Genomic DNA, 112,827 nt, shown 5'->3' with positions numbered 1-112,827 from the left:
CATGTTTATCGATAATGTGGTATTTGCCGGAGTGCTGACCGTTAGCCTCATGGTGCTGTTTTTTGCAGGGTTTGGATTTTTTATCTGGAAAGACGCAAACAAGCGTAAAAAACCCTAGGTTTTTCCGGATTACAGGGCACGCAAGGCATTTTGGGCGACTTCGGTCGCCCTTTTTTTTGCTGATCGTTTTCCCACGCTCTGCATGGGAATGCCGCCTTGGACGCTCCGCGTCCCGCTGTTGAGGCCCGGCATGGGTGACGCGGAGCGTCACGGGATGCATTCCCACGCAGAGCGTGGGAGCGATCATCAGGGCCATAAAAAAAGGTGCGATTCTGGCGAATCGCACCTTTTTTATTGCAGGCGACTAATCAGCTGCCCAGCGCCCAGGACGCCAGCCAGAACAACCCGGCCGAGAGGCCCACGGTGGCCGGCAAGGTCAACACCCAAGCCATCAGGATGGTCTTGACCGTGCCGCCTTGCAGGCCGCTTTTGTTCGCGACCATGGTACCGGCCACGCCGGAAGACAACACGTGGGTGGTGGACACCGGCAGGGCGAAGATATTGGCAAAGCCGATCATGGTGGCGGTGGTGATCTGGGCCGACATGCCTTGGGCATAGGTCATGCCCTGCTTGCCGATCTTCTCACCGATGGTCAGCACCACACGTTTCCAGCCGACCATGGTGCCCAGGCCCAGGGCCAGTGCAACCGCGAGAATCACCCAGAACGGCGCGTACTCGGTCGTGGCGGTCAGGTCCTTGCGCAGCTTGTCGAGGTCGGATTTTTCACGCGCATCCAGGCCAGGCAGCTTGCCGACCTTCTTCGCGGTATCGTCCAGGCAGAGCAGGTAACGACGGACTTCAATACGCTGGTCGGCGCTCAAGGCGTGGTAGTCGGAAACGCCTTTGAGCGTGTCGACCAGCGCGTTGATCGTCGGCTCGGTCTGTTGCGGGTTGCATTGGAACTTGCCCGGCAGATCGTCTTTCACGCTTTTGCCCAGGGCCAGGAACTCGCCGAGGGTGGCATTGTTGCGCTGGTAGAACTGGCTCAAATGCACGGTGGCGTCGCGGGTACGTTCGATCTGGTAGGTAGTGCTGCCCAGGTCGAGTACAAATTGCGCCGGCACGATACCGATCAGCACGAGCATGATCAGGCCGATACCTTTTTGCCCATCGTTGGAGCCGTGCACGAAGCTTACGGCCATGGCCGAAATCACCAGCACCAGGCGGTTCCAGAACGGCGGGTGCTTCTTGTCGTCAAGCTTGCGGCGCTGGTCCGGGGTCTTGTGCATCTTCGACAGCGGACGCCACCACTTCAGGCCGATCAGCACCAGGGCTGCGACCAGGAAACCGGCCATCGGCGAGAACACCAGAGACGCACCGATATCAATCGCTTTCTGCCAGTTCACACCGTCAGCCAGGGGAATATCGTTGATCAGCGCGTTGGCCAGGCCCACGCCGAGGATCGAGCCGATCAGCGTGTGGGAACTGGAGGCGGGGATACCGAAGTACCAGGTGCCCAGATTCCAGGTGATCGCCGCCGCCAGCAATGAGAAGACCATCGCCAGACCATGGCCGGTGTTCACATTGATCAGCAACTCCACCGGCAACAGATGCACGATGGCGTAGGCGACACCCACACCGCCGAGCAACACGCCGAGGAAGTTGAACACCCCGGAGAAGAACACGGCCAGGTGCGGCGGCATGGCTTTGGTATAGATGACTGTGGCCACCGCGTTAGCGGTGTCATGAAAGCCATTGATGAACTCGAAGGCGAGGACAAAGGCCAGGGCGAGCAACAGGCTCACTAGAACCCACGCATCCAGTCCGCTGAATAAATCGATCATGAAGGTTTTCTGACCCGGTCGTAAGGGGGCGCGATTATGCCAGAAAACCTCGGTAATCGATGCATTAGCTGCTCATCGGTAACAATCTAGCTTGAAAAAAACCGGGCTGCCCAGGCGCATCCCAGGGTTTTCGGGGCTTTGGCAAGTCTTTGATTTGTAAAGCCAGGGTGCGAAAAGACGCGGTTTCGACACGAAAATGTCATGTGTGAAACATTTGTATGAAATTTCGTGAGCAGCAGTAGGGCGCCGACCAGTGGCTTGAAAGGCGCCGCCCTCCGCCGGTGATGACCGGCAGGGACCGTAAAGCTTGGAGTCTCACTCGCAGCCCTAGGGTTCTTCGGCTTTGAGTTCTTGCTCGATCTTCTGGATTTCTTGGGCGAATGCCTGATCCAGCAGGCTGGCGCGCTTGCGCCATGGCTTACGTTCCGGCTCAGGCTGGGCGGCGTAGGTGGTGACTTCCCCGCCGTAAACGTCCTTGTAACGTTGCTCCTGGCGCTCAAGTTCCGCGCGCAGTTCATCTTTCGTCACAGTGTTACCTAATTGAGTTGGGTTTAATAAAAGGTACAACTTCATGCCAAAAGGCGGCTCGGGTGTACACACTTGAACAGACGCCCTGTCCAAGTTTAAGTGGGGACCCGAGATCGCTTTTTCAATCCACTACTTTAATCGACCCTGCGCACGGAATACGGCGCCGGGCGAGCTCTGATCCCAATAGGTAAATTGGGCTGACCTCTGCACAGGCTGCATTATAGCGACGCATTTGAAGAACGCTATCGGCATAAAGTTAAAAAGTCTCAACTTCATGTGCGAGTTTTGTTACATCACCACGTAAGTGTTGGCTGAATATATACCCTGGGCAGCGTGTCTTTCCCGAGCCAGCGATGCGGCAGGCCCGGCCTCCCTGAAAATTGCGATAATCGAATGATCGTCCGATAATCGCCCAATGTTGCCGCCCCTGCCTTGTACATCTCCAGCGGCGCGGCTAGTAATAGCAGCCAGCCCTTCTGTGGTTGAAAACAAGAAAAGGATCCATGACATGAACGATCAATTGCGCAATGCCTTCGCGTCAGTGGCGCCGCCGATCGTGGCATCACCCGCCAAGCGCATCCAGGCCTTCACGGGCGATCCGGACTTCATGACCTCCCTGGCCCGTGGCCTGGCGGTGGTGCAAGCGTTCCAGGAGCGCAAGCGCCACCTGACCATTGCCCAGATCAGCCATCGCACCGAAATCCCGCGCGCCGCCGTGCGCCGCTGCCTGCATACCTTGATCAAGCTCGGTTACGCCACCACCGATGGGCGTACCTACTCGTTGCTGCCCAAGGTACTGACCCTTGGCCACGCCTATTTATCGTCGACCCCCTTGGCCGTGTCGGCCCAGCCTTATCTGGACCGCATGAGCGAACAGCTTCACGAAGCCTGCAACATGGCGACCCTCGAAGGCGACGACATTCTTTACATTGCTCGTTCGGCCACCACTCAGCGCCTGATTTCCGTCGATCTTTCCGTGGGCGGACGCTTGCCGGCGTACTGCACCTCCATGGGCCGCATCCTGCTGGCCGCGCTGGATGACGCCTCGTTGCAGGATTACCTCGATCACGCCGACCTGCAAACCAAGACCAGTCGCACCTTGACCACACCCGAAGCCTTGTTCGAGTGCCTGCAACAAGTGCGTCAGCAGGGCTGGTGCATTGTCGATCAGGAACTGGAGCAGGGCCTGCGTTCAATCGCCGTGCCGGTATATGACGCGTCCGGCCAAGTATTGGCCGCACTCAATGTCAGCACCCATGCCGGGCGGGTCAGCCGCAGCGAATTGGAGCAGCGTTTCCTGCCAAGCATGCTCAGCGCCAGTCGCGAGCTGAGTATGCAACTGTTTGCCTGAGTGTTCGGTGATCGCACAGAACCCGGCGTGATCAATTGACGCTGTTTCCCTTGGCTTATTACTGTGCGGCAGCGCTTCAGGGCGCGCTCCAATAATAATGGCGACCCCAGGTCGCTCGCCCGCCATCGGTGTGGAATAAAAATAATGAATCAGCCCTCTGTCGGTACTACCCTGGACGTGCAGTCCTTCATCAATGCCCAGCCCTTGTCACGCTATCAATGGCGTGTGGTGATCCTGTGTTTCCTGATTGTCTTCCTTGATGGCCTCGACACCGCCGCCATGGGCTTTATCGCGCCCGCACTGTCCCAGGACTGGGGCATCGACCGCGCCAGCCTCGGCCCGGTGATGAGCGCCGCGTTGATCGGCATGGTGTTCGGCGCGCTGGGTTCCGGCCCGCTGGCCGACCGCTTCGGGCGCAAAGGGGTGCTGGTGGGCGCGGTGCTGGTGTTCGGTGCCTTCAGCCTGGCTTCGGCCTACAGCAGTAACGTCGATCAACTGCTGGTACTGCGTTTCCTCACGGGCCTGGGCCTGGGTGCCGGCATGCCCAACGCCACCACGCTGCTGTCGGAGTACACCCCCGAGCGGCACAAGTCGCTGTTGGTGACCAGCATGTTCTGTGGCTTCAACCTGGGCATGGCCGGTGGCGGGTTTATCTCGGCCAAGTTGATCCCAGCGTTCGGCTGGCACAGCCTGTTGCTGATTGGTGGCATCTTGCCGTTGATCCTGGCCGCGGTGCTGCTGGTGTGGTTGCCGGAGTCGGCGCGCTACCTGGTGGTGCGCAACCGTGGCACTGACAAGGTACGCAAGACCCTGTCACCGATTGAGCCCGCCATTGTCGCTCAGGCCACCGGCTTCAGCGTGCCGGAGCAAAAAACCGTCAAGGCGCGCAACGTGTTCGCGGTGATTTTTTCCGGCACTTACAGTGCCGGCACGCTGTTGCTGTGGCTTACCTATTTCATGGGCCTGGTGATTGTTTACCTGCTCACCAGCTGGTTGCCGACTCTGATGCGCGACAGTGGCGCCAGCATGGAGCAGGCCGCCTTTATCGGCGCCTTGTTCCAGTTTGGCGGCGTATTGAGCGCCGTCGGCGTGGGCTGGGCGATGGACCGGTTCAACCCGCACAAGGTGATTGGCACCTTCTACCTGCTGGCGGGGGTGTTTGCCTACGCGGTCGGGCAGAGCCTGGGCAATATCACCCTGTTGGCGACCCTGGTGCTGATTGCCGGGATGTGCGTCAACGGTGCGCAGTCGGCGATGCCCTCCCTGGCTGCACGCTTCTACCCGACCCAGGGTCGCGCGACCGGCGTGTCGTGGATGCTCGGCATTGGCCGTTTCGGCGCAATTCTTGGTGCGTGGATGGGCGCTACCTTGCTGGGTCTGGGCTGGGACTTCGAGCAGGTGCTGACGGCGCTGGTGATTCCGGCGGCGTTGGCTACGGCAGCGGTGGTCATCAAAGGCATGGTCAGCCACGCTGATGCAACCTGACCTCTGGCGAGGTTAAAAGTGTGGGAGGTGGGCACGCCCTGATGCCAGTCTGTAGGAGCGAGCTTGCTCGCGAAGAACATCAACGATAACGCGTGATTTCTGAATGAACGCGGTGCCTGTGAGCTTTTCGCGAGCAAGCTCGCTCCTACAGACTGGCATTAGGGCTCGCCCCTCCCACCGTTGATAGCGTCGTTTCAAGAACAATCAGCCAGGCAACAATGCGTTCGATAACCGAACACTGAGTCGATTATCGGATTGTTCGACCCATTCCCCCGGCTTAATCTTCAAGCACTTCGGCGCCGCCTCAGCGCCTTTTTCGATCAACACCGGGAGCCCAACCCCATGGCTGACATTCTCACCCTGCGTGATGCGGTCAAGCGCTTCGTGAACGACGGCGATACCGTCGCGCTCGAAGGCTTCACTCACCTGATCCCCACGGCCGCAGGTCATGAAATCATTCGTCAGGGCAAGAAAGACCTGACGCTGGTGCGTATGACGCCTGACCTGATCTACGATCAGTTGATCGGTGCCGGCTGTGCGCGCAAGTTGATTTTCTCCTGGGGCGGCAACCCTGGCGTGGGCTCCCTGCATCGTCTGCGCGACGCCGTGGAAAAGCAGTGGCCGCAGCCGCTGGAGATCGAAGAACACAGCCATGCCGACCTGGCCAATGCCTACGTCGCCGGCGCCTCCGGCCTGCCGTTTGCGGTGCTGCGGGCCTACGCCGGTTCCGACTTGCCCAAGGTCAACCCGCTGATCAAGACCGTCACGTGTCCGTTCACGGGCGAAGTGCTGGCGGCTGTGCCTTCGGTACGCCCGGATGTGACGGTGATCCACGCGCAGAAGGCCGATCGCAAGGGCAATGTGCTGCTCTGGGGCATTCTCGGGGTGCAGAAGGAAGCGGCCCTGGCGGCCAAGCGCTGCATCGTGACCGTCGAGGAAATCGTCGATGACCTGAACGCACCGATGAACAGCTGCGTGCTACCGACCTGGGCCCTGACCGCCGTGTGCCATGTGCCCGGCGGCGCGCACCCGTCCTACGCCCACGGCTACAACGAGCGGGACAACCGTTTCTACCAGGCGTGGGACCCGATTGCCCGCGACCGTGGCACCTTTACCGCCTGGATCGACGAATACATCCACGGCACCGCCGACTTCAGTGAATTCCAGGCCAGGCTGGCCACCGCGCAGGAGGCCAAGTAATGACTTACTCCACCAATGAAATGATGACCGTCGCCGCCGCGCGCCGCCTCAAGAATGGTTCGGTGTGTTTCGTCGGCATCGGCCTGCCGTCCAAGGCGGCCAACCTGGCGCGCCTGACCTCCTCGCCCGATGTGGTGCTGATCTACGAGTCCGGCCCGATTGGCGCCAAGCCATCGGTGCTGCCGCTGTCCATCGGTGACGGTGAGCTGGCGGAAACCGCCGATACCGTGGTGCCCACCGGTGAAATCTTCCGCTACTGGCTGCAAGGCGGGCGCATCGACGTCGGCTTTCTTGGCGCGGCTCAGGTTGACCGTTTCGGTAACATCAACACCACCGTGGTCGGTGATTATCACCAGCCCAAGGTGCGTTTGCCGGGTGCCGGCGGCGCGCCGGAAATTGCCGGTTCCGCCAAAAGCGTGTTGATCATCCTCAAACAGTCGTCCCGCTCGTTTGTCGACAAGCTGGATTTCATCACCTCGGTCGGCCACGGCGAAGGCGGGGATTCACGCAAGCGCCTGGGCCTGCCGGGCGCCGGTCCGGTCGGCATCATTACCGACCTGTGCATCATGGAGCCGGAAGCGGGCAGCCATGAGTTCGTGGTCACCGCGTTGCACCCTGGGGTGACCCGCGAGCAAGTGGTGGCGGCGACCGGCTGGGCCATTCGGTTTGCCGACCAGGTCGAGGCGACCGCCGAACCGACCGAGGTTGAGCTGAACGCCCTGCGTGACCTCGAAGCACGTACCGCGGCCGCCCATGGCCAAGCGCCGGGAGAAGCCTGATGCGCGATGTCTTTATCTGTGACGCCATTCGCACCCCCATCGGCCGCTTCGGCGGTGGCTTGTCCACGGTGCGCGCCGATGACCTGGCGGCCTTGCCGATCAAGGCGCTGATCGAACGCAACCCAACGGTAGACTGGAGCGCCGTGGATGAAGTGTTCCTCGGCTGCGCCAACCAGGCCGGCGAAGACAACCGCAACGTGGCACGCATGGCGCTGCTGCTGGCCGGCCTGCCGGAGAGTATTCCCGGCGTGACCCTCAACCGCCTGTGCGCCTCGGGCATGGACGCGATCGGCACTGCCTTTCGCGCGATTGCCAGCGGTGAAATGGAGCTGGCAATTGCCGGCGGCGTCGAGTCGATGTCCCGTGCGCCGTTCGTGATGGGCAAGGCCGAGGCCGCGTTTTCACGCAACATGAAACTGGAGGACACCACCATCGGCTGGCGCTTTATCAACCCGTTGATGAAGGCCCAATACGGCGTCGATGCGATGCCGCAGACCGCCGATAACGTCGCCGACGACTACAACGTTTCGCGCGCCGACCAGGACGCGTTCGCTCTGCGCAGCCAGCAACGCAGCGCCGCCGCGCAGGCCGCCGGCTTCTTTGCCGAAGAGATTGTGCCGGTACGGGTCGCCCATAAGAAAGGCGACACCCTGGTGGAGCACGATGAGCACCCACGGGACACCACCCTCGAAGCCCTGGCCAGACTCAAGCCGGTCAACGGCCCGGACAAGACCGTCACCGCCGGCAACGCGTCGGGTGTGAATGATGGCGCCGCCGCGCTGATTCTGGCCTCGGCCGACGCGGTGAAAAAACACGGACTCACGGCCCGCGCCCGGGTATTGGGCATGGCCAGTGCCGGCGTCGCCCCGCGCGTCATGGGGATCGGCCCGGTGCCGGCGGTGCGCAAGCTGGTGGAGCGCCTCGGTCTGGCGGTCACCGACTTCGACGTCATCGAACTCAACGAAGCCTTCGCCAGCCAAGGCCTGGCCGTGCTGCGCGAACTGGGGATCGCCGACGATGCGCCGCAGGTCAACCCCAACGGCGGCGCTATCGCCCTGGGCCATCCCCTGGGCATGAGCGGTGCGCGGCTGGTACTGACAGCCCTGCACCAGTTGGAAAAAACCGGCGGCCGCAAAGGCCTGGCGACCATGTGCGTGGGCGTCGGCCAAGGCCTGGCCCTGGCGATTGAACGCGTCTGATAAGAGAGGATTGCTGCATGAATGACAAGCCCGGTTACCGGCGCCCGCACGCGGGCACGCAACCTGATTACCTGCACCCGGCCTACCAGTCGACGAACTTGCGTTCGCCCTCCCAGCCGTTGGTGTTCCTGCCCCATTCGTTGTCGGAAATCACCGGCCCGACCATCGGCGCCGAGCGCATCAGCGAGAAAGACAACGACCTCACCGCCCAGCACGAAGGCGAGCCCCAGGGCGAACGCATCATCATTCACGGGCGTGTGCTGGACGAGAACGGCCTGCCGCTGCCGGGCATTCTTGTGGAGATCTGGCAGGCCAACGCCGCCGGTCGCTACAACCACAAGCGCGATGTGCACGATGCGCCGCTGGACCCGAACTTCACCGGCACCGGGCGCACCGTCACCGACGCCGAGGGCTGGTACCAGTTCCAGACCATCAAGCCCGGCGCCTACCCGTGGGGCAACCACCACAACGCGTGGCGCCCGGCGCATATCCACTTTTCGCTGTTCGGGCCGAGTGTGCTGACGCGGCTGGTGACGCAAATGTATTTCCCCGGCGACCCGCTGCTCGAATACGACCCGATCTACAACTGCGTGCCGGACACCCGCGCCAAGCAACGCCTGATCGCCAGTTTCGACCTGGAAAAAACCATTCCTTCCTATGCCCTCGGCTACCGCTGGGACATCGTCCTGCGCGGCCGCGACGCCACGCCGATGGAGAAATGAGATGAGCCTTTACGCAACCACGTCCCACACCGTCGGGCCGTATTACCACATCGGCCTGACCTGGCTGAACCGCGAAGACCTGACCGTCGCCGCCACCCTGGGCGAACGCGTGGCGATCAGCGGGCAGGTGCTGGACGGCAACGGTGATGTGGTCAACGACGCCATGCTTGAAGTCTGGCAGGCCAACGCCGCCGGCAAATACGACCATCCCGAAGACGAGCAAGACAAAGCGCTGGATCCCAACTTCGAAGGCTTTGGCCGCGTGCCGGTGGATGCCGAAGGGCGCTTTCGCTTTACGACGATCAAGCCGGGCAGTGTGCCGGGGCTTCAGGGTACGACCCAGGCGCCGCACCTGGTGGTGCTGGTGTTTGCCCGGGGTCTGGTGAAGCATTTGCTGACGCGGATTTATTTTGACGGTGAAGCGCTGAATGGGGATGACGCGTTGCTGGCGTGTGTGCCGGCGCAGCGCCGGGGGACGTTGATTGCCAGGCAGGATGCTGCGGGGGTTTATCAGTGGAATGTGGTTTTGCAGGGGACAGATGGGGAAACGGTGTTTTTCGATTATTGAGTTGGCTTCAGGGCCTCATCGGGGGCAAGCCCCCTCCCACATTGGATCTATGTGAACCCGATCAAGTGTGGTAGGGGGCTTGCCCCCGATGAGGCCCTTCCAAGCACTCCATATCCAAAAGTCTGCTTGCATGAAACGGTTGTTGCAAAGTATGTCTAGGCTATAACCGTTCCCACTGAGTAAACACCATGACAACAAAAACCAGTCACTACACCGGAGAAGAACGCAGCAAGCGGATTTTTGCGATTGTCGGTGCGTCCTCCGGCAACCTGGTCGAATGGTTCGACTTCTACGTCTATGCTTTCTGTGCCATTTACTTTGCCCCGGCGTTTTTCCCCTCGGACGACCCTACGGTGCAACTGCTCAACACCGCCGGCGTGTTCGCCGCCGGATTCCTGATGCGTCCGATCGGCGGCTGGCTGTTTGGCCGGGTGGCCGACAAACATGGCCGCAAGAATTCCATGATGATCTCGGTGCTGATGATGTGCGCCGGTTCCCTGGTCATCGCCTTCCTGCCGACCTACAAGGATATCGGCGCCTGGGCTCCGGCGCTGCTGCTGGTGGCGCGGCTGTTCCAGGGCTTGTCGGTGGGTGGCGAATACGGCACCACGGCCACCTACATGAGCGAAGTGGCGCTCAAGGGCCAGCGTGGTTTCTTCGCCTCGTTCCAGTACGTGACCCTGATCGGCGGGCAACTGCTGGCGGTGCTGGTGGTGGTGATCCTGCAACAGATCCTCAGCGAAGAAGAGCTGCGTGCCTGGGGCTGGCGCATTCCGTTCGTGATCGGCGCCATTGCGGCGCTGATCTCCCTGTTGCTGCGCCGCACGCTCAAGGAAACCACCAGCAAGGAAATGCGCGAAGACAAGGACGCCGGCAGTATCGTCGCGCTGTTCCGTGACCACGGCAAAGCCTTCATCACCGTGCTGGGCTACACCGCCGGCGGCTCGCTGATTTTCTACACCTTCACCACCTACATGCAGAAATACCTGGTGAACACCGTCGGCATGCACGCCAAGACCGCCAGCTACATCATGACCGGCGCGCTGTTTCTGTACATGTGCATGCAGCCGCTGTTCGGCATGCTCGCCGACAAGATCGGCCGGCGCAACTCCATGCTCTGGTTCGCCGGCCTGGGCACGCTGTTCACGGTGCCGATCCTGCTCACCCTGAAAACCGTGACCAGCCCGTTCCTGGCCTTTGTCCTGATCACGCTGGCCCTGGCGATCGTCAGCTTCTATACCTCCATCAGCGGCCTGGTCAAAGCCGAGATGTTCCCGCCCCAGGTGCGGGCGTTGGGCGTGGGCCTGGCGTATGCCGTGGCGAATGCGGTGTTCGGCGGTTCGGCGGAAGTGGTCGCGTTGAGCCTGAAGTCCATCGGCATGGAAAACACCTTCTACTGGTACGTCACCGCGATGATGGCGGTGGCGTTCCTGTTCAGCTTGCGCCTGCCGAAACAGGCGGCGTACCTGCATCACGATCTGTAAGGATGAGTTATGACACTGCGCACGAGCAACCAACTGTTCGACGCCTACTTCACCGCTGACAGCATGGCCGAGGTGTTCTGTGACCAGGGCCGCTTGCAGGGCATGCTGGATTTCGAGGCCGCGCTGGCCCGGGCCGAGGCCCAGGTCGGGTTGATCCCGCAGGCTGCCGTGGCGCCGATTGCCCAGGCCTGCCTGGCGTCGCTGTATGACTTGGATGCCCTCAGCGTGGCGATTGCCACGGCGGGCAACTCGGCGATTCCCTTGGTCAAAGCGCTGGGCAAGCTGATTGCCGCCGAGGATGCCGGGGCCGAGCGCTATGTGCACCTGGGCGCAACCAGCCAGGATGTGATGGACACCGGCCTGGTGGTGCAATTGCGCCGCGCGCTGGAGCTGATCGAAGCGGATCTGGCGCGCCTGGGCGACGTATTGGCCTCCCAGGCGCAGCGGCACGCATCGACGCCTCTGGCCGGACGCACCTGGCTGCAACACGCCACGCCTGTCACCCTGGGCATGAAGATCGCCGGTTGGCTGGGCGCGGTGACGCGCAGTCGCCAGCGCCTGGTGGAATTGAAACCGCGTTTGCTGGTGCTGCAGTTTGGCGGTGCGTCGGGCACCCTGGCCGCGCTCGGCGAGCAGGCCATGCCCGTGGCGCAGGCCTTGGCCGCCGAGCTGCAACTGGGCTTGCCCGAACAGCCATGGCATACGCAGCGTGATCGTCTGGTGGAGTTCGCCAGTGTGCTGGGGCTGATCGCCGGCAGCCTTGGCAAGCTGGGCCGCGACATCAGCCTGTTGATGCAAACCGAAGCGGCGGAAGTGTTCGAGCCCTCGGCGCCGGGCAAGGGCGGCTCTTCGACCATGCCGCACAAACGCAATCCGGTCGGCGCCGCCGTGCTGATCAGCGCTGCGACCCGCGTGCCCGGTCTGGTGGCGACGATGTTCAGTGCCATGCCCCAGGAGCACGAACGCAGCCTGGGACTGTGGCATGCCGAATGGGAAACGTTGCCGCAGATCTGCCGATTGGTCTCGGGGGCACTGGAACAGGCGCTGCTGGTCAGCGAAGGGTTGGAGGTGGATGCCGAGCGCATGGCCCGTAATCTCGACCTGACCCAGGGCCTGGTACTGGCCGAAGCCGTCAGCAGCGTGCTGGCCCAACGCCTGGGTCGTGAAACCGCGCACCACCTGCTCGAGCAGTGCTGCAAACGCGCGGTCGCCGAGCAGCGCCATTTGCGTGCCGTGCTGGCGGACCAGCCGCAGATCACCGCCGAGTTGTCGTCGGCCGAACTGGACCGCCTGCTCGACCCGGCCAACTACCTGGGCCAAGCTCATATCTGGGTCAGCCGCGCCGTGACCGAACACTTTGGATTGACCGCGTAAGGAGACCGCTGTGGCTTTCGTTCAACTCGCCGAGGGCGAACTGCATTATCAACTCGATGGGCCCGCCGATGCACCGGTGCTGATGCTGTCCAATTCCCTGGGCACCGACCTGCATATGTGGGACATCCAGATCCCGGCCTTCATCAAGCATTTCCGTGTACTGCGCTTCGATACCCGCGGCCATGGCAAATCTCTGGTCACCGAGGGGCCCTACCGCATCGAACAACTGGGCCACGATGTGATTGCGCTGCTGGATGCGCTGAATATTCAGCGCGCGCATTTTTGCGGGCTGTCCATGGGCGGGCTGATCGGCCAATGGTTGGGCATCCACGCCGGCACGCGGCTGAACCGCCTGGTGCTCTGCAACACCGCCGCCAAAATCGGCACGCCTGAGGTGTGGAACCCGCGTATCGAAACAGTATTGCGTGATGGCGCGGCGGCGATGGCCGCGTTGCGCGATGCCTCGATTGCGCGCTGGTTCACCGCCGATTTTGCCGCGGCCAACCCCCACCAGGCCGAGCAGATCACCGACATGCTCGCGGCCACCTCGCCCCAAGGATATGCCGCCAACTGTGCGGCGGTGCGCGATGCGGATTTCCGTCAGCAGTTGGCGTCGATCAAAGTGCCAACGCTGGTGGTTGCCGGCACCGAAGACGCGGTGACACCGCCGGCCGGCGGTCACGTTATCCAGAACCAAGTAAAGGGCGCCGAATACGCCGAGTTCTATGCGGCGCACCTGTCCAATGTGCAAGCCGGCGCTGCGTTCAGCGACCGCGTGATTGAATTTCTGCTGGGCCGCTGAGGAGCTTTTCGTGGACGAGAAACAACGTTATGCCGAAGGTCTGAAAGTGCGCCGCGAAGTGCTGGGCGACGCCCATGTGGAGCGCAGCCTCAATGCCCTGACCGAATTCAACAGCGAGTTCCAAGAGATGATCACCCGGCATGCCTGGGGCGATATCTGGACCCGCCCTGGTTTGCCACGGCACACCCGCAGCCTGATCACCATCGCCATGCTGATCGGCATGAACCGCACCGAAGAGTTGAAGCTGCATTTACGGGCCGCCGCCAGCAACGGCGTGACCCGTGCCGAGATCAAGGAAGTGCTGATGCAGAGCGCGATTTACTGCGGGATACCGGCGGCGAATGCGACGTTTCATCTGGCCGAATCGGTGTGGGATGAGTTGGGTATCGAATCGCGCCAGGCCTGAATTGAAATGCGCTCAAAATGTGGGAGGGGGCTTGCCCTGATGCCGTCTGTAGGAGCGAGCTTGCTCGCGAAAAAACTCACAGGCACCGCGTTCATTCAGAAAGTACGCGTTATCGTTGACGTTTTTCGCGAGCAAGCTCGCTCCTACAGGGGATCTTCATTGACTGTAGAGATCAGTTGGAATCGGCATCCCACAGCCAATTCCACACCCCTGGCAGATGTACCGGCTCGTCTACATCCTTGACCGTGCGTGCCAGCGCCGCGCGTTGCAGGGTGGCGGTGTCGGTGTAGTAGGGCTCGGCGGCGGTCTTCAGGCCGTTGATACGGGCGCTGTCCATCAGGATCTGCAGGTACTCCTGCATATGCCGCGCGGTGTAGCGGTTGATGTCATGGAACGTCACCACCACCGGTATCACGCCGTCCACCGTCGGCAACTCACCCAGTGCGATGCGCTCACGCACCACTGACAGCTGGCGGTACAGGTTGGCGCGGCGGCGTGGGCTGGCGTTGAAGCCCCAGATCTTGCCGTCATTGGCACTCAGGTCGGTCAACAGTACTTGCATGCCGTGGCGCTGGTAGGCGGCGAAGGTGCGGTGGTCATAGTTCCAGAACGGTGGCCGCACCAGCAGGGGCGGCGTGCCGGTGATGGCGGCAATGTCCGCGGCGCCCTGGGTCAGGGTGCGTTCCAACTCGGCGTCATTGAGCCAGCGATGGTTGGTATGAAACGCCGTCGCCGTGTGGAAGGCCAGCACATGGCCGGCGGCATGCTCACGCACCAGGGTCTTGTGGCCCCGCGCGCTGCCACCTGAACGGGCGGCTTCGGTCTGCACAAAGAACACCGCCTTGATCCCCGGCAATATCGGGTTATGAGCCAGATCGGCCACCACCGAACGGCTCGGGTTGTTGTAGCCCGAGGCGCTGGGGCCGTCATCGAAGGTCAGCAGGAAGCGGATCGGTGCCTGGGCTTGCAGGCGTTGCTCGGTCTGCGGCGTCAGGGCGATGGGCGAACCGATACAGCCGCCCAGGCCCAGGGCCAGGGCGAGCACTGCGATTGCTGAGGCGAAGATTTTCATGCTGTGCGCGGGCCCGAATGAGAGGCCGCTGCTGGGGCGATCAGCAGCGGCAGGCGCGCACCATACCGTAACTGCGGCGCCGGTTTACAGCAGACTTATCGGGTAGCTGACGATCAACCGGTTTTCATCGAACTCATTGTTGCTGTAGTCGCGGCGCATGCTCGAATTTCGCCAGCGCAAGTTCAGGTTTTTCAGGCTGCCGCTTTGCACGGTGTAGCCCAATTCGCTTTCGCGGCCCCATTCCTTGCCGTCGGTCACCGTGCCGGTGTGCACGTTGCTGCCGCTGATATAGCGGTTCATCAGGGTAAGTCCGGGTACGCCAAGGGCCGCGAAGTTGTAGTCGTGGCGAACCTGCCAGGATTTTTCCTCGGCGTTGTCGTAGCTCGAGTTATAGCTGTCGTTGGCCAGGGTGCCGCCGCTGGTGCCGTTGACACGCATCCAGGCGCTGTCGCCGGTGAGCTTTTGCAGGCCGACGTAGAAGGTGTTGCCGCCGTGGCGGGCGGACAGCAAGCCGGACCAGGTTTTGTTGTCCAGGTTGCCGGCGCGGGCGCTGCCGTCGTCCTTGCCGTAGAAGAACCCCAGGTTGGCGCCCAGGGTCCAGTCGCCCACGGGCTGGCTGTGGATCAGATTGACGAACTGCTGGCGGTAGATGTCCTTGAGCTGGGCATTCCACACCCCGACCTGGGTGCGTTTGTCATTGAAGGCGTATTCGGCGCCCTGGAAGTTGAAGCGATCGGACGTGAACGCGGTTTTGCCGGTCATCGACAGGTCGCGCATGCTGCTGTCGTCCCGCGGGCTGTTGGCACGGAACTGGCCTCCGTAGAGGGTCAGTCCGTCGATTTCCCTGGAAGTGATCTGCCCGCCACGCAGGGTTTGCGGCAGGGAGCGGCCGTCGTCCGAGCGCAAAATCGGCAGCACCGGCATCCATTCGCCGACCTTGACTTCGGTCTCGGAGATCCGCGCCTTGAACGCGACCCCAAGACGCCCGAAGTTGTCCGCCGGGCGGCCGTCGCGGTCCAGCGGCAACAGCTGGGTGCCGCCGGTGCCACGCCCGCCATCGAGCTTTTGTGAGTACATGCCCAGCACATCCACCCCGAAACCCACCGTGCCTTGAGTGAACCCGGACTTGGCGTCGAGGATGAAACTTTGCGTCCACTCCTGCGCGCCGCCCTGGGTTTTGGTCGGGTTGGTGTAGTTGCGGTTGAAGAAAAAATTACGCAGGTTGAGGTTGGCGCTGGCGTCCTCGAGAAAGCCGTGTTCTTCGGCCAAAGCGGGCAGGGCAAGACTGCTGACAACGCTGGCCAGCAGGAGCTGGCGCGGATGGAAAGTGCTCATGGTGTCGGACCTGTTGTTATTGGGGTTATGCAGGTGGCCGCCATGGTGCTGGGTGCCGCGGGGGCGGTGAAAGTGGGGCAGAGCGGGTTGTGGGCGGTGATCGAACGTAAGTTGGCGGTTGAACAACGGGCATAAAAAAACCGCTTCCGGTGAGGGAAGCGGTTTGATTACACAGGCGCTATCAGAACAACTTCAACGGCGGCGCTTGCTCTTTCACCGGCTCGTTCTTCGCGGTCTGCTCGTTCCAGCCGCCGCCGAGGGCCTTGTACAGATTGACCTCGCTGGTCAACTGCGCCAGGCGATCGGTGATCAGCGACTGCTGGGCACTGAACAGTTGGCGCTGGGCATCAAGGAAGGTCAGGTTGCTGTCCACACCGATGCGGTAGCGACGCTCGGCCAGGCGGTAGTAATCCTGGTTGGCGGCGACGAAACCACGTTGGGCATCCAGTTGCTGCTTGTAGGTCGCCCGCGCGGCGAGGCCGTCGGAAACTTCCTGGAAGCCGGTCTGGATGGCCTTCTCGTAGTTGGCCACGTTGATCTCTTTCTGGATCTTCGAGTAGTCCAGGCTTGCGCGCAGGCTACCGGCGTTGAAGATCGGGATATTGATCTGCGGTGCGAACGACCAGGTGCCCGAGCCGCCCTTGAACAGGCCGCCCAGGTTCGGGCTGGCGGTACCGGCGCTGGCGGTCAGGCTGATGCTCGGGAAGAACGCCGCGCGGGCCGCACCGATGTTGGCGTTGGCGGCCTTGAGGTTGTACTCGGCCTGCACGATGTCCGGACGCCGCTGCAGCAGGTCCGACGGCAAGCCGGCCGGTACTTCGCTGAGCAGGTCATCGGACAGTGGCTTGCTGGCGATATTCGCCGGCAGGCCGGTGCCCAGCAGCAGGGTCAGGCTGTTTTCGTCCTGGGCCACCTGGCGCGTATACCGGGCAAGCTGCACCCGGGCGTTTTCCACCGAGGTGCGAGCCTGGCTGAGGTCCAGGGCCGAGGCCACGCCGACTTCGTTGCTGCGCGAGGTCAGCTTGAAGCTCTGCTCGAACGCGCCGAGGGTGTCCTGGGTCAGCTTGAGCAGTTCCTTGTCGGCCTGCCAGGTCAGGTAGGCATTGGCCACACTGGCCACCAGGCTGATCTGGGTGCTGCGCCGCGCCTCTTCAGTGGCGAAGTACTTCTGCAGCGCTTCTTCACTGAGGCTGCGTACGCGGCCGAACAGGTCCAGCTCATAAGAGCTGATCCCCAGGCCTGCCGAGTATTGGCTGGAAATGTTCGATTCGCCGGTCTGCGACAGCCGCGCCGGGGTACGCGAGCGGGTGCCGTTGCCGGTGGCCGAGACGGCCGGGAACAGATCGGCACGCTGGATCTGGTACTGCGCTGCATAGGCGTCGATGTTCAGGGCCGCGACGCGCAGGTCACGGTTGTTCACCAGCGCGGTCTGGATCAACTGCTGCAGGGCAGGGTCATGGAAAAACTGCTTCCAGCCTTGCTCGGCGGCAGCCTGGCCCGGCGCCTGGGCCGACGAGTACGCCGGCCCCTGCGGGAACTGCGCCGCTACCGGCGCTTCGGGGCGCTGGTAGTCAGGGATCAGCGAGCAGCCACTGAGCACGAAGGCGGTGACGGCTAAGGAAAGTAGCGACTTGCTCATTGGCCAGCCTCTTTAGGAGTTTCAGTGGTGTCTTTCTTTTTACGTTCGCCGGCGGAGGACACGGTTGCGTAGAACAACGGCACCCAGAAGATCGCCAGCACCGTTGCCGTGATCATACCGCCGATCACGCCGGTACCGATTGCATGCTGGCTGCCTGAGCCGGCGCCGGTGGAAATCGCCAGCGGCAATACGCCGAGCACGAACGCCATGGACGTCATGATGATCGGGCGCAGACGCATGCGGGACGCCTCGATGGCCGCCTCGACGATGCCCTTGCCTTGCTCATGCAGCTCCTTGGCGAACTCCACGATCAGGATGGCGTTTTTCGCCGCCAGGCCCACCGTGACCAGCAAGCCTACCTGGAAGAACACGTCGTTGGACAAGCCGCGCATGCTGGTGGCGATCAGCGCACCGATCACACCCAGCGGCACGACCAGAATCACCGCAATCGGGATCGACCAGCTTTCATACAAGGCCGCCAGGCACAGGAATACTACCAGCAACGACAGGGCATACAGCGCAGGCGCCTGGGAGCCGGACAGGCGTTCTTCGTACGACAGGCCCGTCCAGGCGTAGCCGATGCCGGCCGGCAGTTCCTTGGCAATGCGCTCGACTTCCGCCATCGCGTCACCGGTACTGTAGCCAGGCGCCGGCGTGCCGAGGATTTCCATGGCCGCTACACCGTTGTAACGCGAGAGCTTGGGCGAGCCGTAGATCCACTTGCCCGACGAGATGGCCGACAGCGGCACCATCTTCCCGGAGTCGGCGCGCACGTACCATTTGTCCAGGTCTTCCGGCGACATACGGCTGGCGGCATCACCTTGTACATACACCTTCTTCACCCGACCACGGTCGATGAAGTCGTTGATGTAGCTGCCGCCCAGCGCGATGGCCAGGGTCTGCTGGATGTCCGACAGGCTGATGCCCTGGGCGCTGGCTTTCTCGTCATCGACGGTCAGTTCGTACTGCGGCTCATCGTTCACGCCGTTGGGCCGCACGCCCGCCAGGATCTTGCTTTGGGCCGCCGCACCGAGGAACTGGTTACGCGCTGCCATCAGCTTGTCGTGGCCGACGCCACCCTGGTCTTGCAGGAACACGTCGAAGCCGGTGGCGTTACCCAGTTCCAGAACCGAAGGTGGCACGATGGCAAAAACCATGGCGTCCTTGAAGGCTCCGAAGAAGTAACCCTGGGCGCGCTTGGCCACTTCGAACACCGACTGGGATGAATCGCGCTCGTCCCACGGCTTGAGCATCACGAATGCCAGACCCGAGCTCTGGCCGCGACCGGCGAAGTTGAAACCGTTTACGGTAAATACCGATTTCACGGCCTTGCCTTCGCCCGGCTCGCCTTCCTTGTCATGCAGCAGGAAGGCGCGCATGTCGTCGATGACTTTTTGCGTACGCTCAGCCGAGGCGCCCACCGGTGTCTGCACCTGGGCAAAGATCACGCCCTGGTCTTCTTCAGGCAGGAACGCGCTCGGAATACGGGTGAACATCCAGATCATGCCGGCCAGGATCAGCGCATACACGATGAAGGCCGGGATCTTGTGCTTGATCATGCCGCCCACGCCGCGCTCGTACTTGAGTACGCCGCTGTCGAAGGTGCGGTTGAACCAGCCGAAGAAGCCGCGCTTGGGTTGGCCGTGCTTTTCCGGATCGATCGCCTTGAGCATGGTGGCGCACAGGGCCGGGGTAAAGATCAGGGCAACCAGTACCGACAATGCCATTGCCGACACAATGGTGATGGAGAACTGACGGTAGATCACGCCCGTGGAGCCACCGAAGAATGCCATCGGCAGCAATACCGCCGAGAGCACCAAAGCAATACCCACCAGGGCGCCCTGGATCTGGCCCATGGACTTGATGGTCGCTTCCTTGGGTGACAGGTGCTCCTCGGCCATCACCCGCTCAACGTTTTCCACCACCACGATGGCATCGTCCACCAGCAAGCCGATGGCCAGGATCATGCCGAACATGGTCAGGGTGTTGATGGTGAAGCCGAACGCCGCCAGGATCCCGAAGGTCCCCAGCAATACCACCGGTACGGTCATGGTGGTGATGATGGTGGCGCGGAAGTTCTGCAGGAACAGGAACATCACCAGGAACACCAGCACGATCGCTTCGACCAGGGTGTGCACCACACCGGAGATCGATTCGGTTACCACCGGGGTGGTGTCGTACGGCACCACGGCTTTCATGCCAGGCGGGAAGAACGGTTCCAGGGACGCCACGGTGGCGCGGATCGCTTTGCCGGTGTCCAGTGCGTTCGCCCCGGCGGCCAGCTTGATCGCCATACCGGACGCCGGCTTGCCGTTGAACTGCGCGCTGATGCTGTAGTTCTGGCCGCCCAGTTCAATACGCGCAACGTCGCCCAGGCGAACCTGCGAGCCGTCGGCGTTCACCTTCATCAGGATCTTGGCGAACTCTTCGGCGCTTTGCAGGCGCGTCTTGCCGATAATCGTGGCGTTCAGTTGGGTGCCGGGCAGGGCAGGCAGGCCGCCCAGTTGACCGGTGGCCACCTGCACGTTCTGGGCCTTGATGGCGTTGCTGACATCCACCGGCGTGAGCTGGAAGTTGTTCAGCTTGGCCGGGTCGAGCCAGATACGCATGGCGTACTGCGAACCGAAGACCTGGAAGTCACCCACACCCGAGGTACGGGAGATCGGGTCCTGGATGTTGGACACGATGTAGTTGGAGAGGTCGTCCTTGGTCATGCTGCCGTCTTCCGACACCAGACCGATCACCATCAGGAAGTTCTTCACCGACTTGGTCACGCGGATACCCTGCTGCTGCACTTCTTGCGGCAGCAGTGGGGTCGCCAGGTTCAGCTTGTTCTGTACCTGAACCTGGGCGATGTCCGGGTTGGTACCCTGGTTGAACGTCGCGGTGATGGTCATGCTGCCGTCGGAGTTACTGTCCGAGGCCACATAGCGCAGGTTGTCGATACCGTTGAGCTGTTGCTCGATGACCTGCACCACGGTGTCCTGCACGGTTTGTGCGGACGCGCCCGGGTAGGTCACCTGGATATCAATGGCGGTTGGCGCAATGGCCGGGTATTGGTTGATGGGCAGCTTCAGGATCGACAGTGCCCCGACCAGCATGATCACCAGGGCAATTACCCAGGCAAAAATGGGACGGTCGATAAAAAATTTCGACATGGATTACTCCCCTTTGCCGGCAGCGGCAGCAGGAGCGGCAGAACCGGCAGGCTTGGCGTTACCCGCTTCAGTGACCTTCACCTCGGCACCCGGTTTGACGTACTGCAAACCTTCGGTGATGACGCGATCGCCGGCGTTGAGGCCTTTCTCCACCAGCCAGTAGGCGCCGGCGGTACGGTTGGCCACCAGTTCACGCTGCTCGACCTTGTTGTCGGCATTGACGATCAGGGCCGTCGGAGTGCCCTTGAGGTCACGGGTCACGCCCTGTTGCGGTGCGAGAATGGCCTTGCTGTTCACACCGGCTTGCAACTGGGCGTGCACGAACATGCCCGGCAGCAGCACATGGTCAGGGTTGGGGAACACCGCGCGCAGTGTCACGGAACCGGTGGTCTGGTCGACCGACACTTCGGAGAATTCCAGTTTGCCTTGCTGGCCGTAGTCGCTGCCGTCTTCCAGGGTCAGCTTGACCATGGCGGCGTTGTCGCCGGCTTTCTGCAATTGGCCGCTTTCCAGATCGCGACGCAGTTTCAGCATTTCGGCCGAGGACTGGGTGACGTCGACGTAGATCGGGTCCAACTGCTGGATCACGGCCATGGCGTCGGTCTGGCCGTTGTTGACCAGTGCGCCTTCGGTGACTGCGGAACGACCGATACGCCCGGAGATCGGCGCGAACACCTTGGTGTAGCGCACATTGATCTGCGCGCTCTGCAGGTCGGCTTCGGCGGTCATGCGGTCGGCGACGGCGGTGTCGTATTCCTGACGGCTGACGGCTTGCTCATCGACCAGCTGCTTGTAGCGGTCGGTGATCGACTTGGTCTGCGTCAGCTTGGCCTGGGCGCTCTTGAGCGTGGCTTCATACACCGACGGATCGATCTGGTAGAGCTGCTGCCCTTCCTTCACGTCGGCGCCTTCCTTGAACAGGCGCTTGAGAATGATGCCGTTCACCTGAGGGCGCACTTCGGCAATGCGGTAGGCCGTGGTGCGGCCCGGCAGCTCGGTGGTCAGGGTAAAGGCTTGCGGTTGAATAGTGACCACGCCGACCTGAGGGGTTTGAGCGGGCGGAGCCGCTTCTTCCTTTTTACATCCGCTGAGCAGCGATGCCAGGGCGACGGCAGTGACCAGAGCGGTAACAGCTGGCTTAAGTTGCATGAAGATCCTCGGGTCAGGCGCGCAGAGTGCGCACAAGAAGTGTGGAAGGGTAAAAAACAAGCCGTGAGTGGATAAGTAGCTTGCTACGCAATATACTTACGTTCATGGTTGTTTGTAAACTCTTGACAGGTTTGGCGCAATGTTGACAAAGCAGCGCCCAAAGCCTCGATTTTAGTACGTTCGGCGCCCATGACGGTGTCGTCCCACAATTATTCAGATGATCGTTCACGTCTATTAACGTTGCGTTAACGATAGTCCCCTGTGTTCTGATTGAGGTTTTACTGCCATGGTTCGTCGCACCAAAGAGGAAGCTCAGGAAACGCGCAGCCAGATCCTCCAAGCCGCCGAGCAAGCCTTTTATGAGCGTGGCGTTGCACGGACCACGCTGGCGGACATTGCCGCCCTGGCCGGCGTGACGCGCGGTGCCATCTACTGGCATTTCAGTAACAAGTCCGATTTGCTGCAGGCGCTGCTCGACACGCTGCACGAACCCCTGGACGAATTGGCCCGGGCCAGTGAAAGCGAGGATGAAGTCGACCCGTTGGGGTGCATGCGCAAACTGTTGATTCATCTCTATCATCAAGTGGCCCTGGACCCGAAAACCCGGCGCATCAACGAGATCCTGTTTCATAAGTGCGAGTTCACCGATGAAATGTGTGACATGCGCCGCCAGCGCCAAGCCCATAGCCTGGAGTGCAACCTGCGCATCGGCCTGACGTTGCGTAACGCCGTGCATCGCGGGCAATTACCGGAAAGTCTCGATACCAACCGTGCTGCGGTGTGCATTCATGCCTATATCCACGGCCTTATCGGCCAGTGGCTGCTGGTGCCTGACAGCTTTCAACTGCATCAGGACGCCGAGCGCTGGGTGGACGCGGGGCTGGACATGCTGCGCCTGAGCCCCAGCCTGCGCAATTGAGACAAAATGCGTAATTGCGACCAGTTGTGTCAACAGTAAAGCCCAAGGACGGTCAATCGTCCTTCTGCCTGATTTGTGGGGTGACTTTATATACGGGCTGGCGGGCGGTTGATAGGTAGCCGCCTAAGTATTTTGTAGCGATATTGTTGCAAGGCTGTGAAGGAATGTTACCTGCGCCCTATAAAAGCCCCGGCTCCCGAAGGCCGGGGCTTTTTTATTTCAATTGGATGTCATGGCGGGATCGGCAGCACGAGGCAGCGCTGGGGGAGTGAAGGCGGCCAGGTGGGTAGGCGCGGCCTTCTAGCATAAAGTTTTTCCGATAACAACTGCTCGAGTAGACAGGTGTGTGGTTTTCCGTGGCTCGTTAGTGTCTGCATCCAGAGCGGACAGCCATAGTGGCGAAAAGCCTACGTCGATGAGGGAGCAGGTTATGGGTGCGGTAAAGGTGTTTGATGAGTTCACCGTAAAGTATGACGATATTCACCGAGCGTATTGGACCAATACGTTAAGTGAAGGCGATTTGAAGCAATGGCATGAAGCCCAGCTTAGAACAGTCTTGCGCCACGTCAAAAACAAGTCCGCTTTCTATGCGGGGCATTTGAAGGACATCGATGTCGACAGTGTCACGCTGGCGAGTCTTTGCTCGCTGCCTTTTACCACCAAGGACGATTTGCGCGAGTCCATGCTGGACATTCTTTCAGGCACATTGGAAGACAGTATCTATTACTACGAAACCACGGGTACCACCGGCCCGGCTACGCCTTGCCCGAGGGATAAGAAGGAAAGTTATGCCAGCAACAAACAACTGGCCATGTCTTATCAAGCGGTGTTGGAAAAGCATTTCCCTACAGAGAAAACGGTTGTAGGGGTCATGGGACCGACCGAGGTCCACTCCTTCGGCGATACCTTGGGCGACGTCTGTCACCAACTTGGGGTCTGTAACGCCAAAATCTGGCCACATTCCCCGGTTATCGGGTACCCCAAGACGCTCCAGTTGATGAAAGATTTGCGTATTGGCGTCGTCGCGTCGGCACCTGGGTTGCTGCTGGCGCTGGCCAAGGAAGCCGAGCGGCTGGGCTTCAACCCTCGTCAGGACTTTCACTTGCGGGCGTTCATGATGAGTGGCGAATTGTGCACGCCAGCGCTGAAGAACAACTTGTACAGCCTCTGGGGCTGTGAAGCCTACAACAGCCTGTACGGCTCCCAGGAAGCAATGATCATTGCCGCGGCCAACGCCAGCGATCAACTGATGCCTCACCGACTCAACTACATCATTGAGGTGCTGAATCCGCAGACCGGTGAAAGCCTGGGTGACAGTGGCGAAGGAGAGCTGTGCGTCACGATGTTGATCGATGGAGTGAAGCCGCTGATTCGCTACCGTACAGGCGACTTGGTTTGCATTCAAAAAAATCCGAAGAACCCGATCGCCCATGCGCACGTCATGAAAGTGGTCGGGCGCGTCAAGGATGCGATGACGCTCAACGGCAAAGCTTTCACCGCCGGCCATATTGAGCAGGCGCTGCTTGAAGGTGTGGAGCAATGCCTGGGTTATCAGATCGTCATTAACTGCGTGAACGGCAGAGATACGGTGATCGCCAAGATGGAAATGTCCAGATTCTACGAAGGCGACCGCAGCCAATTGACACTACTGATTCGTGAGCGTGTGCGCGAACGCCTGGGCGTCGAGGCAACGATCATGGTCGTCGATGACCTGGATGACCACGTGAACCTGGGCAGTTGGTTCAGTTGGAAAGAAGCGCGAATTGTCGATCAGCGCAATCGATAGGCGGGGGGGGGCTGCGCATGAGCATGTCCGTGCAAATCGTTTCGGCGAAAAGTGAACTGTTCCAGAAAGTCTGCGCATTAAGATCTCGCTATATCGGTGATAACCCGGCCAACGAGGAAAGTTTTTCCGACGCGGAGACATTACGCGATACCTGTTCGTACCACATGGCTTATTTCGATGGCGACGAGATAGTCGGTGCTATGCGGATAACGCCACTGGGGCATGGCATGAGCTTCGTCGAACGCGTGGTTGACGTGGGGCATTATTTTGCTCATCCCATGGATTCATTTGATGCCAATCGGTTGGTATTGGATGAGAAGTACCGAGGGGGGATGCACTTGAGGTCATTCCTTTTGCAAACCGCTATCTGGTTGAAGGCCAATACGCAGTTTCGGTACATCTCGGCTTTATGCCGTGGGCGTTTGGTTGCCCTGTATGTCGATATCGGCGGCCATGTTCTCGCTGACGATATTACCTGGACGAACTACCAGTCATCACGGGATTACAGTTTGGTTTATCTGGAACTGGAAACCGTCTTTAACACCATTAAAGGAAGAATAGCTCATGGATAATTTTTTCAAGGAATTGGACGCGATTGTTGACAGCGGCTGGGCCAAAATCAAGAAAGGTCGCTATTGGAATCACAGCCTTGAGCAGACGATGACGGCCGAGCTTTATCAGCAGGTGATGCTGCAGGTTTATCACTACACCCGTTTCAACTCGATTAATCAGGCGGCATGTGCGTTCAGCGCGGACCCGAGCCAGACCACGTTGCTGCGCTTCGTCTACAAGCATGCGCTTGAAGAGTTGGGGCACGAAAAAATGGTGATACGCGATCTGGAGTCCATCGGCGCCTTGCCTGCGACGCTACCTGCTCCGCTACCGCCTACTCAGGCGCTGATCGCTTATCTGAATGACGTCGCTATTCGTCTCGGGCCGGTCGCCCGCTTGGGTTACAGCTATTGGGCAGAGGAGGTTTATGAGCATATCCAGCCGATCCTGAACAAGTTTCGCACCGACCTGAGGCTCAAGGACGAGCAGATGACATTCTTCGTCGCCCATTCGACCATCGACGAAAAGCACTCCGAAGAAGTTCGTCTTGCGATGCAACGCTCGGTGACGACGGATGAAGAGCGCGCGCTGATCAAGGAAGTGGCCCGGGTGACCCTGTATCTCACCGGTCAGTTGCTGGAGGAGTCGTTGCTTGAATACGAGCGTATCGCCGGTGCACCGCTGGCCAAGGCGTCCTGAGTTTATGAAGCTGATAGTCATTGTCGGGTCAAACCGCTTGCACGGCGTCAGCAGTCAGGTGGTGTTGTTGATTCGACGCCACTTGGAGGGGCGCGCCTCGGTCCGGGACCTCTGGCTGCGCGATTATCGTATCGACTACTGCGACGCTGATAACGCGTGCTCACATAGCGATTGTTTGCTGCAGGACGATGTCGGCGCGATTGTCGATGAAATGGCCAAGGCCGACGCGATCCTGTATCTGCCCGTGATGCATGCCTATGGCACCAATAGTCGATTCCAGGCGTTTCTGGAGCGGGTGGGTTATGGCTTTTTGCGCCCCAGGGAGCGCCCGTTGCGCGACAAGCTTGCCGCAGTGGCGGTGGTGGGGCGCCGGTACGGACATACGGCCGTGTTCAGTCAGGTGGTGCTGAACGTTCTGCTGAACAAAATGGTGCTCGTTGGCTCCGGCTTTCCAGCCACATTCAACACCCAACTGGTTCAGGACACTGAGGCGGAACAGGCTCTGCGGGAGACGCTGGATCGCCTCCTTGAACACTTTCACAAATTGAATGAACACCCGCGCCAAGGCGTCGAGCGCCTGCGCCTGCTCAAGCAAGTCCAATTTCAAACGGGATGATGGATTAATGCCTATTCGAGATTCGTTGATAGCTGTACTGGTAGCTTTTTTATGGGGCGCCCAAGTGACGGCAGTTAAGATTGGGGGACAGGAACTCCCGCCAATTCTGATGGTTGCCATGCGCTTTGCCTTGATGGCGATTGTATTGGTGCCGTTTTGCGGCATCCCTAAACGCCGCGAACTACTCCCCGTATTCTGGATCGCCTCAATGGTGGGGACGCTGCATTTCGGGCTTTTGTACTGTGGCATCTCGCGGGTGGACGCCTCCACCTCTGCTGTCGCATACCAACTGGCCACCCCCTTCACATTGCTGTTGGCTTTCGCCGTCTTGAAGGAGCGAATTGGCCTGCAGGTGGTAGTCGGGATTGTCATCGCATTGATTGGGGTGCTGACGGTGTTGGGGGGGGTTGGCAGTGGCGGTGCGTTATCGGGTGTGTTGCTGGTGATTGCCGCGGCGTTTGTTTTCGCGGTGGGAACTGTCCTAACCAAGCGCTGGGGGCCTTTCAATCCTGTGGCGATCAGCGCGTGGACGGCATTGATTGCCGCGCCGGAGTTACTGATGGTTTCCGCCGCCGTGGAGGGGCCTGCATGGGGTTCGGTGCTGACTGCCAGCCCGAGGGCCTGGGCCGCCGTGCTGTATACCGCTGTCAGTGGTGGGCTGATCGGGTTTGGCCTGTGGTATTGGCTGTTGGGGCGGCACCCGGTCCAGCGCCTGACGCCGTTCCTGTTATTGGTACCGGTTTTTGCAGTGGCGGTCAGTCAGGTGCTTCTGCAAGAAGGTGTTTCGTTGAGCCTGGTCGTCGGTGGCATGGCGGTTTTGGCAGGGGTTGCATTGTGCCAGGTCCGTCTACCGCCACGGCAGGTCCGTGCCGTAAACACTCCCGCCGATTGATCGACTAACCCGTCGAGAGGTGATGTTTAATGAATTGGCCAGGTCGGTGGGCATTGCTCGCCATGCGTGAGCAAAACCGGTTTCGCTACAGGCTTAAGGTTCGGCGGTGGAAGGGGCCAGAGTATGAGGTCGCCTACTTGCAATCGAGCGGGATCAAGGCCGGCCCTACCTTGGTGTTTCTTCATGGCCTGGGAGCCAGCAAGGATCAGTGGGGCCCTAAGCTTTACTCGTTGGTCGAGACCTGCAACTGTATTTTCCTGGACCTACCTGGGGAAGGCGAGTCGTCGTTCGACGGTTTGCAAAGCTATGATCCTATGGCTCAGGTTGAACGGTTGAGGGCGTTTTTTGAAGCGCACGTCTTCCAGGAGCTCGTGTTGATAGGCAGCTCTATAGGTGGCTGTATTGCCTGTCTTTATGCGGCCACTTATCCGGTAGGCGTTTCCCGCGTGATCGCGATGGCCCCTGCGGGGTTACATGCGGCACGGCTCAGTCCGGCGATGAGTCAGTTTCTGGAATCGGGTAAACACCCTTTTGGCTACCGCTGCGTTGGCGAAATGCAGGCCCTGTGGGAGATGGTGTTCACCCGCCCGCCCCAGGTTCCAGCTTTTCTGACGAGGGCGCTGGCCAATAAGGGGGCACAACGTTATGGGAAAATCGAAAAAATACTCGGGGACTTCAAGGACGCCGGGCTGTACCCGCTTCAACCGCGATTGGCGGACGTTCAAGCCAAGCTATTGGTGGTGTGGGGAAGCAATGATCAGGTCTTTGATGTTTCGTGCCTGTACGAGGTCCGCCGACTTCTGCCACAGGCCAGCATTTGCATCATCGAGGATGCGGGGCACGTACCCTATCTGGAGTGTGCCGAGCAAACCCTGCAGGCTATCCAGCGGTTTCTTGCAAGGACTCAAGCGATGGCCGGCCCTGTATGAGAGCACCTGTAAACCGTAGGTAATTGAGGTTGACCCCTATTGAACCTATGAGTAGTATCCAACGGGTATTCAGGAATCACTCCTGCAATGCCCTCAAGACACAGGAAGTCTTAAATGTACTACCGACTATCAGTGCTGAAGAACTCCCTCGGATCTTCCTCCGAGTCCAACACTGCCCATCTTTCGGTTTTCAAAAGCAATATCTGGCGTAGCTAATCCAGCAACCGCCGGTGTCTTGCTGCCTGTTTCAGTCAAACACCCCTAATTGGTAATTCATTAATAGCCGAGCGCTGTTATTCGATATTTCGTGGCTGTTCTCATGAAAATCGTAATACGCGAATGGTACGCTGAAGTTCTGTCTCTTTTTTGAGTATGTGCTTTCGCGGACCCGAGTGGGCGCGTGGCTGATGAATTCTTCACTTCAATACTTAGCTGGTTGAATCGCCAGACAGCTTGAGGCATCGCTCTGCGCGCTTGATGCTCTGCTGTGTGAGCTGGTTATTAATAAAAAGGAGATATGTCATGCGTGGGATAACCACACCCGTGAGCATCCAACTACATACCGAACGTTTGAAATGCGATCCGCTTGTTGTGTATGAAGCGGCGACAAAAGTACTCGGTGCCGATAAAACCTTTATTCTCGAATCATTGTCGGGCCCTAGCCGGGATCGCAAGGCGACAATTATCGGAATGGAAACTTTATTGACGGTAAAAATTTATGAGGGGTATGCAACACTTGAAGCTGATGAGCAACTGCTCAGTTATTTAAGAAGTGCATTGTCGGCACAGGAAATAATTCTGGATGACAAAGGGCGTATAGGCATTCGTTCGAACGACGCGGTATGGGATTTGCTGCGTGCGTTACAAGCGCCATTTGAAGTTCCGCGTCAGACCAACCCCAGCCTCGCTTTTTTTGGCTATCTCTCCTATGACTGCGTTCGGTTTGTCGAGGATATTCCCGACCTGACCGAGCGAACCAATGATTATCCGATCATTGCCTTGACCGTGTTTCAGACGCTGGTGTACTTCCACGCCAATGGAACAGTGGATGTGATGGTCAACAACAGTTCGCTCTGGAAGCCCCGTAGTACCGATGACTACGTGGCGCTGCTGGCGGACGCTGCGGGTATCCCGGCTGTTGACTCGCCGATTATTTACCCATCGGTCACCGTCGTGCGCGATACGGTGCAAAAAGAGCAATTTCTTGGCTGGGTCGACAAGGCGCTGGAGCACATTCGCCAAGGTGATATTTATCAGATCCAATTGGGTCATGAAGTGCAGGTGGATACGCGGATCAAACCCTTTGATGTATATCGAGCGTTGCGCAAGAACAACCCGTCTCCCTATATGTATTTGGCCAACCTGGGTGGCGTTGACCTGATCGGCGCAAGCCCCGAGCTATTTGTTCGCATCAAGGACAATCTGATCGAGATGAGGCCCATCGCCGGAACCGTGGGCAAAACCCCTGGCATACCTTCCAGCGAGCTGATCCTAAGCATGACGCGCTCTGAAAAAGAGCGAGCTGAACACTTGATGCTGGTGGATTTATGCAGGAACGACATCGGTCGTGTCTGCCAGCCGGGCTCACTTGAAGTCGACGAATTGATGTTGGTTGAGGAGTACTCCCACCTGTATCACATGGTTTCCAACGTGCGTGGTTTATTGCGAAAAGGCTTCGATGCCTTTGACGTGATCAAGGCTTCTTTCCCTGCGGGAACCATGACCGGTGCGCCAAAAATACGTGCAATGCAGATTATCGAAAGCATGGAAAACAACCGTCGTGGGATATATGCCGGAGCCGTAGGCCTGATCGGATTCGACGGCAGCATCAATACGGCTTTATGCATTCGCTCAGCGGTTCATAAAGACGGTACTTATTACCTGCGTGCGTCGGCCGGCGTGGTGGCCGACTCGGTTCCGGATAAAGAGTGGACTGAAACGTTCTACAAAATGGGCTCTGTCTATCGTGCGGTTACCGGAAAGGAGATGCTGCAATGAAAGTTTTCCTGATTGATGCCTATGACAGTTTCGTATTCATTATCAGCCAGTATCTTGAACAGCTTGGACTGGAAACCCATGTGGAGCGCAATGATGTTCCAAATCTAATCGAACGTATCGAAGCGTATGCGCCAGATTTTTGCGTCCTGGGCCCGGGGCCAGGGCATCCACAGGACGCGGGGTACATTGAGGTTATCCAACATTTTAAAGGGTGTCTGCCGATATTGGGCGTCTGTTTGGGGCATCAAGCCATTGGTCTGGCGTTTGGCGGGTCGGTCATTCGAGCCTCCCATGTCATGCACGGCAAGATCAGCACCATTGATAATGATGGGCGAGGTGTCTACAACCATACCGAGGGTCGTTCGATCAAGGCGACTCGCTACCACTCGTTGATTATTGATAACCGCGGGCTGCCCGGTGAACTGGCAGTGACGTCCACCTCGACGGATGATGGGTACATCATGGGCGTGCGACATGCTGACTACCCTATAGAGGGAGTCCAGTTCCATCCCGAAAGTATTTTGACGGAGGACGGCCTTGGAATATTCAAAAGCTTCATAGAACAACACTGTCGCCAAGCAGGATTGTAAGTGGCGCATAGCGGGTCGCTTGTTCAGCGGCCCGTTTTTTAATTAAGTCGTTTCAAAAAGCTTCTATGTGTGGCAGGGATTCATCGTGGATGACTTATTTAGGTATAAAAAAGAAGACCTATTCCTGAGGATTAATTTCAAAGAGGTATTGGACGACTTCTCCATACTGACCACCGACTTGCACCGGCGAGATTGGGAAAGCCATCTGCGCAAGGTGCTGCGTCGTATTGGCTATGAACGCTATTTGCTGAGCCTTGGCCCTTCAACCACCAGTGATCCCTTTAACAGGATCATGACGACTTATCCTTCTGATTGGCTCAGGCGATACAAGGATGAAAATTTCATTCAGGTGGACCCGATAATCAGGCATTGCCGCCATCACTTTGCGCCCCTTTTCTTGGGCTTGGCGCGCAGACAGGCGCGAGGCCGGTCCAGTCAGTTCTGGACGGAGCGCGAGGGGTATGGGCTTCTGCAGGGTGTCAGCATTCCCCTGCGCTTTAACGAAATGGCCGGATCGCTCAACGTTGCTCAATGCGCGAGTTCTTCCGACGATCTTCGCGATGACCTGAATGGTCCGTTGGGCAAGCTATTCATGCTGATTCCCTTTCTTCTGGAGGGCTCACAAAAACACTTGAAAGCCGTGGGTGAACAACCTTGCAGCCTGACGTTAAGGGAGTCTGAGGTGCTGAAATGGTCCGGCGCAGGCAAAACGACCTGGGAAATGAGCTGCATCCTGGGATGTTCAGAGAGAACCATTAATTTTCACATTGCGAATGCGAGTCGAAAGTTGGGCTCTTTCAGCCGGCGGCAAGCCGTGGGCGTGGCGTTGGCGCAGGGATTGATCTCGTTGTAGAAAATGATTCAAGAGGAGGTCGGTCATTTCAAATCATGCCAGGTGCTTACCGTCGCCCATAAAAAAGCCCCGGCTCTCTAGCCGGGGCTTCTTCGTTTCAGTAGATCAGAGTGCCAGCGTCGGATAATCGATATAACCCACCGGGCCTTTGCCATAGAAGGTTTCCGGGTGCGGCTCGTTCAACGGCGCATCTGCCTTCAGGCGCGCCGGCAGGTCCGGGTTGGCAATGAACGGTATGCCGAACGCCACCGCGTCGGCCTTGCCGGCGGCCAGCCAGGCGTTGGCGCTGTCCTTGGTGAAGCGTTCGTTGGCGATGTACACGCCGCCGAAAGCTTTTTTCAGCTGTGGGCCGAGGCTGTCCGCCCCTTCTTTTTCACGGGAACAGATGAAGGCAATGCCACGCTTGCCCAGTTCGCTGGCGACGTAGGTGAAGGTTTCCGCCAGGTTGTCGTCGCCCATGTCGTGGGCGTCGGCACGCGGTGCCAGGTGTACGCCCACGCGGCCGGCGCCCCAGACTTCGATGGCGGCGTCAGTCACTTCCAGCAACAGGCGCGCACGGTTTTCCAGGGAGCCGCCGTACTGGTCGGTGCGCTGGTTGGTGCTGCTTTGCAGGAACTGGTCGAGCAGGTAGCCGTTGGCACCGTGGATTTCCACGCCGTCGAAACCGGCGGCCTTGGCGTTTTCGGCGCCGGTACGGTAGGCGTCGACGATGTCGGCGATTTCAGCGGTTTCCAGGGCGCGCGGGGTAGGGTAGTCGGCCAGCGGGCGCACCAGGCTGACGTGGCCTTTGGCCTGGATCGCGCTCGGCGCCACCGGGGCCTCGCCATTGAGGTACGACTCATGGGAGATGCGGCCGACGTGCCACAGTTGCAGGAAGATCTTGCCGCCCGCGCCGTGCACGGCCTTGGTGATGTTGGCCCAGCCGCGCACTTGGTCGTTGGACCAGATGCCCGGTGTGTCCGGGTAACCCACGCCCATGGGCGTCACGGAAGTGGCTTCGCTGAGGATCAGCCCGGCGGAGGCGCGCTGTACGTAATACTCGGCCATCAGCGCGTTGGGCACGCGGCCTTCATCGGCGCGGCAGCGGGTCAGCGGGGCCATGATGATGCGGTTCGACAGTTCGAGGTCGCCCAGTTTTATCGGATCAAAAATAGTCGTCATGGGAAAGCACCTTTCTCTTCAAGTTGATCAATGAGTCGCGGGGGCCAGGTCGGCATTGCCGTTCTGACGGAAAGTAATCAGGGTCACCAGCAGTGCGAGAATCATGAGCAATAGGAGCGGCACTTTCGGCTCCTTATTGCGGCGCAGGGGCGCTGAGTTCGGTCATGAGCGCTGCGAGGAAGGCCTGGATCGTTTCCTCGTTGCGTCTGAAAAAGTGCCACTGCCCGGCTTTCTGGCTGGTGATCAGGCCCGCCCGTTGCAACGTGGCCAGGTGGGCCGACACGGTCGACTGGGACAAGCCGCAGCGCTGGTCGATCTGCCCGGCGCAGATGCCGTATTCGTGGTTGTGCAATTGCTCGGGGAACTGCACTTTCGGGTCTTTCAGCCAGGTGAGGATGTCTCGTCGTACTGGGTGTGCCAGGGCTTTTATTATTTCGTCGAGGTCGATGGACATGGCAGGGTGCTCGGTGTCGTAAAACGTTATATCGCGATGAGGCGAACTTTAAATCGTTGTATTCCGATATACCAATATGATTTTGATCTGATATCAGCCCGAATCGGTATATCGGGTTATAACGATATGTGTGCGGCAGTGATAGACTGCGCGCCATGAATTATCTCGCACATCTGCACCTGGGCGGCCAACTTCCTGCGCAACTGCTGGGCAGCCTGTATGGCGACTTCGTCAAAGGCCGCCTGCAGGGCCAGTTCAACCCGCAAATCGAAGCGGCGATCCAGCTGCATCGCTCCATCGACCGTTTCACCGACAGCCACCCCTTGGTAGGGGCCGCGTTGTCGCGCTTCAGCCTGACCCGCAGGCGCTACGCCGGGATCGTGCTCGATGTGTTTTTCGACCATTGCCTGGCGCGGGATTGGGCGCTGTATGCCGACCAGCCCTTGGAGCGTTTTACCGCGCAGGTCTACCGCGTGCTCGCCGCAGAACCCGCATTGCCGGGGCGGCTGGCGCAGATTGCGCCGTATATGGCGGCGGATGACTGGCTGGGTTCGTATCGTGAGTTTGCGGTGATGGAGCAGGTATTGCGCGTGATTTCGCGGCGGTTGACGGACCCTGAAGCGTTAAGATTTGCGATGCGTGAGTTGCGCGAGCTCTATGAGCCTTTGAGTGAAGATTTCCGGGTTTTCTACCCCCAATTACAGAGCTTTGCACGTATCCAGCTGACCACTGAGATTTAAATGTGGGAGGGGGCTTGCCCCCGATGACGGTGTGTCAGTCACTGAATGTGTTGACTGAACCACCGCCATCGGGGGCAAGCCACCTCCCACATGTGGATTGTGTTCACAGCATTCAGGCGGCGAACGCTGGTCGCCCATGCGCCTGCTCACTCTCCGGCAACGGCCCGAACAACGCCTTCTGCACCGCCTGCTGCGCCTGATATGCCAATGCTGCGCGTTCCTGCCCGGCGCAGGCAATCGGCTTGAGCAGATGAATCTCCACATCGCCCTGGTCGTTGGAAAACAAGCGCATCAGGTGCGACAGCAAATCATCATCGCCAATGAACGGCGCCAATGAGTCCACCTCACCGTCGCGCAGATACCGTATGGCCACCGGTTGCAACGACACATCCGCATCGATCGCACTGGCCAGCAAGCGTCCGTGAAAGGTACGCAGGCTGCGCCCATCCGTGGTGGTGCCTTCGGGGAACATCAGCAGCGGGTGCCGTTGTTCCAGATGACGGGTCATCTGCTTGCGGATCAACTGGCTGTCACCCGCGCCGCGCCGAATGAACAGGCTGCCGGCCTTGGCCGCCAACCAGCCGGCCACCGGCCAGGTGCGCACTTCGGCCTTGGACAAAAAGGACATCGGTGCCACTGCGCCCAGCAACGGAATATCCGTCCAGGACACATGATTGCTCACCCACAGCATCGGCGTGTGCGGCACCTCGCCATGCACCGTCACGCGAAAGGGCAGGGCGTTGGTCAGCCGTGCCATGAAGAACCGCGACCAACGCTGGCGCCGCACCATCGAGTTGGCCACCCCCAGGCGTTCGAACAGGCCAAACACACTGGCCATGCTCAAGCCCAGCGCCACCACCACCAGCACCCGGGCGATGCGCCCGTACACGCGCAGGCGGTCCATTACATCGCCGCCTTGAAGTGGCGCGCATAGCGCGGGCACAGTTGATCGCGCTTGAGCAGGATGAACACGTCGGCCACCTGGAAATCTTCGTCCCAGCACGGTTCGCCGCAGATCTTCGCGCCCAGGCGCATATAAGCCTTGAGCAGCGGCGGCATTTCGGCGATGACGTTGGAGGGCAGGTCCAGGGCCGGCAGGGGTTTTTTCGGTTCGGCGCGCAGGTGCTCGTTGCACAGGTAGCGTTCGCGCAGACGCTGCATGATCGCGTGGGCCTGGATGCCGCCGTCGTGCATCGGGATGCTCGCGCAGCCCATCAGGTAGCTGTAGCCGCCCTGGTTGAGCACCTCGGCCAACTCACCCCACAACACCGCGATGGTGCCGCCGTTGCGGTAGGCCGGGTCGACGCAGGTGCGGCCGATTTCCAGGATCGGGCCCTGCAAGTGCAGCAAGCCATGCAGGCTGAATTCTTCTTCGCTGTAGAACCGGCCCAAGGTGCTGGCGGCCTGGTGGTCGAGCAAACGGGTGGTGGCGACGAGTCGACCGCTGTTCAAATCCCGCACGCCGATGTGGCTGCAGTGAACATCATAGTCATCCATGTCCAGGCCCAGTTCCGCGCCCTTCAGCTTGGCGTTGAACTCGCCGCTGAACACGTTGAACCGCAGGGCCTGGGCTTCCTGCAAGGCCTGTGCGCCGATCAGGCGTTCGGCTTGCAGGCGGCGTTCATTGCCTTTGTCGCTGATGCGGGCGATCTGAGTCATAGCGAGTCTCCGAGTGCCGGCCAGGTTGCGGCCAGTCGACTTTGTTGTCCAAAGTCAGGCTATGTAGCCTCGGTGTCATCTCCATGAAGTTACGGTGACGGTTGAGTGACAGGCCTTATGTAGCAAATCTGTCATGGGCCTGCGCTAGGCTCGCGGGCTTGAATGCCCCCTTGAGTTCGTGCCCATGGTCCGAGGCCTGTTGTGTGTTGTTGTGCTGTTAGTCAGCGTTACCGCCCGTGCTGAAACCTGGCCCGAAAAAGAATGGACCACCGGCAAGCCACTCCAGGGCACCGCTGTCGATGCCCTGAACGCCTATGCCTTCCCAGCCCGTGACGACGCCACCCGCCAAGGCATCCGCACCGACGCGCTGCTGGTGATTCGCGATGGCGAAATCATCTATGAACACTACGCTGCGCCGACCACCGCCAGCACACCGCACCTGACCTGGTCGGTGAGCAAAAGCCTGATGGCCACGGTGCTCGGTGTGGCCTACGGCGAAAACCGCTTTAAGCTGAGCGATCCTGTCGCACGCTTCTATCCGCCGATGAAACAGCACCCCAAGGTGACCATGGCCGACCTGTTGCACTGGGCTTCGGGCCTGGATTGGCAGGAGGACTATGAATACGCCCCGTTGAAGTCTTCTGTCGTGGCGATGCTCTACACCCGAGGGCGTGGCGATATGGCGCAATTTGCCGCCGATACCGAAGCCGCCGCCGAACCCGGCCAGGCGTTCCGCTATTCCAGCGGCGACAGCAACCTGCTGTCCGCTGCGCTCAAAGGCATGCTCGGCCACAAAGCCTATATGAGCTACCCGTGGGATGCGCTGTTCAAGCCGTTGGGCATTCGCAACGCGACATGGGAAACCGATGCCGACGAAACCTTCGTCGCCTCCTCCTACGCCTACCTCACCGCGCGCGATCTGGCGCGGGTCGGCTTGCTGATGGCGCGGGACGGGCGCTGGGGTGAACAACAGTTGTTGCCCAAAGAGTGGGTGGCCTTCAATCGGCAGCCATTCGACAACTACAAAGCGGGCCAGGATGAAGCTGTGCCCGGCGGGCAATGGTGGCTCAACAAGGGCGTCCCACAACCCTGGCCCGACGCACCCGCCGACACCTTCGCCGCACTGGGGCACTGGGGCCAGGCACTGTTTGTGCTGCCCGACGAACACCTGGTGATCGTGCGCTACGGCGATGACCGCGACGGCAGCTACCGGCATAACGAACTGCTCAAGCGCGTGCTGGCGGCGGTGCGGTCATGATTCGCCGTCATCCGTTTGTCAGCGTTTTGCTGGTGCTATTGCTCGCAGTGTCGGGCTGGGTGTGGCACGAACGCGTCAACCTGCAAGCCTTCCCCGACATCATCGCGGCGTACACGGCCAAGGAGTATTGCTCGTGCCGGTATGTGGAGAACAACCCGGCGCAGTATTGCCTGGGGTATGTGAAACAGTACGTGCCGACCAGTGCATTTACCGACACGCCGGAGCGCAGTGAAGTGACGGCGAGTGGGTTGGGGCGTACGCACACGGCGAGGTGGATGGGGGAGAGGCAGGGGTGTCGGTTGGTGCCATGAGGTATCAGGCGCCTGGTGCAATGCACCAGGCGCGTACTACTTACTGGGGATTTCGACTACCAGGCTGCATCGCCAGCAGTAAGTCATCAATGATGGCTTTGCCCATTTCGCCCAAGTAATGGGAGGCAAACGCAAACCTCTCGGCCCTTGGGTCCATGGCGGCTTCAAGGAAGAGCATTTTGGCGTAGTAGAGCACGTGAGAGGCGTGTTCTAGGGCTTCCATGAGGGGAACCCCGGCGTTGACGCGGAACAGTTTCAGGTGGCTTTTGTCTTCTCCGCAGTCTGCGAAGGTGGCGGCGCCGATGGTTTCGGCTGAGGGGATTTCGTACGGCATAAGCTTGCTCCTTTGGTACAACCAAAAAGAACTGCCATTCACGATTCCAAGCATGAGGGTGGCAACTATACGCAGGTTGGAATCCGAGAAGAAGCGACTCGGCAGGCACAAGGCCTCCCACGCACAGCCGCCATAAAACACAAACAGCGCGCACAAAAAAGCGCCGACTGATTGTATGACGACGCTGTAGCGTCTTCTTTCTCGGGATTCCACGCCCGGTCGCTGATGAGCAGCGACGGGGGAGAGGTTAACGTGATGCTCCCCGTACTGCAACTCGTTGAGTGGGTAGGAAAATTCCGATTTGCCAGTGAACAAAAAACAATATCTCAGTGATCGGTTTGGAGGTATGTAAGGTACGGCTACTCCTTAATTCAGTCAGGGTTGGTTGGCTTAGGCTCATTAGAAGTCGCACTGCATCTCTGAACGATGAAATTTATCCAAGTCGATCTTCTAGCGTTTTTAAAGTGCTGTTTAAAACTTTTAACTCTTTAACTAGGTTTGGGCCGTAGCCGTGCTCGGTCGATTCAGAGGTCTCGAACATTCTTATATCCAATGTCGAGTTGGATCTAAGTTTCTTTGAAAATATGCTTTTAGAAAGTGACCTGTAGCAACATGCTTCGATGCGAATAGGGTCGTTACCCAAATATTTTAACAACCCTCCATATTGCCCCCAAGTAATCAGAAGCCTTTGTCCTGGCGCTAAAAATGGTATTCCGTTAACGATTGGTCCGGATTGCATTTGATCAGGCATTTTCTCCGGAATAGCTATGCTGAAAGCTTTTCCTGGAAGAGGTCGACTAGGTAGGAAGTGGATTCCATGGGCAGCGCCGCGTCCGATATTTTCAACGATAAGATTTACAATTGATTGTCTTTGAAGGTCGGGCTGGGCATACACAATCACAGTGGGGTCGGTCGCAGAGCGAAAGACCGCGTATGTGACAATTGCGGAGGCTACCGCAATTAATGCCATAAAGATTGAAATCCAACTTTGAAGATCCATAGTTTCGTCCTTTTCTTTAGTGTTCCTTCTCGGAGGCTGAAGAGCATATCTGTGATGTCGTACGTGCGCGAGATATCGCTGCGTAAATTTTCGGCTTGGGCGGCATGGGGCTGCACTGTTCGATGCATTAGGCGCTGGTTGAGCGAGTGTTAAATCTGCACATGGCCGGCCTGGAGCATACATTGCGCGAAGTGCAGCGGGCATTGGCCTAGAAAGTCACCACAGGACCTATGTGGGAGGGGGCTTGCCCCCGATGGCAGAGTGTCAGTCACTGGATGTGTTGCTGATCCACCGTCATCGGGGGCAAGCCCCCTCCCACATTGGATTTGCGCCGTTCGTGAGATTGCGCTTAAGGTTCATCCAGATTTTTTGCCCCATGAGCCTCTATGTTCAATCTCAAACCTTTGGTCTTCGCATTGCTGACCTGTGCCACCGTGCCTGCCCACGCCGACTGGTATCTGGATAACGAATCTTCACGTCTGTCCTTCGTCACCACTAAAAATACTGAAATAGCCGAAGTGCACCGCTTCCTGGTGCTGCACGGCAAGGTCGACAGCCAGGGTGCGGCGCAGGTGCAGGTGGAGCTGGAGTCGATCAACAGTGGCATCCCGCTGCGTGACGAGCGTATGCGTAAGCAGTTGTTCGAGATCAAGCAGTTTCCCGAAGCGTTGATCAGCACCCAGATCAACCTGCAGCCGATCAATGATCTGGCGTCCGGCGCGCAATTGGAATTGCGCCTGCCGCTGAGCATCACCTTGCATGGCAAGACCCACACCTACAACGCCGAGCTGCTGGCCACGCGTCTGGATGATCGGCGCTTTCAGGTCGTGACCCTGGAGCCGGTGGTGGTGCGCGCCGAGGATTTCGAGCTGCAGCCCGGTGTGGCGGCGCTGCGCAAAGCGGCGGGGTTGAAGTCGATCAGTTTGTCGGTGCCGGTGGGTGCGGTACTGATCTTTACGGCGCGCTGACATGGGCGGCGCGGTGTTCCCGTGGCGCAGCGCCAACCGTTTCGAGTTGTTGATCGACGGACCGAATTTTTTCCCGCAGATGCTGGTGGGCATCGCCCGCGCCGAGCGGCAAGTGGATCTTGAGTTGTACCTGGTGGAAGCCGGGGCCTGTGCCGAAGCGATGGTGCAGGCGCTGGTGCTCGCGGCCGAGCGCGGGGTGCAGGTGCGCTGCTTGTTCGATGATTACGGCAGCCTGGCGTTTACCCTCGGGTTGCGCAAGCGGTTGACCGACGCGGGTGTGCAGCTGCGTTTCTATAATCGCCTGAACTGGCGCCGCTGGATGCGCAACCTGTACCGCGACCACCGCAAGCTGCTGCTGATCGACCAGGCCGTCGCGGTGATCGGCGGGACCGGCGTTACCGATGAATTCTGGACGCCTGGACACGACACGGCCGACTGGCATGAAGTGATGGTGCAGATCAGCGGCCCGCTGGTGCTGGACTGGCAGGCCCTGTTCGACCGCCAGTGGCACGCCAATGCGGCACGTCGGGAATGGAAACCGGCGACCCATTTCGGTTTGCCGCGCTTGCCCAAGGTGCCTGCCACCGGGCCGGGGCTTGGTCGTGTGGCGTATGCCGACGCCCGGCAGCACCGGGATATTTTGCAATCGCTGATCCGCGCCTTGAACAGCAGCAAAGGGCGCATCTGGCTGGCGACGCCGTACTTTCTTCCGACCTGGAGCGTGCGCCGCGCCTTGCGCCGGGCGGCCGGGCGCGGTGTGGATGTGCGTTTGCTGCTCACCGGCCCGCGCACCGATCACCCGTCGGTGCGCTATGCCGGGCACCGTTATTACCCGCGTCTGCTGCGTTCAGGCGTGCAGATCTTTGAATACCAGCCGTGCTTTTTGCACCTGAAGATGGTGCTGGTGGATGACTGGGTCAGTATTGGCTCGTGCAATTTCGACCACTGGAATCTGCGCTTCAATCTGGAAGCCAACCTGGAAGCGCTGGACCCTGAGTTGACGCAGGCGGTGGCGGGCAGTTTCGAACGTGATTTTGCGCAAAGCCAGGCGGTCAGCCTGGAGGCGTGGAAGGCGCGGCCATTGTGGCGGCGGGTGAAGCAGCGGGTGTGGGGGTGGATTGATCGGTTGGTGGTCAATCTGCTGGACCGACGCGGCTAGTCGAATCACCTCAATCAAATGTAGGAGCGAGCTTGCTCGCGAAAAACGTCAACGATAACGCGGGCTTTCTGAATGAACGCGGCGTTTGTGAGTTTTTCGCGAGCAAGCTCGCTCCTACATACAGCCTTAGATCAAAGTAGCTCGAAGCTCTGCTGCTGCACATCCTGGGAGTCCAGCCCGATCTGCACATTGAACTCACCCGGCTCGGCGGCGAACTTGAGCTGGGCGTTATAGAACTTCAAATCTTCCTCAGTGATAGTGAAATGCAAGGTGCGTTCTTCACCGGCCTTGAGCATGACTTTCTGGAAGTTCTTCAGCTCTTTCACCGGGCGGATCATCGAGCCGGCCACGTCCTGGATATACAACTGCACCACGGTTTCGCCATCGACCTTGCCGGTGTTCTTCACGGTGACGCTGGCGTCGAGCTTGCCGGTCTTGTTCAGGGTGGTGGACGACAGCGCCATGTCCGACAGGCCGAACGTGGTGTAGCTCAGGCCATAGCCAAACGGGAACAGGGGACCTGTGGTGTCATCGAAGTACTGCGAGGTGTAGTTGCCCGGCTTGCCCGGCGTGAACGGACGGCCGATGCTCAGGTGGTTGTAGTAAGTGGGAATCTGCCCCACGGAGCGTGGGAAGGTGATCGGCAGCTTGCCCGACGGGTTGTAGTCACCGAACAGCACGTCGGCGATGGCGTTGCCGCCTTCGGTCCCGGAGAACCAGGTTTCCAGGATCGCGTCAGCCTGTTGGTTCTCTTCGAGAATCGACAGCGGCCGGCCGTTCATCAGCACCAGCACCAACGGCTTGCCGGTGGCCTTGAGGGCCTTGATCAGGTCGCGCTGGCTTTGCGGGATGTTCAGGTCGGTGCGGCTCGACGACTCGTGGGACATGCCACGGGACTCGCCCACGGCCGCGACGATTACGTCAGCATTCTTTGCAGCCTTCACCGCTTCATCAATCAGCACCTGGGCCGGGCGCGGGTCATCCACCACTTCCGGGGCATCGAAGTTGAGGAAGTTGAGGTAGTCGAGCACCGCCTTGTCGCCGGTGATGTTGGCGCCGCGGGCATAGATCACTTTGCCCTTTTCGCCGATCACGGCGTTCATGCCGTCAAGCAGGGTCACCGACTGTTCCGGCTTACCGGCTGCGGCCCAACTGCCCATCATGTCGATCGGAGCCTTGGCCAGCGGGCCGACCAGCGCGATGGTCGCGGATTTTTTCAGCGGCAGGGTGTCGTTGTGGTTCTTCAACAGCACCAGGCTGCGACGGGCGATGTCACGGGCGTCGGCGCGGTGCAGGCGGCTGTCGGCATAAGTGTCGGCCGGATCGTCCTCGGCCTTGCCGATGCGCAGGTAAGGGTCCTTGAACAGGCCCATGTCGTACTTGGCGCCGAGCACTTCGCGCACGGCGTTGTCGATGTCGCTCTGTTCGATCTCGCCGGACTTGAGCAGCCCCGGCAGTTCCTTGCCGTACAACGTGTCGTTCATGCTCATGTCGATGCCGGCCTTGATCGCCAGCTTGGCGGCTTCACGCCCGTCCTTGGCCACGCCGTGCTTGATCAGTTCGAAGATCGCGCCGTGGTCGCTCACGGCCAGGCCCTTGAAGCCCCAGTCCTTGCGCAGCAGGTCGTTCATCAGCCAGGTGTTGGCGGTGGCGGGCACGCCATTGATCGAATTGAGCGCCACCATCACGCCGCCGGAACCGGCCTTGATCGCCGCGTGGTAGGGCGGCAGGTAATCCTGGTACATCTTGACCGGGCTCATGTCGACCACGTTGTAGTCGCGCCCGCCTTCCACCGCGCCGTACAGGGCGAAGTGCTTGACGCTGGCCATGATGCTGTCGGCGTTCGCGGCGCTGGCGCCCTGGAACGCCTTGACCATGACTTCGGCAATGCGCGACACCAAATAAGTATCTTCGCCGAAGCCTTCAGAGGTGCGGCCCCAGCGCGGGTCACGGGAGATGTCGACCATCGGCGCGAAAGTGATGTCGAGGCTGTCGGCGGCGGCTTCCTGGGCGGCGATGCGCCCGGAGCGGCCGATGGCGTCCATGTCCCAGCTCGAGGCCAGGGCCAGGCTGATCGGGAAAATCGTGCGATGGCCGTGGATCACGTCGTAGGCGAAGAACATCGGGATTTTCAAGCGGCTGCGCATGGCCGCGTCCTGCATCGGGCGGTTTTCCGGACGGGTGATGGAGTTGAAGGTGCCGCCGATGCGGCCGGCGGCGATTTCCTTGCGAATCAGCTCGCGGGGCATTTCCGGACCGATGCTGATCAGGCGCAACTGGCCGATCTTTTCATCGAGGGTCATCTGCCTGAGCAGGTCGCTGACGAAGGCGTCCTTGTCTTTAAGCGCAGCAGGCTTTGTTTCTGCCCATACGGGGTGGCTGGCCAGAGTGGCAACAAGGCCGAGCAAACACAGCTTCTTCATGAATATCCTTTTTCGGCTCACTGCACAGCGGTCAGGCTGATCGGCCAAAATGTGGGGAGCGTCTATTGTTGTTCGGGTGTTGTTCAGATAAATGCAGCACACTCTGAACTCTTTTTCGCGCTGGGCATCTTTGTAGCTGATTGGCTCGAAGCATTCCAGTGGTGGCGGATTATGCCCCAAGCGTGTGGTTTATAGGGTTAGTCATCACATTCCATCCAGATTGGGCAGGAGAAACACCATGCAAGCAGCACAAGGTTACCGCTGGGGCTTGAAAGCCGCGGCGCTGTTATTGATCAGCAGCGTGCTGAGCGGTTGCGGCATCAACAACATCCCGACCCTGGACGAACAGGCCAAGGCGGCCTGGGGCCAGGTGCAGAACCAGTACCAACGCCGTGCCGACCTGATTCCCAACCTGGTGGAAGTGGTCAAGGGCTACGCCGCCCATGAGCAGGACACGCTCACCGCCGTGATTGAAGCGCGGGCCAAGGCCACCTCGATCCAGGTGGATGCGAGCACCCTCGACAACCCGGAAAAACTCAAGCAGTTCCAGCAGGCCCAGGACGGCCTGAGCGGCGCACTCAGCCGTTTGATGGTGGTGTCCGAGCGCTATCCGGACCTGAAGGCCAACCAGAACTTCCTGGCCCTGCAATCGCAACTTGAGGGCACCGAAAACCGTATCGCCGTGGCCCGTCGCGACTTTATCCAGGCCGTGCAGAACTACAACACCGAGATCCGCACGTTCCCGGGCCGCCTGTGGCACAGCGTGATGTACAGCGACTTGCCGATCCGCGCCACGTTTGAAGCCACCAGTGCCGATGCCGATAAGGCACCGCAGGTGAAGTTCAAATAACGCTGCCTTGAGGTGTCGATGCGTTTATTACGGATAGGCCTGGCGCTGTGGCTGCTGGGTTGCGTGGGCATGGCCCAGGCGGCCCTGACCTTCCCGGCCTTGACCGGGCGGGTGGTGGACAACGCCCAGATGATCGACCCGGCGGTGCGCGAGCAGCTGACCCAGCAATTGCAGGCGCTGGAGCAGACCTCCGGTGACCAGATTGTGGTGGTCACCGTGCCCGACCTGCAGGGCGTGCCGATTGAGGACTACGGTTATCAGTTGGGCCGCGCGTGGGGCATCGGCCAGAAGGGCAAGGACAACGGCGCGCTGTTGCTGGTCGCCCGCGACGAGCGAAAATTGCGTATCGAAGTCGGCTACGGCCTGGAAGGCGTGCTGACGGATGCGCAGTCCTGGGTGATCATCAATCAGGTGATCGCGCCCAAGTTCAAGGCCGGCAATTTCAGCCAGGGCATCAGCGACGGTGTCGCGGCGATGATCCAGGTGGTTGGCGGTGAACCGCTGGCGGTGCCGGCCCATGTGGCGGAGGCGAATTTCGCCAAGGACAATCCCGGGTTTTCCATCGGTTTGTTCGTCCTGCTGATCGGCGTGTTGTGGCTGTGCAACCGCATGGGCCTGCCGGTGGGCGCCATCTTGCTGGCGATCCTCAGCAGCAGTGGACGCGGCGGCGGTGGGGGCGGCGGTGGCGGTGGTTTCCGCGGCGGCGGCGGGGGCTTTGGCGGCGGCGGGGCGTCGGGCGGCTGGTAATGACAATAACGAAAATAGAGCATCTACAACCATGGCATTACTGACTGAACACGAGCAGCGCCAAGTGGCCGAGGCAATCGCCCGGGTCGAGCAACAGACCGACGCCGAACTGGTCACGGTGCTGGCGGCGCGTGCCGATGACTACGCCTACATCCCGTTGCTGTGGGCCAGCCTGATCGCGTTGGTGGTGCCTGGCGTGGTGCATTACTTGTCGGGCTACCTGACCATGTACACCTTGTTGCTGGCGCAGTGGGCGACTTTTATTGTGCTGTGCCTGGTGTTTCGCTTGCCCAAGGTCACCACCCGTTTGATCCCCCGTTCGGTGCGCCATTGGCGCGCCTCGAACCTGGCGCGCCGCCAGTTCCTCGAACAGAACCTGCACCACACGCTGGGCAGCACCGGGGTGCTGATTTTTGTCAGCGAGGCGGAGCGTTATGTGGAAATTCTCGTCGATGACGGTATTTCCAAACGCCTGGATGACAGTAGTTGGGACGCCATCGTCAAGGCGTTTACCCAGCAGGTGAAACAGGGGCAGACGCTGGCCGGGTTCATTACCTGCATCGAGGCCTGTGGTGAATTACTCAAGGTGCATGTACCGGTGACGCAGACGCGCAACGAGCTGCCCAATCGCCTGGTCGTACTCGGATAACCAGATCAACACAGTTCTAAATGTGGGAGGGGGCTCGCCCCCGATGGCCATAGGCATCTACCAACTCTGTAGCGCTCAACCGTAACTACGATGCGGAGCGAGTCGATCTTGATCTTGATCTGGCTTTTGATCTTAGGCGCCCCGTTAAACCACGCTGGCCGGAGAGAGGGCACACCGAGCCTAAGCGAGGTGCCGAGTGGTGGGGCAAGAGCGTTTTGCTTACTTTTGCGCTTTTCAAAAGTGAGCCGCTGTAAAAGCGGAACCCTAAGTGGCCGTTACCTAAATAATGGATATGTACTCGGTCTGATCCAGCATCCCGGCCGGCCTAGAGACCGCCATCGGGGGCAAGCCCCCTCCCACATTTGGACCGAGGTGTATCAGATGGGTAATCGTCGGTGACAGGCCGCCACGAGAGCTAGCTCCCTCGCCACATGTCGGCGTCATACCAAAGTTTTGTGTAGATACCTATGCCCCGATGAGGGTAGGTCAGCTACAGATAAGCTGGCTGACACACCGCTATCGGGGGCAAGCCCCCTCCCACATTTTGGATCTGCTTTGGCTGTTGGAACTGACCACTGGTCAAATAACTCCGTGCCCTGGCCGGTTATCCCCCCTAAAATGCCCGGCATTCTTTGCCCGAGGCGTTTTTGTTCATGTCCGTCACCGCTCAATCCGCCAGTCCTGCGCCGGATCATCATGCCCAGTTCATCGAACTGCTGAACGCAAGCCTGGCGCAGAACGCCTTTATCAAGCTGGTACTGGCCAAGTACGTCGGGGATGAAGCCGAACTGCAGCGGCTGATCATCAAAGCGGTCACCGTCAAGGAACAGCCCTGCCTGTCCTTCGTCTACCGCTACAAGACCCGCGACATCACCAAGAATCTGCCGCTGGCCGACGGCGTGGCGGCGATTGCCGAGCTGTTGCCGGCCTCGTTCAAGAATGCGCACCTGTTGTCGCTGACTGACGAAGCTCAACTGGAATACAGCAAGAAGAACAAAAGCTCGCTGTTCAAAAGCAAGCCGCAGCAATTGCGCGAGGCGCCCTCGGCCGAGCACAACCGCGAGAAAAATCGCTTCCTCGACCTGAGCCGGCCGTTCCTCGCCGACCTGGGCGTGACCGACGCCCGGCAGGCGCTGATCCCGTCGATGTCGCGCAAGTGGAAGCAGATCAACAAGTTCATCGAAGTGTTCAGCCATGCGCTGACGTCGTCGCCATTGCAGCTCGACCAACCGGTGCGCGTCGCCGATTTCGGCTCGGGCAAGGGCTACCTCACGTTCGCGATCCACGACTACCTGCGCAATACGCTCAAGGCCGAAGGTGAAGTGACCGGTGTCGAGTTGCGCCAGGACATGGTCACCCTGTGCAACGAAGCGGCCGCGCGACTGGAACACCCGGGGCTGGTGTTCAAGTGCGGCGATGTGCGCAGCGTCGCGCCGAGCCAACTGGACGTGATGATCGCCCTGCATGCCTGCGATATCGCCACCGATTATGCGATTCACACCGGCATCCGCTCCGGCGCGTCGATCATCATGTGTTCGCCGTGCTGCCATAAACAGATTCGCCTGCAGATCCAGAGCCCGGCGCTGCTCAAGCCGATGCTGCAATACGGCCTGCACCTGGGCCAGCAGGCGGAAATGGTCACCGACAGCTTGCGTGCGTTGTTTCTCGAAGCCTGCGGGTATGAGACCAAGGTGTTCGAGTTCATCTCGCTGGAGCACACCAACAAGAACAAGATGATCCTGGCGGTCAAGCGTGCCGAACCTTTGGACAACGCGCAGCTGTTGGTGAAAATCCAGGAACTCAAGGCGTTCTACCACATCACCGAACACTGCCTGGAAACCCTGCTGCGCGCCGATGGTTTCTTGAACTAGGCACGGGAATCCAGTGGGAGGAGGCTTGCCCTAATGCCAGTCAGTTAAGCGTGCACCGCCATCTGTAGGAGCGAGCTTGCTCGCGAAAAAATCACAGGCACCGCGTTCATTCAGAAAGCACGCGTTATCGTTGGCGTTTTTCGCGAGCAAGCTCGCTCCTACAAAAAGCCTTAACTGACTGGCATTAGGGCTTGCCCCCGATTGCAGTGTGTCAGCGAACAGATTCATTGGCTGATGCACCGTTATCGGGGGCAAGCCCCTCCCACATTTAGACTCGGTGTAGCAATCAGAAGAAGCGGGTCACGCTGATCTTCGCATCGCGCCCCTTTGTATAGGCACGGTCGCCGCTCAACGCCGGGCGGAAGTTTTCATTGAACAGGTTGTCCACGGTGAAGTTCACCTCGGTGCCTTTCAGATACGCCTGCTGCGGTGCCCATTTGGCGAACAGGCCTTGAGTGTTGTAGCGCTTGTTGCCGTACTGGTCGTAGAACAGATCGCCCACCCCTGAACCCGGGCCGCCGGAATACTTGTCGCTGGGCAGGCGGTCGGTGGCGCCGACGAACTGGCCCATCCAGCCTACCTGGGCATCCCAGGCCGGGATGTGGGTACCCAGCACCAGCACCCATTTGGTCGGCGGGATATCCCGCGCTGCCACATCCGGACCCCAGGGGTTGGTGTAGGCGCCTTCGTGCTGGCCTTTGGCGTAGGCGAACGACACCGAGCCGAACAAATAGGTGGAGTTATAGATCGACTCGATTTCAATGCCCTTGATGGTCAGCCCGCCGATATTGCGGTAGTTAGGCAGCGCTCCCGGTGGGCAGGCGGAACCAATCGTGCCGCCGTTGACGGCCTGGTTCTGGCAGCCCACGCCGGTGGCCTTGAAGATTTCGTCTTCGACCTTGTTGTGGAACAAGGTGGTGCGCAGTTGCAGGTTGTCATCCTGGGCGATGAGATGGTCGAAGCGGGTGATGGTGCCCAGGGTGATCGAGGTGATGCGCTCCGGGTCCAGGTCCACGCTGGTGGCGGTGCGGCTGCCCAGGCCCTGCACTTCGTATTGCTCGTCGATCACCGGCGCGCGCCAGGTCTGGCTCCAGTTGGCGAACAGGCCGACGCTTGGCGTGACCGTCCAGAACAGCGCCAGGCGCGGCGACCAGCCGGTGTAGGTGCGGTCGCTGTAGTCGTGGCCGATCGCAGGGTCAGGGTTGTTGTAGTACGGCGCATCATTGCCTTCGCCACGGTTGCGCACATGGTCGTAGCGCAGCGACGGGGTGATGGTCAGGTCGCCCAGGGTCACCGCGTCCTGGATGAAGAAGCTGTTGGTATCGACCTTGCCGTGGGGCATGAAGCCCGGCTGAAAATGGCCATAGTTGTAGCGCGGCGTACTGTAGGTGGCGCCGGGCATCCACATTTCGGTTTCACGCACGTGCTTGCGCACCTGCCCGCCGACTGTCAGCGCATGCTGCAGGGGGCCGGTGTCGAACAGGCTGACGTTGCGGATATCCAGATGCTTGTCGGTGTAGGCGGTGTCCATCTTGCGCCCGCCGGTGGCCAACTGGAAAAACGCAGTGGCGTCACGCTCGTCGCTTTGTTCGGTGTTGGACTGGGAATACTTGACGGTCACGTCCACCAGCGGGTTGTCCAACGGCTGGTAGTGATACTTGCCCGACCAGGTGGTGTCGACGGTATCGCGGTGCGCCAGAAAGCGCTTGAGGGCGCCTTCATAACCGTAGCGGTCGATGTTGGTCTGGGTCGGCGGTGTCGGGTAGCTGGCGGCGGAGAAGGGCGTCCAGCGGTTGCTGTGGGAGCGCGAGTAGGACAGGCCAACACTGTGCTCGTCGTTGAAGTGCGCATTGACCTTGAACAGCTTGCCGTCCACATCCTGGGCGCTGTTGGGCAGGCGCTGAGGGTTGATCGGGTACTGGTTGTTCTCGTTGGGCAACTTGGCGGCGACCTTCATGTCGCCGCCGTCGCGTTGGGTCAGGTAGGCCAGCGCGTCGAAACGGCCGTCGTCGGTACGGCCATACACGGCACTGCTGTAGACCTGTTCATGGTCGTTGCTCGAGTAACCGTATTTGAGCATTGCGCCGCTGTTGCGTCCGTCCTTGAGCAGGTCCGGGGCATCCTTGGTGGTCATGTTGACCGTGCCGCCAAAGCCACCGTTGCCGGTGAAAGGCGAGTTCGGGCCTTTCTCGACCTCGATGCTCTTGATCAGCTCGGGCTCGATAAAGACCGTGCCCTGCTGGTAGCGCTCGAAGCCACTCTTGGTCGCGCCATCCACGGTCATCGGCACGTCTTCGGCATCGCCGAAACCACGGATGTTGATGGTTTGGCCGCCGGGCTTGAGCGAGCCGCCCTGGCTGACGCCGGGCAGGGTCTGCAACAGGCTGGGGATGTTATTGGACTGATAGCGGTCGATGTCGGCCTGGGTCAGGGTGGAGCGGTTGACGGTACTTGCATCCACTTCGGTGCCGGTGCCGATCACGCTCAAGGTATCGAGCTGGATCGCGCTGCCTTGCATGGTCCTGGCCGAATCGGCGCGCACCACATAGGTCGTGCCGATCTTGATCAGGGTGAGTTCAGCGCCCTTGAGCAGGCTGCGAATCGCTTCTTCTGCGCTGTACTCCCCCTTGAGCGCCGGCGCCTGCACATGCTTGAGCAACGCTTCATCGAACAGCAGCTGGATCTTCGCCTGCCGGGCCACCTGGCTCAGGGAGGTCGCCAACGGCTGGGCCGGCAGTTGCAGCGTGAATGACTCGGCCTGGGCGCTGACGCTCAACGCCAGGCAGGTGGCAAGCAGGGTCGGTCGTAGAAACAGATGCGAAGCAGGGCAAGGCGCGCGAAACATGAAATCCCCCGGTGCGGCTAAATAGCCAAAAAGGTGTGCGCATCAAACGCAGACGGGAGGAAGACGGGGCAGGCAAAAAAATCCACACATGCGAATGCAAAATATTCTCATGTGTGGATTATCGGCTCGATTCGATTCGCACAATGCCGTCGGCGGACGTCACGGTTTTCACCGGTAACAGGGCGGGCAGGGCGTTGAGCAGCGCGTCCGGGTCATTCACATCCAGGTTGCCCGATACCTTGAGGTGCGCCACCGCCTTGCTGACCTGCAAGGGCGCCTGGGGACGGTACAGGCTCAATTCGTCGATCAGGCTGGCCAGCTCGCGATTACGAAACGCCAAGTGCCCGCTGCGCCAATCGGCGACGTCTGCGGCGTCGAGGCTTTGCTGCTGCAGCGTGCCCCCGGCGTACCGGTAAATGGCGCGTTGTCTGGCCTGGAGCAACGCGGCGGGATGTTTTCCATCCGGGTCGAAGGCCACTTGCCCATGGGCCACGCTGACCACCAGTTGCTGTTCGCTGCGGCGCACATCGAAACCGGTGCCCACCACCCGCACAGTCGCCTCGCCGGCCTGTACGTACAGCGGGCGTTCCTGGTCGGCGGCCACTTCGATGTACAGCTGGCCTTTGTCCAGGTGAAGGATGCGCTGGTGCGCGGTGAAATCCACGCGAATGCGGGTATTGGCGTTCACATACAAGGTGCTGCCGTCGGGCAGGTGCAGGGTGCGCATGCCTTTGGCATGACCGGCAACCTGTGCGTGATACAGCTCGCGCGGCGCACCGAGATGAGGAGCAAGAACGGCGCAGAGCAGGGCGGCCGCCATCGCCAGCGCGGGGCGCCATACCGGTTTGCGCCTGGGCAGCGCCACGGGTTTGTCCAGTGGCTGCAACTGGGCAAGGTCAGTCCACAATTGCTCGAACTCGGCATAGGCGCGCGCATGGGCCGGGTTGGCCCGCCAGGCGGCGAAGGCCTTGCGGTCGACACGGTCCGCGTCGTTGCGGTTGCGTGCAAACCAGCTGGCGGCTTGGGCATCGATGGCATCGCTCGCTTCGATGTCCAGCGCGTCGAGGTCGCTCTGGCGGCTCATTGGGACTGCTCCGTGCCGGGGTCAGGTTGAAGACGTCGCTTGCAATGCAGCAGCGCAAAGGCGATGTGCTTTTCCACCATGCTCGTCGAAATGCCCATGCGCGTGGCGATCTGTGCCTGGCTCAAGCCTTCGAAGCGATGCAGCATAAGGGCTTCGCGCCGACGGGGCGAGAGTTCGGCGAGGACTTCTTTCAACTGTTCCAGGCGTTGGATGCGCAGCGCCGCAGCCATGGGCTCGTTTTGCTCGTCGGTGACGGCTTCGGTGGGCGCGTCGGCCGAATCGGCGTGGACGCTGCGGCGTACCTGCTGTTTACGCCAGTGATCGCGCAGCAGGTTGCGCGCCATCTGAAACAGAAACGCCCGTGGCTGCTCGACCTTGGCCCGGTCGCGGTAGTCCAGCCATTGGGTAAACACATCCTGGGTCATGTCCGCCGCGTCACTGGCGTTGTCCGTGCGTTTGCGCAGGAAATGCAGGATATCTGCATAGAACCCGCGGCAGGCATCGGCCGACAGTGGGTCGGGCTTGGGACGAGACATGGATATCCTTCTTGACGAAGCACGGCTGGAAAAAGGTCGTGAATGATATCGAGAATTATTGTCATTTGTCTCTTTTTAAAACCTGTACCCAATTCAAAATGTGGGAGGGGGCTTGCCCCCGATTGCGGTGTGTCAGCCTACGAATTCATTGGCTGGTCCACCGTTATCGGGGGCAAGCCCCCTCCCACATGTGATCTTCTTTGTTTATTGGATCAGTGTTCGACCGGCACCGACAGCGCCGGATTACCGAGCGGATGGGTGCGCGCTGCAAAGAATTTCAGTTCCATGCCGGTGCCCTGGAACAATTGCGAATACCGCTGCTTCTGCTGGCGAATGAACCCATCGCTGCGCCCCGAAACCGAGATGGCCAAAGTGGTGATGCCGGCCTGGCGGATCGCATCCACCAAGTGCTTATCCTGCGGCCCCAGGTCATGGCCGAAGATGCACAGCGCGCCTTCGTGAGTGAGCAACTGCTCATAACAGAACGACAGATAATCCGAACTGCGGATGGTCTTGAGCTTTTCCTCCACCTTGCCCTCACTGACGAACAGCGGCACATCGTCCAGCGTCTTGATCGTGTTGTTGATCGCGAAACTGCTGAGCAACGTGCTGTCGGTAGACGGCAGTTTGCGCGCGGTGCCGTCGAGGTTGCGCACCAGGTGCAGGCCGCCGTGCAGGTACAAAATGCGCGTGGCGTCGGTGCGGGTGTCGCGCAGGTCAAAGCTTGAATCGGCGCTGCGGAACAGGTCGTCGATACCCGGCGTATGCAGGATCGCCCAGTAGTTGAGCAGGTCGTAGTTGCTGGTAAATACCGTGGTGTAGCTGCTCAGTTCCGCGTTGAGCGTCGCCAGGGTCGAGGGCTGCATCAGGCGCCAGGGAATATGCACGGCGTGGATCGTATTGATCAGTGCTTCCTTGATCGCGTAGTAGCGATTACGTGGCGCTGCCGAGCTGACCGCCAGGGCCTTGTTGACGCGGCTGGTGGTTTTCAGCGCGCCCAGGGCCTGCTCGAAACTGCGGGTCTGCAGGGCATCGAACACGCTGAGTTCGGACTGGCCCAGGGGCTTTTCTTCCACCGTGCGAGCGTTTTCAAACAGCGAGTCGTAGGCAAAGTCTTCCCAAATCGTGCGGCTTGCGCCGTTGCCGATCAGAATCCCATTGAAGTCGATGGCGCCGCGCAGTGCGCTCCAGTCTTCAAGGTGGGCGTCAATATCCTGGAAATCCTTCATTGCGGCGGGTCTACTCGAAATCGGCTGGACGGTGACTTTATCATGAGCCGGCATTGATCCTGGTCAAGATACGGCAAGCGGTAGCGGTGGATTCTGTGGGTATAAAGCCCCTGAGGATCGACCATGAGCAGCACGTTTTTTATCCCCGCCGTCAATATCATGGGCATCGACTGCCTCGACGAAGCCATGATTGCCATCCGCAATTACGGCTTTCGCAAGGCGTTGATCGTCACTGACCAGGGCCTGTGCAAAGCCGGTGTGGCCAGCATGATCGCCGAGAAGCTGGCGCTGCAGGACATCGATTCGGTGGTCTACGACGGCGCCAAGCCCAACCCCAATGTGGAAAACGTCGAAAAGGGCCTGGCGTTGCTGCAACACAGCGCCTGCGACTTTGTGGTGTCTCTGGGCGGCGGCTCGCCCCATGACTGCGCCAAGGGCATCGCCCTGTGCGCCACCAACGGCGGGCGCATCGCCGACTATGAGGGCGTCGACCAATCAAGCAAGCCGCAACTGCCGCTGGTGGCGATCAACACCACCGCCGGCACGGCCAGTGAGATGACCCGTTTCTGCATCATCACCGATGAAACCCGCCACGTGAAAATGGCCATTGTCGACCGCAATGTCACGCCGCTGCTGTCAGTCAACGACCCGGCATTGATGGTCGCCATGCCCAAGGGCCTCACCGCTGCCACCGGCATGGATGCCTTGACGCACGCCATCGAAGCCTACGTATCCACCGCCGCCACGCCGATCACCGATGCGTGCGCAATCAAGGCCATCGAACTGATCAGCGCCAACCTGCGCCTGGCGGTACGCGACGGCAGCGACATGGCCGCGCGGGAAAACATGGCGTATGCGCAGTTCCTTGCGGGCATGGCGTTCAACAACGCATCGCTGGGGTTCGTGCATGCCATGGCGCATCAGCTCGGTGGCCTTTACGACCTTCCCCACGGCGTGTGCAATGCGGTGCTGCTGCCCCACGTGCAGAGTTTCAATGCCAGTGTCAGCGCCAAGCGCTTGAGTGACGTGGCCCGCGCGTTGGGCGCCGATATCAAGGGGGTGACCCCGGAGGAGGGCGCGCAGGCCGCTATCGTCGCGATTCGCGCCTTGTCCCAGGACGTGGAAATCCCCGCCGGTCTGCGTGAACTCGGCGCCAGGTTGCAGGATATTCCGCTGCTGGCGAGCAATGCGCTCAAGGACGCGTGTGGCCTGACCAATCCACGGCGCGCGGATCAGCGCCAGATCGAGGAGATCTTTCGCAGCGCGTTTTGACAGGGGCAGCTTCGAGCTGCAAGCGGTAAGCTACAAGCTGAATGCGTTCAACTTGAGCGTGAAGCTTGCGGCTGAGGTTCCCCATGAGAGTTCTGTTATTCGGCGCCACCGGCATGGTCGGCCAGGGCGTGCTGCGCGAGTGCCTGCTGGCGCCCGATGTGCAGGAAGTGGTCGCGGTCGGCCGTACGCCGTTGACCCAGGAGCACGGCAAACTGCACCAGGTGTTGCACAGCGACATGCTGGATTTCCAACCCCTGGAAAACCTGTTGCAAGGCTTTGATGCGTGCTTCTTCTGCCTGGGCGTTTCCTCGGCCGGCATGAATGAAATCAAGTACACCCACCTCACTTACGACCTGACTTTGGTCGCCGCCAGCACCCTGGCGCGGCTCAACCCGCAGATGACCTTTATCTATGTGTCCGGCGCCGGCACTGACAGTTCCGAGACGGGCAAGTCAATGTGGGCGCGGGTCAAGGGCAAGACCGAGAACGCCTTGCTGCGCTTGCCTTTCAAGGCGGTCTATCTGTTCCGGCCGGGGATCATCCAACCGCTGCATGGCGTGCGTTCGAAGACACCGTTGTACCAGGTGTTCTATAGCGTGCTCGGGCCGTTTCTGTCGTTTTTGCGTCGGATAAAGCCGAGCTGGGTGGTCAGCACCGAGACCGTCGGCCGTGCGATGTTGCAGGTGGTGCGCCATGGCGCAGCGCAACCGGTGGTCGAGCAGCGCGACATCAATCATCTGGCCGCCGAGCGCGGCTGATCAACCCGCCGTCGCCATCGCCCGCGCCGGCGCGGCGCTGAACTGAATCAACGCCACCGCGCCAATCAACAGCAACGCACCGAGCGCTCGCGGCGTTGTCAATTCACGCTGCGCAAGGCCGAACAGCCCAAAATGGTCGAGCAGCAGCGAAGCAAGCATCTGCCCGGCCATGGCCAGGGCGATAAACCCCGATGCGCCCAGCTTGGGCAACAGCATCAACGCCAGCGAGATAAAGCACACGCCAAATGCGCCACCGGCCCACATCCACAGTGGCGCCTGGGTAATAAATGCCAGGCTTGGCAAGGGCAGCCGTAATGCGATGATCACCGGCAGCAATACGACGATGCTCACCAGCAGGGACGCCAGCGTCGCCCACAGCGGATGGCCGAGCCCGCGACCCAGGTTGGCATTGATCGCACTCTGAAACGGCACCACGGCACCGGCGATCACCGCCAGCAGCAACAAACCCAGCCAATGCAACGTTGTCATGTCGAATCTCCCAAAGGTTTTGCTGGACTCTAGGTCATTCGTCGCGCAAATTTAAATTCCAAATTCTTATGCCGAGCATGCAGCTGATGAATGATTTGCGACGTGTCGATCTCAACCTGCTGGTGATCCTCGACGCCCTGCTCAGCGAGCAACATGTCACCCGCGCCGCCGAACGCCTGCACCTGAGCCAACCGGCGGTCAGCCATGCGCTGGCGCGCTTGCGTGACCTGCTGGGCGACCCGTTGCTGGTGCGCCAGGGTGGCGCATTGATAGCCACGGCCCGGGCGCTGGAGTTGGCCACGCCGTTGGCAGAGGCCCTGGCCCAGGTGCAGGCGCTGCTGGCGCCGAACCGTTTTGACCCGGCGTCGGCCAAGCGCCGGTTTCGCGTAGCAATGTCGGACTACAGCGCGGCGATTTTCCTGCCCGGCCTGGTGCGCCTGTTACGCCGTGAAGCGCCGGGCATCGACTTGCAAATCATCCAGGCCAGTCGCGAAAGCATGGTCGACGGCGTGCTCAATGGCGATCTCGACCTGGCCGCCGGGGTCTTCCCTGACTTGCCGGCCGAACTGCGTACGACGCCATTGTTCGAAGAGCACTACACCTGCCTGGTCGACCGCGACAGCCTGCCGAAAGCCGGTGTGCTGGACCTGCCTGCCTATTTGTCACGACCCCATGTCTTGCTGGAAATGCGCGGCAGCGGCACGCCGGAAATCGAGCGTGCGCTGGCCGCCATTCGTGAGCGGCGGCATGTGGCAATCAGCCTGCCGCACTGGGGCGTGGCACCACATTTGATTCAAGGCACGGACCTGATCTTGACCGTCTCATCCCGGGGTCTGCTGAATATCGATCACGCGCACCTGTCGAGCGTACCGCCGCCGTTTCATATTCCATCGTTTGCGTTCGAGCTGGCCTGGCATGCGCGACGGGGTGGGGATACCGGCTTGCAGTGGCTGAGGAGGCGGGTGCAAGGTGTGCTGAAGGGCTAAGCAGTTGTTACCAAGTTGTCGGTGGCTGCCCTCAGCCACTCAACCTGCATTGTTGCGCCATTTGTCCGCGACGGCTTTTACCTCGGCAGGTGTCGCGAAATCTCCCGCAACGCATCAACAGCAGGGAACGATTTGCTGCGACCGGTCGCTTTGGCGAGACTGGCAAGCGTATCGGCGACGTCTTCCGGTATCCGCAGAGACATGACAGCCATACGAACCTCGATGTAGTGACAGGTAGTGCAACATACTACAGCGTCATCTCATTGATCGTTTGTCCCATTCGTCAGAGGCATTCTGAACAGATGCGGCGCGCAAACCGGCCTGACCCGGCAACGACCGTTCGTCGCACTGGAAAGTTTTTTCTAAACCTTTGCCGCGTGAAAAATTCGAATCCAGGGCGAGGCGCACGTCCCTTGCACTTATTTTTGCCTTGGAGGAACCCATCATGAGCCGCATGGCTATCCGGTTACGCACCGCCAGTTTCGCGATGCTGCTGGGCCTCGGCGCCAGCAATGCTTTCGCCCAGTCGCCTGCCGAATTCATCGAGCAGGCTTCAGCCAAAGGCATGGCCGATATCGAAACGAGTCGCATGGCCCACGCCAGAACCTCGTCCCAGGAAATCAAGGATTACACCATCGAGGTGATCAACGAGCGCACCCTGGCCAACCAGCACCTGGCGGCCATCGCCAAAAAGCTCGACTTGCCGGTTGCCCCACGGGAGAAGATCGTCGACAAGGCCGAGACCCTGATGCCCGAACTCAAGGACGGCGACTCCTTCGACGCCGCCTACACCGCGCAGCAGGTCAAGGAAAACGAAGACGCCATTGCCCTGTTCAAGCAGGAAGGCGCGGCGTCGCAGGTACCCGAGATCAAAGCGTTGGTGGACGAGACGCTGCCCAAGTTGCAAGAGCGCCTGGAAAAAGCCCGCGCCCTGGCATCGACTTACGGCAAGGGGCACCAGGGTGACGGTTGAAGTAGCCCCTTGAAATGAAAACGGCGGTTGGATCCTCTCCAACCGCCGTTTTTTATGCCTGGTTCAAATCGGTTTTCGGCGGCGCCGCGTCGTCGGCGGCGGGCCCGCAACTGCTGTTGAGGTTCAAGCTGCCGGCCTTGCCGATATCGCGATATTCCTGGCGCAGTTTTTCAAGCTCCTTACGGTCCAGGCCGTCCAGGCTCAACACGGCGTTCTGTGCGTCCTTGGACACACGCAACAATTCGTCGATCTTGATATGCAGGATGTCGTTGTCGCGGTTCTGTGTGTTCTGGATCAGAAATACCATCAGGAAGGTAATGATGGTGGTCGAGGTGTTGATGATCAATTGCCAGGTGTCGTTGTAATGAAAGTACGGCCCGCTCAGGCTCCACGCCAGGATCAACGCCACCGCCGCGTAGAACGTCCGTGGGCTGCCGGCCCAGCGCGATAAGGCTTGGGAGACTGCAGAGAATTTCATGACCGCTTTCCTCGTAAAGTGTGATGAAAATTCTGACCGCAGAGACTCGCTGAAATTTCTTTTTACAACTTTGTGTTCGGACAACCTGTGTGTTTTTCGGCCGGGTTTTTAGGAGCAGGCCTACGGCGCCGCGAAACACCTGGGGCAAGACTGGGTTTTTTCCCGGATCTTGCTTATGCACGTCAACGCCGCTTATGACCTGACCGCCCGTTATTACCTGACCGAAGATCATTTTTTTGCGGCGACCTGCGCGAGGTATTGTCGGCATGGCGCCGGTATCAATACGTATTTTGCCGAGGACGACTCCACGCCGTGGAATATGTTGTTTATTCGGGTGGGCAGCGGCCCGCTGTGCGAAGCGATGCAGGTGATTCTGGAGTTGATTCGCCGTACCGTGACCCCTGTACGCATCGTGATGCCTGAAGTACAAGTCGATGGTTTACGCGACGCGCTCACTGGGCTTGGCTTTGAGCCTGCTGAACAGAGCACCACGATGGTCCTCCCGTTGCCGCGCTTTGCGTCATCAATAAGCGAGGACGCTGTGCAGATCAGCTTGACGCGTAACCTGAACGAATGGGCGATTCCGCTTGGCAGTGCGTTTTCGATAGCGCCCGAGACGGTCGCCCATTATCAGGCCCGGCACCAGCGGGCGCTGGACGCCGATGAAGCCCTTTATCACTTCACCTTGTGCGTCGAGGGGCAGGTGAGCTGTTCGTTGACTTTGTCGTTATGCGAGGGTGAGGCCAGGCTCAGTGATGTCGGCACGCTTGGCGGCTTTCGTGCAAGAGGCTACGCCACGCGATTGATTCAGGCGGCCCTGCTTCATGCCTCGGGCCTTGGGGCGCGTCGGTGTTTTCTCGAGGGATCGATGATGGCTGTCCCGCTGTATCGAAAGTTGGGTTTTCAACGTTTATTCGACTGCGCGTCTTTCATTCGCGGGCCTGTTCCAAGCCCCTGATCAGAACGCCAGTTTTGCCTGGCCGCGATCCTCCAGCATCAACAGATACTGCTTGGCTTCAAGCCCGCCCGCGAACCCCGTCAGCGCCCCCGAAGCCCCCACGACGCGGTGACACGGCGCAATGATCGAGATGGGGTTACGCCCGTTGGCCGCACCCACGGCGCGCACGGCGCTGGGGTTGCCGATCTGTCGGGCTATCTGGCTGTAGCTGCGGGTTTCGCCAAACGGAATGGTCAGCAAGGCCTGCCAGACTTGTTTCTGAAAGTCGGTGCCGTAGAAGTCCAGTTCCAGCTCGAAACGATTGCGCGTGCCGGCGAAATACTCCATCAGCTGGCGCTCTGTTTCCACGAGCACCGGGCTGTCGTTGGCTTCGTGCAACTGACCCAGGCGCACCCGGTTTTCCCGTTCCGTTTCCCATAGCACGGCACCGAGCTTGTCATTGCGGGCCACCAGGGTGAGCTGGCCGACGGGGGAGGGCATGAGTTTGTATGCGTATGGCATGGGTCTAATCCTCAAGGCTTTACGGTGCCACTATCGCTCCGGTGGGCTGCAGGAAAAATCAGTTTCTTGCGCTCGAATTAATGGCGCTGAAAATTCCAGTGAATCCAACTGCCAGACCCATAGGCCACCGCGACATGGATGATCAACCAGATGATCGAGGGTGCCGACATTGCAAGCCATGCGCCGACGTTAAGCAGGGCCAGGACGGTCGCGCTGATCGCCACCCCTCGGTGGGTGTGTTGCGTTGAATACCAGGCACCGTAGACGGATCCCACCAGGGCCGCTATCGATGCCATGCGCCCCAGGCCGAAAGGGATCGGGGTCAGTGGCAGCAGCAATGGAATAATCAGTACCAGCCCAATTACCTTTCTCACCGCCTGCCTTGAATTTTCCTGCTTGGGGGAAGACATCCTGTGTGTCCTGTTGCTGACTGGGGGCCCCACATTCTCTTGGTCGGAACGACTCCTCCCTGTAGGAGGGTGCTTAAGTCGATGTTCCTGTTGCAATGAGAAGAGAGCCGACAATATTCGTTCTTGTACAGACTTTCTGCGCCGGCGCGAAGCACAAACGTTATGTGCACGAAAGGGCAGGCATAAAAAAACCGGTCTCAGGGACCGGTTTTTTATGCTTCCCCTGTCAGCCATGGCGTGACAGGAGAACCCATTTGAGTGGAGCGGGTAGAGGGAATCGAACCCTCAACTAAAGCTTGGGAAGCTTTCGTTTTGCCACTAAACTATACCCGCTGAAAGCGGCTGACTTTGTACCAGATGTTCATCCGGATTTGAAGTTTTTCTTCGAAAAAATCACACCTTGCACGCGTAACGCCTGCCGACAGGCGGCGCCACTGCAGGTTCCCGCTCCTGCAGTGGGTCTCACTTCAGACCGCAAAGGCATGTTGCGTCTGACCTGGCTGATAGCGTAATCGACTCGCCGGCCGCTGCCCTTTCAAAAAGCCCACCACCGCCTCCCGGCTATCCCGGCACGCCGCTTTATGCTCCATATCCAGGAAATGCCCGGTCGCCTGAACCGTGCTGAAGCTGCTGTGCGTCACATGCTGGCCAAACAGCCTGGCATCGCCTGCGCTGGTGTACTCGTCCCATTCGCCGTTCAGAAACAGCACCGGAATGTCGATCTGCCGGGCGGCCGTGAGGTAGCACAACCGGTCGCTGTTGAGCACTTGGCTGATGTGGAAGTGCATTTGCCCGTATTCATGCTCGGCCAGGCTGCTCACGTGCTTGTAGTTGAAGCGCTTGAACAGCGACGGCAGGTGCTTGCCGATGGTGCTGTTGACCAGATGGCCGACGCGGTCGCGGTCAAGATTGCCTAGGCAGTCGACGCCGCGTTCCAGATAATCACGCATCGGTGCGTTGATCACCGGGGAGAACGAGCTGATCACGGCCTTTTCAACGCGTTGCGGGCGTTGGGCGAGGGCGAACAGCGTGGCGATACCGCCCCAGGAGAAGGAGAGCACGTGTTCGGCGGCAAAGCGGTCGATGAGCTCCAGCAGTATCTGGCCCTCGACTTCCTTGGTCAGCATCCGCTCGTGGCGGTTGTGGATTTTGGAGTGACCGGCGTAGGGTTGGTCGTACAGCACCACGTTGAATTGCGGGTACAGGCTTTTCACGGTCTGGGCGAAAGACGCCGTGGTTGCCATTGAGCCGTTGACCAGGATGATGGTTTTTTCAGCGGCATCCGCGCGATAGAACTCCGTGTAAACCCGGTATTGACCCTGTATATCCAACACAGCGATTTCTGGCCTCATGTCGTAAGACTCCTGGCAAGCGGGTAGGGCGCGCAAATGACTGTGCACGAGCTTTATGACAGGTAGGCATACGCCTGGAAGCTGAGCGCCCAGGCCGATCCGATTGCGGCTGGCCGACATCGGTTATCAGGGCGGGATGTTTGCCGGGACGGCCCGTTGATCAAGCGCGGGCGCGGCAAGGTGTTTCTTGGAGGTTATAGGTGACCCGCCAGTCATATTTCAGCGGGTGAAGTTGATTCAAGCACAGACTTGGAATGTCGCAAGCGGCGCAACTGGTTTTTTGCCATCAGCGGCCGGGCGGTCGTCAGACGAGGCGGATTTCCTCGTCAGTCAGTGCCCGATACGCGCCCGGCGCAAGCGCTGCATCCAGGTGCAGCGGGCCCATGCGCTCGCGGTGCAGGGCAATCACCTTGTTATCAAAATGCCCGAACATGCGTTTGACCTGGTGATAGCGGCCTTCGATGATGCTCAAGCGCGCCGTCCTCGGTCCCAGTAATTCCAGCTCGGCGGGTTGGGTGATGAGGTCTTCGAAGGCGAAGTACAGGCCCGCCTTGAAGGTCGCCGCGTAGTCTGGGCCGATGTCCTGCTCGGTTTCCACCCGATACACCTTGGGCAACTTGGTCGCCGGTTGCGTCAGGCGCCGCGACCATTGGCCGTCATTGGTGATCAGCATCAACCCGGTGGTGTTGTAGTCCAGGCGCCCGGCGATATGCAGTGCGTCCTTGTGCGGTTCATCGAGCAGATCGAGCACAGTGCGGTGTTGCGGATCGCAGGTAGCGCTGACACACCCTTGCGGCTTGTGCAGCATGAAATAGCGCGCAGGTGTGCCCGCCTGCAGTATCTCACCATCAACGCGCACGCAACTGAACGCCAGCACCTCATGAAGAGGGTCGCTCACCGCCGTACCATCCACAGTAACCCGACGTTGCGCCAACAGCAGCCGCACTTGCTTGCGATTAAAGCGCGGCAGGTTACTCAGGAAGCGATCAAGGCGCATCGTGGCGGCGCAACTGTTGGTCCACCTGGGCACAACGCGGGCACAGGCAGGCCTTGTTGCGCAGTTCGTCGGGCAGCGCCTGGAGCACTGCCGGGTCGATGGTGACGCTGAAGCACCAGCAGGCCTGGTCGGCCGTGCGCGGGTCGGCCAGGCTGCAGTCGTTACGGGCGCCGCAGGCGGGGCATAGGGTTGGGGTGGTCATGGGCGGGTCGGGCTGTATCGGGCAAGGTGTGCTTGGCCTTGCACGATACAGCGCCGGTGGGCGCCAGGCTACTTACAGCTTGAACTTGCCGACCAGCACGCTGAATGAGGTGGCCAGGCGCGACAGGTCCTGGCTGGAGGCGTTGGTCTGATGCGCGCCGGCGGCGGTCTGGGTCGACAGATCCTGGATGTTGAGCAGGTTGCGATCGACTTCACGCGCCACTTGGGCCTGTTCCTCCGAGGCGGAGGCGATCACCAGGTTGCGTTCGTTGATCTTCGCCACGCTGGCGGTGATACGCTGCAAGGCTTCACCGGCATTCTGCGCCAGCACCTGGGTGTTGTTGGCCCACGTCAGGCTCTTGTTCATCGCCGCCACCGCGTCGTCGGCGCCGACTTGCACGTCGCCGATCATTTTTTCAATGTCCACCGTGGACACCTGGGTGCGGTGGGCCAGCGCCCGCACCTCATCCGCCACCACCGCAAAGCCACGGCCTTGCTCGCCCGCACGGGCCGCCTCGATCGCAGCGTTCAGGGCGAGCAGGTTGGTCTGGTCGGCAATCGCGCGGATCACATCGATCACCTTGCCGATCTCGCGTACCTGGCTGGCGAGGCCCTGCACCGATTGCGTCGACTCGTTGATCTCTACCACCATCGAATTCATCCCGGAAACGGCCTGTGCCACCTGCTCACGGCCTTCCTCGGCTTCGGTGGTCGCCTGGCTCGAGGCCTGGGAAGTCGATACGGCGTTGCCGGCCACCTCGTCAACGGCTGCGGTCATCTGGTTCACGGCGGTGGCGGCCTGTTGAATTTCATCATTCTGGCGGGTCAGGCCCCGGGTGCTTTCTTCGGTGACCGCGCTGAGTTCTTCGGCGGCCGAGGCCAGTTGGTCGGAGGCGTTGGCGATTTCCAGCAGGGTGTGTTTAAGGCCGCCCTGCATGTTCGACAGCGCCACCAGCAACTGCCCGGCTTCGTCGGTGCGCTCGGTGGTGATGGCATGGGTCAGGTCGCCGTCGGCGATGCGTTGCGCGCTCACCACGGCTTGCGCGATGGGGCGGGTGATCAGGCGCGTGATCAGCATGCCGACGATGATGGCGATGATAAAGGCCAGGACGATGCCACTGATCATCCAGGTGAGCGCACTGTCGCGCAGCGCCTCGGCGGCGATGGCGCCTTCCTTGATCTGACGGTTGTTGGATTCGACCATCACGCGGATCAGCTCGCGGGCCTGGCGGAACAGTTCGTTGTTGGTGGTATTGAGCTCGGTGCGGGCCTGGTCGACCTGGCCCTTGTCGAGCAGGTTCAGGACGCGTTCCGAGTCGCTGAGGTAAGACGGCCAGACTTTGTCGAAGGTCTCACACGCGGCCCGCTCGTCATCTTCCAGCGGCGTGGCGCGGTAGGTGGTGTATGCCGCCTGGCTGCGCTTGAGTTCGTTGGCGATATCCTGGCGCACGCGGTCGCGGTCCTGCTGCGCGACATCACCGTTACCGGCGTCGAGCAGGCGGTACAGACCACGGTTGTGCGCCACCAGCCCGTTCAGGGTGGCGGCTGTGTTGCTGACTGACACCAGGTTGTTGGAAAACGTTGATTCCAGGGCTGCGGCGAGCCGCACGACCCCTTTGATACCCAGCAGGCCGACCACCAGGGTGATCACGGCACAGAGTAAAAATGAGAGCAGCAGCTTGGTAGCGATTTTCATGGCTTGAATCCGGCGGTAGATAGCGGGAGGGCGCACTCCAGGGCCTCAGTGGCGTTGTGCGATATCACAATGACATTATTGTAAGCGACAAAGTTTCGGTTTTCAAAAAATGACTGAATCGATACAGCTCCCTTCCCCTGGCCCCGCTGTGATGTATCAAGTTGTTACTGAAACGCACCAGATTCGGCTTTTGATGTCTTATCTTGTGTCATTTGGCTAAAACCGAATGACGCTCACCAGCGTCGCTGGTAGAGCTCTTCCGCGGTCCAGGAGGCCGCCATGTATCGACGACTGCTGCTCACTGCATTACTCGGCCTGACCCTGTCAGCTTGCGTGCCCTATTACGATGGAGGTACCACTTACTATCGCTCCGAGGTCTACACCGCACCGGCACCCGCCTACTATTACGGCGGTCCTCGTTATTACGGACGCAGCTACTACACACCCGCGCCACGCTACTATCCGGCCCCCCGGTATTACTCGGCGCCGCGTTATTACCAACCCGCGCCACGTTACTACCCAAGGTCTGCCTACCGGCCTTATCCAAACCAGGGATGGGGAGATAACCGGTGGGGCAACGGCGGGCACGGGCGGGGTGGCGATCATGGCGGTGGGCGCGGAGGTCACCGCTGACAAAGGTTTTGGGAGAAGCGGCGCACGATGCGCCGCTTTTTTTGCCCGCCGTTTGTCGGTACTGTCAGAATTAACAGCTATCTTTGACGCCGAAGATGTATTTCACTGGGGAAAACAGTGTAGTCATCGAAGGGGCCGTCTATGCTCAAACACGTGATGTGCGTGCTCGTACTGTTCGTCTGCATTATCGGCCAAGCGCGAGCCAACCAGTTCTGTCCAGAGAAGTCGAAGATCCAAACCGATACAGGCTATTTCCAGTACCAGACCAGCGGCGTGCTGTGGCAGGGACCGAAGGTTGAGCCTGGCGAGTTCATACGCGCCTTCTCCGGCGCGGTGTTTGCGCCGGAGAAAGGCGATGATCGGAACAACGGGCTGGTCGAAAAATGCGTGTACAAAAATCAGCGCGACGAGCTTGTCGTAATGCGCCCGCGCCTGTCAGGCGTGACCAGGAGCATGGCGTTGACGGACAGCTTGCATTGGGAGCGCGATAAAGCATCATTCGACCAATTGGTCTATCTATGCAAGGAAAACCGACCGGATAATTGTGCGTTTAACATAAGCAATAACCGACGATAAGCTGTCAATAATCGGACAAGTCTGCCAGAGGATTCCTACCTTCCCATGCTTTGTTGAAATGCGCCTGCACTACCGCCTCGGGAACCGTATGGATATCCGGCCAGTGCCAGCGGGGGGCCTGATCCTTATCAATGAGCCTTGCCCGTACGCCTTCGGCAAATTCCGGATGACGGCAACAATTGAGACTCAGCGTGTATTCCATCTGGAACACTTGGGCCAGTGACAAATGTCGGGCGCGGCGGATCTGCTCCCACACCAGATGCGCAGTCAACGGGCAGCCTTCACTGAGGGTCTTGCCGGCGCGGGCCAGGAGTGGGTCGGCGTGATCCTTGAGCAGACTCAACGCGCGCCAGGCACCCGCCACGTCACCCACATCCAGCCACGCGTCGATCAGCCCCCGACGCGGCAACCATTGTGCCTCGGGTAGCTGTTCGACGGCTTCCTGGGCCATGGCCTTGAGCAAACTGTTGAGCTGCATCGCGGTCTGTTCCTGCCAGTTCAATTGCAACAGGCCGTCGAGCAATTCGTCTTGCTGGTCATCGCCCAGGAAACGGTCGGCCAGGCCCAGGTCGAGGGCATCACGGCCATTGATACGGGCGCCGGTCAGGCCCAGGAACACACCGAGCTTGCCGGGCAGGCGCGACAGGAACCAGCTGGCACCTACGTCCGGGTACAAGCCGATACTGATTTCCGACATGGCCAGACGACTGCTGGGCGTCACGATACGCACGGACGCGCTCTGCAACAGGCCCATGCCGCCGCCCAGCACATAACCGTGACCCCAGCAGATCAGCGGTTTCGGATAAGTATGCAGGCGATAATCGAGGCGGTATTCGGCGGCAAAAAATTGCGCGGCCAGGTTGGGCACAACACCAGGTTGTTCACGGCAGGCCATCGCCAGGCTGCGCACTTCGCCCCCTGCGCAAAAGGCTTTGGGGCCGTTGCCGCGCAGCAATACGCAGACGATAGTCGGGTCCTTCGCCCAGGCGTCCAGGCGTTCGTCCAATGCCAGGATCATCGGCAGGGAGAGGGCGTTGAGCGATTGTTGCGCATCCAGGCTGGCGATGCCGATGCGGGCGCCGTGGTTGCCGGTGAGTTCTTCGAAGTGCAGGTTCATCGTGACCTCAATCCAGAAGGTGAAGGGTCAGTATGATCGCTCTGCGAGAAACTGCCGGTGGTGTGTCAGATCAATTGACAAGCGGGGTCGGCTTTCCTAGGGTTCGCCCATTGTTTTTTACTCGATGACCTCATCATGACCGACGGCGACCGCATCAAACTCGAACCCACCTGGAAACACGCTCTGCGCGAGGAGTTCGACAAGCCCTACATGGGCCAATTGCGCGAGTTTCTGCGCCAGGAACACGCCGCCGGCAAAGAGATCTATCCGCCGGGCCCGCTGATCTTCAATGCACTCAATTCCACGCCGCTGGACAAGGTCAAGGTGGTGATCCTCGGCCAGGACCCCTATCACGGCCCCGGCCAGGCCCACGGTTTGTGCTTCTCGGTGCAACCGGGGGTGCCGGCGCCGCCCTCGCTGGTCAATATCTATAAAGAACTCAAGCGTGACCTGAACATCGATATCCCCAACCACGGCTACCTGCAAAGCTGGGCCGACCAGGGCGTGCTGATGCTCAATACCACCCTGACCGTGGAGCGCGCCAACGCCAACGCCCATGCCGGCAAGGGCTGGCAGTTTTTTACCGATCGGGTTATCGAGGTGGTCAGCGAGCATCAACCGCATCTGGTGTTCCTGTTGTGGGGCGCGCATGCCCAGAGCAAGCAGAAGCTGATCGATGCCACCAAACACCTGGTACTGACCTCGGTACACCCGTCGCCATTGTCGGCGTATCGCGGGTTCCTCGGTTGCGGGCATTTCAGCCGCACCAACAAGTTTCTTGAGCAGAATGGCGAGACGCCGATCAACTGGGCACTGCCGCCCGCCTGAATACGGTCGGGCAGTGGCGCATCGCCCGTTGCTTGACCTCATTCCGGTTTTTGTACGTTCATCGGTCACACCGGTTACCTGTTATATCTGACAGTATCCGTCGCACTTTTTTGCGCATTCAATAAGTAGCCAGACCTGAGCGTATCGACCGTCTCGGTCGATTGCCAATTGAATGTTCAAGGAGGTGGGGATATGTCTGATTCGAACTCGCCCGCACGACGCCGGCGCGCCCTGTTGCCGCGATCGGGCTTGCAACGACCGCAGTTTCCTGGCGCAGATGATCCGACGATATTGGAACTGGACGCTCCCAACCCTTCCCAGACGTTGCCTCTGGAATGGGACGAAGCGGCCAGGACTTTGCCGCTCCAGCTCCATGATCAGGACCTGGAGGTCACGATTGCAAAGGTCTGGCCATTCAATCTCCATACGGAGAACATGGTAACCACAGTGGAATATCGTTGGGATGATGTGGCGGTGCACTCCTACCATATTCAGGGCCCGTACGACCCTGACGCTCTATTTCCACTGGTGCAGTATCTGCCTGCGTCGATTCTGTCGAACGGCGGTATCAGCCGGCTTATCTACAGGGTCAGCGCCCGTTTAATCGGCCCGACCGACTCATTTCCGACCTTGATAAACGTCGATAAAACCCCGCCCAATGGTGGCAACCCCGCCCCAGAGTTGCAGGTTGATGAAGAGGCTCGCTACGAGCTTACCGATGACTATCTGGTCAGGCACGCTGGCTTGCCTTTCGAGCTGGCGCGTTGGTTCGATATGCGCATTGGGGATGAGGTCCCGTACTACTATGCAGACCTGCAGAACGTGGGTTTGGCGGGCACTCTTTTCATTACGAGAGAGCACGTTCTGGGCGCGCCCATCCGGGGCCTCATTCCTGAGGCGCACGTGCGTGCCAGTGGCCGGGGTAAAAGGTTCGCTTCCTGCAGGCTTGAAGACCGGGGAGGTAACGTCGGCCAGTTTTCCGACCCGATCGAGCTCTATGCCTCCCCGGTTGTTTTGCCGGACTTGCCACGGCCCTTTATCGAGTCGGCTGAGCTGGACGGTGTGGTTACGCTGGACGATGTCAGGCGGTGGTTGGCGGTCACCATCACGCGTATAGATGAAGCAGAAGCGGAGGATGAAATTCATCCCTTCTGGAATACGCATGCGCTCGACATCCAGCTGATCGGCGAGGTGCAGACGTGGCCGATTCGCGCGAGCGTGGCCTGGGCCATTGTTGCGGCGGGTGGGTTTTCTACACGTTATCCATTGCGTGTGCGCTATGTATATAGGCGAGGTACTGCCTCAAAGGATTCACCGGACAGCTTCTATGAAGTCGATTTAAGGGTGGCCGGCCCTGACCCGAGCGGGCCTGATCCGATCAATCGCAAGTTGGCCCTTCCGATTGTGAAAGGCGTGACGGGCGACAATATACTGACCTCCGCTGACAGTCCGGGGCCCGTGCCCGTGGAAGTGCTTTTATTTGTAAACCCCAAGGTTGGCGAACGCCTGGAGCTGTGCTGGAACACCGATGACCAAATCGTCGCGGTCTACGACGTGCAGCCGGGCGATAGGGCCGGGCAATTGATCATCTTATGGGTATCGTGGGCAGTGGCATCCTCCATTGCCTTGGCCGAAGTCTATTACTGGACAGATAACGGGATAAACAGGCAGCGCAGTCCCTCTGCCTCGGTGCGGGTGCGTCTTGATACGCTGACCGGTTTGAAAAGCCCGTTATTACTCAATGACAGCGAACTGGGCTTTATCGCGTGCGGGACCAGCCCGGCACCTTATGAGGGCGTCTACATTGGCATACCCTGGCATGCGATCCATTTCGAGCCGTTTGACTGCGTGCATTTATATTGGGCGAGTTATCCGACGAATGACGGCAGCGGTGAACCGTTCCGAGGCACTGAGGTATTTTTTGAGTATGAACTGACCAGCGATGATTACGACAGGGGCTATGCGCAAATTCGCATTCTGCCCTTCGACTTGATCACCGCGCCGGGATTGGTACCGGGCTTTGGCTCGGCGGTCGTACAGTACCGGTTGTTCAAGAGAACGGGCGACACCGGCTTGTCGTCCAGAAAACTTATCTATATCGATTTGAAAATAAGCGGCGGCGGAACTTGCCTGGGGCCGCATGACGGCAGTGAATAAATGTTGGTGCTTGTTAAGAGGGGCGAAAGCCCCTTTTTTTGTCTGATAAAGATCGACTGCGACGGATTTAGATTAAATAGCATCAACGGCGCTGGTTTTTGCGTAAGTAGGCTATTAAAAAACACCCACGCCATGCTGTTAGTTAGAAACACATTTTGTGCGAGTACGCAGCTGTCAAGTTTGACAGGCTGTGCAGTGGGGAAAAAGGGGGTTTAATCAAACGGTCAATCGTCTCGTGCGGCTGGCGATAAATGCAAAGCGTCTCTTACTCAAAGGAGTATGTAGCAATGGCTAAGTCGAACAATACACAACCCGCTTCAATCGATAAAAAAAGCAGGTCGAGTGCTACGGGGGCTAACTGTAATCCAAGTAACGGTCCATTGGCACAGCCTGTGCCTCAAGGGCTTGCGCCTCACGCGCCGCGAGCGGTGGCCGACATTGTAGTCACCAATGCCCTGCCCCCCGAGTCGGGTCTGCCGCCTAACCTGATGGAAACTATCGTCGCGCAAACGGAAGGGGCAAATCTCAAAATTACTATGTGGGACGATACATTTCCTATTCCCGGTACTAACCCGGATACGTTACAGCTCTTCCTTAATGGCGTGACTTACGGAAACCGTCATGATTTCTCCAAACCATTGTCAAGCCTGACGTGGCCCTATGAAACGAACATCAAAGGCGATGATATAGCCAACCACGGGGAGTATCGCTTAACCTATGAGGTTTTTTTGGGGTCTGGTGGTAGTGAGCCCTCCGGCACTACTCCGGTGAACGTCGATACGGTGGGCCCTGCCGGCGGTATTTTGTTGGACGCTATTACCTTGGTCGCGGGTGCGGAGGACGGGAAGGTCACGCTGAGTTCCCTGGCAGCCAATGGCGATAAGCTGACCTGCAGTGTGCCTGGACGCTTGATTGCGCGTCCGCTCGATACACTTCACATCTACAAGACCTATACGGATGCTGATCCGATAAAAATAATAACAAACTTGCCGCTTGATACATCGCCGATCGAGTTTTCTCTGACCAAGGACGAAGTTGTCGATGGCGGTACACGCGTGGATCGTATGGCGTATCGTTACTTTGACTATTCCAAAAACTCAACCATTTATCCGCCAAAACTCAGAGAAGTTGAATATATATTGACGCCGCAACCGGAGAACTTGAGCGATCCAGCGGTACCGGCGGCGCCGTTGGATCTTCGGGACGCACAATTGAAATTGGCAGAAGTGCATCTTTTCGGCTATGACAATTTCAGATCCGGCCAGATCGTGCAAATCGAGCTGGTGAGTGCGCTCAGTACTCAGATATTTCCTCACACATTGCTTACCGAGCCTACCCCCACTGACCCAGCGAAAATCGAAATTCCCTGGCTCATTCTCTTCGCGATCTATGGAATCAGCGGGCCGGGCACCGCCAGTCTTCGTTACCGTGTGGTAGAGGAGGGCAACCCTTCAGCGTGGTCCAACACGATCGCGGTGGCCGCGGACTTCAGCTCCGCCGCTGGGGACCCAGACGATCCGGGCCCGGTCAGGGATTACCTGCCGTTGGTCACCGTGACGTCCAGCGAGGGGCTTGTCAATGAAATCGGCCCGGGTGACACCGGCAATGCGACGGCTGAGTTTGATGTGTATACGGGCGCGGCCGTGGGACACCTGCTTCAGTTCTACTGGGGAGGGACACCGATTTACCCCTCCCCACGTGCCGTGACTCAGGCTGACCTGGACTCGGGGACATTCGCCGTCATTATTACGGCGGCCGTCATCGCAGCCGGCGGAAACGAACTGGACAAGAAGGTTTGGTACAGCCTGACGAATGGGGTGAACGCCAACGTGGACACCTCCCAGTCTACGCTGGTCGATGTATTTGCCAGCGAGCTGCAGAATTTGACGCCGCCACAGTTCCCCAAGTCTGTAGACGCAGGCGGCGGGCTTCGCTCGATCAGTTGCAAGCAGTCTGTTGAACTGGGTATCGATACGAGCATCGTGGACCGGGTCAACTTGAAACAGGGTGACACGATCAGGCGCTTCTGGACCCTGTACGGAGAGGGGTTAACGTCCACCAACAAGCTCGTCGAAGCGGAAATACTGCCCCCGATTGTGGTGGCAAATGATCATAGCCTGCCCGGCGGTGGGGAGAGTTTCCTCGTGGACTTCGCCACCTATGTGCAGCCGGCGATTTTGGGCCGTGTTGAATTCTTTTACACAGTACTCAAGGCCGACGGCGTGACACAGGGCAAGTCGCCCACGACAGTGCTTTATGTAAGCCGGCGCAATGCCGATAACACCGTTTGCGGCGCCCCGCCCGCTACGCCTTAAGTGCATCAAGGTACGAACCGTCATTGGCAGTGGCAGTATTGACGGTTCGTATCCTTCGCTCGTTGTAAATACCTATCCGCAATAAACTTGCTACCTACGCATATTTAGGATTAGTCCTACGATCACTGGGACTATGCCTACATGAACCTATCCTTCTTGTACGTACCCTTGCCGCTTCTGAAAGCCTGAGTCGATGGTCCTTAAATCGCTTGGCTTGTTCAGTCACCGACTAGAGGTACTTACCATGACTACTGAAACAACATTTTGTCTTTCTCGCTTATCGCTGGCTATCAAAGTATTGGCTGTGATGCCCATGACATTCGTGGCCACACAGGCCAACGCACTGAACATCTACCCAGGCCAGAACGTGGTGATAGACGGGGCCTCGCAGGACGATCGGTACGTTGTCAAAGAGGCGACCCTGACGTCCAACGGGGCGAGGATTGTGGGCGTCCAGGCGCATGATTCCACGTTCACCATGAATGGCGGCACGGTCAAAAATACCGCAGGCAAGGAAGTCGGCGTGGCGCTTTACGGCAGCAAGGGCACGCTGCGCGATGCTTCCGTATCCAGCGGTGGGGCCGAAGGCATGATTGTCGGCACCCAATCGAATCGTGGCTCGACGGTGGAGGTGTTCGACAGCACGATATCCGGCGGCACAGATGGCATCGTGCTCAGTGGCTCGAGCACGCTGGCCTTGAACAACACCCAGGTCAGTGGTGAAAAAGCCGGCTTGAGAGCTTACGACGGACAACTCATCACCCAGGGCGGCCGCATATACGGCGGCACCAACGGGATTGTGGCGTATCGCTTGCCTACGGTGGATAACCCCTCGGTGCTGAACCTCAACCAGACCGAGGTGGTGGGCGGCACAGGCGCCGCCATCCTGGTGGACTACCCCGGCGGCACCCGGATCAATATCAACGATGGCACCACCCTGAACGGCGGCAACGGCAACATGCTCGAAATCGACCATGGTGGTGCGGCCGATGTGAATGTGTTCAACAGTGCCCTGAGCGGTAACATTCAGGTTGGCAAAGACGGCGCCCTGGATTTGAAGATGGATGCCGCTTTCATGAATGGCGATATCATCAACAGCGGTGGTACCGCAAGCGTTGGTCTGAACAACGGCTCAGTGCTGACCGGGCGTCTGGACAATGTCGATAAACTGTCGGTCAACAGCGATGCCACCTGGGTGATGGTCGACGGGCAGCAGGCGCTCAACGCGTTGTCGATGAATGGCGGTAACGTCAAGTTCGGCGATTCGGGGGCCTTCTATAAGTTGGATGTGGGCAACCTGTCCGGCACGGGCGGTACGTTCATCATGAAGGCCGATTTTGGCCAGATGACCGGTGACTTCCTGAATGTAACCGGCACTTCTGCCGGTGACCATCAGCTGCTGATCGCGAGCACGGGGGCTGACCCGCTGTCCGAGCGCCTGCAGATGGTGCACACCGCCGACGGCGTGGCGAACTTCAGCCTGGTGGGCGGGCGGGTCGACCTCGGTACGTATTCGTATGACCTGGTGTCCGACAATCAAAACCATGACTGGTACCTCGACCCGGAGAACAAAGTCATCAGCCCGAGCACCAACTCCGTGTTGGCGCTGTTCAACGCGGCGCCGAGTGTGTTGTTGGGTGAAATGACCACCTTGCGCACGCGCATGGGTGAACTGCGTTTCAATGGTGGTCAGAGCGCCGGCTTGTGGACGCGCGCCTATGGCAACAAATATGAAGTGTCCAACGACAAGACAGGCCTGGGTTATAACCAGAGCCAGCGCGGTTTCACCCTGGGCGCGGATGCGCCGCTGGAGGCCGGCGACGGGCAGTGGTTGATCGGCGTGATGGCCGGGCACAGTCAATCGGACCTGGACCTTAACCTGGGCAGCAAAGCGACCATCAACAGTTACTACATGGGTGGCTATGCAACCTGGCTGGACAGCGAGAGCGGCTTTTACTTCGACGGCGTGCTCAAGTTCAACCGCTTGCACAATGAATCCAATGTCGCCATGAGCGACGGCAAGAAGAGCAAAGGCAACTACACCCAGAATGCCACCGGCGCCTCGGCGGAATTCGGTCGGCATATCACGCTGGATGACGGTTACTTCGTGGAGCCCTATGGCCAATTGTCGGCGGTAATCACTCAGGCCCAGAGTTACACGCTGGACAACGGTCTGAAAGCCAAGGGTGACCGTTCAAGTTCGGTCATTGGTGAAGTGGGGGTCACTGCTGGCAATAACATCCAACTCGACAGCGGTGGCATCCTGCAGCCTTACTTGAAGGCCGCCGTCAGTCATGAGTTCGACCAGAGCAACAAAGTGTTCGTCAACGACAACGCGTTCAACAACGATTTGTCGGGCTCACGGCTGAAACTCGGCGCGGGTGTAGCGATGTCGGTCTCCCAGGAGTTGAGCGTGCATGCGGACGTGGAACGCAGCGTGGGCAAGAATATCAAGCAACCGTTGGGGATCAATGTCGGGTTGCGCTACGCATTCTAAGTCGCGCGGGTAACTTGGGCGGGCGCCTCCTTCATAGGGAAGGAGGTGCTTCCGTTCGTCGGTCAAGTTTAAAACCTGTCAGGTTTGACAGTAGGCGGTTATTTTTTTTTGACGCTAACTGAGTGGGCATTCTTTTATATAAGGAGATCCCCATGGGTTATTCGTTCAAGAAGAAAATGATGCGGGCTGTACCTAAGGCGCTAGTGGCGGCTGGGATGGCCGTGCTGCTCGCTGCGTGTTCCAGTCACTCTGGAGAGGTAGTGTTGGGTGACGGTTATCCAAATCTGGATCCACCCTGCACGAGTATTGGCTACTTCAGAAGCGTATCGCCTGGCTGGTGGTACAGGTGTCTTTACTACCCCAGTATCGATCGTTATATAAAGGTTGCGGATCAATGTCCAACCGGACAGGAGTTTAATCCGGTCACAAGGAAGTGCGAAAAATAAATGATGTATTAATACGCCTCTCTTCCGTACGGTCGAGAGGCTTTTTTATACGTGGAATAGAGCGCCGGATGGTGTTGAAGTACGTGCCGAATAACGTCCGAAACCGTTACGCGCACTAACGCCACCGGCGTCATCTCTGAAGATGGAGCTAGGGAAGTTCTGCCACCAAAATATCATCCAGTGAAAAATTCGCCGGTGACAGCGTGCTTTTGAAGGAAATACGCAGCGGCAAGTATTGAGACGGAGCCCCGGCCGGCAACGCAAAGTCCAGCTGGTAGGTGTACCAGTTACCCTCGTGAACATAGACGAAGCTTTTTGACTGACTACCAAACTCAACGAACGCCTGGGGTTGATAAGGAGACAAGTCAACTTTCATTTTGAAACTGATACGGTAGGTTCTAGCACTTTTTATAAAAAAGGTTTTAATCACGCCCGGCATGATAGGGCTACCGCCATTGAGCCTTGCATGCCAGTAATTATTGTTATTGAAGTTCCTGATCTCGCCAAGCCCGTTGATCAAATTGGCCCAACCATTCCAGAAGAACACTTCAAAATCCGTGAAATCAGAGAGGCGCAGCGCTTTGATGAAGTAAGTACTCGACGGAAAGAGCGTCGCGTTCGCTTCAACAGGACTGTCGGTGTACCCCACTGCGGCCGTCACCTTAACCGTGCTGCCATCGGGAAGCGCAGTGAACCAACCGAGCTCCGCCGGCTCGCGAACTATACCGTGTTCGGCCTGCTCCTGAGTGATGAGATCGCCGTTAAGCAGCGTTAACGGTTTTGATGCATCAGTGCTGTGGCATTTGAGCCAGATCGGTTGGTCCTTCCTGCTGAGCAGCCATCTTGCCAGATCCACCCAGCAATAGTTGGTGCTGACTGTATTGAGGTCCAGGACCGAGCCAGGTTTCAAGCTGTTGAGTATCGGCTGCGGCAGCGGATTGCCGCCCGGTATCTCATCGAAGCCCAGGACGCTAAGGTTCAGCACCCTTGAGTCCCTGGTGGCGCCGTTGTTTGTCACGTGGTACTGAATACGCAGAACGCTGGCGAGGTGGTAGGCCAGTACCCAGTTGGGAAACTCAAATAGCACATAGCCCACGCGCGGGTTGCCGTATTGAGGCTCAATGGTCGGCAGGGCGATACCGGGCCTGCCTGTCAACTCGAGTTTAATAAGATCCCTTTCAGACATTGCGAACTGCACCTGAACGGTCACATTTGGCGTGCTGTCGGCAATTTTCGGATCAATCGTAGCGTTTTCGTCGTCCAACTGCGTGCTTTTATAAACCAACGGCGCGGGGAGATCATGCGCGGCGATGATTTTCATGGGGACGATTTGCGAAGGGCGCGTTGCAGCGAATGGCCGTACACGCTCGTAGGAAATATCCATCTGTTTATTGGGTTTGATGTAGTCAATGTCCACCTTGAATGGCACGTCCCGGCCTTCCCAGAAGAGGTCGATTGGGAATCTTTGTGTGGGTGGGGTTCCTCCAGGCGCGTCACCTCTTGCATACAAGATGACGGTATCTCCGTCTTTGATATCGGGGTTGGCGCGGACCCAAATGTTGGCCCGTTCGGACGTCTCTACGTCAAACTCGTAATCGGGCGGCGGAGCCTCGTCGACTTCCGGCGCGGGCAGTGCGGCATATCGCGCATTAATATGAACCGTTGTTATCGGAGAACGATGCTTACCCTCGGCAGTTATCGTGAAATACCAGATTTCCAGGGTGCCACCCGTGAGCAGGGCAACAGGCACGCCCAGTCCCCGGATAAGCTCAAATGAGACTTGACCGGAGCCGACTTTGTCGAGCGTATTGTCGTAGTAATTGTGCCCAGGGGACTTGCCCAGCACATGGAGTTCGATTTGGTCGTAGTAACTGAAACCGTGAACTTCAATGTCGACATGCACTTGGGTTAGATCATCAGGAATTTGTCCGTTGACGGCCTCCCGCACTTTGGGCGCGCGAAGGCCTCCGGAGGCGGCGCCGGTCACGTAGACTTCCGTGATAAAGGAGCCTAGATTCGGCTCGTTGTAACGGATTCGTTCATATTGAAGGAAACTACGACCGCCAGTGAGAGGCTCCAGGTCGATCACCGGGCATGGAATTCTAAGCAGTCGCGATGTAGTGGATTGCAGCGGGTCTGAACTGTAGATTTTCCTCACCGGTAACCCAGCCGCCGTGCCGCTGAGGCGTACCCTGATCACGTCGTTAATGGCATAGTTGCGAGGTTCGATCAAAACGAGGATCGTCACTGTCGGGCCGGTCACCTTGCTCAGGTCGAGTTTGCCGTCTTCGTCAGCCTCCAGGAAGTGGCAAGCCGGCAACAAGTATTTTGACTCATCGTCCAGGTAGACTGGGAGGTATTCGGCCTCCGACCAACCGTCGGAAGGGTTGCCAACTTCATCTTCCACGCTGAACAAGCAAGCGTGAGAACCGTTGCCGATGCTTTGCCAATCGCTCTGGCACACTTCAATGACGATGTCTTGATAGGTTCCAACCTCTTCCGGCAGTACAGTGCGCTTGATGGTGAAGTCACCGATTTTCAGGTGAATAACATCACGTACTGCCCGATGAGTGGGCGGGGGCAACGAAGTGTCGGCGGGGTAGGAAGGAATTCCGATGGCTATGCACTTGCCATTGCTGATGTCCGTCCCGGTGATGCCGTCTTGCAGATACTTCGGGTCAATGACCGGCTTGCGCAGGTTCGGGTTTACAGGGTAAGGGCTGGCCGGGTTTTCCCCGCCGGGCTGGCGTGTATCGACCTTAAGTAAGGTTTTTCTTGTTTCTCCGACGGCTTGGCCGAGACGTGTCACTTTAATGTAAGCGGAAACCAAACCATCGGAGATCACCGACTGTGGTACGAACAGGACTATCAATTGGTGGCCGTCAAGGTGTTGCTTCTGGATGATCGTATGCGCAACGGGCTTATCCAGCGTTCCCCAATAACATTCCACATCGTCCAGTTCGGCCGCCTCCAGAAAGGGCAATAGGGCGATCAGCAACCCTTCCTCCTGCGACATGACCGCGATGCGGTTGATACCTGCGTCAACACCCTGCACACCTGAGGTGCGTGCTGGTATGTACAGTGTCAGGTCTGAGAGCGGCACCCTTTCGCCAGCTTTTATCGAATTCAAGGTGGCCTCGGAGGGCGGGGGGACCAGATAACGCGTGTCGATGTGGGACCGCCGTGCAGACGGTGTCTTTTTTCTTTCCTCCTGCGTGGAAGAGGGCGGGGCGGACAGTGATTGCTGCTCTGAATGCTCGGTCAGGTGTTGGCCGGATGGTGAAGACTCTTCATTGTTAGCCATGGTGATACCCTCTTCAGTCAGTGAGACACGCGATGTCTACGGCCATTTCGGAGTGGCCGTAGCTGCGAAGAGGTGTAACTCGCGATGAGAGGCGCAACCAGCTGTGAGAGTTGACAGTACCGACCAACGGTAACGGCCCAGGTGCGGGCCATTCTCACAGCGGAGTGTCAGGGTTGGCGGTTCCAGTGCCGGAAGAGCGGCTCGGCCAGGAACAGCACGAACAGCAGCCGCATCACCTGCATGGCCGTTACCAGGGGAACGGATAACTGCAGCGTTTCGGCGGTAAGGCTCATCTCGGCAATGCCGCCGGGCATCATGCCCAGGGTCAGCGAGCGCAGATCCAGGTGCGTCAGTGCACTCAGGCCCACGGCCGCCAATGTCGCCAGTGCCATGGTCAAGACCGTGCCGATCAAAGTACGGGCCATGAACGACGGCGCCCGGCGAAAAAACTGACGGTTGAAGTGACAGCCCAAACCGCTGCCGATCAGCCATTGGCCGATCTGGCTACCTCCATCGGGCAGCCCGATATGCAGGTCAAACACCACACTGGCTGTTCCACTCACCAGCAATGGCCCGAACAACCAGGGGTTCGGCTGACGCAAGCGCTGCCAGCCCCAGGCTACCAGCGCGCCGATCGGAAACAGCATCAACAACCAAGGCCAGCTCACCGGTGCCGGATGAAACTGCGGCGTGCCGCCGCCCAACACATACTTGAAAATCGCCGGTACACACAACACCACCAGCAACACGCGCAAACTCTGGCCGGCTGCAACACGGCTGAGCACCGCACCGTTGCGCGCACCGAGGTTGACCATCTCGCCGGACCCGCCCGGCATGCTCGAAAAAAACGCGGTGGCGCGATCTTCGCCACTGCGGCGCATCAGCCACACGCCGACCGCACTCGACAGGCTGGTGACCAGCGCGCCGAAGAAGATCAGCCCGAAGTGGCTCATCACTTGCTCGATCACCACCGGTGTGAAGTGCAGGCCGATGCCGATACCCACCACCCATTGGCCGCATTTGCGCCCGCCGGGGATTTCCGCCAACTGCCACGGTGTCAGGCAGCGCACCAGGATGATTGCCAGCAACGAGCCGACCATATAAGGCAGAGGCCAGCCGACAAGGCTGGCCAGGTAACCGCCGGCCAGGCCGACCAGCGGTGTTCCCCACCAATGTTTGAAGGTGACCTCAGACATCGGCCAGGGCACGACGCTGCAGGGCACGTTTGCGGTAGATGCGCACCAGTGGGAACAGCAGCATCAGCGCAGTCAGTACCCAGACACCAAAGGTGATCGGGCTCGACCAGAGGATGTCCAGCGCACCGTTGGAGATCGACAGCGCCCGGCGCAGATTCTGTTCCATCAGGCCGCCGAGGATAAAGCCCAGCAATACCGGCGATAGGGGGAAGTCGAGCTTGCGCAGGATGTAGCCGAAGATGCCGATCCCGACCATCAGGAACAGGTCGAACGTGGTGGCGTGAACCGCGTAGACACCGATCGCGGTGATGATGGCGATCACCGGCACCAGTGCCCAGTTCGGCACGGCGAGAATACGGGTGAAGATACGGATCATCGGGATGTTGAGGATCACCAGCATGATGTTGGCGATGAACAACGACGCGATCAGGCCCCAGACAATATCCGGTTGCTGCTGGAACAACAGCGGCCCTGGGGTGATGTTGTACAGCGACAGGGCGCCGATCATCACGGCCGTGGTGCCCGAACCGGGCACGCCCAGGGTCAGCATCGGCACCAGGGCGCCGCAGGCAGAGGCGCCGATCGCGGTTTCCGGGGCGGCCAGGCCACGCATGTCGCCCTGGCCGAATTTGCCGCTGGCACCGGCCAGGCGTTTTTCGGTCATGTAGGCGACGGCGGATGCCAGGGTCGCACCGGCACCCGGCAACACGCCCATGATGAAACCGAGCAAGCCGCAGCGGATGTTGACCACGAACACCGCACCGGCTTCCTTGAGGTTGAACATCATGCGCCCGGTGGCCTTGACCGCTTCCTGGCCGCGGTGGGTTTTTTCCAGCAGCAACAGGATTTCGCTGATGGAGAACAGGCCCAGCACCAGCACCACGAACTGAATGCCATCGGTGAGGTGGATGTTGTCGCCGGTAAAGCGGTACACGCCGCTGTTGGCGTCAATGCCCACGGCCGAGAGGAACAGGCCGATCAGCGCCGCTACAAAGGTTTTCAGCGGCTTGTCACCGGCCATGCCGCCCAGGCACACAATCGCAAACACCATCAGCACGAAATATTCCGCCGGGCCGAAGGCAATCGCCCATTTGGCCAGCAGCGGGGCGAACAGCACCATGCCGCAGGTGGCGATAAAGGCACCGATGAACGAACTCCAGGCCGACAACGACAGCGCCACGCCGGCCAGGCCTTTGCGGGCCATCGGGTAGCCGTCCAGGGTAGTCATCACGGTGGAGGCTTCGCCCGGAATATTGAGCAGGATCGAGCTGATACGGCCGCCGTATTCGCAGCCCAGGTACACGGCGGCCAGCAGGATCAACGCCGACTCCGGTGGCAGGCCGAGGGCGAAGGCGATGGGGATCAACAGCGCCACGCCGTTGATCGGCCCCAGGCCCGGCAACAGGCCGACCACGGTGCCGATCAAGGTGCCGCACAACGCGGTGATCAGGTTGTAAGGGGACAGTGCAACGCCGAAGCCCTGGCCCAAATAGCCGAAAGTATCCATGTCAGTTCTCCAGAACGTCGAGCAGGCCAAGGGGCAGCGGCACATCCATGACTTTATCGAACAGCAGATATAGACCAATGGCCATCAGGCCGACGATCACCACGCTGGGCAGCCAGCGGCCGCCATACAGGCGTGCCATAGGGATGCCGATCAGCAGGCTGCTGAGGATGAAACCCAGGGGTTCGAAGGTGGCGGCGAACACGATCAACAGCGCGACGCACACGCCGATCTTGACCAGGGTGTCGCGGTCCAGCGCCGGTTCTTCTTCGGTGTGTTGGGTCGCTTGCGGGCGAATCAGCATATAGACCAGCGCCAGGCTCATCAGCCCGAGCATCAGCAGCGGGAAGGCGCGTGGCCCGACCGGCTCGTAGGAAAAGGCTGCCTGATACGGCCAGGCCATCAGGGCGAGGCCGGCGCAGGCCAGCAACAGCACGGCGGCAAAAATGCGTTGTAAGAGCATAGAAAACTCCAAGGCCCCTCTTGTAGGAGCGAGCTTGCTCGCGAAAAACGTCAACGATAACGCGTGCTGTCTGGACGCACGTGGATGTCCTTGGGTTCTTCGCGAGCAAGCTCGCTCCTACAGGGGCATTACACAAAAGAGGGTGCGTTTACTGGATCAGGCCGAACTCTTTGGCCAGCACTTTGTAGTCAGCCACCTGTTTCTTCACATAGGTGTCCAGCTCCGGGCCGGTCATGGCGAACGGGAACAGCTCGCGCTGATCGCGCAGCTTGGCGAACTCGTCGGAGGCCAGCAGCTTGTCGAAGGCGTCTTTCCACCAGGCGTAATCGGCATCGCTGACTTTTGGCCCGAGGTAGAAACCGCGCACCACCGGCCAGACGATGTCGTAGCCTTGCTCCTTGGCGGTCGGGATGTCTTTCATTTCCGGCTCGTCCAGGCGCTTTTCGGAGAACACCGCCAGCAGGCGCATGTCGCCGCTGAGGATGTGTGGCATGGAGTCGGAGATGTCGGTACTGCCTACCTGAATGTGACCGCCGAGCAACGCGGTAGCGATTTCGCCGCCGCCTTCCAGCGCGACGTAACGCAGCTCGCGCGGGTTGATCCCGGCCGCCTTGGCGATCAGGGCGGTTTGCATCCAGTCCTGGCTGCCGACCGTGCCGCCGGAACCGATCACCACGCTGCCTGGATCTTTCTTCAAGGCTTTTACGAGATCGTCGAGGGTCTTGTAGGGCGAATCACTTTTCACCGCGATGGCACCGTAACTGGTGCCTACTGCGGCGAGCCAGCGCACGGCGCTTTCATCGAAACGACCGAACTTGCCCTGGGCCAGGTTCAGCAACGAACCGCTGGACCAGGCCACCAGGGTGCCCGCATCCGCAGGGCGCTGGGCGACCACGGCGTTGTAGGCCACCGCGCCCACGCCGCCCGGCATGTAGGTCACGCGCATCGGCTTGCTCAACAGTTTCTGGTTGACCAATGCGCTTTGCGCCAGTTTGCAGGTCAAATCGAAACCGCCACCAGGGGAGGCCGGGGCGATGCATTCGGGGCGCTTGGGTTCGTCGGTGGCCAGCAGGTGGCCGGCGAACAGCATGCAGCCGGCGGCGAGGGCGAGCTTACGTAGGGGGAACGTCATGTGTGTCTCCATTTATTGTTCTTATTTGGCGAAAACGCTTCGAGGCGTTTTTCGGGTGCTATCGCTCAATAGCCTGGCAGGCGTAACCTGCCGTCGCCCGATGCTAAACGGCGAAGCTTTCAGCAGCCTTTCAACTACCTTTCACTGTTTTCGGGCTTCACAGGCCAGTCGGCGCCTGTAAACTGCCTCGCAAAGCGTGGCGCCGACCACCCCGAATAAGGTAGAAATCCATGCGCGTCCTCCTGGTTGAAGACCATTTGCAACTCGCCGAAAGTGTCGCCCAAGCGCTCAAGAGCACGGGGTTGACCGTCGACGTGCTGCATGATGGGGTGGCCGCGGACCTGGCCTTGAGCAGCGAGGAATACGCGGCCGTGATTCTTGATGTGGGGCTGCCGCGCATGGATGGTTTCGAAGTGCTGGCACGCCTGCGCGCCCGTGGAAAAAACGTGCCGGTGTTGATGCTGACGGCCCGCAGCGATGTGAAGGACCGTGTGCATGGCTTGAACCTGGGCGCCGACGATTACCTGGCCAAACCGTTTGAACTGACCGAGCTGGAGGCACGGGTCAAGGCGCTGCTACGGCGCAGCGTGTTGGGCGGCGAGCGCCAGCAGGCGTGCGGCGTGCTGGTTTACGACCTCGACACGCGGCGTTTTACGGTCGGTGGCGAATTGATGACGCTGACCTCCCGTGAGCAAGCCGTGCTCGAGGCGCTCATTGCCCGGCCTGGTCGAGTGATGAGCAAGGAGCAACTGGCCTCCCAGGTGTTCGGTCTCGACGAAGAAGCCAGCCCGGACGCCATCGAAATCTACGTGCACCGCCTGCGCAAGAAACTCGACGGCCAGCCCATCGCCATTGTCACCTTCCGTGGCCTCGGCTATCTGCTGGAAGCCCGCGATGCATAAGCCCAGCAGCCTGCGCTGGCGCCTGCTGTGGAACCTGGCGCTGTTGCTGGTACTGCTGATGCTCGCCAGTGGCATGAGCGCCTACTGGAATGGTCGCGAAGCCGCCGACACCGCCTACGACCGCACGCTGCTGGCTTCGGCGCGCACCATTGCCGCCGGCTTGACCCAGGTGGACGGCACGCTCAGCGCCAACGTGCCCTATGTGGCCCTGGACACCTTTGCCTACGACAGTGCCGGGCGTATTTATTACCAGGTCAACGACATCCACCAGAAGCTCATATCGGGTTACGAAAACCTGCCCGGTCCACCGCCCGGCACCCCGCGCACTGACGATTACCCGGCCTTGGCGCGGTTCTACGACGCCGTGTATCAGGGCCAGCCCGTGCGTGTGGTGAGCCTGCTCAAGGCGGTCTCCGAGCCGAACATGAACGGCATGGCGGAGGTACGTGTGGCGGAAACCGACGAAGCCCGTGTATCCATGGCGCGCAGTTTGATGGCCGACACTTTGTTGCGTCTGGGCATGCTTGCCATTGGTGCACTGTTGCTGGTGTGGTTTGCCGTGAGCGCGGCGCTGCGCCCGCTGGAGCGCCTGCGCACGGCGGTGGAGGAGCGCCAGCCCGACGATCTGCGGCCCTTGCCGCTGGTGGAGGTGCAGGATGAGTTCGGCCCGCTGGTGCGTTCACTCAATCATTTCACCGAGCGCCTGCGCGGCCAGTTCGAACGCCAGGCCCAGTTCATTGCCGACGCCGCCCACGAGTTGCGCACGCCGCTGGCCGCGCTCAAGGCCCGCCTGGAACTGGGCCTGCGCGCCGAAGAGCCGGCCACGTGGCGCAGCACCCTGGAAACCGCGGCCAAGGGCACCGACCGTCTCACTCACCTGGCCAATCAGTTGCTGTCCCTGGCGCGCATCGAAAACGGTGCCAGGGCCATTGCCGAAGGCGGCGCGCAACTGCTCGACCTCAGTCAACTGGCCCGGGAGCTGGGCATGGCCATGGCGCCGCTGGCCCATGCGCGCGGCGTGGCCCTGGCGCTGGAGGCGGACGAACCGGTGTGGCTGCGCGGCGAACCGACGCTGCTCAACGAGTTGCTGAGTAACCTGGTGGATAACGCACTGGCTCACACGCCACCGGGTGGCAACGTGATTCTACGGGTGACGGCGCCGGCGGTGCTGGAGGTCGAAGACGATGGCCCGGGTATCCCACTCGAAGAGCGGGACCGGGTGTTCGAGCGGTTCTATCGGCGCAGCCAGCAGGGTATGGGGTCGGGCCTGGGGCTGGCGATTGTCGGGGAGATCTGCCGTGCGCATCTGGCGCAGATCAGCCTGCATGATGGCGCGTCGGCGGGCTTGAAAGTGCGAGTGAGCTTTATCGCCGGCGATCAATAGAACATCGAACGCGCTTCCTCAAGCTCAAGCTGCAGTTTCTCGCTGCAGGGGTCGACCCGCAGTTTTTTCATCGACGGCACGCCCGCCATGTCGATTTTACCCAAGGGATGTTCGGTGTTGTGGTGACAGAACAGCACGGCGATCTGCACCAGGTCGATGTAATCGAGCTCGCCGCAGTCGCGTTCCAGGTTCAGGTACTGGCCCGGCAATTTTGCCAGCATTTCCGGGAAATCCCAGCCACTGAGTAACTTGTCGCCCAGTATCGGGTGGATGCTGTCGATTACGTGGTTAAGGCTGACCGGGTCGGACAGCAGCTCGTAATGGTCTTCGGCGTAGGTGAGGATCGGTAGCACGCCAATCTGGTGCACCAGCCCGCCCAGGGCTGCCTGGTCCGGCTTGAGGTGGCTGTGCCGGCGACACAAGGCATAGCTGACCCCCGCGACCTCCAGGCTGCGGCGCCACACATCGCGCATTTTCTGTTCGACCACCTCGGAGCGGGCGTGAAAGATCTGCTCCATGACCAGGCCGATGGCCAGGTTGCTGCTGTAGTTGGTGCCAAGCCGCGTGATGGCGGTGTGCAGGTCGGTGACTTCCTGAGTCGCCCTTAGCAGCGGGCTGTTGACCACTTTGATCAGGCGCGCCGATAGCGCCGTATCGCGACCGATCACCTTGCTCAAGTGGCTGATGCTGATCTCCGGGTCTTCGGCGGCCTGGCGAATCTTCAGGGCCACCTCCGGTAATGTCGGCAGAACCAGGTCATCGTTGTCGATGGCCTTCACCAAAGCCTGTTGGACTTTTTCCGCCAGCTCGTTCATTCATGCTCTCTAGGGTGTTGCAAAAAAAGTGCGGCGATCAACGCTGGATCTCGCGATCGCGATCCAGCGCATAGGGCAGGTCAAGCAACTGCAGGCCCGGGCCTTCCAGGCTGCCTAAGCGTACGTCGCCATTGTCGGCAGCTTCGGCTTGCAGCACAGCGAGAAGTTCAATTGACTGGTCAGCGTTTGCCGCGATGACCACTTCGCCGATCGAACTGTTATGGCTGGGGGCAAACAGTGCGGTGCCTGGCTCGGGCAATTGGGCCGTAACCAGGCTCAGGCGGTACAGACGGCGCTTGAGTTTGCCCAGGTACTGCATGCGCGCGACGATTTCCTGGCCGGTGTAGCAGCCTTTCTTGAAGCTGACCCCGCCTACGGCTTGCAGATTGAGCATCTGCGGGATGAACAGTTCGCGGGTTTGCGGCATCACCTGGCCGATGCCGGCGCGGATCTGGCCCAGCAGCCATTCATTCAGCTCGGCTTGCGGCAGGGTTTGTGCCAATTGGCCGCGCAGGCGCTCGGCGTGTTCGGCGGGCGCCCAGAGTTCAGCGCGGCCCGGCGATACACGGATGGCGATCAGTGCGTCGGTGCGCACGACGCTGTCGGTCTCGACCGGTAAGGCCAGGCCAAGGGCGGATAAAGCCTGATCGGCATTGGCCAGGCCGAAACGCACCCAGGCGGCGCTTTCATCGGTCAGTTTGGATTTGGAGAACACCGCGTATTTCTTCAGGTCCGCCAGTTGCGGCTCGAGCAGCTCGCTGGCCATGGCCAGAAGCACGCCGTCACCTTGTAACAGGATGCGAAAACTGGACTGCATGCGGCCTTTTTGCGTGCAGCGCGCGCCCAGGCTGGCCTGGGTGTCACTCAGGTAATTAAGGTTGCAGGTCAATTGGCCCTGCAGGAACTTGGCAGCGTCAGCGCCGCGGACGGCAAGAACGCCTTCGTGTGTCAGGGGGCAGAAAAAAGCAGAGTCGGCCATGGGTCATCGCAGGTCAAAAAGTCATGGGTGCATCATAGAGGGGCGCCCGGCAAATGCATAGTTTCCATGGGGCGCGACCAAAGCCGACTGTTCCGCTGACGCCGTGCCTGTATACTTGCGCTCTATTTGAGGAGCGTTCCATGGTCGAAGATGTAGAAATCAATCGCCTCTACTGGCACAGCCGCCGCGGCATGCTGGAATTGGACGTGTTGCTGGTGCCGTTCACCAAGGAAGTCTATGCAACGCTCAATCAGGTAGATCGCGACCTTTACGTCCGACTGCTGGAATGCGAAGACCAGGACATGTTCGGCTGGTTCATGGAGCGCGCCGAATCGCAAGATCCGGAATTGCAGCGCATGGTTCGGATGATCCTGGACCGTGTCCAGCCCAAGTAACCGTTTTGAATGCCGCTGGCAGGCCTCACGGCTGTTGCTGGCGGCTTATCTGTTCGCCCAGCTGTTCGCGCTGGGCGCCTGCCTGGTTGTCGACCTGCCTTTTGCATCCCTTGGCCTGCTGGCGTGCCTGGCCCATGCCGCGTGGGTGCTGCCGCGGCATATTCTGCTGACTCATCGCTCGTCGGTTCGTGGCCTGCGCCGCGATGACGACGGCTGGCAATTGTTCAGTGCCGGGCGTGGATGGCACAGCGTGCAGTTACGGCCCGACAGCCTGGCGCTGCCGCTGGTCGTGGTGCTGCGCTATCGCGTACAGGGTGAGCGGTGGGTGCGCTCCCTTTGTGTGCCTCGCGACTCGCAGACCGCCGATATGCACCGGCGCCTGCGCGTACGCTTGAAGTTCAGTCGCCGTAGGTGGCTGGCACCAGAATAGTGTCGCGGGCCTCGGGCAGCATCTGCGGATAATCCAGGGTGTAATGCAGGCCACGGCTTTCCTTGCGCTCCATGGCCGAGCGAATCATCAGCTCGGCGACTTGAGCCAGGTTGCGCAGTTCGATCAGGTCGCGGCTGACTTTATAGTTGCTGTAGAACTCGTCGATTTCATCCAGCAGCAAACGCACCCGGTGCTGTGCCCGCTGCAAGCGCTTGTTGGTGCGCACGATCCCCACGTAGTCCCACATGAACCGCCGCAACTCGTCCCAGTTGTGCGCGATGATCACGTCTTCGTCCGAATCCGTCACCTGGCTGGCATCCCAGCGAGGCAGGGCGGCCGGTACCGGGATGCGCGGCAGTTGCTCAAGGATGTCCGCCGCCGCCGAACGCGCGTACACGAAGCATTCGAGCAGCGAGTTGCTGGCCATGCGGTTGGCGCCGTGCAGGCCGGTGAAGCTGGTTTCCCCGATGGCGTACAGGCCTGGCACGTCGGTGCGGCCGTGCTGGTCGACCATCACGCCGCCGCAGGTGTAATGCGCGGCAGGCACCACCGGGATCGGGCCTTGGGTGATGTCGATGTTGAAGGTCAGGCAACGTTCATAGACGGTGGGGAAGTGCGCCTTGATGAAGGCTTCCGGTTTGTGGCTGATGTCCAGGTAGACGCAGTCGATACCCAGGCGCTTCATTTCATGGTCAATGGCGCGGGCGACAATATCGCGCGGCGCCAATTCGGCGCGTGGGTCGAAGCGCTGCATGAAGCGTTCGCCGTTGGGCAGCTTCAAGTGCGCTCCTTCGCCGCGCAAGGCCTCGGTGATCAGGAAACTCTTGGCCTGGGGGTGATACAGGCACGTGGGGTGGAACTGGTTGAATTCCAGGTTCGCCACTCGGCAGCCCGAGCGCCAGGCCATGGCGATGCCGTCGCCGCAGGCCCCGTCGGGGTTGCTGGTATAGAGGTAGACCTTGGCGGCGCCACCCGAGGCAAGGATGGTGAAGCGTGCGCCGTAGGTGTCGACTTCGCCGCTGGCGCGGTTCAGCACGTAGGCGCCGAGGCAGCGCTCGCCGGCAAGGCCCAGGCGTTTTTCGGTGATCAGGTCGACGGCGACGCGCTGCTCCAGCAGTTCGATATTGGGGCGTTGGCGGGCCTGATCGAGCAGCGTCTTGAAGATGGCGGCACCTGTGGCGTCGGCGGCGTGGATGATGCGGCGGTGGCTGTGGCCGCCTTCGCGGGTCAGGTGGAACTCGAAGCCGCCATCGTCGTTGCCTGCATGCTCATCGCGCGTGAAGGGTACGCCCTGGTCGATCAACCATTGGATGGCTTCCCGGCTGTGCTCGACCGTAAAGCGCACAGCGTCTTCATTGCACAGGCCGCCGCCGGCATTGAGGGTGTCTTCGACATGGGATTGGACGGTGTCGGTGTCGTCCAGCACGGCCGCGACGCCGCCTTGGGCCCAGAATGTCGAGCCGTTGGCCAGGTCACCTTTGCTCAGTACGGCTATGCGCAGGTGGCCGGGGAGGGTCAGCGCCAGGCTCAAGCCGGCGGCGCCGCTGCCGATCACCAGGACATCGTGTTGAAACTGTTGGCTCATTGAATGGATTCCGCAAAAAGCGATCCGGAGAGGAGGCGCAAGCAGGACGCCTGGATCGGCGAATCAAAGGGGCACACGGGCCACTAGTATATAGAGGGGTGGAGCGGCACAATAGCCAGGCATTCGTGGCATTGTGAGATTACGGTGCACAGCTTCGGTTACACAGCCAGTCAACGAGCGGGAACTTTTTGCATAAGCCCCGACTCAATAGCAGGTTGCCCGAAAGCTGGGAAAACGTTGAGTTTATTGGCCCGTCGGGAGCATTGGACGCGTCAGAAGACCGACGACAAGATTATTCGCGCAGCCGGCGTTGCCTGAGCTGCGTTTTTCGTGTGTGCCAAATCAGTGCGTGCCGGAAACTTGCTTGAAGGGGGAGAACTTTTGCGAAAAGCCCGAGTCTATGTTTACAAGCCTGATCGTTTAGTTATGCAAGCCTCCTTCAAGTACAACGAGGAGTGTTCATGCTAACCCAGGAAGAGGATCAGCAGCTGGTCGAGCGCGTACAACGCGGCGACAAGCGCGCATTTGATCTGTTGGTGCTGAAATATCAGCACAAAATTCTCGGGTTGATCGTGCGGTTTGTGCACGACACCCATGAAGCGCAGGACGTTGCACAGGAAGCCTTTATCAAGGCATACCGTGCACTGGGCAATTTCCGCGGTGACAGTGCGTTCTATACGTGGCTGTACCGCATCGCCATCAACACGGCGAAGAACTATCTGGTGTCTCGCGGTCGCCGCCCACCAGACAGTGATGTCAGTTCAGAAGATGCTGAATTCTATGATGGTGATCACGGCCTCAAAGATCTCGAGTCGCCGGAGCGTGCCTTGCTGCGCGACGAGATTGAAGGAACCGTTCATCGAACGATTCAGCAACTGCCAGAAGATTTGCGTACGGCGTTAACTTTACGTGAATTCGATGGTCTGAGTTACGAAGACATTGCGAGCGTCATGCAATGTCCGGTGGGGACTGTAAGGTCACGGATTTTCCGGGCCCGGGAAGCCATCGACAAAGCCTTGCAACCGTTGTTGCAGGAAAACTAAAGACAGCGGCGACAGCCAAGAGAGGAACCGCCATGAGTCGTGATGCCCTGCAGGAATCGCTGTCCGCAGTGATGGATAACGAAGCGGATGAACTGGAACTTCGTCGAGTGCTCAATGCATTTGATGATGCCCAAACCCGTGATACCTGGTCTCGTTACCAAGTCGCTCGGGCGGTGATGCACAAGGATCTTCTAATCCCTCGTCTGGATATTGCTGCGGCCGTTTCTGCCGCGTTGGCCGATGAAGCCGTTCCGGCAAAAGCTGCTCGTGGTCCATGGCGTAGCCTGGGTCGTCTGGCAGTCGCTGCTTCGGTGACCGTCGCCGTACTGGCCGGTGTTCGTCTGTACAACCAGGACGAAATCGCCGGTGCCGAACTGGCCCAGCAGACTCAGCAACCGGTCATGGCCGGTCCGCAAGTCAAAGGCCCGGCGGTACTGGCTGGCTACAAGGAAAGCTCTGATACCGCCGGCCCTATGGCCAACGGTGTGCTTCAGGGGCAATCCGGCTGGCAGGATCAGCGTCTACCCGGCTACCTGCGCCAACATGCGCAGGAAGCGGCTGGCAAGAATGCTGAAAGTGCCCTGCCATACGCTCGCGCAGCAAGCCTGGAAAACCGCTGAACCGTTAAGGAGCCCTATGCGCGCCATACCGCTCCTTACGCTTTTGCTCAGTAGTTGGTTTGCACTACCCGCCCATGCCGATGACGCCCAAGACTGGCTGACTCGACTTGGGCGTGCAGAGCAGCAGCAAAGCTTTCAAGGTACGTTCATCTATGAGCGTAACGGCAGTTTTTCCACCCACGACATCTGGCATCTCGTCCAGAACGGTCAGGTCCGGGAGCGGCTATTGCAGCTCGATGGTTCTGCCCAGGAAGTCGTACGGGTGGACGGCCATGCCCAGTGCGTCAGCGGCACACTTGTGGCCGGCCTGGGGAATTCTCGTGACGCTGCGTCACGTTCGCTGGACCCGCAAAAACTCAATCAATTCTATGAACTGGCCGTGATCGGCAAATCTCGCGTGGCCGGTCGTAATGCGGTGGTTGTGTCCATCACCCCGCGTGACCATTACCGCTATGGGTTTGAGCTGCACCTGGATCGTGCCACTGCATTACCCCTCAAGTCGTTGCTGCTCAGTGAGCAGGGGCAACTGTTGGAGCGCTTTCAGTTTGTTCGACTGAATACGTCCGCCGCCCCCACTGATCGTGATTTGCAGCCCGGCAGCGAATGCACGCCTGTTGCGCCTGCTCGAAGCAAGGCAGCGCAAACGCCCGCCTCCAACGCGTGGCACCTGGATTGGCTGCCACCTGGCTTTGTGCTGACTGGGAATACATCTCGCAAAGACCCCCAAACAAAGTCCACCATCGACAGCTTGATGTACGACGATGGGCTCGCACGCTTTTCGGTATTTCTGGAATCTACCGACGGTGCGAGCGTAACTGAGACCCGCACTCAGCTTGGGCCTACGGTTGCGGTGTCCCGCCATCTGAATACGGTGGACGGCGAGATAATGGTGACGGTTGTAGGGGAAATCCCGATTGGCACCGCCGAGCGCATCGCATTGTCGGTTCGCGGTGAAAAGACCGCAGCCAAACCGTGAGCTGTTAATCGAGTGTTCATCCTGAGCTTTCACTCTGCGCCCATGCCAGGTGCCTGCAGAGACGATGAAATGTCTGGATCAGCATTTTCACTTGCAAAAAATCTATATGTTTTTTATAGGTCAGGGCTTCTCGGCCCTGGCCTTGTTTGTTCGCGGTACAAAAAATGTCGGTCGCGGTTTTCGGCGTTTTTTGAACCCTGTCGCTCAACCCTGCTCGTCGTAACGGGAGCTGTATGTCGATACCACGTTTGAAGTCTTACCTATCCATAGTCGCCACGGTGCTGGTGCTGGGTCAGGCCGTGCCCGCGCAAGCGGTCGAGCTGCCTGACTTTACCCAACTGGTAGAGCAGGCCTCGCCTGCGGTGGTGAATATCAGTACCACGCAGAAACTGCCGGATCGCAAAGTATCGAACCAGCAGATGCCCGACCTGGAAGGCCTGCCGCCGATGCTGCGCGAATTCTTCGAGCGCGGCATGCCGCAACCACGCACCCCGCGCGGTGGTGGCGGTGGTCAGCGTGAAGCGCAGTCCCTGGGCTCGGGTTTCATCATTTCGCCTGACGGCTACATTCTGACCAACAACCACGTGATTGCCGATGCTGACGAGATCCTCGTGCGCCTGGCCGATCGCAGTGAGTTGAAAGCCAAGCTGGTCGGCACCGACCCGCGTTCCGACGTGGCCTTGCTGAAAATCGAAGGCAAGGACTTGCCGGTGCTTAAACTGGGCAAATCCCAGGACCTGAAAGCGGGCCAGTGGGTAGTGGCGATCGGTTCGCCGTTCGGTTTTGACCATACCGTCACCCAGGGCATCGTCAGTGCCATCGGCCGCAGCCTGCCAAACGAAAACTACGTGCCGTTCATCCAGACCGACGTGCCGATCAACCCGGGCAACTCCGGTGGTCCGCTGTTCAATCTGGCGGGCGAAGTGGTAGGGATCAACTCGCAGATCTACACCCGTTCCGGTGGTTTTATGGGGGTGTCCTTCGCGATACCGATTGATGTGGCCATGGACGTCTCCAATCAGCTGAAGGCCGGTGGCAAAGTGAGCCGCGGTTGGTTGGGCGTGGTGATCCAGGAAGTGAACAAGGACCTCGCAGAATCCTTCGGTCTCGACAAACCGGCGGGTGCGCTGGTCGCGCAAATCCAGGACGACGGCCCGGCTGCCAAAGGTGGCCTGCAGGTCGGCGACGTGATCCTGAGCATGAACGGCCAGCCGATCATCATGTCGGCCGACTTGCCGCATCTGGTAGGTGCGCTAAAAGCGGGCAGCAAAGCCAAGCTGGAAGTGATTCGCGATGGCAAGCGCCAGAATGTCGAACTCACCGTCGGCGCAATCCCGGAAGAGGGGGCGACCCTGGATGCCCTGGGTAACGCCAAGCCAGGCGCCGAGCGCAGCAGCAATCGCTTGGGCATTGCCGTGGTTGAGCTGACGCCTGAGCAGAAAAAGACCTTCGACCTCAAGAGCGGTGTCGTGATCAAGGAAGTCCAGGACGGCCCGGCCGCCTTGATCGGCCTGCAGCCGGGCGATGTGATCACTCACCTGAACAACCAGGCGATCGACACCACCAAGGAATTCGCCGACATCGCCAAGGCGTTGCCGAAGAATCGTTCGGTGTCGATGCGCGTGTTGCGTCAGGGGCGTGCCAGCTTCATCACCTTCAAGCTGGCCGAGTAACCTTCCAGCCCAATAAAAAGCCCCGCCATTGAATGATGGCGGGGCTTTTTTGTGGGCGATGGGTTTAGCTCATCATCCCTTTCACCAGGCGTTCCTGTTCGATCAGCTCACGCTGGCGTGCATCGATTCGCGACGATAACGGAAAGTTGTTGCCGGCGCGGCGCTTGGCAAAGTCCAGTTGCTGGATGGCTTGCTGGAAATCGCCCACCAAGGCGAAGTATTCAGCACGTGCCTGATGCAGGCCGATGATATTGCCCGACAAACCGCGCGTTTCGGCGACCTGGTACCACACGTCCGGATCATCCGGGCGCGACTTGAGCAAGCCATCCAGGGCTTTTTCCGCATCGGCGGTACGGTTCTGCTTGAGCAGCAAATCGACGCGTACCTGGTTCAGCGGATAGTTGCTGGGGTACTGGGTCAGCATGCGGTCGGTACGTTGTTGTGCGTCCGGCATGCGATTGCTGGTGATGTCCAGTTCGATCTGCGCCAGATTGTAGGTAATGTCGTTGGGCGCCTTGGCCAGCAGCGGCGCGAGGCTTTCCCGTGCTTCCTTGAGCTGGGTGCCCTTGATCTGGGCGATGGCCAGGCCATAACGCGCCACATCGTTTTTCGGGTTCTCGTCCAGCTGCGCCTGGAAGCGCTTGGCGGCGAGGCCCGGTGTGTCTTCATACTTCAATTGCACCCGCGCGCGAATCAGCTGATAGCGCAGGCTGTCTTCCTTGCCGCCAGGCTTGGCTTGTTCCGCGCGGTTGCGGGTGTCGGCGATCCGCGATTCGGTCACCGGGTGCGTCAGCAGGAATTCCGGTGGCTTGGCGTCGAAGCGGTACTGGCGCATCAGGCGCTCGAACATGGTGGGCATGGAGCGCGGGTCGTAGCCGGCTTTTTCCAGGTTGACGATGCCGATGCGGTCGGCTTCCTGTTCATTCTGCCGGGAGAATCGACGCTGCTCCTGAATCGCAGCGGCCTGGGAACCGGCAATCGCGGCAATACCCGCATCGCCGGCGCCGGCTGCGGCGGCAATGATACCGCCGAGCAAGGCAGCCATCATCGGAATCTGCATGCGCGATTGCGCTTCCACACCTCGGGCAAAGTGGCGTTGGGACAAGTGCGCCAATTCGTGGGCCAGCACCGATGCGTATTCACCTTCGGTCTGGGCATTGAGAAACAGGCCGCCATTGACCCCGACGATCCCGCCGGGCGCGGCGAAGGCGTTGAGCTGCGGGCTGTTGATCAGGATGAATTCCAGGCGTCGGTCGTTGACCTGACTGGTCTCCACCAGCTTGTACACGCTGGTTTCGACGTAATCCTTGAGCTGTGGATCATTGAGCTGCGAGACCTGGCCACGCAGATAGGCCAGCCATGCGCGGCCCAGTTGATATTCCTGTTGCGGCGAGACAATGGCAGAACTGGCGTCGCCAAGTGACGGCAGCTCATCAGCGAAGGCCGGGGAGGCCAGCAGGCAGGCCAGCGTCAGCAGGGTAGGGCGCAAAAAAGTCATGCACAAAGCCTTTCGACAAAGAGCTTACTGTAGCCGGACACTGAGCTTGGGACCAGATATTCTAAGCCCCTCAAATGTTTGCCTGGAGTAACACCATGACCGACGCTGCCTTTGACGCCGAACTTGATGCCAGCGGCCTCAACTGCCCGCTGCCCTTGCTCAAGGCCAAACTGGAACTCAACCAACTGGCCAGCGGTGCTGTGCTCAAGGTTACCGCCACTGACGCCGGTTCCCAGCGGGATTTCCGCACCTTTGCCAGGCTGGCGGGCCACACGCTGGTCCAGGAAGAAGAGGTTGCTGGTGTGTATCGTTACTGGTTGCGCAAAGCCTGATGGCCTTGTAAACGCAAAATCAGGCCTTGTTCAGCGCCTGCGCGGCCGCTAGAACCGCGTCCACATGTCCCGGCACCTTCACGCCGCGCCATTCCTGACGCAGCACACCTTCGCTGTCGATCAAAAAAGTGCTGCGATCCACGCCCAGGTATTCCTTGCCGTAGAGCTTCTTGAGTTTGATCACATCAAACAGCTGGCACACCGCCTCGTCCTTGTCGCTGATCAGCTCGAAGGGGAATTGCTGCTTGGCCTTGAAGTTCTCGTGAGACTTCATGCTGTCACGCGACACGCCAAACACCTCAGTGTTGGCGACCTTGAACGCTTCATGTTGATCCCGAAAACCTTGGCCCTGGGTGGTGCAGCCCGGCGTGCTGTCCTTGGGATAGAAATAGATCACCACCTGCTTGCCCTTGAGGGCCGCAAGGCTGAAAGTCTGGCCACTGGTGGCCTGGGCTTCGAAATCGGCTACGGGTGTGTCGATGGCTACCGGCATGGGTACGTCCTTACATGGGGTTCTGTGGGCGCCATGGCTCGATCAGCGCGTCAAGGTTCAGGGCGTCGGCGAAATCCAGGAACTGGTCGCGCAGCCAACTGATCTGCACGCCGGCCGGCAAGGTCACGGTGAAGGTAGCATTGAGCATGGTGCCGCCGGTTTGCGGCGCCTGGTAAGTGTCGCAGGTCAGGTTCTCCAGCTCGACGTTGTGGTCGATGAAGAACTGGCACAGCTCGTTGACGATGTCCGAGCGATAGGCGGAGCTGACATACGCCACATAAGGCAGGGCCTGTGGGCGATTTTCCAGGGCAGCGCTGCGCACGACGTTGACGGTGAAGTCGTGCTTCTTGGCCAGGCCCGGCAGGCCGGTCTCAAGGCGCGCCAGGGCGTCCCAACTGCCGGAAATCTGCAACACCAGCGCACTGCACTCGCCATGGCGGGTCAGGCGCGAGGTCACCACGGCGCAGCGGTTCTCATGGCTGGCGCGGCACAGGACGTTGGTCAGCTCCATGGGGTTGGCGCCGAGGGCACTGATAACAAGGAATTGTTCGCGAACTGTGGGGGTGGACATGCAGCCTTCCTAAAGCGATGAGCGGTCGATACTGTCAGAGCGGTATCGATCAAAGGATGAAGGGTAGCGAAAACCATCGCCAAGGGCTAGGAGGTGGCGTTTTCATTGCGTGAACGACCTGCTTCAAGCGCTGCTTTGGCCCAATGATGGCATTGCCCGTCGTTTAGTTGCGCCAGAACACGTCCTCGCACGGTACTTCGCTTGTACAAGCATCTTAGCGCCAGTACCATTACGGCTCTCTTTTTCCGGCAGGAGCGGTTGCATGATTGCGGGCAGTATGGTGGCACTGGTCACACCCATGGATGCACAAGGTCATCTCGACTGGGACAGCCTGGGCAAACTGGTGGACTTCCACCTGCAAGAAGGCACCAACGCCATCGTGGCGGTCGGCACTACCGGTGAGTCGGCCACCCTCGACGTGGAAGAACACATCCAGGTGATCGAGTTCGTGGTCAAGCGCGTTGCAGGCCGCATCGCCGTGATCGCCGGTACCGGCGCCAACTCGACGCGTGAAGCGATCGAATTGACCAGGAATGCCAAGAAGGCCGGCGCCGACGCCTGCCTGCTGGTAACGCCGTACTACAACAAGCCGACCCAGGAAGGCTTGTACCAGCATTTCAAAGCCATCGCCGAAGCCGTCCAGATCCCTCAGATCCTTTATAACGTGCCGGGTCGCACCGCGTGCGATATGAAGGCCGAGACGGTGATCCGCCTGTCCAGCGTGCCGAACATCATCGGCATCAAGGAAGCCACTGGCGACCTGCAGCGCGCCAAGGACATCCTGGCCGGGGTCAACAGCGACTTCCTGTTGTATTCCGGTGACGACGCCACCGCCGTGGAACTGATCCTGCTGGGCGGCAAAGGCAACATCAGCGTGACCGCCAATGTGGCCCCGCGTGCCATGAGCGACCTGTGCGCCGCCGCCATTGCCGGCGACGCCGTGACCGCCCGCGCGATCCACGAGAAGCTGATGCCGCTCAACAAGACACTGTTTATCGAATCCAACCCTATTCCCGTGAAATGGGCGCTGACTGAAATGGGCATGATGCCGGACGGTATCCGTCTGCCGCTCACCCGTCTCAGCGAAGCCTTTCACGAACCGCTGCGACAGGCCCTGCGCCAGTCCGGCGTCCTGGTTTAATTGAGGAAGCACTACGCATGAAGCGATTGGCCGGACTTTCCGCACTTGCCTTGATTATCTCCAGCACCAGTGGCTGCGGTTGGGTATGGGGCCCGGAAGGCTACTTCCGTGACCGCGGCAGCGATTACCTTGAAGCGCAAGCCACCAAACCGATGCAACTGCCGCCTGACGTCAGCGTCGCCAAGCGTCTCGACCCGCTGCTGCCGATTCCACGCAATGTCGCCGACGACACCGTCAAGGGTGAATACGTGGTGCCACGTCCGCAGCCGATCACGGCAGTGGCCGATGCCAGCGACTACAGCCTGCAAAAGAGTGGCGACAACCGCTGGATCGTGGCTCAGCGCCCACCCGCCGAAGTCTGGCCGGTGGCGGTGCAGTTTTTCCAGGACAATGGTTTCCGCATCGACGAGCAACGCCCACAGACGGGTGAGTTCACCACGGCGTGGCAGCAAGGCCGTGAGTTGTCCGCCAACATGGCCCAGCGCCTGCTGGCCGGCGGTGTAGCCGCCGACAGCGAAGCCCGTGTGCGTGTGCGCATCGAGCCAGGCGTACAGCGCAATACCAGTGAAGTCTATGTGGTCAGCGCCGAGCGTCCTGCCGGGAGCACGGCCAGCGTCGATTTCACGCCGCGCTCGGTCAATACCGGTGTCGACGCCGCGCTGGTCGATGAGATGCTGGCCAGCATGAGCCGTATCTCCGAGAAGGGCGGCTCGGTTTCCCTGCTCGCCGCACGTGATTACGACACCCCTAGCCGCGTCAGCCTCACCGAGGATGGCAGCGGCAACGTGGTGCTGAACCTGGGTGAAGACCTGGACCGTGCCTGGGCCAGCGTAGGTCGCGCCCTGGAGCAGGGACCTTGGCGCGTTGAGGACATCAACCGCAGCCTGGGCCTGTACTACATCAACGTGGCTGAAAAGGCCGAGAAAAAAGATGACGAGCCAGGTTTCTTCGGCAAATTGTTCGGCAGCCAGCCGACCAAGGAAGAAGTCGAGACCCGCGCCGAGCGTTACCAGGTTCGTTTGAGCAAGGTTGGCGAGAGCGTGCAAGTCACCGTCGAGAAGAACATCAACACCGTCGCGCCGGCTGAAACAGCACGCAAAGTGTTGGGCGTGATTCAGGACAACCTGGGCTGATCCGATGCGTTTTGCTGTTCTCGGTAGCGGTAGCCAAGGGAACGGCACGCTGGTCGCCCACGACGACACGTACGTACTGGTGGATTGTGGTTTCTCGCTAAGAGAAACCGAGCGGCGCCTGCTGCGCCTGGGGGTTCATCCCGCGCAGCTGAGCGCGATTCTGGTGACCCACGAACATGCCGACCACGTGCATGGCGTGGGTTTGCTGTCTCGGCGCTACAATCTTCCGGTGTACTTGAGTCGCGGCACGTTGCGCGGGATGCGCAAACCCATTGAACCCGCAGGTTTCCTGGCCGGTGGCGAGCAACTGCAGATTGGTGCCTTGAGCATCAGCGTTGTCGCGGTCGCTCACGACGCCCAGGAGCCGACGCAATATGTGTTCAGTGACGGCGAGCGGCGCTTCGGTGTACTCACCGACCTGGGTTCCTACTGCGCCAAGGTGCTGGACGGTTACCGCGATCTCGATGCCTTGATGATCGAGTCCAATCACTGCCGAGACCTGCTGGCGCGCGGTCATTACCCCTACTTTCTCAAACAGCGGGTGGGCGGCGAACTGGGACATTTGAACAACCACCAGGCGGCGTACCTGGTGTACGAGTTGGGCTGGCAAGACCTGCAACACCTGGTCCTGGCCCATCTCAGCAGCAAGAACAACCTGCCGACGCTTGCCCGGCAATGTTTTGTCGACACCCTTGGGTGCGACCCGGACTGGCTGCAACTGGCCGATCAAGATTCAGGGCTCGACTGGCGCCACATCGCCTAGCCCACCTCACTCAAAGCGGAGCCCATCATGGAAAAACGTGAAGAACTCTACCGCGGCAAAGCCAAGTCGGTGTACAAGACCGACGACGCCAACCGCTTGATCCTGCTGTTTCGCAACGACACCTCGGCGTTCGACGGCAAGCGCATCGAACAGTTGGACCGCAAGGGCATGGTGAACAACAAGTTCAACGCCTTCATCATGCAGAAACTCGAAGAAGCCGGCGTTCCGACCCAATTCGACAAACTGCTGGGCGATAACGAATGCCTGGTCAAGAAGCTCGACATGATCCCGGTCGAATGCGTCGTGCGTAACTACGCCGCCGGCAGCCTGGTCAAGCGCCTGGGCGTGGAAGAGGGCCTCAAACTCAACCCGTACACCTTCGAACTGTTCCTGAAGGACGACGCCAAGGGCGACCCGTTCATCAACGAATCCCACGTCGTGGCGTTCGGCTGGGGTACCGCTGAACAATTGGCGCGCATGAAAGAGTTGTCCCTCAAGGTCAACGACGTGCTGAGCAAGCTGTTCGACGATGCTGGCCTGTTGCTGGTGGACTTCAAGCTTGAGTTCGGCGTATTCCACGACGGCTCCATCGTCCTGGGCGACGAATTCAGCCCGGACGGCTGCCGCCTGTGGGACAAGGACACCAAGAAGAAGATGGACAAAGACCGCTTCCGCCAGGGCCTCGGTGACGTGATCGAAGCCTACGAAGAAGTCGCCCAGCGCCTTGGCGTACCGCTTTAATCGACGCAAGCATCTGATAGCACGGAAAAAAATCTCGACAGAGCTTTGCTTCCACGAAACAGGCTGTTATGATGCGCGCCGTTGGAGAGATGCCAGAGTGGCCGAATGGGACGGATTCGAAATCCGTTGTACCTTCACCGGTACCTAGGGTTCGAATCCCTATCTCTCCGCCATTACATAAAAAAGCCCCGTAGCTGAATAATCTACGGGGCTTTTTCGTTTGGGCGTCTTTTGTAAAGGACTATCAACCTACGGTTAGCTCAAGCGCTCAGTCGCTTTCCGATACGCCTGACCATGCTCTCGCTTATCCACGGCCACCACGACGACGGTAATCTCCTGATCGACCACTTGATAGACCAGTCTGTAACCGCTACTGCGTAATTTGATCCTGTAACAGTCAGGGAGTCCATGCAGGCGATTGGCTTCATTGCGGGGATTGTTCAGAGTCTCCGCCAGCTTCTTCTTGAATTGCTGACGGAGGGTGTCGCCGAGTTTTTGCCATTCCTTCAATGCGCGTGCATCAAAATCAAGGCTATAGGTCATCCAACGAAACCTTCACTCGCTGGGGAGATGCCAAGCGTTCACGTACGGTGGCCATCAAGGCTTCATCTTCCTCCGTCATCAGCACGGGCTTAAATGGCAGCTGACCACGCTCGGCTACGTACTGCAGCGCCTGACGCATCAGCTCGGAGGGCGTGACGCCGAGCTTCTCCAATTCGAGGTAGGCGCGAGCTTTCAGGTCGTCATCAATACGAACGTTGATAGATGCCATGGGAAAGGTCCTCGTGTAATGACGTTGGTCATTACATTGAGTCAGATGCGTCCCTTTGGCAAGTCTGTCTGGACATACGGCAATCGCTTTCATTCGTTGACCCTACTTTTTTCCCTTCGGTTTTGCTGACGGCTTTTTATCCGTTTCCTTAACCGTCTCTCTTGGCCTTTTCTTTGCCTCACCCTCTGTCACGTATTCCCCTGTGACCGCATCGCGATATCTCGTTGGCATATAAGCTCCCTGGCAAGTACGTCGTCACACCGGCGACTCTTTTGAGGCTAGCTCAGAGACCTGGATGCTCAAGTTTCACTGCGGGAATTCTCGTTACCAAGCCTTTCCGAAATAGCCGCTTACGTTGTGTGGGATCGGCAGTTTCCGAGCAGGGTTGCGTTGGCTGGGGCAGGGCGCTAACCTTCCGCCGTCGCCCTCATGGCGACCGGTTTTGACAGACCGAATAACGTGCGACTTTTACGCCTCCCCAAACTGGTTTCAGACGTTTGTCTGTGCTCACCTGTTATGGCGGCTGTGCGTGGGGCACCTTCGGGTGCGCCGGGTTTCCACGTTTCCGGTCTGTCAACCCGCGTACAGCTGCCACCCAATACTGTTTGACAGCAGTGAGTGGTAGCTCCCGTCATAACGTGGAGTTACATCATGAAAAAGATCACCGCTAATCCAGCTGAACCTCTCGATAACGAAGGGCATTCGCGCAAGATCTTTTGCGTAGCCGATGACGTCGGCACCGAAGAAGCCCTGACAAACACCGCCGAAATTCTTTCCTCCGCTCTCCAAACTGCCTACCAATGCGCCGAAGATCCGGACAGTACTCAGTCACCCGTGATCATGGGTCTGGCTCAACTCATCGAGAACGCCCAGTCGCTGGTCGACTCAGTCCTTGAGCGTGATTTCCCGACAGCGAAATAAACAACAGTTCCTGAAACAAAAAAAGCCTGCCGAGCTCAACGCCCAGCAGGCTTTTTAGTGTGTCCAGGCTCGTCAGGCCGGCTGCGCCACCAGGCGATTGCTGATGTTACGCCCCAGCACCAGCACCGTGACAAAACCTGCGCCCACCAGCGCCGTGGCCAGGCTCAACAACACCGAAGTGCCCAGGTGGTCGACGATCTGTCCACCAAAGAACGAGCCCAGCGCAATGATCACCTGGAACAACGCAACGAACAACGGCATGCCACGTTCCACATCCTTGGGCGCGACCACGAACATCCAGATACTGGCGCACGCCGGGAAGGCGCCGAAGGCAAAGCCCCATAGCGCGATCAGCATCGTGGCGCCGAGCATGCCGGTGGCGAAGTAGGGGAACAGGGCGGTGCTGGTGCCGATCATCAGCGCGACCAGCAGCAGGGTGTGGCGCACGCTGCGGTTGGCGGCGAAGCCGGCAAAAATGTTGCCTGCGACCCCGGCCACGCCAAACATCAGCAGCAGCGAACCGATCGTCGGCCCGTCGAAGCCGGCGCTGTTCTTGAAGAACGGCGCGACATAGGTGTAGGCGGCAAAGTGCGCGAGGCCGATCAACAACACGGCGATCAATCCGACCCGAGCGCGTGGGTTGATAAACAGCGCCGGCAGGTCACTGACCAGAATGGCCTTCTCCGGGTAGAGTCGAGGCAACAGGAAGACCTGCGCCAGCAGTACCGGTACACCCAGCAGCGCGGTAACCAGGAAGGTCATGCGCCAACCCATCAGGCCACTCAGCCAGGTGCCGACGGGCACGCCCAGTACGGTGGCGAGGGTGACGCCCATCATGATGATCGAGGTGGCTTTGGCGACGTCCACTCCCCTGGGCGCCAGGCGACCGCTGAGGGCGATGGCCGTCGCCCAGAAACCACCGATGCTGATGCCCAGCAGCACGCGGCCGAACAGCAGCAGGCTGAAGTCACTGGCCAGGGACACTACAAGGTTGGCGATGATCATGACCAATGTCAGGCCGATCAGCAGATAGCGGCGATCCATCTTTCCAATGATCACGGACAGCAGCGGCGCCGCGAGGGCGGCCATGATGCCCGGCAGGGTCACCATCAGGCCTGCGTGGCCGGCGCTGATGCCGAGGTCGCTGGCAACGTCGTTGAGCACGCCCACCGGCAGAAACTCGCTGGTCACCAGGGCAAAGGCACCCACAGCGACCGAAAGAATCGCCAGCCACTGCTGTTTGACACTTTGTTGATTATGTTCGGGAAGGCCGCGAGGGGCCTGGCTGGCATTTGGCATGGAGTTCAGTTCCGGGGTGAGCGTCGCCTGAAAACAGGCGAGGGGGAGGGAATTTGGAGCGATTATAGAAACCAGTGGTGGTAATTGAGCAGGCGCTCGGTTCGATAGTAATCATCAGTGCAATCGATGCGTCTGGATTCAGTCGTTACGACTATAGATTTCACGCATTTTTTACCGGCCGAATCAGGCTCTCGGCCGGAATTCCAAACATTTCATGCAGTTTCCAAATCATTGGCAAAGTGAGTGCGCGTTTTCCATTAAGCACCTCATAGACCCGGTTTTGACGGCCGATGGCGGGCACCAGATCTGCTGCCGAAAGACCAGACTGTTCCATTCTGAAACGAATGGCGTCGACTGGGGTGGGCAGGTCAATCGGGAAATGTTTGGCCTCATAGGCTTCAATCAGGGTGATCATCACGTCGAAGTAATCACCTTCTGGCGTACCGGGTTCCGGTTCGTCATCGAACAGTGGGGAGACTGACTTCAGTGCGTCTTTATAGTCTTGCTCGGTATGGATGGGGCGGATATTCATGGGTTACTCCGTTTCAACAGTGTCGGCGTCAATCGCGTCGTACTGCTTATGCGTACCGACGAACTTGATGTAGAGAGCGCCGTAGCGATAGGCCACTGCGACCACGAGTCGGTAGTCGTTGCCTTTTATATTGAAGACGACTCTGCGGCTCTTGAGGACGCTTGCATGACGAAACTGTTCCTTGATGTCAGCCGGGGTGGACCAGTCCGCGTTTTTTGCCTCATCTATCCAAGCCAGTAGCGATTGCTCGGCGTCCGGGTACTTGCGCCAAAAGGTTTTGAGTTGGCTGATCGCGATGATTCTCATGAGGAAATCCTAGTCCCATGATGGGACTTGTGCAAGCTCGTATTATTGGTAACGGTTGTTTTTGGATAGCCGCCTTAGGTCAGAAAAGGTTTTGCCGCATAAGGAATCTCCGTTGTAACGGTGAAGGAAGACGTTCCGAACCCAGTATTGCCCTCAAGTAGCTTTTTGCTCGTCAACAGGTCAAATAACTCCCTGATATTCATGACAATTAATTTCCCTTCCAGCTACGCTCTAAAGTCCCGCCTGCGCAGGCCGAAACCCTCTCATACGACGTCATATCCCAATAAGAGATCCCCCCGAAATGTCCCTTCGCAACCTGTCCATCGCTCGCCGTGCGGGTCTGGGTTTTGCCTTGATCGCTTTGCTCGTGGCCCTGCTGGGGTTTTTTGCCCTGTCGAACATGGCAAGCATCCGCGCCAGTGCGGTGCAGGTTGAAAGCGGGCTGGTGCCCAAGATGCGGCTGGTGGCGGACATTCGCGAAATCATGCTGCGCATTCGTACGATCTCTTTGCGCATGGCGCTGGACCCGAATCCGGCAGGCATCCCGCAATACCGCAGCCAGATGGACACTCGCAGCCAGGACCTGACCAAAAAGCTGGCAGAGCTCGATGCGGTCATCGATACCCCGCAAGTGCGCGCGCTCTACGACCAGTTCCAGGGTTCGCTGCGTCAGTACCAACAGGGGCTGGCCCAGTCCTTCGTGCTTGCCGACAAGCAGCAGGGCGCCGAGCTGAACAAGTTGCTGCTGGTGGACATGAAAACCGTGATCGATGGCTCCGGCACGCAGCTCAATGCCCTCGCGGACTACTACAACGCGCAGATCAACCAGCAGGGCCAACTGGCCGAGTCGCAGTACAGCCGCTCGCGCACCATGGTGTTCGGCTTCGTACTCCTGGCCGCTCTGAGTACCGTGGCACTGGCCTGGTTGCTGACGCGCAGCATTGTCGGTCCGCTGAGCCATGCGGTGCGAGCTGCCGAAAACGTGGCTCAAGGCGACCTGACCCAGACGGTGGACGTGACCGGTGACGATGAAGTGACGCGTCTGCTGGTTGCACTCAAGACCATGCAGGCCAATCTGCGCGGGACCTTGCAGCTGATCCGCCAGTCGGCGGGGCAGATGGCCGCATCCGCCACCGACTTGAATGGCATCACCGACCAGAGCAGCCGCAGCCTGCAAAAGCAGACTGCCGAAATCGAGCAGGCCGCTACCGCCGTCAACGAGATGACATCCGCAGCGGATGAAGTGGCGCGCAACGCAGTGTCCACCTCTGAATCCACGCGTGTTTCCAATGAAACGGCGCGCGAAGGCCAGCATCGCGTTGGCGAAACCGTCAGCGCCATCCAGGCCCTGAGCACCAACATAGGTGAAACCTCGACGCTGGTGCAGAACCTCGCCGAACAATCGCGTGATATCGGCAAGGTGCTCGATGTGATTCGCTCGATTGCCGAACAGACCAACTTGCTGGCGCTCAATGCCGCCATCGAGGCCGCGCGGGCCGGTGAATCCGGGCGCGGCTTTGCGGTCGTTGCCGACGAAGTGCGCGCGCTGGCACATCGTACCCAGCAATCGACCCTGGAAATCGACCAGATGGTCACGGCGATGCGCACAGGGTCGGATCACGCGCTGACCTCAATGCAATCGAGTACCCAGCGCGCCACCGACACCCTGGCCCTGGCAGAAGGGGCGGGTGGCGCATTGAGTCAGATCACCGACTCCATCGATCAGATCCACCAGCGCAACCTGGTGATTGCCAGCGCGGCGGAAGAGCAGGCGCAAGTGGCCAAGGAGGTCGATCGCAACATCGTCAATATTCGCGACTTGTCTGCGCAATCCTCATCCGGCGCCGGGCAGATCAACGGATCGAGTCGCGAGCTGGCGCAGTTGGCGGCTTCGCTGAACGAAGCGGTGGCGCGGTTTCAGCTGTAGTCAGCGGCGCCAGGACTTGCTTCCAGGCCCTGGCGAATCTTCTCAAGCAGCTCATCGATGTGAAATGGCTTGGTGATCAGGTCCATGCGTTCACCCAGGAAGTTCTGGCGATTGGCTGCATTCTCGGCGTAGCCGGTCATGAACAGGATCGGCAAGTCGGTGCGCAGGCTTCGGGCGAAGTCAGCCAGTTCGCGGCCGGTCATGTAGGGCAGGCCGACATCGGTGAGCAACAGGTTGATCGTCAGGTCAGTCTTCAAGCTAGCGATCGCTTCGTCACCGTCAGCTGCCAGGCTGCAGCGGTAACCGGCGTCTGCCAGCACTTCGGCGACAAAGCTGCGCACCGAAGGCATGTCTTCGACGATGAGTATGTGTTCACCGTTGCTCTTGCCCGGCTTTGCCAACGTCGCGGTGGTCACCGAGGCGGGGCCTTCCGCGGCCGGGAGCATGATTGTCACTTCAGTGCCTTGGCGGGCGACGCTGCGGATCTGCGCATCGCCGCCGGACTGGCGCGCAAAACCATAGATGGTCGACAGGCCCAGGCCGGTGCCCTGGCCCACTGGCTTGGTGGTGAAGAAGGGATCGAACACTTTGTCGATGACACTGTGCTCGATGCCTACGCCGTTGTCCCGTACCGACAGTGCGATGTAGGTACCGTCTTCCAGCTTGAGGTTGCCGTTGGAGTAGGCAGGGTAGGTGGTCACCCAGATGTTGCCGCCCTTGGGCAGCGCATCGCGGGCATTGATCACCAGGTTCAGCACTGCACTTTCCAGTTGTATCGGATCGACCATCGCCACGGCAGCGTTGTTGGTCAGTTCCAGCTTCAAGGTGATGTGTTCGCCGATGGTGCGCACCAGCAGTTCTTCCAGGGAGCGGATATGCGCGTTGATATCGATGGGCCGCGTGTCCAGCGGCTGCTGGCGGGCGAATGCGAGCAGGCGGTTGGTCAGGCCGGCGGCGCTCAGGGCTGAACTGAGCGCGGCGTCGGCATAGCCCAGCACCTTGTCGGTGCGCTGGCTTTCGATGCGCTTCTTGATCAGCTCCAGGCTGGTGATGATACCGGTGAGCAGGTTGTTGAAGTCATGGGCGATGCCGCCGGTAAGTTTGCCCAGGGCATCCATTTTCTGTGCCTGGAGCAGTAGCGCTTCGGTGCGTGCCAGGCGGGTCGCCGCGTTGGCGAGTTCGGCCTGTTGGTGGCGCTCGCGATGGCGGTGTTCAGTCACGTCCTCGACAAATACCAGGCTCAGCTCGGCACGGTCATAGGGCGAAATCTGCCACTCGGTTTCGCGCAGTTGGCCGTCGACTTTCATCTGCAGCGTGCCTTTCCAGCGCTCGCCGGCCGCCAGGCGCAGGCACAGTTCCTGGATAACCGCATACTGGTCGCCGGCGAAGCATTCAAGCAGGGCATCGGGGTTGAGGTTGTCGTGAATCAACTGGGCGAACGCGTGGTTGCATTCGTGGACCTTCAGCTGCGCGTCCATCACTGCAATCGGTGCGCTGATATTAAAGAAGATCTCACGAAAACGTGCCTCGCTCTCTCCTAGCGCGTATTCGGTGTCGCGCACGCGCAAAAGGGTGCGCAGGGTCGCCAGCAGGACCTCGGGGTCGATCGGGTGGATCAGGTAGGCGTCAGCCCCGGCGTCCAGGCCGGTGATGATGTCGCCGGTCTCGATGGATGCCGCCGACACGTGCACCACAGGCAGCAAGGCGGTGTTCGGGTCGGTGCGTAACTGGCGCACGATATCGAAGCCGCTCATGTCCGGCAGGTTGACGTCGAGGATCAGCGCATCGATTTTTCCAGTGGCGATCAGGTCCAGCCCGTCCTGACCCGTGCCGGCTTCAAGCACCTGATAGTGATGGCGTTCGAGGCGTCGGCGCAGGGCGTAGCGCGTGGCGGCATTGTCGTCGACGATCAGCAGTTGGATGTCACGTTTCATCGACGTTCTCGCTGGCAATGGAGAGAGGGATAACCACGAAGAACAGCGAGCCTATGCCGGGCGTGCTTTCAACACCGACCCTGCCACCCAGCAACTCGGCAAAGCGCTTGCACAGCGACAGGCCCAGGCCCGTGCCGCGCAGGCGTTTCTGCAAGGGTGAGTCGATCTGGGAAAAGTCTTCGAACAGATTGTTGTGCAAGTCGGCGGGTATGCCCAGGCCGGTGTCCTGCACTGCAAAACGGATTTCGTGTTCGCTCTCCATGCGCGCCGAGACCCGCACTTCGCCCTGCAGGGTGAACTTCAGGGCGTTGGAAATAAAGTTGCGCAGTATCTGCGCGAGTTTCTTGTCATCGGTGTAGAGCTTGGGCAGGCCGGAAGGCTTTTCGAAGATCAGGTCGACCGATGACGCGTCGACAATGGGGCGGAACATCCCGCGCAGCGCCGAGAACATGTCGAACATATCGAACCAGGCCGGAGAAATAGTGATGCGCCCGGCCTCGATCTTGGCCAGGTCGAGCAAGTCATCGACCATCTCGCGCAATTCGCGCGCCGAGCTTGCGATAAACCCCACCTGCGTATGTTGCTCCGAGCTTAACGGGCCGTCCAACTCGTCGGCGAGCAGGCTGGTGATGCTCAGGATCGAGCCCAGGGGCGTGCGGAACTCATGGCTCATGTACGACAGGAAACGACTCTTGAGGTCGGACGCCTGACGCAGTTGGTCGGCTTGCATGTCCAGTTCGGCATACAGCGCCAGCACGCCCTGGTTGGTTTCATCCAGTTCCGCGCGCAGGGCATCTGCTTCCTGGCGCAGGCGTTGGATTTCAGCGGCGAGCGAGGCAGTGGTTTCAGCCATCGATGGCCTCCAGGGCAATCACGAAGACAGTAACGTCGTCCCGACCGCGGCAGAAGTCACGGTGCAGGATGGCGGCAATCAGGGCAGGGTGGCGGTGGACGAGCCCCGGATAGTCTGAAAGATTCCAGCGTGATTGCAGGCCGTCGCTGTATAGGATCAGCAACTGATCGGCCACTTGAGCATAGTCGAAGGGCTGTGCCTTGCGAAACTGCACGCCGACGATACCAGGGTGGGAGGCCAGGCCGCGTGGCTTGTCAGGCCCGATCAGGCTGCCGCCGATATTGCCGACGCCGGTAAACCTGAGCGTATCGGCCACGGCATCGTACTGGGCCACCGCCATGGCGGCGCCACGGGTGCCATTCATGCCGATGTGCATATCGCTCATCAGGACCGTCGAATCCATGAAGGCATTCTGTGCAAACACCTCTTCCCCCGCTTGGGCGGCCTGCTCGGCGTATTCGCCATGGCCGAGCCCGTCGGCCATCATTACGCTGAACCGCCCAGGCTCGACTGCCAGGTGCCAGGCATCACCGCAGTGAGGGTCGTTATGCAGCGAGTGCTGGCTGACGCCGTAGCGAATATCCCGGGTCGTTACGGCGCGCGGCGTCAGCCTCGCCAGTATCGCCGCGCCGCGCTGATCGGCATGGGCATCGAACACCTGCGCCAGGCGGGATATCGCCCCCAGCCCGATGCCCTGGGTACCCCCGGTGGAAAAACCGTCCACCAGCCCGCTGTCGATGTCAAAGCCTTGCCCACGGTCGATGGCGATCATCTCGACGCCGCCGTTGCCGGTGGCGCGCAGGTGCAGCTCACCATGGCTGGCATGTTTGAGAATATTGCTGGCAAGCTCGGTGGCGACCAGGGCTACGCGGCCCGCATCGGTCTCATCGAAGCCCAGCGACTCGGAAAACTGTTGGGCGGTGCGTCGGGCGTGGCCGATCTGGCTGGTATCTTCAATCAGGAGCACTTGCGTGAGTGCGCTGGGAATATTCAGGCCCATCGGGTAATCGTCACGCGGGTACCCTTGCCAGGCTCGGTGTCCAGTTCAAACTCGTCCACCAGACGCTTGGCCCCGGTGAGTCCAAGGCCCAGACCGCCTCCGGAAGTCCAGCCGTCGGTCATCGCCAGCTTGAGGTCGGGAATCCCTGGCCCCTCGTCGCGAAACGTGAGGCGAACGCCGGGGCGGTGATCTTTCTCGATCACTGCCCAGTCCATATAACCACCACCGCCATAGACCACGGTGTTACGCGCCAACTCGCTGACCGCCGTGACCAGTTTGGTCAAGTCGATCAGGCGCATGCCGCAGTCCTGGGCCAGTTTGCGTACCAATTGTCGAGCCAGCACAACGTCCTGTTCTATCAGCACAGGGTGTGTGCCGCTGCTGGCTTGGTTCATGAGTGTTCTACCCGGTCGCGCAACAGCTTCATGCCACGCTCGACATTGAGTGCGGTCGCCACCCCGGGCAGGGTCATGCCCAGTTCCACCAGAGTAATGGCGACTGCGGGCTGCATGCCCACCAGTACGGTTTGTGCATCCATGATCCGGGACAGCCCGGAGATGGTACCGATCATGCGGCCGATGAAAGAGTCGACCATGTCCAGCGCCGAGATATCGATGAGCACGCCGCGCGCCGAGGTACGGCTGATACGCTCGGACAGATCGTCCTGCAAGGTCAGCGCGAGTTGGTCGTGCATGTCCACCTGGATGGTCACGAGCAAAAACTCGCCCATCTGCAAAATAGGGATGCGTTCCATGCTTAAACAGCCTTGGTGATGTTGACGCCCAGGCGTTTGAGCGCCAAGGCCAATGCGTCGGCGAGATTGGCTTTGGTCACCACACCCTGAAGGTCCAGGCCCAGGTGCACGATGGTCTGGGCGATTTGCGGACGCACGCCACTGATGATGCAGTCGGCGCCCATCAAGCGGATGGCGGTAACGGTTTTCAACAGATGCTGGGCGACCAGGGTATCGACGGTCGGCACGCCGGTGATGTCGATAATGGCGATCTCTGCGCCGGTGTCGACGATCCGCTGCAGCAGCGATTCCATCACGACCTGGGTGCGTTGCGAATCCAGGGTGCCGATCATCGGCAGGGCCAGTACGCCATCCCACAGCTTGACCACCGGCGTGGAGAGTTCCAGCAGTTCTTCCTGCTGGCGCTTGATCACCGACTCACGGGATTTCTGGAAGGTGCGGATGGTGTGCATGCCCAGTGCATCGAGCAGCTCGGAAATTTCCCAGAGTTGTTCGCCCAGTTGCGCCGGTTGCTCGGCGTACTCGCGTTGCAGCAACGCAAACAGTGGACCCTTGAGGGCGAAGATGAAGCTGGCGGTCTGTTGCGAGTCCTGGCCGGCCAGGGCACGGCTGTGGGACAGTTTCTCCAGGAACACTCGGGTTTCCGCCCAGTTTTCGTGGTTGGTATTTTGCGAGCCACCTTGTTGCAAGGCGGCGCTCAGCAGCCCGAGGAATTCACGAGTCTGCTGTTTGACATCATCGACCTTCACGTTACGCGTTGCACCCGAGGCCTCGAGACTGGTGTTCCATTCGTCAAGGAGAGCGATACGATTTTCATGCAGCGCCTGGATTGTGTTCGTTTGCAGAGTTGCCACGGGTAACCTCCTTGAGTGCCTTGAATGAGCTGCACGCAATTTATACTAAACTGTAGGATTTAGAAGTATTTCGAAGGCTTTTCGTATCAAAGTTGCGCAGGTTTCGGCCGCGCCGAACGCATTGGACCCCGCGCATCAACTTGCCGAGGCTAAAGCAACCCTGCATAGCTTTGCCCGCCATAAAACACGCCGAGGATCGACACTGTTTTGTTCGCAGTGTTCACCGTGAATGCAATGACGGTGCTGTGTCGGTAGTGCGTGATGCGCAAGTCAGTCAGCAGGTCGTCTCGGCGCGTGCCACGCAAGGGAAACAGAGAAAAGCTTTCACAGTGGCTGATGAGGCTGTCGACAAAGCGTGCAGCCACTGCCGCGGAGGCTGCATCGCTGATGAAGTCTTCAAGGGCATCAAGATGCGCCAGGGCTTGCGGCGCGAAAACCACCGAGTAGCTCACGGTTTGCCAGGGTTTTTTCGCTGGCGTTTGGCTGCCATGTGTTCGCGAACCTGCTCGGTGGACAACGCCCGGTCAGGCTCCGCGTTCAGGGCAGCGGCCGCAGGCATCACCTCGTCGCGCAGCCAGTCTTCCATGGCACGGTCGCGCGCCAGCAAAGCCCGCAGGCCATCGCGAATCACTTCACTTTCGCTGGCATATTCACCGGAGGCGACCTTGGCTTTGACCAAGGTGGCCATTTCAATGGGCAACGTAATGCTCATTTGTTGGGTCGAGCGCATCTGGAGGTCCGCCGAGTCTGGGTAGGATTCAATCCTACTGGACCATTGGCGCGATGCAAGAAGCAACAGATCGATGCCGATATCCGGCGTTTCGTCGTCTGCCCAGAATGAATGGGTTTCCATGAGGTGTTACAGCTCCCGTTAAGTAGGTCAGGTCGCAAGTATTGACCCGTTTTGGCAATCGCGTGGCCGTAGGAAGACGATAACCTGCTGATATGTATGACTTCATATGTGTAACGGGGATATGTCCGCAGACCCGGACCGGCCCGCATGGCGTCCCGCCCGCTCCCATATGATAATGCCCGCCACATCGTCCATCCTGGCCTGCCTCCCGTGATCATCAACTTCGACCTCAACGACCTCCAGGCCTTCCGCGCCGTAGTAGACAAGGGCAGTTTTCGCGGTGCCGCCGAGGCCATTCGAATTTCCCAACCCGCGCTCAGCCGGCGCATCGAAAAGCTTGAGTCCGCCCTGGATGTGAAACTGTTCGAACGCACCACACGGCGGGTCAGCCTGACCATGGTCGGCCGTGCATTCCTGCCTCAGGTCGAACGCATGCTCGACGACCTGGACATCGCCTTGATGGGCATCAGTAACGTCGCGTCCACGCGCATGGGCAATGTCACCATCGCCTGTGTGCCCTCCACCGCGTATTACTTCATGCCCCACGTCATTTCCGAATTCCACAAGCTGTATCCGAAGATTCGCCTGCGGGTACTGGATGCCAGTGCCGGCGAGGTGTGCAATGCGGTGGAAAGTGGCGAGGCGGATTTTGGCGTGAGTTTCAGCGGCAGCCTGGCCGATGAAGTGGAGTTCGAGCTGTTGCTGCAGGAGCGCTATGTGCTGGCCTGTCGTCGTGACCATCCGCTGGCCGCCCGTGAGAGCGTGACGTGGACCGAAGCCTACGAGCATGACTACATCAGCGTGGATAAAACCTCGGGCAACCGCTTCCTGCTGGACCAGGCCCTGCGCGGTGTGCGGGTGAAAAAGCCGAGTATCTGCGAGACCCACCACGTGACCACGAT

Annotated in this window: 109 protein-coding genes, 2 tRNA genes and 2 pseudogenes (1 of these 113 running past the window's edge); 60 read left to right on the top strand and 53 right to left on the bottom strand. The window is 59.7% G+C overall.

Translation table 11 applies throughout. The features are described 5' to 3' along the window. Nucleotide 1 precedes the first annotated feature (1 nt). The gene (gene ccoM / locus TU82_RS29345) at nt 2–118 is read left to right on the top strand and encodes a cytochrome c oxidase subunit CcoM (RefSeq protein ID WP_057723137.1); all 117 of its coding nucleotides are present in this window, start codon (nt 2–4) and stop codon (nt 116–118) included. A gap of 250 nt (nt 119–368) precedes the next feature. On the opposite strand, the gene TU82_RS10500 is transcribed toward ccoM, so the two are convergent. Next, nucleotides 369–1,844, bottom strand: coding sequence for an inorganic phosphate transporter (locus TU82_RS10500; protein WP_057723136.1), 1,476 nt, complete (start codon nt 1,842–1,844; stop codon nt 369–371). A gap of 327 nt (nt 1,845–2,171) precedes the next feature. Beyond that, nucleotides 2,172–2,372, bottom strand: coding sequence for a hypothetical protein (locus TU82_RS10495; protein ID WP_003172389.1), 201 nt, complete (start codon nt 2,370–2,372; stop codon nt 2,172–2,174). Between the two features lie 508 nt (nt 2,373–2,880). Here TU82_RS10495 and pcaR point away from each other — a divergent pair. The 11 genes from pcaR (at nt 2,881) to pcaC (ending at nt 13,742) form a co-directional block, all read left to right on the top strand. Continuing rightward, nucleotides 2,881–3,723 (top strand): pca regulon transcriptional regulator PcaR, encoded by an 843-nt coding sequence (pcaR, locus tag TU82_RS10485; protein ID WP_057723134.1) that lies wholly within the window; start codon nt 2,881–2,883, stop codon nt 3,721–3,723. Nucleotides 3,724–3,867: 144 nt separating this feature from the next. Beyond that, on the top strand, nt 3,868–5,208 hold the full coding sequence (gene pcaK / locus TU82_RS10480) for a 4-hydroxybenzoate transporter PcaK (protein ID WP_057723133.1): 1,341 nt from the start codon (nt 3,868–3,870) through the stop codon (nt 5,206–5,208). Nucleotides 5,209–5,550: 342 nt separating this feature from the next. Then, nucleotides 5,551–6,408: a CoA transferase subunit A gene (locus TU82_RS10475; RefSeq protein ID WP_057723132.1), complete on the top strand. Its 858-nt coding sequence runs from the start codon at nt 5,551–5,553 to the stop codon at nt 6,406–6,408. After that, the gene (locus TU82_RS10470; RefSeq protein ID WP_057723131.1) at nt 6,408–7,187 is read left to right on the top strand and encodes a CoA-transferase subunit beta; all 780 of its coding nucleotides are present in this window, start codon (nt 6,408–6,410) and stop codon (nt 7,185–7,187) included. Before TU82_RS10475 ends, TU82_RS10470 begins: the two co-directional genes overlap by 1 nt. After that, a complete protein-coding gene (gene pcaF / locus TU82_RS10465) occupies nt 7,184–8,386 on the top strand; it encodes a 3-oxoadipyl-CoA thiolase (RefSeq protein WP_173667512.1) in 1,203 nt (400 codons plus the stop codon). The genes TU82_RS10470 and pcaF overlap by 4 nt, the downstream gene beginning before the upstream one ends. Nucleotides 8,387–8,403: 17 nt before the next feature. Further along, nucleotides 8,404–9,108, top strand: coding sequence for a protocatechuate 3,4-dioxygenase subunit beta (gene pcaH, locus TU82_RS10460; protein WP_057723129.1), 705 nt, complete (start codon nt 8,404–8,406; stop codon nt 9,106–9,108). 1 nt (nt 9,109) lies between these two features. Further along, the gene (gene pcaG, locus TU82_RS10455; RefSeq protein WP_057723128.1) at nt 9,110–9,676 is read left to right on the top strand and encodes a protocatechuate 3,4-dioxygenase subunit alpha; all 567 of its coding nucleotides are present in this window, start codon (nt 9,110–9,112) and stop codon (nt 9,674–9,676) included. Nucleotides 9,677–9,864: 188 nt separating this feature from the next. After that, nucleotides 9,865–11,160, top strand: coding sequence for an MFS family transporter (locus TU82_RS10450; protein ID WP_057723127.1), 1,296 nt, complete (start codon nt 9,865–9,867; stop codon nt 11,158–11,160). A 9-nt stretch (nt 11,161–11,169) separates the two neighbouring features. Further along, nucleotides 11,170–12,534 (top strand): 3-carboxy-cis,cis-muconate cycloisomerase, encoded by a 1,365-nt coding sequence (locus TU82_RS10445; protein ID WP_057723126.1) that lies wholly within the window; start codon nt 11,170–11,172, stop codon nt 12,532–12,534. A gap of 10 nt (nt 12,535–12,544) precedes the next feature. Then, a complete protein-coding gene (gene pcaD, locus TU82_RS10440; RefSeq protein WP_057723125.1) occupies nt 12,545–13,336 on the top strand; it encodes a 3-oxoadipate enol-lactonase in 792 nt (263 codons plus the stop codon). A gap of 10 nt (nt 13,337–13,346) precedes the next feature. Beyond that, nucleotides 13,347–13,742, top strand: a complete 396-nt coding sequence (gene pcaC, locus TU82_RS10435; RefSeq protein WP_057723124.1) for a 4-carboxymuconolactone decarboxylase — start codon at nt 13,347–13,349, stop codon at nt 13,740–13,742. Between the two features lie 172 nt (nt 13,743–13,914). Here the strand turns inward: pcaC and TU82_RS10430 are convergent, their stop codons facing one another. From TU82_RS10430 to TU82_RS10410, 5 genes are all read right to left on the bottom strand, one after another. Beyond that, nucleotides 13,915–14,814 (bottom strand): polysaccharide deacetylase family protein, encoded by a 900-nt coding sequence (locus TU82_RS10430; protein ID WP_057723123.1) that lies wholly within the window; start codon nt 14,812–14,814, stop codon nt 13,915–13,917. A gap of 84 nt (nt 14,815–14,898) precedes the next feature. After that, complete coding sequence (locus tag TU82_RS10425) at nt 14,899–16,149, bottom strand: OprD family porin (RefSeq protein ID WP_057723122.1); 1,251 nt, start codon at nt 16,147–16,149, stop codon at nt 14,899–14,901. 181 nt (nt 16,150–16,330) lie between these two features. Continuing rightward, nucleotides 16,331–17,788 (bottom strand): AdeC/AdeK/OprM family multidrug efflux complex outer membrane factor, encoded by a 1,458-nt coding sequence (gene adeC, locus TU82_RS10420; RefSeq protein WP_057723121.1) that lies wholly within the window; start codon nt 17,786–17,788, stop codon nt 16,331–16,333. Continuing rightward, nucleotides 17,785–20,946 (bottom strand): efflux RND transporter permease subunit, encoded by a 3,162-nt coding sequence (locus tag TU82_RS10415; protein ID WP_057723120.1) that lies wholly within the window; start codon nt 20,944–20,946, stop codon nt 17,785–17,787. Before TU82_RS10415 ends, adeC begins: the two co-directional genes overlap by 4 nt. A 3-nt stretch (nt 20,947–20,949) precedes the next feature. Continuing rightward, nucleotides 20,950–22,095 (bottom strand): efflux RND transporter periplasmic adaptor subunit, encoded by a 1,146-nt coding sequence (locus TU82_RS10410; protein ID WP_057723119.1) that lies wholly within the window; start codon nt 22,093–22,095, stop codon nt 20,950–20,952. A 286-nt stretch (nt 22,096–22,381) separates the two neighbouring features. On the opposite strand from TU82_RS10410, the gene TU82_RS10405 reads away from it, so the two are divergent. From TU82_RS10405 to TU82_RS10360, 10 genes are all read left to right on the top strand, one after another. Then, nucleotides 22,382–23,014 (top strand): TetR family transcriptional regulator, encoded by a 633-nt coding sequence (locus TU82_RS10405; protein WP_057723118.1) that lies wholly within the window; start codon nt 22,382–22,384, stop codon nt 23,012–23,014. Between the two features lie 430 nt (nt 23,015–23,444). After that, nucleotides 23,445–24,800 (top strand): phenylacetate--CoA ligase family protein, encoded by a 1,356-nt coding sequence (locus tag TU82_RS10400; protein WP_057723117.1) that lies wholly within the window; start codon nt 23,445–23,447, stop codon nt 24,798–24,800. Nucleotides 24,801–24,817: 17 nt separating this feature from the next. Then, nucleotides 24,818–25,372, top strand: coding sequence for a hypothetical protein (locus TU82_RS10395; protein WP_057723116.1), 555 nt, complete (start codon nt 24,818–24,820; stop codon nt 25,370–25,372). Beyond that, nucleotides 25,365–26,051, top strand: coding sequence for an iron-containing redox enzyme family protein (locus tag TU82_RS10390; protein ID WP_057723115.1), 687 nt, complete (start codon nt 25,365–25,367; stop codon nt 26,049–26,051). The genes TU82_RS10395 and TU82_RS10390 overlap by 8 nt, the downstream gene beginning before the upstream one ends. 4 nt (nt 26,052–26,055) lie before the next feature. Further along, complete coding sequence (locus TU82_RS10385; RefSeq protein WP_057723114.1) at nt 26,056–26,667, top strand: flavodoxin family protein; 612 nt, start codon at nt 26,056–26,058, stop codon at nt 26,665–26,667. A 7-nt stretch (nt 26,668–26,674) separates the two neighbouring features. Then, entirely contained in the window at nt 26,675–27,559 is an 885-nt protein-coding gene (locus tag TU82_RS10380) for a DMT family transporter (RefSeq protein ID WP_057723113.1), read from the top strand. Nucleotides 27,560–27,588: 29 nt separating this feature from the next. Beyond that, nucleotides 27,589–28,488: an alpha/beta fold hydrolase gene (locus TU82_RS10375; RefSeq protein ID WP_057723112.1), complete on the top strand. Its 900-nt coding sequence runs from the start codon at nt 27,589–27,591 to the stop codon at nt 28,486–28,488. 522 nt (nt 28,489–29,010) lie between these two features. After that, nucleotides 29,011–30,486 carry an anthranilate synthase component I family protein gene (locus TU82_RS10370; RefSeq protein WP_057723111.1) on the top strand — a complete coding sequence of 492 codons (1,476 nt, stop codon included), beginning with the start codon at nt 29,011–29,013 and terminating at the stop codon, nt 30,484–30,486. Next, nucleotides 30,483–31,076: an anthranilate synthase component II gene (locus tag TU82_RS10365; protein ID WP_057723110.1), complete on the top strand. Its 594-nt coding sequence runs from the start codon at nt 30,483–30,485 to the stop codon at nt 31,074–31,076. The genes TU82_RS10370 and TU82_RS10365 overlap by 4 nt, the downstream gene beginning before the upstream one ends. Nucleotides 31,077–31,161: 85 nt before the next feature. Then, on the top strand, nt 31,162–31,929 hold the full coding sequence (locus TU82_RS10360) for a LuxR family transcriptional regulator (protein ID WP_057723282.1): 768 nt from the start codon (nt 31,162–31,164) through the stop codon (nt 31,927–31,929). A 105-nt stretch (nt 31,930–32,034) separates the two neighbouring features. On the opposite strand, the gene TU82_RS10355 is transcribed toward TU82_RS10360, so the two are convergent. Beyond that, nucleotides 32,035–33,090 (bottom strand): alkene reductase, encoded by a 1,056-nt coding sequence (locus tag TU82_RS10355; protein WP_057723109.1) that lies wholly within the window; start codon nt 33,088–33,090, stop codon nt 32,035–32,037. A 133-nt stretch (nt 33,091–33,223) separates the two neighbouring features. Then, on the bottom strand, nt 33,224–33,544 hold the full coding sequence (locus TU82_RS10350) for an ArsR/SmtB family transcription factor (protein ID WP_057723108.1): 321 nt from the start codon (nt 33,542–33,544) through the stop codon (nt 33,224–33,226). A 155-nt stretch (nt 33,545–33,699) separates the two neighbouring features. On the opposite strand from TU82_RS10350, the gene TU82_RS10345 reads away from it, so the two are divergent. After that, complete coding sequence (locus TU82_RS10345) at nt 33,700–34,284, top strand: acyl carrier protein phosphodiesterase (RefSeq protein ID WP_057723107.1); 585 nt, start codon at nt 33,700–33,702, stop codon at nt 34,282–34,284. Nucleotides 34,285–34,396: 112 nt separating this feature from the next. Here TU82_RS10345 and TU82_RS10340 read toward each other — a convergent pair whose 3' ends face one another. Together TU82_RS10340 and olsB are read right to left on the bottom strand one after the other, a co-directional pair. Further along, nucleotides 34,397–35,188: a lysophospholipid acyltransferase family protein gene (locus tag TU82_RS10340; protein WP_057723106.1), complete on the bottom strand. Its 792-nt coding sequence runs from the start codon at nt 35,186–35,188 to the stop codon at nt 34,397–34,399. Continuing rightward, the gene (gene olsB, locus TU82_RS10335; protein ID WP_057723105.1) at nt 35,188–35,943 is read right to left on the bottom strand and encodes an L-ornithine N(alpha)-acyltransferase; all 756 of its coding nucleotides are present in this window, start codon (nt 35,941–35,943) and stop codon (nt 35,188–35,190) included. Before olsB ends, TU82_RS10340 begins: the two co-directional genes overlap by 1 nt. A 184-nt stretch (nt 35,944–36,127) precedes the next feature. Between olsB and TU82_RS10330 the strand changes: the two genes are divergently transcribed. Together TU82_RS10330 and TU82_RS10325 are read left to right on the top strand one after the other, a co-directional pair. Continuing rightward, nucleotides 36,128–37,201, top strand: a complete 1,074-nt coding sequence (locus tag TU82_RS10330) for a serine hydrolase domain-containing protein (RefSeq protein ID WP_057723104.1) — start codon at nt 36,128–36,130, stop codon at nt 37,199–37,201. Next, nucleotides 37,198–37,512, top strand: a complete 315-nt coding sequence (locus tag TU82_RS10325) for a hypothetical protein (RefSeq protein ID WP_057723103.1) — start codon at nt 37,198–37,200, stop codon at nt 37,510–37,512. The genes TU82_RS10330 and TU82_RS10325 overlap by 4 nt, the downstream gene beginning before the upstream one ends. A 40-nt stretch (nt 37,513–37,552) precedes the next feature. On the opposite strand, the gene TU82_RS10320 is transcribed toward TU82_RS10325, so the two are convergent. After that, entirely contained in the window at nt 37,553–37,846 is a 294-nt protein-coding gene (locus tag TU82_RS10320) for a DUF3077 domain-containing protein (protein WP_057723102.1), read from the bottom strand. A gap of 433 nt (nt 37,847–38,279) precedes the next feature. Beyond that, nucleotides 38,280–38,846, bottom strand: a complete 567-nt coding sequence (locus TU82_RS28670; RefSeq protein ID WP_156421657.1) for a hypothetical protein — start codon at nt 38,844–38,846, stop codon at nt 38,280–38,282. Nucleotides 38,847–39,232: 386 nt separating this feature from the next. On the opposite strand from TU82_RS28670, the gene TU82_RS10315 reads away from it, so the two are divergent. Both TU82_RS10315 and TU82_RS10310 read left to right on the top strand, forming a co-directional pair. Then, complete coding sequence (locus tag TU82_RS10315; RefSeq protein WP_057723101.1) at nt 39,233–39,814, top strand: YceI family protein; 582 nt, start codon at nt 39,233–39,235, stop codon at nt 39,812–39,814. Nucleotide 39,815: 1 nt separating this feature from the next. Continuing rightward, the gene (locus TU82_RS10310) at nt 39,816–40,973 is read left to right on the top strand and encodes a phospholipase D-like domain-containing protein (RefSeq protein ID WP_057723100.1); all 1,158 of its coding nucleotides are present in this window, start codon (nt 39,816–39,818) and stop codon (nt 40,971–40,973) included. 131 nt (nt 40,974–41,104) lie between these two features. Here TU82_RS10310 and bglX read toward each other — a convergent pair whose 3' ends face one another. Further along, nucleotides 41,105–43,396, bottom strand: a complete 2,292-nt coding sequence (gene bglX / locus TU82_RS10305) for a beta-glucosidase BglX (protein ID WP_057723099.1) — start codon at nt 43,394–43,396, stop codon at nt 41,105–41,107. A 238-nt stretch (nt 43,397–43,634) separates the two neighbouring features. On the opposite strand from bglX, the gene TU82_RS10300 reads away from it, so the two are divergent. From TU82_RS10300 to TU82_RS10285, 4 genes are all read left to right on the top strand, one after another. Further along, entirely contained in the window at nt 43,635–44,246 is a 612-nt protein-coding gene (locus TU82_RS10300; RefSeq protein ID WP_057723098.1) for a LemA family protein, read from the top strand. An 18-nt stretch (nt 44,247–44,264) separates the two neighbouring features. Further along, nucleotides 44,265–44,993 carry a TPM domain-containing protein gene (locus tag TU82_RS10295; protein WP_057723097.1) on the top strand — a complete coding sequence of 243 codons (729 nt, stop codon included), beginning with the start codon at nt 44,265–44,267 and terminating at the stop codon, nt 44,991–44,993. Between the two features lie 31 nt (nt 44,994–45,024). Next, complete coding sequence (locus tag TU82_RS10290; RefSeq protein ID WP_057723096.1) at nt 45,025–45,642, top strand: TPM domain-containing protein; 618 nt, start codon at nt 45,025–45,027, stop codon at nt 45,640–45,642. Between the two features lie 653 nt (nt 45,643–46,295). Beyond that, nucleotides 46,296–47,513 (top strand): class I SAM-dependent methyltransferase, encoded by a 1,218-nt coding sequence (locus TU82_RS10285; RefSeq protein WP_057723095.1) that lies wholly within the window; start codon nt 46,296–46,298, stop codon nt 47,511–47,513. Between the two features lie 286 nt (nt 47,514–47,799). Here the strand turns inward: TU82_RS10285 and TU82_RS10280 are convergent, their stop codons facing one another. From TU82_RS10280 to TU82_RS10265, 4 genes are all read right to left on the bottom strand, one after another. Next, nucleotides 47,800–50,358, bottom strand: coding sequence for a TonB-dependent receptor (locus TU82_RS10280; RefSeq protein ID WP_057723094.1), 2,559 nt, complete (start codon nt 50,356–50,358; stop codon nt 47,800–47,802). Between the two features lie 118 nt (nt 50,359–50,476). After that, nucleotides 50,477–51,442 (bottom strand): FecR family protein, encoded by a 966-nt coding sequence (locus TU82_RS10275; protein ID WP_057723093.1) that lies wholly within the window; start codon nt 51,440–51,442, stop codon nt 50,477–50,479. Beyond that, nucleotides 51,439–51,978 (bottom strand): RNA polymerase sigma factor, encoded by a 540-nt coding sequence (locus TU82_RS10270; RefSeq protein WP_057723092.1) that lies wholly within the window; start codon nt 51,976–51,978, stop codon nt 51,439–51,441. Before TU82_RS10270 ends, TU82_RS10275 begins: the two co-directional genes overlap by 4 nt. A gap of 212 nt (nt 51,979–52,190) precedes the next feature. Further along, nucleotides 52,191–53,207, bottom strand: a complete 1,017-nt coding sequence (locus tag TU82_RS10265) for a DUF4917 family protein (protein ID WP_057723091.1) — start codon at nt 53,205–53,207, stop codon at nt 52,191–52,193. Nucleotides 53,208–53,330: 123 nt separating this feature from the next. Between TU82_RS10265 and yiaY the strand changes: the two genes are divergently transcribed. Beyond that, nucleotides 53,331–54,479 carry an L-threonine dehydrogenase gene (gene yiaY, locus TU82_RS10260; protein ID WP_057723090.1) on the top strand — a complete coding sequence of 383 codons (1,149 nt, stop codon included), beginning with the start codon at nt 53,331–53,333 and terminating at the stop codon, nt 54,477–54,479. A gap of 83 nt (nt 54,480–54,562) precedes the next feature. Continuing rightward, a complete protein-coding gene (locus TU82_RS10255) occupies nt 54,563–55,237 on the top strand; it encodes an NAD(P)H-binding protein (protein WP_057723089.1) in 675 nt (224 codons plus the stop codon). Here the strand turns inward: TU82_RS10255 and TU82_RS10250 are convergent, their stop codons facing one another. Beyond that, a complete protein-coding gene (locus tag TU82_RS10250; RefSeq protein ID WP_057723088.1) occupies nt 55,238–55,726 on the bottom strand; it encodes a DMT family transporter in 489 nt (162 codons plus the stop codon). Between the two features lie 77 nt (nt 55,727–55,803). On the opposite strand from TU82_RS10250, the gene TU82_RS10245 reads away from it, so the two are divergent. Together TU82_RS10245 and TU82_RS10240 are read left to right on the top strand one after the other, a co-directional pair. Beyond that, on the top strand, nt 55,804–56,712 hold the full coding sequence (locus TU82_RS10245; RefSeq protein ID WP_420892987.1) for a LysR substrate-binding domain-containing protein: 909 nt from the start codon (nt 55,804–55,806) through the stop codon (nt 56,710–56,712). Nucleotides 56,713–57,157: 445 nt separating this feature from the next. Next, on the top strand, nt 57,158–57,685 hold the full coding sequence (locus TU82_RS10240; protein ID WP_057723086.1) for a DUF4142 domain-containing protein: 528 nt from the start codon (nt 57,158–57,160) through the stop codon (nt 57,683–57,685). 52 nt (nt 57,686–57,737) lie between these two features. On the opposite strand, the gene TU82_RS10235 is transcribed toward TU82_RS10240, so the two are convergent. Continuing rightward, a complete protein-coding gene (locus TU82_RS10235) occupies nt 57,738–58,163 on the bottom strand; it encodes a low affinity iron permease family protein (protein WP_057723085.1) in 426 nt (141 codons plus the stop codon). Between the two features lie 175 nt (nt 58,164–58,338). Between TU82_RS10235 and TU82_RS10230 the strand changes: the two genes are divergently transcribed. Then, nucleotides 58,339–59,121, top strand: coding sequence for a GNAT family N-acetyltransferase (locus tag TU82_RS10230; protein ID WP_057723084.1), 783 nt, complete (start codon nt 58,339–58,341; stop codon nt 59,119–59,121). Here TU82_RS10230 and TU82_RS10225 read toward each other — a convergent pair whose 3' ends face one another. The 8 genes and pseudogenes from TU82_RS10225 to TU82_RS29560 all read right to left on the bottom strand — a co-directional run. Next, nucleotides 59,122–59,622 carry a methylated-DNA--[protein]-cysteine S-methyltransferase gene (locus TU82_RS10225; protein WP_057723083.1) on the bottom strand — a complete coding sequence of 167 codons (501 nt, stop codon included), beginning with the start codon at nt 59,620–59,622 and terminating at the stop codon, nt 59,122–59,124. It lies immediately after the preceding gene. Nucleotides 59,623–59,699: 77 nt separating this feature from the next. Then, nucleotides 59,700–60,032: a hypothetical protein gene (locus tag TU82_RS10220; RefSeq protein ID WP_057723082.1), complete on the bottom strand. Its 333-nt coding sequence runs from the start codon at nt 60,030–60,032 to the stop codon at nt 59,700–59,702. 259 nt (nt 60,033–60,291) lie between these two features. Further along, a tRNA-Gly gene (locus TU82_RS10215) sits at nt 60,292–60,365 on the bottom strand. Nucleotides 60,366–60,499: 134 nt separating this feature from the next. Beyond that, nucleotides 60,500–61,384, bottom strand: a complete 885-nt coding sequence (locus tag TU82_RS10210) for an alpha/beta fold hydrolase (protein WP_057723081.1) — start codon at nt 61,382–61,384, stop codon at nt 60,500–60,502. Between the two features lie 304 nt (nt 61,385–61,688). Next, on the bottom strand, nt 61,689–62,381 hold the full coding sequence (locus TU82_RS10205; protein WP_057723080.1) for a pseudouridine synthase: 693 nt from the start codon (nt 62,379–62,381) through the stop codon (nt 61,689–61,691). Beyond that, nucleotides 62,371–62,583 carry a cysteine-rich CWC family protein gene (locus tag TU82_RS10200; protein WP_057723079.1) on the bottom strand — a complete coding sequence of 71 codons (213 nt, stop codon included), beginning with the start codon at nt 62,581–62,583 and terminating at the stop codon, nt 62,371–62,373. Before TU82_RS10200 ends, TU82_RS10205 begins: the two co-directional genes overlap by 11 nt. 72 nt (nt 62,584–62,655) lie before the next feature. Then, nucleotides 62,656–63,519, bottom strand: coding sequence for a methyl-accepting chemotaxis protein (locus tag TU82_RS29565; RefSeq protein ID WP_420893035.1), 864 nt, complete (start codon nt 63,517–63,519; stop codon nt 62,656–62,658). Beyond that, a pseudogene (locus TU82_RS29560) lies at nt 63,514–64,278 on the bottom strand (MCP four helix bundle domain-containing protein); the annotation flags it as partial. The pseudogene TU82_RS29560 and the gene TU82_RS29565, both read right to left, overlap by 6 nt. Before the next feature lie 279 nt (nt 64,279–64,557). On the opposite strand from TU82_RS29560, the gene TU82_RS29150 reads away from it, so the two are divergent. Both TU82_RS29150 and TU82_RS10190 read left to right on the top strand, forming a co-directional pair. Further along, entirely contained in the window at nt 64,558–64,911 is a 354-nt protein-coding gene (locus TU82_RS29150; protein WP_082632001.1) for a hypothetical protein, read from the top strand. 141 nt (nt 64,912–65,052) lie between these two features. Beyond that, nucleotides 65,053–65,487: a DUF3757 domain-containing protein gene (locus TU82_RS10190; RefSeq protein ID WP_057723077.1), complete on the top strand. Its 435-nt coding sequence runs from the start codon at nt 65,053–65,055 to the stop codon at nt 65,485–65,487. A 4-nt stretch (nt 65,488–65,491) separates the two neighbouring features. Here the strand turns inward: TU82_RS10190 and TU82_RS10185 are convergent, their stop codons facing one another. Beyond that, complete coding sequence (locus tag TU82_RS10185; protein ID WP_057723076.1) at nt 65,492–66,604, bottom strand: enoyl-CoA hydratase/isomerase family protein; 1,113 nt, start codon at nt 66,602–66,604, stop codon at nt 65,492–65,494. 135 nt (nt 66,605–66,739) lie between these two features. On the opposite strand from TU82_RS10185, the gene ung reads away from it, so the two are divergent. The 4 genes from ung to TU82_RS10165 all read left to right on the top strand — a co-directional run bounded on the left by ung (nt 66,740) and on the right by TU82_RS10165 (nt 74,401). Further along, the gene (ung, locus tag TU82_RS10180) at nt 66,740–67,432 is read left to right on the top strand and encodes a uracil-DNA glycosylase (protein ID WP_057723075.1); all 693 of its coding nucleotides are present in this window, start codon (nt 66,740–66,742) and stop codon (nt 67,430–67,432) included. A 192-nt stretch (nt 67,433–67,624) separates the two neighbouring features. Further along, nucleotides 67,625–69,589, top strand: a complete 1,965-nt coding sequence (locus TU82_RS10175; RefSeq protein WP_057723074.1) for a hypothetical protein — start codon at nt 67,625–67,627, stop codon at nt 69,587–69,589. A gap of 287 nt (nt 69,590–69,876) precedes the next feature. Continuing rightward, a complete protein-coding gene (locus TU82_RS10170; RefSeq protein WP_057723073.1) occupies nt 69,877–71,904 on the top strand; it encodes a hypothetical protein in 2,028 nt (675 codons plus the stop codon). A 307-nt stretch (nt 71,905–72,211) separates the two neighbouring features. Then, entirely contained in the window at nt 72,212–74,401 is a 2,190-nt protein-coding gene (locus TU82_RS10165) for an autotransporter outer membrane beta-barrel domain-containing protein (protein ID WP_420892988.1), read from the top strand. Between the two features lie 594 nt (nt 74,402–74,995). Here the strand turns inward: TU82_RS10165 and TU82_RS10160 are convergent. From TU82_RS10160 to TU82_RS10140, 5 genes are all read right to left on the bottom strand, one after another. Further along, nucleotides 74,996–78,151, bottom strand: a complete 3,156-nt coding sequence (locus TU82_RS10160; RefSeq protein WP_057723071.1) for a hypothetical protein — start codon at nt 78,149–78,151, stop codon at nt 74,996–74,998. A 167-nt stretch (nt 78,152–78,318) separates the two neighbouring features. Next, on the bottom strand, nt 78,319–79,347 hold the full coding sequence (locus tag TU82_RS10155) for an AbrB family transcriptional regulator (RefSeq protein WP_057723070.1): 1,029 nt from the start codon (nt 79,345–79,347) through the stop codon (nt 78,319–78,321). Next, nucleotides 79,340–80,854: a tripartite tricarboxylate transporter permease gene (locus TU82_RS10150; protein ID WP_057723069.1), complete on the bottom strand. Its 1,515-nt coding sequence runs from the start codon at nt 80,852–80,854 to the stop codon at nt 79,340–79,342. The genes TU82_RS10155 and TU82_RS10150 overlap by 8 nt, the downstream gene beginning before the upstream one ends. Nucleotide 80,855: 1 nt before the next feature. Then, nucleotides 80,856–81,314 carry a tripartite tricarboxylate transporter TctB family protein gene (locus TU82_RS10145; RefSeq protein WP_057723068.1) on the bottom strand — a complete coding sequence of 153 codons (459 nt, stop codon included), beginning with the start codon at nt 81,312–81,314 and terminating at the stop codon, nt 80,856–80,858. A gap of 148 nt (nt 81,315–81,462) precedes the next feature. Next, complete coding sequence (locus tag TU82_RS10140; RefSeq protein WP_057723067.1) at nt 81,463–82,446, bottom strand: Bug family tripartite tricarboxylate transporter substrate binding protein; 984 nt, start codon at nt 82,444–82,446, stop codon at nt 81,463–81,465. 230 nt (nt 82,447–82,676) lie between these two features. Between TU82_RS10140 and TU82_RS10135 the strand changes: the two genes are divergently transcribed. Next, nucleotides 82,677–83,348: a response regulator gene (locus TU82_RS10135; RefSeq protein WP_057723066.1), complete on the top strand. Its 672-nt coding sequence runs from the start codon at nt 82,677–82,679 to the stop codon at nt 83,346–83,348. Further along, nucleotides 83,341–84,732 (top strand): sensor histidine kinase, encoded by a 1,392-nt coding sequence (locus TU82_RS10130; protein WP_057723065.1) that lies wholly within the window; start codon nt 83,341–83,343, stop codon nt 84,730–84,732. Before TU82_RS10135 ends, TU82_RS10130 begins: the two co-directional genes overlap by 8 nt. On the opposite strand, the gene TU82_RS10125 is transcribed toward TU82_RS10130, so the two are convergent. Next, entirely contained in the window at nt 84,726–85,547 is an 822-nt protein-coding gene (locus TU82_RS10125; RefSeq protein ID WP_057723064.1) for an HDOD domain-containing protein, read from the bottom strand. The genes TU82_RS10130 and TU82_RS10125 overlap by 7 nt on opposite strands. Before the next feature lie 37 nt (nt 85,548–85,584). Continuing rightward, entirely contained in the window at nt 85,585–86,526 is a 942-nt protein-coding gene (ygfZ, locus tag TU82_RS10120; protein ID WP_057723063.1) for a CAF17-like 4Fe-4S cluster assembly/insertion protein YgfZ, read from the bottom strand. A 140-nt stretch (nt 86,527–86,666) separates the two neighbouring features. Between ygfZ and TU82_RS10115 the strand changes: the two genes are divergently transcribed. Together TU82_RS10115 and TU82_RS10110 are read left to right on the top strand one after the other, a co-directional pair. After that, nucleotides 86,667–86,921 (top strand): FAD assembly factor SdhE, encoded by a 255-nt coding sequence (locus TU82_RS10115; protein WP_057723062.1) that lies wholly within the window; start codon nt 86,667–86,669, stop codon nt 86,919–86,921. Next, nucleotides 86,905–87,351, top strand: a complete 447-nt coding sequence (locus TU82_RS10110) for a protein YgfX (RefSeq protein ID WP_057723061.1) — start codon at nt 86,905–86,907, stop codon at nt 87,349–87,351. The genes TU82_RS10115 and TU82_RS10110 overlap by 17 nt, the downstream gene beginning before the upstream one ends. Here the strand turns inward: TU82_RS10110 and nadB are convergent. Then, a complete protein-coding gene (gene nadB, locus TU82_RS10105; RefSeq protein ID WP_057723060.1) occupies nt 87,320–88,936 on the bottom strand; it encodes an L-aspartate oxidase in 1,617 nt (538 codons plus the stop codon). The genes TU82_RS10110 and nadB overlap by 32 nt on opposite strands. 461 nt (nt 88,937–89,397) lie before the next feature. On the opposite strand from nadB, the gene rpoE reads away from it, so the two are divergent. The 4 genes from rpoE (at nt 89,398) to TU82_RS10085 (ending at nt 93,248) form a co-directional block, all read left to right on the top strand. Continuing rightward, nucleotides 89,398–89,979 (top strand): RNA polymerase sigma factor RpoE/AlgU, encoded by a 582-nt coding sequence (gene rpoE, locus TU82_RS10100; protein WP_003172477.1) that lies wholly within the window; start codon nt 89,398–89,400, stop codon nt 89,977–89,979. A gap of 32 nt (nt 89,980–90,011) precedes the next feature. Continuing rightward, nucleotides 90,012–90,599 (top strand): sigma-E factor negative regulatory protein, encoded by a 588-nt coding sequence (locus TU82_RS10095; protein ID WP_057723059.1) that lies wholly within the window; start codon nt 90,012–90,014, stop codon nt 90,597–90,599. A gap of 16 nt (nt 90,600–90,615) precedes the next feature. Then, nucleotides 90,616–91,575 (top strand): MucB/RseB C-terminal domain-containing protein, encoded by a 960-nt coding sequence (locus TU82_RS10090; protein WP_057723058.1) that lies wholly within the window; start codon nt 90,616–90,618, stop codon nt 91,573–91,575. A gap of 233 nt (nt 91,576–91,808) precedes the next feature. After that, nucleotides 91,809–93,248, top strand: coding sequence for a DegQ family serine endoprotease (locus TU82_RS10085; RefSeq protein WP_057723057.1), 1,440 nt, complete (start codon nt 91,809–91,811; stop codon nt 93,246–93,248). Between the two features lie 64 nt (nt 93,249–93,312). Here the strand turns inward: TU82_RS10085 and TU82_RS10080 are convergent, their stop codons facing one another. After that, nucleotides 93,313–94,746: a M48 family metalloprotease gene (locus tag TU82_RS10080; protein WP_057723056.1), complete on the bottom strand. Its 1,434-nt coding sequence runs from the start codon at nt 94,744–94,746 to the stop codon at nt 93,313–93,315. A gap of 95 nt (nt 94,747–94,841) precedes the next feature. On the opposite strand from TU82_RS10080, the gene TU82_RS10075 reads away from it, so the two are divergent. After that, entirely contained in the window at nt 94,842–95,078 is a 237-nt protein-coding gene (locus tag TU82_RS10075; RefSeq protein WP_057723055.1) for a sulfurtransferase TusA family protein, read from the top strand. Nucleotides 95,079–95,097: 19 nt separating this feature from the next. Here TU82_RS10075 and TU82_RS10070 read toward each other — a convergent pair whose 3' ends face one another. Further along, a complete protein-coding gene (locus TU82_RS10070; protein ID WP_057723054.1) occupies nt 95,098–95,571 on the bottom strand; it encodes a peroxiredoxin in 474 nt (157 codons plus the stop codon). 10 nt (nt 95,572–95,581) lie between these two features. Beyond that, nucleotides 95,582–96,142 (bottom strand): glycine cleavage system transcriptional repressor, encoded by a 561-nt coding sequence (locus TU82_RS10065; protein WP_003189463.1) that lies wholly within the window; start codon nt 96,140–96,142, stop codon nt 95,582–95,584. Between the two features lie 262 nt (nt 96,143–96,404). On the opposite strand from TU82_RS10065, the gene dapA reads away from it, so the two are divergent. From dapA to TU82_RS10040, 5 genes are all read left to right on the top strand, one after another. Continuing rightward, nucleotides 96,405–97,283 (top strand): 4-hydroxy-tetrahydrodipicolinate synthase, encoded by an 879-nt coding sequence (gene dapA / locus TU82_RS10060; RefSeq protein ID WP_057723053.1) that lies wholly within the window; start codon nt 96,405–96,407, stop codon nt 97,281–97,283. Nucleotides 97,284–97,300: 17 nt separating this feature from the next. Then, a complete protein-coding gene (gene bamC / locus TU82_RS10055; protein WP_057723052.1) occupies nt 97,301–98,416 on the top strand; it encodes an NlpB/DapX family lipoprotein in 1,116 nt (371 codons plus the stop codon). A gap of 4 nt (nt 98,417–98,420) precedes the next feature. Next, nucleotides 98,421–99,179 carry an MBL fold metallo-hydrolase gene (locus TU82_RS10050; RefSeq protein WP_057723051.1) on the top strand — a complete coding sequence of 253 codons (759 nt, stop codon included), beginning with the start codon at nt 98,421–98,423 and terminating at the stop codon, nt 99,177–99,179. Nucleotides 99,180–99,206: 27 nt separating this feature from the next. Further along, nucleotides 99,207–99,920 carry a phosphoribosylaminoimidazolesuccinocarboxamide synthase gene (purC, locus tag TU82_RS10045; RefSeq protein ID WP_057723050.1) on the top strand — a complete coding sequence of 238 codons (714 nt, stop codon included), beginning with the start codon at nt 99,207–99,209 and terminating at the stop codon, nt 99,918–99,920. A gap of 83 nt (nt 99,921–100,003) precedes the next feature. Continuing rightward, nucleotides 100,004–100,093: transfer RNA gene (locus tag TU82_RS10040), tRNA-Ser, on the top strand. Between the two features lie 82 nt (nt 100,094–100,175). On the opposite strand, the gene TU82_RS10035 is transcribed toward TU82_RS10040, so the two are convergent. After that, nucleotides 100,176–100,463, bottom strand: a complete 288-nt coding sequence (locus TU82_RS10035; protein ID WP_057723049.1) for a type II toxin-antitoxin system RelE family toxin — start codon at nt 100,461–100,463, stop codon at nt 100,176–100,178. Next, a complete protein-coding gene (locus tag TU82_RS10030) occupies nt 100,453–100,692 on the bottom strand; it encodes a type II toxin-antitoxin system RelB/DinJ family antitoxin (protein ID WP_057723048.1) in 240 nt (79 codons plus the stop codon). The genes TU82_RS10035 and TU82_RS10030 overlap by 11 nt, the downstream gene beginning before the upstream one ends. A 651-nt stretch (nt 100,693–101,343) precedes the next feature. On the opposite strand from TU82_RS10030, the gene TU82_RS10025 reads away from it, so the two are divergent. Then, on the top strand, nt 101,344–101,613 hold the full coding sequence (locus tag TU82_RS10025; protein ID WP_057723047.1) for a DUF6124 family protein: 270 nt from the start codon (nt 101,344–101,346) through the stop codon (nt 101,611–101,613). A 72-nt stretch (nt 101,614–101,685) separates the two neighbouring features. On the opposite strand, the gene TU82_RS10020 is transcribed toward TU82_RS10025, so the two are convergent. The 3 genes from TU82_RS10020 to TU82_RS10010 form a co-directional block, all read right to left on the bottom strand. Continuing rightward, nucleotides 101,686–102,912 (bottom strand): MFS transporter, encoded by a 1,227-nt coding sequence (locus tag TU82_RS10020; protein ID WP_057723046.1) that lies wholly within the window; start codon nt 102,910–102,912, stop codon nt 101,686–101,688. A 160-nt stretch (nt 102,913–103,072) separates the two neighbouring features. Beyond that, nucleotides 103,073–103,444, bottom strand: coding sequence for a helix-turn-helix domain-containing protein (locus TU82_RS10015; RefSeq protein WP_057723045.1), 372 nt, complete (start codon nt 103,442–103,444; stop codon nt 103,073–103,075). A gap of 3 nt (nt 103,445–103,447) precedes the next feature. After that, on the bottom strand, nt 103,448–103,750 hold the full coding sequence (locus TU82_RS10010) for a type II toxin-antitoxin system HigB family toxin (protein WP_057723044.1): 303 nt from the start codon (nt 103,748–103,750) through the stop codon (nt 103,448–103,450). A 301-nt stretch (nt 103,751–104,051) separates the two neighbouring features. Here TU82_RS10010 and TU82_RS29555 point away from each other — a divergent pair. Both TU82_RS29555 and TU82_RS29550 read left to right on the top strand, forming a co-directional pair. After that, nucleotides 104,052–104,819, top strand: a pseudogene (locus TU82_RS29555) (MCP four helix bundle domain-containing protein); the annotation flags it as partial. After that, nucleotides 104,814–105,677 carry a methyl-accepting chemotaxis protein gene (locus TU82_RS29550; RefSeq protein WP_428838880.1) on the top strand — a complete coding sequence of 288 codons (864 nt, stop codon included), beginning with the start codon at nt 104,814–104,816 and terminating at the stop codon, nt 105,675–105,677. The pseudogene TU82_RS29555 and the gene TU82_RS29550, both read left to right, overlap by 6 nt. Here the strand turns inward: TU82_RS29550 and TU82_RS10000 are convergent. The 8 genes from TU82_RS10000 to TU82_RS09965 all read right to left on the bottom strand — a co-directional run bounded on the left by TU82_RS10000 (nt 105,668) and on the right by TU82_RS09965 (nt 111,925). Next, the gene (locus TU82_RS10000) at nt 105,668–107,611 is read right to left on the bottom strand and encodes a response regulator (protein ID WP_057723042.1); all 1,944 of its coding nucleotides are present in this window, start codon (nt 107,609–107,611) and stop codon (nt 105,668–105,670) included. The genes TU82_RS29550 and TU82_RS10000 overlap by 10 nt on opposite strands. Then, a complete protein-coding gene (locus tag TU82_RS09995; protein WP_057723041.1) occupies nt 107,601–108,464 on the bottom strand; it encodes a sensor histidine kinase in 864 nt (287 codons plus the stop codon). Before TU82_RS09995 ends, TU82_RS10000 begins: the two co-directional genes overlap by 11 nt. Then, on the bottom strand, nt 108,457–109,464 hold the full coding sequence (locus TU82_RS09990; RefSeq protein WP_082631999.1) for an ATP-binding protein: 1,008 nt from the start codon (nt 109,462–109,464) through the stop codon (nt 108,457–108,459). Before TU82_RS09990 ends, TU82_RS09995 begins: the two co-directional genes overlap by 8 nt. Continuing rightward, nucleotides 109,455–109,859 carry an anti-sigma regulatory factor gene (locus tag TU82_RS09985; RefSeq protein ID WP_057723040.1) on the bottom strand — a complete coding sequence of 135 codons (405 nt, stop codon included), beginning with the start codon at nt 109,857–109,859 and terminating at the stop codon, nt 109,455–109,457. The genes TU82_RS09990 and TU82_RS09985 overlap by 10 nt, the downstream gene beginning before the upstream one ends. After that, on the bottom strand, nt 109,856–110,218 hold the full coding sequence (locus TU82_RS09980; RefSeq protein WP_017254285.1) for an STAS domain-containing protein: 363 nt from the start codon (nt 110,216–110,218) through the stop codon (nt 109,856–109,858). The genes TU82_RS09985 and TU82_RS09980 overlap by 4 nt, the downstream gene beginning before the upstream one ends. Nucleotides 110,219–110,220: 2 nt before the next feature. Further along, entirely contained in the window at nt 110,221–111,072 is an 852-nt protein-coding gene (locus tag TU82_RS09975; RefSeq protein ID WP_057723039.1) for an STAS domain-containing protein, read from the bottom strand. Between the two features lie 149 nt (nt 111,073–111,221). Continuing rightward, nucleotides 111,222–111,524, bottom strand: coding sequence for a type II toxin-antitoxin system RelE/ParE family toxin (locus TU82_RS09970; RefSeq protein ID WP_057723038.1), 303 nt, complete (start codon nt 111,522–111,524; stop codon nt 111,222–111,224). Next, on the bottom strand, nt 111,521–111,925 hold the full coding sequence (locus tag TU82_RS09965) for a ribbon-helix-helix domain-containing protein (RefSeq protein WP_082631998.1): 405 nt from the start codon (nt 111,923–111,925) through the stop codon (nt 111,521–111,523). The genes TU82_RS09970 and TU82_RS09965 overlap by 4 nt, the downstream gene beginning before the upstream one ends. Before the next feature lie 210 nt (nt 111,926–112,135). On the opposite strand from TU82_RS09965, the gene TU82_RS09960 reads away from it, so the two are divergent. Continuing rightward, nucleotides 112,136–112,827 carry the 5' portion of a LysR family transcriptional regulator gene (locus tag TU82_RS09960; protein WP_057723279.1) on the top strand. It continues 211 nt past the right edge of the window, so the window shows 692 of its 903 coding nt (coding positions 1–692); its start codon is at nt 112,136–112,138; the stop codon falls past the right edge of the window.

The organism is Pseudomonas orientalis, from assembly GCF_001439815.1.
GTDB lineage: Bacteria > Pseudomonadota > Gammaproteobacteria > Pseudomonadales > Pseudomonadaceae > Aquipseudomonas > Aquipseudomonas orientalis.
Note: the sequence above shows the minus strand (reverse complement) of the source record. Positions and strands in the feature narration are given on the sequence as shown.

Bases quoted from the DNA above. Each gene is read 5' to 3' on its own strand.
- olsB (WP_057723105.1), bottom strand. From the start codon at position 35,943: ATGACTCAGATCGCCCGCATCAGCGACAAAGGCAATGAACGCCGCCTG.
- TU82_RS10450 (WP_057723127.1), top strand. From the start codon at position 9,865: ATGACAACAAAAACCAGTCACTACACCGGAGAAGAACGCAGCAAGCGG.
- TU82_RS09980 (WP_017254285.1), bottom strand. From the start codon at position 110,218: ATGGAACGCATCCCTATTTTGCAGATGGGCGAGTTTTTGCTCGTGACC.
- TU82_RS29565 (WP_420893035.1), bottom strand. From the start codon at position 63,519: ATGCAGGGCGGCCTTAAACACACCCTGCTGGAAATCGCCAACGCCTCC.
- TU82_RS10130 (WP_057723065.1), top strand. From the start codon at position 83,341: ATGCATAAGCCCAGCAGCCTGCGCTGGCGCCTGCTGTGGAACCTGGCG.
- TU82_RS10430 (WP_057723123.1), bottom strand. From the start codon at position 14,814: ATGAAAATCTTCGCCTCAGCAATCGCAGTGCTCGCCCTGGCCCTGGGC.
- TU82_RS10170 (WP_057723073.1), top strand. From the start codon at position 69,877: ATGGCTAAGTCGAACAATACACAACCCGCTTCAATCGATAAAAAAAGC.
- TU82_RS10415 (WP_057723120.1), bottom strand. From the start codon at position 20,946: ATGTCGAAATTTTTTATCGACCGTCCCATTTTTGCCTGGGTAATTGCC.
- ccoM (WP_057723137.1), top strand. From the start codon at position 2: ATGTTTATCGATAATGTGGTATTTGCCGGAGTGCTGACCGTTAGCCTC.
- TU82_RS10340 (WP_057723106.1), bottom strand. From the start codon at position 35,188: ATGGACCGCCTGCGCGTGTACGGGCGCATCGCCCGGGTGCTGGTGGTG.
- bamC (WP_057723052.1), top strand. From the start codon at position 97,301: ATGAAGCGATTGGCCGGACTTTCCGCACTTGCCTTGATTATCTCCAGC.
- TU82_RS10080 (WP_057723056.1), bottom strand. From the start codon at position 94,746: ATGACTTTTTTGCGCCCTACCCTGCTGACGCTGGCCTGCCTGCTGGCC.
- TU82_RS10265 (WP_057723091.1), bottom strand. From the start codon at position 53,207: ATGAAGGATTTCCAGGATATTGACGCCCACCTTGAAGACTGGAGCGCA.
- TU82_RS10290 (WP_057723096.1), top strand. From the start codon at position 45,025: ATGGCATTACTGACTGAACACGAGCAGCGCCAAGTGGCCGAGGCAATC.
- TU82_RS10475 (WP_057723132.1), top strand. From the start codon at position 5,551: ATGGCTGACATTCTCACCCTGCGTGATGCGGTCAAGCGCTTCGTGAAC.
- ygfZ (WP_057723063.1), bottom strand. From the start codon at position 86,526: ATGGCCGACTCTGCTTTTTTCTGCCCCCTGACACACGAAGGCGTTCTT.
- TU82_RS10325 (WP_057723103.1), top strand. From the start codon at position 37,198: ATGATTCGCCGTCATCCGTTTGTCAGCGTTTTGCTGGTGCTATTGCTC.
- rpoE (WP_003172477.1), top strand. From the start codon at position 89,398: ATGCTAACCCAGGAAGAGGATCAGCAGCTGGTCGAGCGCGTACAACGC.
- TU82_RS10155 (WP_057723070.1), bottom strand. From the start codon at position 79,347: ATGTCTGAGGTCACCTTCAAACATTGGTGGGGAACACCGCTGGTCGGC.
- TU82_RS10395 (WP_057723116.1), top strand. From the start codon at position 24,818: ATGAGCATGTCCGTGCAAATCGTTTCGGCGAAAAGTGAACTGTTCCAG.
- TU82_RS10175 (WP_057723074.1), top strand. From the start codon at position 67,625: ATGTCTGATTCGAACTCGCCCGCACGACGCCGGCGCGCCCTGTTGCCG.
- TU82_RS28670 (WP_156421657.1), bottom strand. From the start codon at position 38,846: ATGGATCTTCAAAGTTGGATTTCAATCTTTATGGCATTAATTGCGGTA.
- TU82_RS10230 (WP_057723084.1), top strand. From the start codon at position 58,339: ATGCACGTCAACGCCGCTTATGACCTGACCGCCCGTTATTACCTGACC.
- TU82_RS10365 (WP_057723110.1), top strand. From the start codon at position 30,483: ATGAAAGTTTTCCTGATTGATGCCTATGACAGTTTCGTATTCATTATC.
- TU82_RS10405 (WP_057723118.1), top strand. From the start codon at position 22,382: ATGGTTCGTCGCACCAAAGAGGAAGCTCAGGAAACGCGCAGCCAGATC.
- purC (WP_057723050.1), top strand. From the start codon at position 99,207: ATGGAAAAACGTGAAGAACTCTACCGCGGCAAAGCCAAGTCGGTGTAC.
- ung (WP_057723075.1), top strand. From the start codon at position 66,740: ATGACCGACGGCGACCGCATCAAACTCGAACCCACCTGGAAACACGCT.
- TU82_RS10400 (WP_057723117.1), top strand. From the start codon at position 23,445: ATGGGTGCGGTAAAGGTGTTTGATGAGTTCACCGTAAAGTATGACGAT.
- TU82_RS10050 (WP_057723051.1), top strand. From the start codon at position 98,421: ATGCGTTTTGCTGTTCTCGGTAGCGGTAGCCAAGGGAACGGCACGCTG.
- TU82_RS10085 (WP_057723057.1), top strand. From the start codon at position 91,809: ATGTCGATACCACGTTTGAAGTCTTACCTATCCATAGTCGCCACGGTG.
- TU82_RS10185 (WP_057723076.1), bottom strand. From the start codon at position 66,604: ATGAACCTGCACTTCGAAGAACTCACCGGCAACCACGGCGCCCGCATC.
- TU82_RS10270 (WP_057723092.1), bottom strand. From the start codon at position 51,978: ATGTCTCGTCCCAAGCCCGACCCACTGTCGGCCGATGCCTGCCGCGGG.
- TU82_RS10350 (WP_057723108.1), bottom strand. From the start codon at position 33,544: ATGTCCATCGACCTCGACGAAATAATAAAAGCCCTGGCACACCCAGTA.
- TU82_RS10095 (WP_057723059.1), top strand. From the start codon at position 90,012: ATGAGTCGTGATGCCCTGCAGGAATCGCTGTCCGCAGTGATGGATAAC.
- TU82_RS10075 (WP_057723055.1), top strand. From the start codon at position 94,842: ATGACCGACGCTGCCTTTGACGCCGAACTTGATGCCAGCGGCCTCAAC.
- TU82_RS10205 (WP_057723080.1), bottom strand. From the start codon at position 62,381: ATGCGCCTTGATCGCTTCCTGAGTAACCTGCCGCGCTTTAATCGCAAG.
- TU82_RS10010 (WP_057723044.1), bottom strand. From the start codon at position 103,750: ATGAGAATCATCGCGATCAGCCAACTCAAAACCTTTTGGCGCAAGTAC.
- TU82_RS10315 (WP_057723101.1), top strand. From the start codon at position 39,233: ATGTTCAATCTCAAACCTTTGGTCTTCGCATTGCTGACCTGTGCCACC.
- TU82_RS10200 (WP_057723079.1), bottom strand. From the start codon at position 62,583: ATGACCACCCCAACCCTATGCCCCGCCTGCGGCGCCCGTAACGACTGC.
- TU82_RS10125 (WP_057723064.1), bottom strand. From the start codon at position 85,547: ATGAACGAGCTGGCGGAAAAAGTCCAACAGGCTTTGGTGAAGGCCATC.
- TU82_RS10115 (WP_057723062.1), top strand. From the start codon at position 86,667: ATGGTCGAAGATGTAGAAATCAATCGCCTCTACTGGCACAGCCGCCGC.
- TU82_RS10295 (WP_057723097.1), top strand. From the start codon at position 44,265: ATGCGTTTATTACGGATAGGCCTGGCGCTGTGGCTGCTGGGTTGCGTG.
- TU82_RS10375 (WP_057723112.1), top strand. From the start codon at position 27,589: ATGAATTGGCCAGGTCGGTGGGCATTGCTCGCCATGCGTGAGCAAAAC.
- adeC (WP_057723121.1), bottom strand. From the start codon at position 17,788: ATGAGCAAGTCGCTACTTTCCTTAGCCGTCACCGCCTTCGTGCTCAGT.
- TU82_RS10285 (WP_057723095.1), top strand. From the start codon at position 46,296: ATGTCCGTCACCGCTCAATCCGCCAGTCCTGCGCCGGATCATCATGCC.
- TU82_RS09995 (WP_057723041.1), bottom strand. From the start codon at position 108,464: ATGGCTGAAACCACTGCCTCGCTCGCCGCTGAAATCCAACGCCTGCGC.
- TU82_RS29550 (WP_428838880.1), top strand. From the start codon at position 104,814: ATGCAGGCCAATCTGCGCGGGACCTTGCAGCTGATCCGCCAGTCGGCG.
- TU82_RS10070 (WP_057723054.1), bottom strand. From the start codon at position 95,571: ATGCCGGTAGCCATCGACACACCCGTAGCCGATTTCGAAGCCCAGGCC.
- pcaG (WP_057723128.1), top strand. From the start codon at position 9,110: ATGAGCCTTTACGCAACCACGTCCCACACCGTCGGGCCGTATTACCAC.
- TU82_RS09990 (WP_082631999.1), bottom strand. From the start codon at position 109,464: ATGGGCCTGAATATTCCCAGCGCACTCACGCAAGTGCTCCTGATTGAA.
- TU82_RS10225 (WP_057723083.1), bottom strand. From the start codon at position 59,622: ATGCCATACGCATACAAACTCATGCCCTCCCCCGTCGGCCAGCTCACC.
- TU82_RS09985 (WP_057723040.1), bottom strand. From the start codon at position 109,859: ATGAACCAAGCCAGCAGCGGCACACACCCTGTGCTGATAGAACAGGAC.
- TU82_RS10150 (WP_057723069.1), bottom strand. From the start codon at position 80,854: ATGGATACTTTCGGCTATTTGGGCCAGGGCTTCGGCGTTGCACTGTCC.
- TU82_RS10310 (WP_057723100.1), top strand. From the start codon at position 39,816: ATGGGCGGCGCGGTGTTCCCGTGGCGCAGCGCCAACCGTTTCGAGTTG.
- TU82_RS10020 (WP_057723046.1), bottom strand. From the start codon at position 102,912: ATGCCAAATGCCAGCCAGGCCCCTCGCGGCCTTCCCGAACATAATCAA.
- TU82_RS10345 (WP_057723107.1), top strand. From the start codon at position 33,700: ATGAATTATCTCGCACATCTGCACCTGGGCGGCCAACTTCCTGCGCAA.
- TU82_RS10030 (WP_057723048.1), bottom strand. From the start codon at position 100,692: ATGGCATCTATCAACGTTCGTATTGATGACGACCTGAAAGCTCGCGCC.
- TU82_RS10330 (WP_057723104.1), top strand. From the start codon at position 36,128: ATGGTCCGAGGCCTGTTGTGTGTTGTTGTGCTGTTAGTCAGCGTTACC.
- TU82_RS10380 (WP_057723113.1), top strand. From the start codon at position 26,675: ATGCCTATTCGAGATTCGTTGATAGCTGTACTGGTAGCTTTTTTATGG.
- TU82_RS10470 (WP_057723131.1), top strand. From the start codon at position 6,408: ATGACTTACTCCACCAATGAAATGATGACCGTCGCCGCCGCGCGCCGC.
- TU82_RS10300 (WP_057723098.1), top strand. From the start codon at position 43,635: ATGCAAGCAGCACAAGGTTACCGCTGGGGCTTGAAAGCCGCGGCGCTG.
- TU82_RS10035 (WP_057723049.1), bottom strand. From the start codon at position 100,463: ATGACCTATAGCCTTGATTTTGATGCACGCGCATTGAAGGAATGGCAA.
- TU82_RS10160 (WP_057723071.1), bottom strand. From the start codon at position 78,151: ATGGCTAACAATGAAGAGTCTTCACCATCCGGCCAACACCTGACCGAG.
- dapA (WP_057723053.1), top strand. From the start codon at position 96,405: ATGATTGCGGGCAGTATGGTGGCACTGGTCACACCCATGGATGCACAA.
- pcaH (WP_057723129.1), top strand. From the start codon at position 8,404: ATGAATGACAAGCCCGGTTACCGGCGCCCGCACGCGGGCACGCAACCT.
- TU82_RS10275 (WP_057723093.1), bottom strand. From the start codon at position 51,442: ATGAGCCGCCAGAGCGACCTCGACGCGCTGGACATCGAAGCGAGCGAT.
- TU82_RS29150 (WP_082632001.1), top strand. From the start codon at position 64,558: ATGTATCGACGACTGCTGCTCACTGCATTACTCGGCCTGACCCTGTCA.
- TU82_RS10235 (WP_057723085.1), bottom strand. From the start codon at position 58,163: ATGAAATTCTCTGCAGTCTCCCAAGCCTTATCGCGCTGGGCCGGCAGC.
- bglX (WP_057723099.1), bottom strand. From the start codon at position 43,396: ATGAAGAAGCTGTGTTTGCTCGGCCTTGTTGCCACTCTGGCCAGCCAC.
- TU82_RS10425 (WP_057723122.1), bottom strand. From the start codon at position 16,149: ATGAGCACTTTCCATCCGCGCCAGCTCCTGCTGGCCAGCGTTGTCAGC.
- TU82_RS10135 (WP_057723066.1), top strand. From the start codon at position 82,677: ATGCGCGTCCTCCTGGTTGAAGACCATTTGCAACTCGCCGAAAGTGTC.
- TU82_RS09965 (WP_082631998.1), bottom strand. From the start codon at position 111,925: ATGGAAACCCATTCATTCTGGGCAGACGACGAAACGCCGGATATCGGC.
- TU82_RS10280 (WP_057723094.1), bottom strand. From the start codon at position 50,358: ATGTTTCGCGCGCCTTGCCCTGCTTCGCATCTGTTTCTACGACCGACC.
- TU82_RS10015 (WP_057723045.1), bottom strand. From the start codon at position 103,444: ATGAATATCCGCCCCATCCATACCGAGCAAGACTATAAAGACGCACTG.
- TU82_RS10410 (WP_057723119.1), bottom strand. From the start codon at position 22,095: ATGCAACTTAAGCCAGCTGTTACCGCTCTGGTCACTGCCGTCGCCCTG.
- yiaY (WP_057723090.1), top strand. From the start codon at position 53,331: ATGAGCAGCACGTTTTTTATCCCCGCCGTCAATATCATGGGCATCGAC.
- TU82_RS10320 (WP_057723102.1), bottom strand. From the start codon at position 37,846: ATGCCGTACGAAATCCCCTCAGCCGAAACCATCGGCGCCGCCACCTTC.
- TU82_RS10210 (WP_057723081.1), bottom strand. From the start codon at position 61,384: ATGAGGCCAGAAATCGCTGTGTTGGATATACAGGGTCAATACCGGGTT.
- TU82_RS10065 (WP_003189463.1), bottom strand. From the start codon at position 96,142: ATGTCCACCCCCACAGTTCGCGAACAATTCCTTGTTATCAGTGCCCTC.
- TU82_RS10250 (WP_057723088.1), bottom strand. From the start codon at position 55,726: ATGACAACGTTGCATTGGCTGGGTTTGTTGCTGCTGGCGGTGATCGCC.
- TU82_RS10255 (WP_057723089.1), top strand. From the start codon at position 54,563: ATGAGAGTTCTGTTATTCGGCGCCACCGGCATGGTCGGCCAGGGCGTG.
- TU82_RS10240 (WP_057723086.1), top strand. From the start codon at position 57,158: ATGAGCCGCATGGCTATCCGGTTACGCACCGCCAGTTTCGCGATGCTG.
- TU82_RS10165 (WP_420892988.1), top strand. From the start codon at position 72,212: ATGCCCATGACATTCGTGGCCACACAGGCCAACGCACTGAACATCTAC.
- TU82_RS10385 (WP_057723114.1), top strand. From the start codon at position 26,056: ATGAAGCTGATAGTCATTGTCGGGTCAAACCGCTTGCACGGCGTCAGC.
- TU82_RS10190 (WP_057723077.1), top strand. From the start codon at position 65,053: ATGCTCAAACACGTGATGTGCGTGCTCGTACTGTTCGTCTGCATTATC.
- pcaR (WP_057723134.1), top strand. From the start codon at position 2,881: ATGAACGATCAATTGCGCAATGCCTTCGCGTCAGTGGCGCCGCCGATC.
- TU82_RS10025 (WP_057723047.1), top strand. From the start codon at position 101,344: ATGAAAAAGATCACCGCTAATCCAGCTGAACCTCTCGATAACGAAGGG.
- TU82_RS10220 (WP_057723082.1), bottom strand. From the start codon at position 60,032: ATGTCTTCCCCCAAGCAGGAAAATTCAAGGCAGGCGGTGAGAAAGGTA.
- TU82_RS10145 (WP_057723068.1), bottom strand. From the start codon at position 81,314: ATGCTCTTACAACGCATTTTTGCCGCCGTGCTGTTGCTGGCCTGCGCC.
- nadB (WP_057723060.1), bottom strand. From the start codon at position 88,936: ATGAGCCAACAGTTTCAACACGATGTCCTGGTGATCGGCAGCGGCGCC.
- TU82_RS10090 (WP_057723058.1), top strand. From the start codon at position 90,616: ATGCGCGCCATACCGCTCCTTACGCTTTTGCTCAGTAGTTGGTTTGCA.
- pcaK (WP_057723133.1), top strand. From the start codon at position 3,868: ATGAATCAGCCCTCTGTCGGTACTACCCTGGACGTGCAGTCCTTCATC.
- TU82_RS10370 (WP_057723111.1), top strand. From the start codon at position 29,011: ATGCGTGGGATAACCACACCCGTGAGCATCCAACTACATACCGAACGT.
- TU82_RS10500 (WP_057723136.1), bottom strand. From the start codon at position 1,844: ATGATCGATTTATTCAGCGGACTGGATGCGTGGGTTCTAGTGAGCCTG.
- TU82_RS10245 (WP_420892987.1), top strand. From the start codon at position 55,804: ATGCAGCTGATGAATGATTTGCGACGTGTCGATCTCAACCTGCTGGTG.
- TU82_RS10390 (WP_057723115.1), top strand. From the start codon at position 25,365: ATGGATAATTTTTTCAAGGAATTGGACGCGATTGTTGACAGCGGCTGG.
- TU82_RS10445 (WP_057723126.1), top strand. From the start codon at position 11,170: ATGACACTGCGCACGAGCAACCAACTGTTCGACGCCTACTTCACCGCT.
- TU82_RS10000 (WP_057723042.1), bottom strand. From the start codon at position 107,611: ATGAAACGTGACATCCAACTGCTGATCGTCGACGACAATGCCGCCACG.
- TU82_RS10140 (WP_057723067.1), bottom strand. From the start codon at position 82,446: ATGACGTTCCCCCTACGTAAGCTCGCCCTCGCCGCCGGCTGCATGCTG.
- TU82_RS10355 (WP_057723109.1), bottom strand. From the start codon at position 33,090: ATGACGACTATTTTTGATCCGATAAAACTGGGCGACCTCGAACTGTCG.